This window comes from Phaeobacter porticola (assembly GCF_001888185.1).
In the GTDB taxonomy this organism is placed as follows: Bacteria; Pseudomonadota; Alphaproteobacteria; order Rhodobacterales; family Rhodobacteraceae; genus Phaeobacter; species Phaeobacter porticola.
Map to the genome: position 1 here is coordinate 115,344 of NZ_CP016365.1, position 103,115 is coordinate 218,458.

The 103,115-nt window shown below is 57.3% G+C and carries 86 protein-coding genes and 7 pseudogenes; 43 read left to right on the top strand and 50 right to left on the bottom strand.

Annotation, left to right across the window (positions count from 1 at the left end; translation table 11 throughout):
* Positions 1-95: 95 nt before the first annotated feature.
* Together PhaeoP97_RS18040 and PhaeoP97_RS20930 are read left to right on the top strand one after the other, a co-directional pair.
* Positions 96-566 (top strand): toll/interleukin-1 receptor domain-containing protein, encoded by a 471-nt coding sequence (locus tag PhaeoP97_RS18040; RefSeq protein WP_072506645.1) that lies wholly within the window; start codon positions 96-98, stop codon positions 564-566.
* 211 nt (positions 567-777) lie between these two features.
* Positions 778-963: pseudogene (locus PhaeoP97_RS20930) on the top strand (hypothetical protein); the annotation flags it as partial.
* A gap of 80 nt (positions 964-1,043) precedes the next feature.
* On the opposite strand, the gene PhaeoP97_RS18050 reads toward PhaeoP97_RS20930, so the two are convergent.
* Positions 1,044-3,509 (bottom strand): YbcC family protein, encoded by a 2,466-nt coding sequence (locus PhaeoP97_RS18050; RefSeq protein WP_072506646.1) that lies wholly within the window; start codon positions 3,507-3,509, stop codon positions 1,044-1,046.
* Between the two features lie 18 nt (positions 3,510-3,527).
* On the bottom strand, positions 3,528-5,078 hold the full coding sequence (locus PhaeoP97_RS18055; RefSeq protein WP_072506647.1) for a proton-conducting transporter transmembrane domain-containing protein: 1,551 nt from the start codon (positions 5,076-5,078) through the stop codon (positions 3,528-3,530).
* Positions 5,079-5,196: 118 nt separating this feature from the next.
* Between PhaeoP97_RS18055 and PhaeoP97_RS18060 the strand changes: the two genes are divergently transcribed.
* Complete coding sequence (locus PhaeoP97_RS18060) at positions 5,197-6,126, top strand: LysR family transcriptional regulator (RefSeq protein WP_072506648.1); 930 nt, start codon at positions 5,197-5,199, stop codon at positions 6,124-6,126.
* A 922-nt stretch (positions 6,127-7,048) separates the two neighbouring features.
* Here PhaeoP97_RS18060 and PhaeoP97_RS18070 read toward each other — a convergent pair.
* Complete coding sequence (locus PhaeoP97_RS18070; RefSeq protein WP_072506649.1) at positions 7,049-7,912, bottom strand: mechanosensitive ion channel family protein; 864 nt, start codon at positions 7,910-7,912, stop codon at positions 7,049-7,051.
* Positions 7,913-8,274: 362 nt separating this feature from the next.
* On the opposite strand from PhaeoP97_RS18070, the gene PhaeoP97_RS18075 reads away from it, so the two are divergent.
* The 3 genes and pseudogenes from PhaeoP97_RS18075 to PhaeoP97_RS18085 all read left to right on the top strand — a co-directional run bounded on the left by PhaeoP97_RS18075 (position 8,275) and on the right by PhaeoP97_RS18085 (position 9,982).
* Positions 8,275-8,754, top strand: a complete 480-nt coding sequence (locus tag PhaeoP97_RS18075) for an MgtC/SapB family protein (protein WP_072506727.1) — start codon at positions 8,275-8,277, stop codon at positions 8,752-8,754.
* 302 nt (positions 8,755-9,056) lie between these two features.
* Positions 9,057-9,714, top strand: a pseudogene (locus tag PhaeoP97_RS18080) (DUF998 domain-containing protein).
* 94 nt (positions 9,715-9,808) lie between these two features.
* Positions 9,809-9,982 carry a CsbD family protein gene (locus PhaeoP97_RS18085; protein WP_072506650.1) on the top strand — a complete coding sequence of 58 codons (174 nt, stop codon included), beginning with the start codon at positions 9,809-9,811 and terminating at the stop codon, positions 9,980-9,982.
* A gap of 431 nt (positions 9,983-10,413) precedes the next feature.
* Here PhaeoP97_RS18085 and PhaeoP97_RS18090 read toward each other — a convergent pair whose 3' ends face one another.
* The 14 genes and pseudogenes from PhaeoP97_RS18090 to PhaeoP97_RS18150 form a co-directional block, all read right to left on the bottom strand.
* Positions 10,414-11,742 carry a Y-family DNA polymerase gene (locus PhaeoP97_RS18090; RefSeq protein WP_338048695.1) on the bottom strand — a complete coding sequence of 443 codons (1,329 nt, stop codon included), beginning with the start codon at positions 11,740-11,742 and terminating at the stop codon, positions 10,414-10,416.
* A gap of 187 nt (positions 11,743-11,929) precedes the next feature.
* The gene (locus PhaeoP97_RS18095; RefSeq protein WP_237029048.1) at positions 11,930-13,471 is read right to left on the bottom strand and encodes an IS1634 family transposase; all 1,542 of its coding nucleotides are present in this window, start codon (positions 13,469-13,471) and stop codon (positions 11,930-11,932) included.
* A gap of 473 nt (positions 13,472-13,944) precedes the next feature.
* Complete coding sequence (locus tag PhaeoP97_RS18100) at positions 13,945-14,151, bottom strand: cold-shock protein (protein ID WP_072506652.1); 207 nt, start codon at positions 14,149-14,151, stop codon at positions 13,945-13,947.
* 275 nt (positions 14,152-14,426) lie between these two features.
* Positions 14,427-15,268 (bottom strand): annotated as a pseudogene (locus PhaeoP97_RS20935) (IS30 family transposase); the annotation flags it as partial.
* 194 nt (positions 15,269-15,462) lie between these two features.
* On the bottom strand, positions 15,463-15,735 hold the full coding sequence (locus PhaeoP97_RS18110; RefSeq protein ID WP_072504604.1) for a hypothetical protein: 273 nt from the start codon (positions 15,733-15,735) through the stop codon (positions 15,463-15,465).
* Positions 15,736-15,750: 15 nt separating this feature from the next.
* Positions 15,751-17,068: pseudogene (locus PhaeoP97_RS18115) on the bottom strand (ISNCY family transposase).
* A 178-nt stretch (positions 17,069-17,246) separates the two neighbouring features.
* Positions 17,247-18,740: a MocR-like pyridoxine biosynthesis transcription factor PdxR gene (pdxR, locus tag PhaeoP97_RS18120; RefSeq protein WP_237029031.1), complete on the bottom strand. Its 1,494-nt coding sequence runs from the start codon at positions 18,738-18,740 to the stop codon at positions 17,247-17,249.
* 65 nt (positions 18,741-18,805) lie between these two features.
* Positions 18,806-19,612 carry a methylthioacryloyl-CoA hydratase gene (gene dmdD, locus PhaeoP97_RS18125; protein ID WP_072506654.1) on the bottom strand — a complete coding sequence of 269 codons (807 nt, stop codon included), beginning with the start codon at positions 19,610-19,612 and terminating at the stop codon, positions 18,806-18,808.
* Positions 19,613-19,667: 55 nt separating this feature from the next.
* Entirely contained in the window at positions 19,668-21,440 is a 1,773-nt protein-coding gene (locus PhaeoP97_RS18130) for an acyl-CoA dehydrogenase (protein WP_072506729.1), read from the bottom strand.
* Positions 21,441-22,107: 667 nt separating this feature from the next.
* Positions 22,108-22,640 (bottom strand): annotated as a pseudogene (locus PhaeoP97_RS20940) (aldehyde dehydrogenase family protein).
* Positions 22,637-23,068 carry an aldehyde dehydrogenase family protein gene (locus tag PhaeoP97_RS20700; protein WP_237029033.1) on the bottom strand — a complete coding sequence of 144 codons (432 nt, stop codon included), beginning with the start codon at positions 23,066-23,068 and terminating at the stop codon, positions 22,637-22,639. Before PhaeoP97_RS20700 ends, PhaeoP97_RS20940 begins: the two are co-directional and overlap by 4 nt.
* A 129-nt stretch (positions 23,069-23,197) precedes the next feature.
* Entirely contained in the window at positions 23,198-24,322 is a 1,125-nt protein-coding gene (locus PhaeoP97_RS18140; protein ID WP_072506655.1) for a Gfo/Idh/MocA family protein, read from the bottom strand.
* Positions 24,319-25,374: a sugar phosphate isomerase/epimerase family protein gene (locus tag PhaeoP97_RS18145; RefSeq protein ID WP_072506656.1), complete on the bottom strand. Its 1,056-nt coding sequence runs from the start codon at positions 25,372-25,374 to the stop codon at positions 24,319-24,321. Before PhaeoP97_RS18145 ends, PhaeoP97_RS18140 begins: the two co-directional genes overlap by 4 nt.
* A gap of 23 nt (positions 25,375-25,397) precedes the next feature.
* Entirely contained in the window at positions 25,398-26,438 is a 1,041-nt protein-coding gene (locus PhaeoP97_RS18150; protein ID WP_072506657.1) for a LacI family transcriptional regulator, read from the bottom strand.
* Between the two features lie 171 nt (positions 26,439-26,609).
* Here PhaeoP97_RS18150 and PhaeoP97_RS18155 point away from each other — a divergent pair.
* The 6 genes and pseudogenes from PhaeoP97_RS18155 (at position 26,610) to PhaeoP97_RS18180 (ending at position 34,028) form a co-directional block, all read left to right on the top strand.
* Positions 26,610-27,814, top strand: a pseudogene (locus PhaeoP97_RS18155) (ABC transporter substrate-binding protein).
* Between the two features lie 199 nt (positions 27,815-28,013).
* A pseudogene (locus PhaeoP97_RS18160) lies at positions 28,014-28,354 on the top strand (carbohydrate ABC transporter permease); the annotation flags it as partial.
* Between the two features lie 595 nt (positions 28,355-28,949).
* Positions 28,950-30,200 (top strand): sarcosine oxidase subunit beta family protein, encoded by a 1,251-nt coding sequence (locus PhaeoP97_RS18165; protein WP_072506658.1) that lies wholly within the window; start codon positions 28,950-28,952, stop codon positions 30,198-30,200.
* Between the two features lie 12 nt (positions 30,201-30,212).
* On the top strand, positions 30,213-30,521 hold the full coding sequence (locus PhaeoP97_RS18170; RefSeq protein ID WP_072506659.1) for a sarcosine oxidase subunit delta: 309 nt from the start codon (positions 30,213-30,215) through the stop codon (positions 30,519-30,521).
* Positions 30,518-33,472 carry a sarcosine oxidase subunit alpha family protein gene (locus PhaeoP97_RS18175; RefSeq protein WP_072506660.1) on the top strand — a complete coding sequence of 985 codons (2,955 nt, stop codon included), beginning with the start codon at positions 30,518-30,520 and terminating at the stop codon, positions 33,470-33,472. The genes PhaeoP97_RS18170 and PhaeoP97_RS18175 overlap by 4 nt, the downstream gene beginning before the upstream one ends.
* On the top strand, positions 33,465-34,028 hold the full coding sequence (locus PhaeoP97_RS18180) for a sarcosine oxidase subunit gamma (RefSeq protein WP_072506661.1): 564 nt from the start codon (positions 33,465-33,467) through the stop codon (positions 34,026-34,028). Before PhaeoP97_RS18175 ends, PhaeoP97_RS18180 begins: the two co-directional genes overlap by 8 nt.
* A gap of 33 nt (positions 34,029-34,061) precedes the next feature.
* Here PhaeoP97_RS18180 and PhaeoP97_RS18185 read toward each other — a convergent pair whose 3' ends face one another.
* Complete coding sequence (locus PhaeoP97_RS18185; RefSeq protein WP_072506662.1) at positions 34,062-35,069, bottom strand: GlxA family transcriptional regulator; 1,008 nt, start codon at positions 35,067-35,069, stop codon at positions 34,062-34,064.
* Positions 35,066-35,962 carry a LysR family transcriptional regulator gene (locus tag PhaeoP97_RS18190; RefSeq protein WP_072506663.1) on the bottom strand — a complete coding sequence of 299 codons (897 nt, stop codon included), beginning with the start codon at positions 35,960-35,962 and terminating at the stop codon, positions 35,066-35,068. Before PhaeoP97_RS18190 ends, PhaeoP97_RS18185 begins: the two co-directional genes overlap by 4 nt.
* 110 nt (positions 35,963-36,072) lie before the next feature.
* Between PhaeoP97_RS18190 and PhaeoP97_RS18195 the strand changes: the two genes are divergently transcribed.
* The 6 genes from PhaeoP97_RS18195 to PhaeoP97_RS18220 all read left to right on the top strand — a co-directional run bounded on the left by PhaeoP97_RS18195 (position 36,073) and on the right by PhaeoP97_RS18220 (position 43,636).
* On the top strand, positions 36,073-37,521 hold the full coding sequence (locus tag PhaeoP97_RS18195; RefSeq protein ID WP_072506664.1) for an aldehyde dehydrogenase family protein: 1,449 nt from the start codon (positions 36,073-36,075) through the stop codon (positions 37,519-37,521).
* Positions 37,521-38,513 (top strand): membrane dipeptidase, encoded by a 993-nt coding sequence (locus PhaeoP97_RS18200; RefSeq protein ID WP_072506665.1) that lies wholly within the window; start codon positions 37,521-37,523, stop codon positions 38,511-38,513. Before PhaeoP97_RS18195 ends, PhaeoP97_RS18200 begins: the two co-directional genes overlap by 1 nt.
* A gap of 62 nt (positions 38,514-38,575) precedes the next feature.
* Positions 38,576-40,120: a BCCT family transporter gene (locus PhaeoP97_RS18205; RefSeq protein ID WP_072506666.1), complete on the top strand. Its 1,545-nt coding sequence runs from the start codon at positions 38,576-38,578 to the stop codon at positions 40,118-40,120.
* A gap of 106 nt (positions 40,121-40,226) precedes the next feature.
* Complete coding sequence (locus PhaeoP97_RS18210; RefSeq protein ID WP_072506667.1) at positions 40,227-41,918, top strand: hypothetical protein; 1,692 nt, start codon at positions 40,227-40,229, stop codon at positions 41,916-41,918.
* Positions 41,915-42,565, top strand: coding sequence for a DUF3726 domain-containing protein (locus tag PhaeoP97_RS18215; RefSeq protein ID WP_072506668.1), 651 nt, complete (start codon positions 41,915-41,917; stop codon positions 42,563-42,565). Before PhaeoP97_RS18210 ends, PhaeoP97_RS18215 begins: the two co-directional genes overlap by 4 nt.
* 63 nt (positions 42,566-42,628) lie before the next feature.
* Positions 42,629-43,636: an Ldh family oxidoreductase gene (locus PhaeoP97_RS18220; RefSeq protein WP_072506669.1), complete on the top strand. Its 1,008-nt coding sequence runs from the start codon at positions 42,629-42,631 to the stop codon at positions 43,634-43,636.
* A gap of 88 nt (positions 43,637-43,724) precedes the next feature.
* On the opposite strand, the gene PhaeoP97_RS18225 is transcribed toward PhaeoP97_RS18220, so the two are convergent.
* The 5 genes from PhaeoP97_RS18225 to PhaeoP97_RS18245 all read right to left on the bottom strand — a co-directional run bounded on the left by PhaeoP97_RS18225 (position 43,725) and on the right by PhaeoP97_RS18245 (position 50,121).
* Positions 43,725-46,145 (bottom strand): GcvT family protein, encoded by a 2,421-nt coding sequence (locus PhaeoP97_RS18225; protein WP_072506670.1) that lies wholly within the window; start codon positions 46,143-46,145, stop codon positions 43,725-43,727.
* Positions 46,146-46,278: 133 nt separating this feature from the next.
* On the bottom strand, positions 46,279-46,518 hold the full coding sequence (locus tag PhaeoP97_RS18230) for a hypothetical protein (protein ID WP_072506671.1): 240 nt from the start codon (positions 46,516-46,518) through the stop codon (positions 46,279-46,281).
* Between the two features lie 3 nt (positions 46,519-46,521).
* Positions 46,522-47,973 carry an aldehyde dehydrogenase family protein gene (locus PhaeoP97_RS18235; RefSeq protein ID WP_072506672.1) on the bottom strand — a complete coding sequence of 484 codons (1,452 nt, stop codon included), beginning with the start codon at positions 47,971-47,973 and terminating at the stop codon, positions 46,522-46,524.
* Positions 47,970-49,124, bottom strand: coding sequence for an aromatic ring-hydroxylating oxygenase subunit alpha (locus PhaeoP97_RS18240; RefSeq protein WP_072506673.1), 1,155 nt, complete (start codon positions 49,122-49,124; stop codon positions 47,970-47,972). The genes PhaeoP97_RS18235 and PhaeoP97_RS18240 overlap by 4 nt, the downstream gene beginning before the upstream one ends.
* A gap of 91 nt (positions 49,125-49,215) precedes the next feature.
* Positions 49,216-50,121, bottom strand: a complete 906-nt coding sequence (locus PhaeoP97_RS18245) for a LysR substrate-binding domain-containing protein (protein ID WP_072506730.1) — start codon at positions 50,119-50,121, stop codon at positions 49,216-49,218.
* 151 nt (positions 50,122-50,272) lie between these two features.
* On the opposite strand from PhaeoP97_RS18245, the gene PhaeoP97_RS18250 reads away from it, so the two are divergent.
* Positions 50,273-51,217, top strand: coding sequence for a PDR/VanB family oxidoreductase (locus tag PhaeoP97_RS18250; RefSeq protein WP_072506674.1), 945 nt, complete (start codon positions 50,273-50,275; stop codon positions 51,215-51,217).
* Positions 51,218-51,295: 78 nt separating this feature from the next.
* Here PhaeoP97_RS18250 and PhaeoP97_RS18255 read toward each other — a convergent pair whose 3' ends face one another.
* Positions 51,296-52,045, bottom strand: a complete 750-nt coding sequence (locus PhaeoP97_RS18255) for a hypothetical protein (protein ID WP_072506731.1) — start codon at positions 52,043-52,045, stop codon at positions 51,296-51,298.
* A 39-nt stretch (positions 52,046-52,084) separates the two neighbouring features.
* On the opposite strand from PhaeoP97_RS18255, the gene PhaeoP97_RS18260 reads away from it, so the two are divergent.
* Both PhaeoP97_RS18260 and PhaeoP97_RS18265 read left to right on the top strand, forming a co-directional pair.
* Entirely contained in the window at positions 52,085-52,687 is a 603-nt protein-coding gene (locus PhaeoP97_RS18260; protein ID WP_237029034.1) for a MarR family transcriptional regulator, read from the top strand.
* A complete protein-coding gene (locus PhaeoP97_RS18265; protein ID WP_072506676.1) occupies positions 52,674-53,399 on the top strand; it encodes an MOSC domain-containing protein in 726 nt (241 codons plus the stop codon). The genes PhaeoP97_RS18260 and PhaeoP97_RS18265 overlap by 14 nt, the downstream gene beginning before the upstream one ends.
* A gap of 3 nt (positions 53,400-53,402) precedes the next feature.
* Here PhaeoP97_RS18265 and PhaeoP97_RS18270 read toward each other — a convergent pair whose 3' ends face one another.
* Genes PhaeoP97_RS18270 through PhaeoP97_RS18295 form a run of 6 tightly spaced genes read right to left on the bottom strand, consistent with a single transcriptional unit; the run spans position 53,403 to position 58,278 of the window.
* Positions 53,403-54,245, bottom strand: a complete 843-nt coding sequence (locus tag PhaeoP97_RS18270) for a TonB family protein (RefSeq protein WP_157891272.1) — start codon at positions 54,243-54,245, stop codon at positions 53,403-53,405.
* Complete coding sequence (locus tag PhaeoP97_RS18275) at positions 54,242-54,583, bottom strand: ExbD/TolR family protein (protein ID WP_420849017.1); 342 nt, start codon at positions 54,581-54,583, stop codon at positions 54,242-54,244. The genes PhaeoP97_RS18270 and PhaeoP97_RS18275 overlap by 4 nt, the downstream gene beginning before the upstream one ends.
* 47 nt (positions 54,584-54,630) lie before the next feature.
* On the bottom strand, positions 54,631-55,014 hold the full coding sequence (locus PhaeoP97_RS18280) for an ExbD/TolR family protein (protein ID WP_072506679.1): 384 nt from the start codon (positions 55,012-55,014) through the stop codon (positions 54,631-54,633).
* Positions 55,004-55,702 (bottom strand): MotA/TolQ/ExbB proton channel family protein, encoded by a 699-nt coding sequence (locus tag PhaeoP97_RS18285; RefSeq protein WP_072506680.1) that lies wholly within the window; start codon positions 55,700-55,702, stop codon positions 55,004-55,006. The genes PhaeoP97_RS18280 and PhaeoP97_RS18285 overlap by 11 nt, the downstream gene beginning before the upstream one ends.
* Positions 55,699-56,169, bottom strand: a complete 471-nt coding sequence (locus PhaeoP97_RS18290) for a hypothetical protein (protein ID WP_072506681.1) — start codon at positions 56,167-56,169, stop codon at positions 55,699-55,701. The genes PhaeoP97_RS18285 and PhaeoP97_RS18290 overlap by 4 nt, the downstream gene beginning before the upstream one ends.
* Positions 56,170-56,196: 27 nt before the next feature.
* Positions 56,197-58,278, bottom strand: coding sequence for a TonB-dependent receptor domain-containing protein (locus PhaeoP97_RS18295; RefSeq protein WP_072506682.1), 2,082 nt, complete (start codon positions 58,276-58,278; stop codon positions 56,197-56,199).
* A 232-nt stretch (positions 58,279-58,510) separates the two neighbouring features.
* Between PhaeoP97_RS18295 and PhaeoP97_RS18300 the strand changes: the two genes are divergently transcribed.
* The 4 genes from PhaeoP97_RS18300 to PhaeoP97_RS18315 are packed head-to-tail and all read left to right on the top strand — an operon-like array spanning position 58,511 to position 62,403.
* Positions 58,511-59,569, top strand: a complete 1,059-nt coding sequence (locus PhaeoP97_RS18300) for a hemin-degrading factor (protein ID WP_072506683.1) — start codon at positions 58,511-58,513, stop codon at positions 59,567-59,569.
* Complete coding sequence (locus tag PhaeoP97_RS18305) at positions 59,566-60,441, top strand: heme/hemin ABC transporter substrate-binding protein (RefSeq protein WP_072506684.1); 876 nt, start codon at positions 59,566-59,568, stop codon at positions 60,439-60,441. Before PhaeoP97_RS18300 ends, PhaeoP97_RS18305 begins: the two co-directional genes overlap by 4 nt.
* A 1-nt stretch (position 60,442) precedes the next feature.
* The gene (locus PhaeoP97_RS18310; protein WP_072506685.1) at positions 60,443-61,519 is read left to right on the top strand and encodes a FecCD family ABC transporter permease; all 1,077 of its coding nucleotides are present in this window, start codon (positions 60,443-60,445) and stop codon (positions 61,517-61,519) included.
* 11 nt (positions 61,520-61,530) lie between these two features.
* Positions 61,531-62,403, top strand: coding sequence for a heme ABC transporter ATP-binding protein (locus tag PhaeoP97_RS18315; RefSeq protein ID WP_237029035.1), 873 nt, complete (start codon positions 61,531-61,533; stop codon positions 62,401-62,403).
* A 48-nt stretch (positions 62,404-62,451) separates the two neighbouring features.
* On the opposite strand, the gene PhaeoP97_RS18320 is transcribed toward PhaeoP97_RS18315, so the two are convergent.
* Positions 62,452-63,939, bottom strand: coding sequence for a flavin-containing monooxygenase (locus tag PhaeoP97_RS18320; protein WP_072506686.1), 1,488 nt, complete (start codon positions 63,937-63,939; stop codon positions 62,452-62,454).
* Positions 63,940-64,053: 114 nt separating this feature from the next.
* Positions 64,054-64,494: a cupin domain-containing protein gene (locus PhaeoP97_RS18325; protein WP_072506687.1), complete on the bottom strand. Its 441-nt coding sequence runs from the start codon at positions 64,492-64,494 to the stop codon at positions 64,054-64,056.
* A 156-nt stretch (positions 64,495-64,650) separates the two neighbouring features.
* On the opposite strand from PhaeoP97_RS18325, the gene PhaeoP97_RS18330 reads away from it, so the two are divergent.
* Together PhaeoP97_RS18330 and PhaeoP97_RS18335 are read left to right on the top strand one after the other, a co-directional pair.
* Positions 64,651-65,658 (top strand): AraC family transcriptional regulator, encoded by a 1,008-nt coding sequence (locus PhaeoP97_RS18330; protein ID WP_072506688.1) that lies wholly within the window; start codon positions 64,651-64,653, stop codon positions 65,656-65,658.
* Positions 65,659-65,757: 99 nt separating this feature from the next.
* Positions 65,758-66,363 carry a TetR/AcrR family transcriptional regulator gene (locus tag PhaeoP97_RS18335; protein ID WP_072506689.1) on the top strand — a complete coding sequence of 202 codons (606 nt, stop codon included), beginning with the start codon at positions 65,758-65,760 and terminating at the stop codon, positions 66,361-66,363.
* Between the two features lie 165 nt (positions 66,364-66,528).
* On the opposite strand, the gene PhaeoP97_RS18340 is transcribed toward PhaeoP97_RS18335, so the two are convergent.
* From PhaeoP97_RS18340 to PhaeoP97_RS18380, 9 genes are all read right to left on the bottom strand, one after another.
* On the bottom strand, positions 66,529-67,917 hold the full coding sequence (locus tag PhaeoP97_RS18340) for a PepSY-associated TM helix domain-containing protein (protein WP_072506733.1): 1,389 nt from the start codon (positions 67,915-67,917) through the stop codon (positions 66,529-66,531).
* 57 nt (positions 67,918-67,974) lie between these two features.
* A complete protein-coding gene (locus PhaeoP97_RS20460; protein WP_072506690.1) occupies positions 67,975-68,355 on the bottom strand; it encodes a hypothetical protein in 381 nt (126 codons plus the stop codon).
* A gap of 247 nt (positions 68,356-68,602) precedes the next feature.
* Complete coding sequence (locus tag PhaeoP97_RS18350; RefSeq protein ID WP_420849018.1) at positions 68,603-68,941, bottom strand: hypothetical protein; 339 nt, start codon at positions 68,939-68,941, stop codon at positions 68,603-68,605.
* A 2-nt stretch (positions 68,942-68,943) separates the two neighbouring features.
* Complete coding sequence (locus PhaeoP97_RS18355; RefSeq protein WP_014881835.1) at positions 68,944-69,330, bottom strand: response regulator; 387 nt, start codon at positions 69,328-69,330, stop codon at positions 68,944-68,946.
* A gap of 37 nt (positions 69,331-69,367) precedes the next feature.
* Positions 69,368-70,231 carry a CheR family methyltransferase gene (locus PhaeoP97_RS18360; RefSeq protein WP_072506692.1) on the bottom strand — a complete coding sequence of 288 codons (864 nt, stop codon included), beginning with the start codon at positions 70,229-70,231 and terminating at the stop codon, positions 69,368-69,370.
* Entirely contained in the window at positions 70,228-70,716 is a 489-nt protein-coding gene (locus PhaeoP97_RS18365; protein ID WP_072506693.1) for a chemotaxis protein CheW, read from the bottom strand. The genes PhaeoP97_RS18360 and PhaeoP97_RS18365 overlap by 4 nt, the downstream gene beginning before the upstream one ends.
* Positions 70,700-72,838 carry a chemotaxis protein CheA gene (locus PhaeoP97_RS18370; RefSeq protein WP_072506694.1) on the bottom strand — a complete coding sequence of 713 codons (2,139 nt, stop codon included), beginning with the start codon at positions 72,836-72,838 and terminating at the stop codon, positions 70,700-70,702. The genes PhaeoP97_RS18365 and PhaeoP97_RS18370 overlap by 17 nt, the downstream gene beginning before the upstream one ends.
* Before the next feature lies 1 nt (position 72,839).
* Positions 72,840-73,214: a response regulator gene (locus PhaeoP97_RS18375; RefSeq protein ID WP_014881839.1), complete on the bottom strand. Its 375-nt coding sequence runs from the start codon at positions 73,212-73,214 to the stop codon at positions 72,840-72,842.
* Positions 73,211-73,498, bottom strand: a complete 288-nt coding sequence (locus PhaeoP97_RS18380; protein WP_072506695.1) for an STAS domain-containing protein — start codon at positions 73,496-73,498, stop codon at positions 73,211-73,213. Before PhaeoP97_RS18380 ends, PhaeoP97_RS18375 begins: the two co-directional genes overlap by 4 nt.
* Positions 73,499-73,886: 388 nt before the next feature.
* Between PhaeoP97_RS18380 and PhaeoP97_RS18385 the strand changes: the two genes are divergently transcribed.
* The 7 genes from PhaeoP97_RS18385 (at position 73,887) to PhaeoP97_RS18415 (ending at position 82,293) form a co-directional block, all read left to right on the top strand.
* Positions 73,887-76,307 carry a methyl-accepting chemotaxis protein gene (locus PhaeoP97_RS18385; RefSeq protein ID WP_072506734.1) on the top strand — a complete coding sequence of 807 codons (2,421 nt, stop codon included), beginning with the start codon at positions 73,887-73,889 and terminating at the stop codon, positions 76,305-76,307.
* A 155-nt stretch (positions 76,308-76,462) separates the two neighbouring features.
* Positions 76,463-77,404, top strand: a complete 942-nt coding sequence (locus PhaeoP97_RS18390) for a CheB methylesterase domain-containing protein (RefSeq protein ID WP_072506735.1) — start codon at positions 76,463-76,465, stop codon at positions 77,402-77,404.
* Between the two features lie 24 nt (positions 77,405-77,428).
* On the top strand, positions 77,429-77,983 hold the full coding sequence (locus tag PhaeoP97_RS18395; protein WP_072506696.1) for a chemotaxis protein CheD: 555 nt from the start codon (positions 77,429-77,431) through the stop codon (positions 77,981-77,983).
* A 208-nt stretch (positions 77,984-78,191) separates the two neighbouring features.
* Complete coding sequence (gene modA / locus PhaeoP97_RS18400) at positions 78,192-78,980, top strand: molybdate ABC transporter substrate-binding protein (RefSeq protein ID WP_072506697.1); 789 nt, start codon at positions 78,192-78,194, stop codon at positions 78,978-78,980.
* Positions 78,981-78,988: 8 nt separating this feature from the next.
* Positions 78,989-79,687 carry a molybdate ABC transporter permease subunit gene (modB, locus tag PhaeoP97_RS18405; RefSeq protein WP_072506698.1) on the top strand — a complete coding sequence of 233 codons (699 nt, stop codon included), beginning with the start codon at positions 78,989-78,991 and terminating at the stop codon, positions 79,685-79,687.
* Entirely contained in the window at positions 79,681-80,799 is a 1,119-nt protein-coding gene (modC, locus tag PhaeoP97_RS18410; RefSeq protein ID WP_072506699.1) for a molybdenum ABC transporter ATP-binding protein, read from the top strand. The genes modB and modC overlap by 7 nt, the downstream gene beginning before the upstream one ends.
* A 192-nt stretch (positions 80,800-80,991) precedes the next feature.
* Positions 80,992-82,293: an NAD(P)/FAD-dependent oxidoreductase gene (locus PhaeoP97_RS18415; RefSeq protein ID WP_072506700.1), complete on the top strand. Its 1,302-nt coding sequence runs from the start codon at positions 80,992-80,994 to the stop codon at positions 82,291-82,293.
* Here PhaeoP97_RS18415 and PhaeoP97_RS18420 read toward each other — a convergent pair.
* Positions 82,287-83,306 carry a zinc ABC transporter substrate-binding protein gene (locus PhaeoP97_RS18420; protein WP_072506701.1) on the bottom strand — a complete coding sequence of 340 codons (1,020 nt, stop codon included), beginning with the start codon at positions 83,304-83,306 and terminating at the stop codon, positions 82,287-82,289. The two genes, PhaeoP97_RS18415 and PhaeoP97_RS18420, sit on opposite strands and share 7 nt — an antisense overlap.
* A 94-nt stretch (positions 83,307-83,400) precedes the next feature.
* Here PhaeoP97_RS18420 and PhaeoP97_RS18425 point away from each other — a divergent pair, with 94 nt between their 5' ends.
* The 3 genes from PhaeoP97_RS18425 to PhaeoP97_RS18435 are packed head-to-tail and all read left to right on the top strand — an operon-like array spanning position 83,401 to position 85,453.
* Complete coding sequence (locus PhaeoP97_RS18425) at positions 83,401-83,883, top strand: Fur family transcriptional regulator (RefSeq protein WP_072506702.1); 483 nt, start codon at positions 83,401-83,403, stop codon at positions 83,881-83,883.
* Entirely contained in the window at positions 83,880-84,659 is a 780-nt protein-coding gene (locus PhaeoP97_RS18430) for an ATP-binding cassette domain-containing protein (protein WP_072506703.1), read from the top strand. The genes PhaeoP97_RS18425 and PhaeoP97_RS18430 overlap by 4 nt, the downstream gene beginning before the upstream one ends.
* The gene (locus PhaeoP97_RS18435) at positions 84,656-85,453 is read left to right on the top strand and encodes an iron chelate uptake ABC transporter family permease subunit (RefSeq protein WP_072506704.1); all 798 of its coding nucleotides are present in this window, start codon (positions 84,656-84,658) and stop codon (positions 85,451-85,453) included. The genes PhaeoP97_RS18430 and PhaeoP97_RS18435 overlap by 4 nt, the downstream gene beginning before the upstream one ends.
* Positions 85,454-85,588: 135 nt before the next feature.
* Here PhaeoP97_RS18435 and PhaeoP97_RS18440 read toward each other — a convergent pair whose 3' ends face one another.
* Both PhaeoP97_RS18440 and PhaeoP97_RS18445 read right to left on the bottom strand, forming a co-directional pair.
* Positions 85,589-87,868 (bottom strand): response regulator, encoded by a 2,280-nt coding sequence (locus PhaeoP97_RS18440; RefSeq protein ID WP_072506705.1) that lies wholly within the window; start codon positions 87,866-87,868, stop codon positions 85,589-85,591.
* A 20-nt stretch (positions 87,869-87,888) separates the two neighbouring features.
* Positions 87,889-88,770 (bottom strand): PhnD/SsuA/transferrin family substrate-binding protein, encoded by an 882-nt coding sequence (locus PhaeoP97_RS18445; protein WP_072506706.1) that lies wholly within the window; start codon positions 88,768-88,770, stop codon positions 87,889-87,891.
* Positions 88,771-89,161: 391 nt separating this feature from the next.
* Between PhaeoP97_RS18445 and PhaeoP97_RS18450 the strand changes: the two genes are divergently transcribed.
* Positions 89,162-93,022, top strand: coding sequence for a PEP/pyruvate-binding domain-containing protein (locus PhaeoP97_RS18450; protein WP_237029049.1), 3,861 nt, complete (start codon positions 89,162-89,164; stop codon positions 93,020-93,022).
* A 98-nt stretch (positions 93,023-93,120) separates the two neighbouring features.
* Positions 93,121-94,041 carry a MurR/RpiR family transcriptional regulator gene (locus PhaeoP97_RS18455; RefSeq protein WP_072506707.1) on the top strand — a complete coding sequence of 307 codons (921 nt, stop codon included), beginning with the start codon at positions 93,121-93,123 and terminating at the stop codon, positions 94,039-94,041.
* A gap of 4 nt (positions 94,042-94,045) precedes the next feature.
* On the opposite strand, the gene tviB is transcribed toward PhaeoP97_RS18455, so the two are convergent.
* The 5 genes from tviB to PhaeoP97_RS18480 form a co-directional block, all read right to left on the bottom strand.
* Positions 94,046-95,317 (bottom strand): Vi polysaccharide biosynthesis UDP-N-acetylglucosamine C-6 dehydrogenase TviB, encoded by a 1,272-nt coding sequence (tviB, locus tag PhaeoP97_RS18460; RefSeq protein ID WP_072506737.1) that lies wholly within the window; start codon positions 95,315-95,317, stop codon positions 94,046-94,048.
* 123 nt (positions 95,318-95,440) lie between these two features.
* Positions 95,441-96,223, bottom strand: coding sequence for a dimethylarginine dimethylaminohydrolase family protein (locus tag PhaeoP97_RS18465; RefSeq protein WP_072506708.1), 783 nt, complete (start codon positions 96,221-96,223; stop codon positions 95,441-95,443).
* Between the two features lie 2 nt (positions 96,224-96,225).
* Complete coding sequence (locus tag PhaeoP97_RS18470; RefSeq protein ID WP_072506709.1) at positions 96,226-97,887, bottom strand: 5-guanidino-2-oxopentanoate decarboxylase; 1,662 nt, start codon at positions 97,885-97,887, stop codon at positions 96,226-96,228.
* Complete coding sequence (locus tag PhaeoP97_RS18475; protein ID WP_072506710.1) at positions 97,884-99,071, bottom strand: pyridoxal phosphate-dependent aminotransferase; 1,188 nt, start codon at positions 99,069-99,071, stop codon at positions 97,884-97,886. Before PhaeoP97_RS18475 ends, PhaeoP97_RS18470 begins: the two co-directional genes overlap by 4 nt.
* Positions 99,068-99,715 (bottom strand): TetR/AcrR family transcriptional regulator, encoded by a 648-nt coding sequence (locus PhaeoP97_RS18480; protein WP_072506711.1) that lies wholly within the window; start codon positions 99,713-99,715, stop codon positions 99,068-99,070. The genes PhaeoP97_RS18475 and PhaeoP97_RS18480 overlap by 4 nt, the downstream gene beginning before the upstream one ends.
* A gap of 163 nt (positions 99,716-99,878) precedes the next feature.
* On the opposite strand from PhaeoP97_RS18480, the gene PhaeoP97_RS18485 reads away from it, so the two are divergent.
* The 4 genes from PhaeoP97_RS18485 to PhaeoP97_RS18500 are packed head-to-tail and all read left to right on the top strand — an operon-like array spanning position 99,879 to position 103,028.
* Positions 99,879-100,664 (top strand): ABC transporter ATP-binding protein, encoded by a 786-nt coding sequence (locus tag PhaeoP97_RS18485; RefSeq protein WP_072506738.1) that lies wholly within the window; start codon positions 99,879-99,881, stop codon positions 100,662-100,664.
* Between the two features lie 49 nt (positions 100,665-100,713).
* Positions 100,714-101,493: a transporter substrate-binding domain-containing protein gene (locus PhaeoP97_RS18490; RefSeq protein ID WP_072506712.1), complete on the top strand. Its 780-nt coding sequence runs from the start codon at positions 100,714-100,716 to the stop codon at positions 101,491-101,493.
* A 9-nt stretch (positions 101,494-101,502) separates the two neighbouring features.
* Positions 101,503-102,255, top strand: a complete 753-nt coding sequence (locus PhaeoP97_RS18495; protein ID WP_072506713.1) for an ABC transporter permease — start codon at positions 101,503-101,505, stop codon at positions 102,253-102,255.
* On the top strand, positions 102,252-103,028 hold the full coding sequence (locus PhaeoP97_RS18500; RefSeq protein WP_072506714.1) for an ABC transporter permease: 777 nt from the start codon (positions 102,252-102,254) through the stop codon (positions 103,026-103,028). The genes PhaeoP97_RS18495 and PhaeoP97_RS18500 overlap by 4 nt, the downstream gene beginning before the upstream one ends.
* The last annotated feature ends 87 nt before the right edge of the window (positions 103,029-103,115 follow it).

The window sequence follows — 103,115 nt, forward strand, 5'->3', positions numbered from 1 at the left end:
CGCTATGACGGCTCGAGCAAACACTTGCAGCTGTTGCGGCCTATCAGAGACATGACTGCAATGCGAACAAACAGGCAACATTTCAAGGTGAACTAATGCGGGCATTCATTTCCTATTCCCACCATGACAAAGCCGCGCTTGACCGGCTGCACGTACATCTCAAGAACCTCACAAGGGAGGGACAAATTGAAACGTGGTACGACCGCGACATCTTAGCTGGCAGCGAACTCGACTCCGAGATCGAACGGGAAATGGAAGCAGCCAACCTATTCCTGCTCATGATCAGCCCAGACTTCATCGCGTCTGATTACTGTGTCGAGCGCGAAATGAAACGGGCGCTTGAACGCCATGCAGCCGGGAGTGCCCGCGTCGTGCCCATCATCGTGGAGGAATGCGACTGGAAGGCAATGGGTGAATTGCGCTTGCTCAAGGCGGTGCCCACTGACGGTAAAGCGATCAGCGGATGGGCCAATCCGAATACGGCCTACCTTAATGTGGTGCAGGAATTGTGCCGGATCATCGAAGCGGAAAACGCACCTTCGCCCATAGGTAACGCCTCGCATTAACCAGTGGCCCCGCGAACAGCGACGGCCCGCTATCGTGCGAAACGGGAGTTTGACGAGATCGACCGAGGCGACTTCCGCGATGCTCCGTTCGCCACAATCAAGGATTACTTCCAACACGCGACCGAGGAGATTGACTCAATTGCCGGATTGCGTGGCCGCTATCGCAGATAGAGGAGCGACCTCCTTCAGAGCGACGGTCGTGAACGCCGGGAACCTGTTGCGTGACTGGTGGCGTGAGGCGCGTCCAGAAGGCTGGCTGTTCCCGGGCAGGCCGAGGATCAATCCGATCTCGCATCGGCAATTGAACCGGGCCTTTACCTCGGCCAGTCGCGGCGAAAAGCAGCAAAGTCCGCGACCCGTGTGTTCAGCCCAATACTATGAACGGCGATTTTCATAAACGACTCCCAGGAATAACGCCGCCCTCACATCTACTGGGCAGCGTTGTGTGTCTAGGCGTAGCGGGGCGGTCTGACCTTCTTATTCGGCAGCGATGACCATGGAAGAACCCGCGCCAAGTATTTCGCCCGCGTCAAACCGCGACCAACCCAGATCCCCGTCATAGCGCCAGACCAGATGTCCCTGATCGTCCATCGCAATCAGATGCAGCCAGCCATTGTCGAACAGGGCGCGCACCTGCGGGTGGCGCTCCAGAATCTGGGTCATGGCCTCACGCGGGGCTTCGATCACCACGGTCAGGCGCAGCGGGTCATGTTGCAGTGCTTCGCCATCATGCACCGACTGCCAGGGCAGGCCGGGTTTCAGCGCACCACCATTGCCCTCCAGCACGCCGATACCGCCGACCACATTGTGCAACAGCTTGTTGCCGCCGCCGAACAGGGCCGGGGCCACGCTGGAGCCATAGTATTGCAGGCTGATCCAGCTGGCGACCACCACCGGCGCCGTCATGATCAATTCCAGCATGCCAAACCCCTCATCCGCCCGCCAGTCATAGCTGTGCAGGAAGGACTGCCCGTCCAGCGCAGTGCCTTCGGTCCGGCTGCGTGGCGCGGCAACAAAGGCCCGACACCCCGCCAGCCCCCATTCGGGGCGCAGCTCGGCCCAATCAGACGAGCGGCGCAGAATATCCTTGCCCGATTGCGCCCGCGGCAGCCGTGCCGCCCGTTCACTGCGCGCCAATGCGCCAGCAGCCTTGACCCAGCGGCGGATGCGGGCCAGCTCACGCGTGAGACGCACTGTGGACCCATCGGGCAAATCCTGTTCGAACAGGGTCACCTGATCGGTGGTGGTGTGGTGCAACGCAGGCAGGAATACCGTGTCTGCGGGGATCTTGATTCCCTGATCCGACAAGGCGGCGCGCACAGATGGATCGTTTAACAATCCCGCCAGCAGCCGCGCATTCACATCGCCCGCATAACCTCCGCAAGCGCCACACTGCAGGGCGCTGGCATGGGGATTGTTGGTCACATCCGCGCCGTGACCTGCCAGCAGAACCACAGCGGCAAAGTTGTCGGTCAGCGACATCGCCGACAGGATGGTTTTTGCCATTGCGACGCGGCTGTCCAGATCCACCGATGGGTCCAGTTGCGGCGCCGGATCGGTGGCCGCGCGACCGCTGACACCAAAGGCATCACGCAGCAGCTTGCCCGCATAAACCGGCCCCATCGCCTCAACAAAGGCAAAGGAAGACACCGCCGCCAGCTTGAACCGACCCCAGGCGCGTCTGGCCCGCGCTGCATAGCGCCGCGCCAGATCCAGATTGCCCGCCTCAACCGCCGATGAGGTGACGCCGGGTTTTAACAGGACCGGCCCACGGGCCTCACACACATCGGATCCAGCCGCTGAGTGCGCTGCCGCAAGGCCAAAGAACCCAGCAAACCCGATAGTCTCGACGCCGCTATCCTGCGCCTCCAGCGCGCGGCGGAACACTTCGGACCGCACATCAATGCAAAAGGCCGCTTGCACTACGGGCCGCGCATTTGTGTCGTTGTCCTGCGCGGGATCCTGCGGGCTGGGCCTTGCCAATGTGCTGGCCAATTGCCGCTGCTGTGCCCGGTCGCCAGCCTCTTGCAGGATCGCATCCACCACCTGATCGCGGGTTGGCGTCACCGGGGTTTCATGGCTGGTGATCACCGCGTCCCAACGGGCAGTGATCTGATCGCGGTACTGATGGAACAATGCTTCGTCAAACACCATGCGGATCGCCAACAGCTCAACCGTGGTGGTGTCGCTGCTGCCCTCCAGCTCGGCCTGCCACGACAGGTAGCGGCCAAATTGCGCCCAGCCCTGAAGGGTGATCAGCCAGCGATGAAACGCGGTTTCGGCCGCGTCAAAACTGATACCCAGCGTTTCGGAGGCGCGACCAATCGCGCGCCAATGTGACCGGTTGGTGGCGGCAACAAACCCGCCAAACCCGTGCAGCCCGTGGATTTCCGGCGTCAGATCGCGGCTCGCAAACTGCCGCCACGCGGCATAGGCACCTCCGGTCCGGTCGGGCTGCCACAGTGCCTGCCCCTGATCGAAATGACTGGCGGCAAAGGCGCCGATCCGATCCTCAACAAGGCCGGGCCAGTCTATGCCCGAAACATCTGCAGCCAGTTCCGCCACGGTTGGCACCGCGCTGAGATCTGTAGCGCCCGCATCCGGGGTCTTTGACGTCAGGACGGCGCTCAGATCCCGCAAGGTGACCGCCTCGGCAGGGCCATGTACAGCAGTCGCGAGGGCCGCGCGCAGATCATCGTCGCGCAGTACGCCGCTATGATATTGCGCGGCCCAATGGCTGCGCTGCGGGGTGATGCGCTGGCCCGCCACCCGTGCCAGACGCGCCGAGGCTCTGGCCAGCGGTTCGTCGCCTTGGCCCAGAAAGGGGTTCACGGCGACACTTGCGGTCAACGGAAACAGCGGCGGGATCTGACGACTGGCGGTATTGGCCTTGGTGACCAGTTCCAGCAGGGCGGCGGGATAGGTTTCGTGCTTCATCAACATAAGGTCAGTCTCCCGATTTCAGGCCGTTGTGCGCTTGGACCAGCCATCCAGCAGCCGGTCAAAGATTGCGTTTGCATAAAGCCCGTTGGACAGGTGAACACGCAGCCCCGCAGCAGCCGGGTGCATCGCCCAGAGCGGGAAGGTCGCCTGCGCCACAGCCACCGCGCCAAAGCTGACCAGCGCCAGCACGATCAGCGCCCATTCCAGCGGGCCGGGGGCAGGAGTGGCGGGCAGGGTGCCTGCGGTCAGCTTCAGCGCCGCCAGTTGCAGCAGGAAGTAACTGACCGACGTCGCGCTGGCATAGATCACCGTGCGCCGGGTCAGCGCACCGGGGGCGGCATCGGCCAGACCCTGCGCCAGGATATAGGCCACGCCAAAGATCAGGATCACTCCCAGCGCAATCGCCTGCACCGATTTGCCGTCAAAGCCAAAGACCGCCCCAACCAGTGCATAGATCACGATACCGATGCCAAAGGCCTGCATCACATTGCGTCCACTCGGCACTGCGACGGGACCGGGGCGCCGGATCGCGGCAACATTGGCCACCGCCTCACCCGCGCTGAGAAACGCGTGCGCCTTGTAGAGCGAATGCGCCACGATATGCAGCAGCGCCAGCGGGAAAAGCGCCAGACCGCATTGCATGATCATAAACGCCATCTGCGCGATAGTGGACCAGGCAAGCGAGGTCTTCACGGCCGGCTGCGTCAGCATCACCAGCCCGCCAAACAGCGCAGTGAACCCGCCCAGCATCACCAGCACCGCCATCACCGCAGGCGCGGCCAGCATCACATCGGCAAAGCGGATCAGCAGGAATCCGCCCGCGTTAATCACCCCGGCATGCAGCAATGCGGACACCGGCGTCGGGGCCTCCATCACCTCGGTCAGCCAACCATGGGTCGGAAACTGCGCTGAGGCCAGAACCGCCGCCAGCGCGATCAGCACTGCGGCTGCACCCGTGAGCAGATCCGGCGCGGCGGTGGCCAGAATGGTGGCAATATCGCTGGTACCATAGGCCATGATCAGCAAGAGCGCGGCGACGGCCAGAGACAGCTCGCTGGCCCGCCCCACCAAGGCCTTCTTGCGGGCCGCGCGGCGCGCTGTGGTCCGGTCACGGTAAAACAGCAGCAGCTGATGCAGACACAGGCTGGTGGCAGTCCAGGCCAGCACCAGCTGCACCAGATTACCCGACATCACCAAGAGCAGAACCGCCGCCAAAGTGGTCGCCATCCAGCCGGTAAAGGCGCCCTGCCGCGCCTCGCCATCCATATAAGTGGCGCTGTAACGCAGGACGATCCAGCCAATGAAACTGACCAGACAGAGCATCACGACGCTGACCACATCCAGCCGCACCGACAGGCCAACTCCAAAAAGGCCAAGCAAGGGCGAGCTGCCCGGACCGGTCATCATCAGCAAAACCGCAGACATCACCGAAACAGCAAAAGCGCCAAGCCCTGCATATTCCGCCAGACGTGGCAATGCAGCAGGGCGCCGACCGGGGCTGCGGCGGGCACGGAACGCCACCGCCAGCAGCAGGGCCGGGGCCAGGAGCGGCAGAAACAGATACATCATAAGAGGCTCTCCCAATCACAGTGCAGCAAGCGACGCTGCGTCAGCGAAAGAGGTAACGTCGGGCGAAAATTAATAAAAATTCATTGTTTTGTGATTTTCGTTCTATTAAACCGAACGAATGCCTCTGAACTATCATCACCTGCGCTATTTCTGGGCCGTCGCCCATGACGGCAATCTGACCCGCACCGCCCAGCGGCTGAACCTGTCGCAATCGGCGCTGTCTGTGCAGATCAAGCAGCTGGAAGAACGGCTGGGCCACCCGCTGTTTGACCGGCGCGGGCGGCAATTGCATCTGACCGAAGCCGGACGCATCGCGCTCGATCATGCGGATGCGATCTTTGCCACCGGGCAAGAGCTGATCGCCACGCTTGAGGACACTGGCCGCAGCCGTCAGGCCCTCCGCGTCGGCGCGCTGGCGACGCTGTCGCGGAATTTTCAGATCGGATTTCTACGGCCGATGCTGGCGCGCAGCGATGTCGAGGTGATCCTGCGATCCGGCAACCCGCCTGAACTGCTGGAGGGGCTGGCGACGCTGAACCTTGATCTGGTGCTGATGAACCGTGAACCACCCAATGACAGCCTGACACCTTATGAAACCCATCAAATCGCGGATCAGGCGGTCAGCATTGTTGGCACCCCGGACCGGCTGAACCCGCGCCTGCCCATCCGGGAGCTGTTGACCACCCAGCCTTTTGTGCTGCCGACCACGGACAATACGGTCCGCATTGCCTTTGATGCGATGGCCAGCCGCCTGTCTGTGGTGCCGCAAGTCGCGGCAGAGGTCGATGATATGGCGATGATGCGCCTGCTGGCCCGCGAAGATATCGGCCTGGCGTTGGTGGCCCCAATCGTGGTGCAGGATGAGTTGTCTTCCGGGCGGTTGCTGGAGGCAGAAGATCACCCCCGCATCCGCGAAACCTTCTATGCCATCACCATGCGGCGGCGCTTTCCAAACCCTTTGGTACAAGAGGTGCTGACCGGTAGCGTGTCTGTGCTACATTGCGGATCACGGGGTGCGCGCAATGCCGGATTTGACCCGACGCAGTAGGATTGAGCTTTCGATTACGGCTACGGGAGACAGTTTGGTCAGCCTGCCGACGAGGAACTGCTGAAATTCGGCCATATCGCGGTATCGTGCAGTGTCCGAAGCACGCTTGGGGGCGGGCGGATCGCGTTCACACTGATGCAAGGGCGCCATCGCTGGGCCAAAGCCCAGAACGCACGCGAAGTATCGCTGCATGTCACGTCCGGTGTTGATCTGCCACGGGCGCATAAGCTGGCGGTCAGGTTGGGATATGAATTAACTGGGAGTAATTATACGCATCTTGTATGGATGATCTGTATAACAGAGTATTTAGTTAATAATAATTTTTCGGAATATTTCGCATCAAAACCTAATGATGGAAACGTGAGGGTCGGCTTGTTAGGCGGCTAGTTGGGGGAAAACCCTTAGGCTAATTTGCGGCAACATCTATATTTACAATTAAATCTTTAAAATATTTCAATGGGCGAATCACCCAAAATTTTGTCGCACACGTACGCGATAGCGTTAGCGTTAAATTTCAGCCTCTCACGGATATAGTTGATGGTGCTGGATTAGACATTTTTCAGACACCACCGGCACATTTGTATATGCCGGAAATTTGAATTTTGCAGCACCTACAGCTTTGTCAATTGATTATGCTGGTACTTCGATGAAAGGAAACTAAGGTCAGCAAATTTCATTCATTTTGGTTGTGATGTAAGCCTATTGGTGGTCGGGACTGGCACGGAATTCCACTGCGATGCTAGCCGCGATACCAACGTCTACAAACTTGATGCGGGCGCTATATTATGCCGAGCTGTTGAGGTCTCTAGAACTGGAACCGGAAATACCGGTTTGGATGTCGATGCTAGAGGTTACGCTTCTCTTAAGTGTAGCGCACCTGCAGGTGCACTCGGCGGCGACCCTGGCGGTCAACTGGGTGCCTCTATTGACGCGAACGTGCTAGAGGCAGCGGCTCTTTGAAAGTAAGCGTCCGGTAGGGAAACGGAATTTCGATCCCGGCCTCATCCAAGGCACGTTTGACACGGGCGACAACCTGATCCTTTGAGCGGCGGACTTCGACGGGTTCAGATCCCGCCCACCATGTCACCTCAAAGTTGATCGAAGAGCTCGCGAATTCCTGAGCAAAAATCTGAATCGGGTGCCCGGACTGATCAACCGTGTCGCAATCGGACACCGCCTTGGCAATGACATCCCGTGCGGCATCAACGTCCTCATCATAGGCCACGCCACATATAATCGTGACCCGGCGCAGGTCGCCGTGGGTTCGGATAATAACCGGGTTTTTGAATAGGATTGAGTTTGGCACGATCACCAATTGCCCGTCGGTTTGCAGGATATGGCTCTCCCGAATGGCGATCTGATCGACCTTGCCTTCAATGCCTTCACATTCGATATGGTCGCCGATGCGCATCTCGCGTCGGAACAGAATGATGATCCCAGCGAGAAAATTCTCAAAGACATCTTTGAAGGCAAAACCGATGGCAACCGACCCGATGCCAAGGCCCGCCAAAATACTTGCAGGCGTCAGACCGGGAAAAACGATGACAGCGGCGATCATGATCCCCATCATCCAAACAAAAATCGAGGCAAGCAGGTTGAACAGATCCTTGAGGCTTTGGCGCAGTTTCATACCACGAACGATCCGCCGAACAACAAAATGAACAAGCCTGTTTAAAGCAATGGTCAGTAGAAGAACAATAAACGCGACAGCAAGCTGAGGGAGCAAAGCAATAGACGCCCGCGCGATCTCAGTCAGTTGAGTCAGCAGAATTTGGATGGGTTCCATGGTGAACAGTTCTCTGAAATGGGAAGATCATGTCGAAACGAATTTTACACGCTAGCGGTGCCATCTGCTTCGCACCACATGGGTACAACGGTTTTCAACGCGTTTCGTTCCCAATTTTGCGAGCGGGCCTGTTCACGCTGGAACCAAACCGAGATCTCGGCGATGTTTCTATTGCTGGTTTACACACCAGATTCCAAAAACCACTCTACCGACCGCGGTCTCGAGTGCAATGCCTTTGCCAGCCAACAAACGGTCACAACCCCGCCCAGACAGAGGTCGACAGGCGCCAGGCAGTCAGATGCTGCAAGAGGGCGTGCGGCGTGGTATCAATCTGGAAATGGTAAACTGATATGGAATTGGGCATGCCAGAATGGCTGAGCGGAATAGGTTTTGAATTCGAGCAGGGGGATTGGTTCCTGCGGCTGGTGTTGGCGCTTGCGGCGGGTGCCATACTTGGCATCGACAGAGAAGTTCGCAAACGCCGAATTGGGGTTCGAACATATATGATGGTCTCTCTGGGGTCGGCCATCTTTACAATCCTGTCCGTCGAGATGGCGCAGGATATGACAGATGCGGGGCTATCAGCGGATCCAACACGGGTCATTCAGGGGCTTATCGGTGGGTTGGGCTTTCTGGGGGCCGGGGCTATCATACAGGGCGACAAGCGGGTCGGAGGGATGGCAACCGCTGCGAGCCTATGGCTGTCTGGGGCATTGGGGTTGGCTGCGGGTATGGGCTACGGTGTCTTTGCTATTGTTTGCGCGATCCTTGCAGCCGTTTTACTCGCTGTCAGCCGTATCATGGAACATCGTGGCGCTGACGACAGGCCTGATCTCCGTTGAACCACCCAAGCGATGGCACCGGGTTCCGGCTCAACCTCAATGGAACGATTTTGGCAACCATTCGTTAGGCTAGTGAGCTGTGGCAATCACGGTTTGTCAGCAGAGTACAGAAATCACGGAGATCGACGTGTTTATAGACTTGGTACTCCACGACGGCTTTGGAACACGTTACGGGGCGCACGTCGTCGCGCGCGCCCACAGCGAAATATGCGGAATTTCGCGCCCAAAGTGCAGCATAGATGCCCGGACAAACTGCCGCTGACCAAAATCAAACCTCTAGACGACTCTCCAAGGTGAGCATGATGATCAAAGAGACAGCGCAGCCAAAGCTGGCTGAGGAACCGACGCTTATGATCGCCCTTGGCGTCTATGCCATTCTCGGATGCCTGATCTTCGCAGCCAGTATTCTGATCGCGGATCAGATCGTGCCAGACCATGATTGGATTGCCGACACGATCAGCGATTTAGGGGCGGGCGAGTATGAGTTTATCGTCGACATTGGGATCTACGCGTTTGCGGCCGCCTTGATATCTCTATCGCTGTTGGCAGCGCATGTTCACATGGGTGGCTGGGAATGGAGCCTCGGAACAGTTGGGCTGGCGCTGCTTGGGCTTATTGTGTTCCTCGTGGGTGCACGAGACGAATATGGCGACAGTGATCAGGAAGGCGTGGTTATTCATATCTATCTTGTGTATGCTTTGGGTGCCTTGATCGCGGCCATACCGGTATTGATGGCAAAGGGCGTGCGCAGGGCTGGCAATATACTTGCAACGGCATTGACCTGCATCGCGGGCGTTTGGACCCTGTCAGCACCCGTTTTTTTTCTTTCTGCCAACACATGTCGACGGCGCATATGAACGCTACCTTGGCATGATCGCATTTGCCTTTGTCGGCACATTGGCCGCTTTTTTTATCCGCCGGGGTTTTGCCACTGACGCCGGTGCCAGCCCGTCGCTGTAAAATCGAAGAGGTTCTCGTAGGGCAGGCTCTTCTCGATGGAACAAACCCCATTCCGAACCGTTGGGTTATCATCACACATAAAGGAACCAGCACCATGGCAAATGATGACCAAGCAAAAGGCAAAGCCAAGGATATCGGCGGCAAGATCAAAGAAGAAGTCGGCGATGTAACAGGCAATGATGAGCTGAAGCGTGACGGCCAAACCGATCAGGCGGAAGGCAAGCTGCAGAAAGGCGTCGGTGACGTCAAGGATAAGCTGTCCGATTGATAACAGGTTCCGGCCGCCTGCCCGATCTGCGCGAGATAGGACGCATCGCGTCCATCTCGCGCCGGTCTCCCGCCGCAGCCAGTAATATCGGTGACACGCCCCCGCCGACGGGACGCTCGTCGCCACAACCGAGGACATCACCGTGACCAACGACCCAAATCCCATTCCGCCCGAAGTGCCGGCACCCCGCCCAAAGGAGGCGCCCGCGTCGCCGCCACAAGAGGTCCCAGACACATACCCGGTCGAAAATCCGGTTGATGCGCCGTCACAGAATCCCGACCCCCAGCTGCCGCCTCAGATACCGCGTTGACAGGACCGGCAGGGCACCCATCCGTCGCTTACCAACAAGGCGGCATGGAGAATGAGCAAGGGTAGCGCATTCTCATAGCCAATGCGGATTGTCATGGGCCACGGAATATGGCCGACACACATCACACCGAACAGAAATGCGTGTCTTCGTCCGCAACCTGATTTTTGCCGAAATCGGCATGATCCGGGATGCGCCCAAAAGCGATTTTTGCACCCAGATAGCCGCCGGGCACGTCATCCTGCACGCCCAGCGAAATGGCTTCGGGGCCGTGTTGTTGCCTAAGCTGGTCCATCAAATCACTCACAGCTTCCCAGCGATCAAGATTGGCCTTTTCTGGCGCCGCATCGTTCAGGAACAAATCACCGCTCATATCAGCATCCCGGACCAGCCCGTGTAGCATCACACCAACAGACCGGGGTGCAAAAGTCAGCTCGCTTTTGGCGGTCGCCAACCCGTCGGCAAGTGTGTTCAGAAATGTATGGTCATCGCGGGCGGCCAAAAATTTCCCTTCCCAGTCCCACCGCAAACCCGCCTTTCGCTTGTGGGTACGGCTGCGATAATCGCCCCCCTTGAACCCCAATGTCAGTTTCGTCGCACGAAAATCCGCCCGGCGTAGGCGACGGCCCGCACTCATGGACAATTGGCGCGCGCATATCGCAACCTTGTCAGGGGTGCGCCAATCGCTGGGCAATATGCGGCTATGGCCGAACATGCGTTTCTGGGTTGCAAGACGCTCTGCGTGACGGCCGTGCAGCTCGTTCCAGAATCTCTCGCCCTCGACACTGCGCCAGATTGCGCGTGCCTGTTTCGGCGCAAGCGTCCACAGGCCTGCAAAATCAGTCACGCCCGCCTCTGCCAATCGGGCCTGCATACCCGTGGACACACCGGGTATGTCATTCAGATCCAGTGTCTCCAGACGTGCAGGTAGATCATCAATCGCAATATGTGCGAACCCATCTGGCTTATGCGCCTCCGCCCCGATTTTTGCCAGTAGTTCAGTTGGCGCCATACCAATTGAACAGGTCAAACTCGGGCTGAACGCCGTGGCAAGCGCAGCCTTGATCCTGTCCGCCAGGATGCGACCTTCGCGGGCTTCGCTGGGCAGCAGATGGCAAACCACCTCGTCAATCGACCGCACATGCGCAACCGGCACGACGGTATTGATCACCTCGATAATGCGGTTGTGCAGACGCACATAGACATCATGGCGCGCCACAACAAAAATCATATCGGGTACCCGTTGTCGCGCATCGCGAATTGACGCCATAGATTTCACACCCAGCGCCTTGGCTTCGCGACTGATGGCAATGCACCCGGTGTTCGGCGAATCCAACGGCACAACACCCACAGCCCGCCCCCGCAGCGCCGGGTTAAAGTGCTGCTCCGCTGAGGCAAAGAAACTGTCAAAATCAAGATAGAGGCGCGAAATGGGGCAGGGTGATTGCGTCATGACCATGGAATCGAGAGTGACAAGAGATCAAGAACATAACAGGAACAAGCTTGAAACGCAAAGGATACGTCTCCCTGCCACAACAGGGCCGCACTCATGAATGTAGCCCCCCAACTTCGACAGTTTAACGCGTAAGTGATTGATATTGTTTAGGATGGATACTCATTTTTGCCACAACATGGCGGTGTCAGAAGGGTGTTTTCAGGTCTAAGGCAGTGAAGAGGTCGAGTTGCTCGGGTTGCTTTCGGGTTAATGTTGTTTTGATTGTGGGGCCAATGCGTGCCACATGCTGCTGAATACGTTCGAGAAGATCGAGCGCGGTTCTGGGACTTGCGCTGTGGCCTTTTGCTTTCAGGCGCATGCGCATGACGCGGTAGAGCAGGAGCGCCAAAAAACAGATCAGGGCATGGGCCCGGATACGGTCGGGCAAGCGATGGTGAACCGGCGCGATCTCGATGTCGGATTTTAGCACGCGGAAACCGCGCTCAGTATCTGCGAGACCCTTGTATCGAGCGACAGTTTCGGAAGGCGTGAGGTCTGGGGCGTTAGTGATCAGCGCAAGCTTGCCGTCGAAGAGCTCCGCCTCGGCGATGGCGTCGTCATCGACTGACCAGCTGAAGCGGTCAGCATTGAGATCAGCCTTGAGGAAGCGCGTGAGGTCCGCCTCTGCAACAGCCCGGGTGAAGCGGCTATAAGCGCCGCGGTCGGAGGCGCCGCGGCCCTTGGTGGTTTCGCCTGCGTCCTGAGCATCGAGCTTCCCGACCATCTTTTCGGCCATGGCTTCCAACTCGGCGATGCGCGCTCGACGCCGGTCACCTTGTTCAGCGGCACGCACAGGATCATGGGCGACGATCAGGCGCTGACCTGCAAAGCGATCCTCGGCCAACCCGTCTGTTTCAAACGCCATGTTCCGGAAGGTCTCGACCAGGTCACCGTAGCGGCGTGCGGGGACGGCGAGGATGAACTCCAGAGTACGCCCACCTTGCTCGGCCAGGGAGGTCAGGGCATCAATGTTATCGAGGCTCAAGAGACCACGGTCAGCCACCAGGATCACCCGTTCGATGGGGAAGCGTTGAAGGACAGCAGCCAGCATGGCCTGCAGTGTCTTGGTCTCGGCCACATTGCCCGGATGCACGGTGTGCATGAGCGGTAGTCCCTCAGCGGTCTGTACGACGCCCAGAACGAACTGGCGGGCGATACCACCTGTTTCCTTGTTCATGCCAAAGGCACGCATGTCGTCATCGACCTTTGCCTCACCGTGGATGCGCACCGTGGTCAGGTCGTAGAAGACGACGGTCAGATCGCGATCGACCAAGGGTCTGATCTGTTTGGCCAGTTCGGCCTCCACGTGGTCGACCTTGTCCATGAGCGCGTCCATGGCGCGCAGGAGATGCTGATGGGTGACGGTTTCAGGCATGCCTGACATGGCGACTGTCTCCAGCCAGCGCAGACAGCCAAGCTTGCTTGTGGGGTCGCACAGGCGGTTGAAGACCATGGCGCGAACGAAGCCCAAGTCCTTCCAAAGCTCATGCAGAGCAAAGACGTTCCCATAGGCCTTGGAGCTTTCGATCTCGACGGCAAACGCTGTATTGTCACTTCGTCCAATGGACCGATTTAAGCCGTTGATCAGAGGGTCAAGCTTGGCAGGGCTTAGATCCTCAAGCCGCCCGAGGTTCGCAACGACCCGGTGGCGGACCTTACCCTGCTCATTGCGATAGCCCTCAACCAGTTACAGGTACTGGCGCCCACCGGATCTCGTGATCTTCGTATATATGTCGCAACATTATGCACGATTTGTCGATGTTTCAATCGCTTCATCTGACACGGCGTGCCACAATAAGACTTGCGCCAAAATCTGGCCTTCTACACGCGGACAGCCTTTATTTCATTGACAGTCACACCATGAAATCAGGAGCAAATTCAGGGCGAACTGTCGAAGTTCGGAGGCCTGTGTTAGCGCTTTTTCGTGAGCTTGGGACTATACGAGATCTATTAATCCTATCCACGACCGTCACTGGTCTCGCAAGACAAAAACGTCACCGCAAAGCGCCACAGGAACCTGGCCCGACTGCGCCTGACAACGCGCGATTACGCCATCGTTTCTGTGTGGAGTTCGGTTTCTTATGACCGGAAACACAAAAGGCGCATCGTTTCCGATGCGCCTAAGATTCACTTCAGCATATACCCTTTAAGGGGATAAGCTTAAGCAAGAGCCAAATTGGCTGCGCTTTCACGACCATCGCGGCCGGATTCGATATCGAATGTGACTTTTTGGTTGTCTTCCAGCGAAGTCAGGCCTGCGCGCTCAAGCGCCGAAATATGAACGAACACATCTCTGCTGCCACCCTCGGGGGCAATAAAACCAAAACCTTTAGTAGAGTTGAACCATTTTACGGTGCCATTAGCCATCGTAGTTTTCCTTAAATAATGCTGCCCGCAGAATGCGGCAGCTCGGCCAGTCAGTGCAAGATCGTATCACTGAGCCGTAAGGAGCAGAAAAACCGATAGAGGTAACGTAACACGCTCTCTATAACCGCCTTCCTTTGAGTAGGCAAGCTTTATTCTCCGATCATCGGTAAATAGCGTCCTGTCGCATGTCAGGCCTCGCCAGTTTGCATCGAATAAACGGCTGCGGTGACGGCCAGCCTGATCTAATACAGCCGCCTGCTCCCGGTGACAGCAGCATCTGAGACCACCGTGATATGCAATTTCCTCGGCAACCATCTTCGCCCTCTTCTGTTCGTGTTTTCAACGGTGCGTTTTTGCCAGGGCGAGGACGGATCGAAGAACCAGGTTTGTGTCCCGATCTCCGCTTGCAGATATTGCCAGGTGGGGCAGGTCGCGTACGGCCTTCATGATCTTCCCCATCCCTATTTTGGTGCGTTTGTCGGGGTTCTTCAGCAGAACGGTGAAGCGGCTGACACGCTCGACCAGAGATGTGACATTCGACTGGTCAAGCTTCTGATGAAACAGCATTGACTCAGCCTCCCAGTCTCCGAACTGCGACGGTGCGCCACATCATCAGGGCAGAATATAGTGTTAATATCACGGTCAAATTTGGACGGTAGACGCTTTCTAGTACGACGGGCCGACGGGCTTTGTGGTGTTCTGCTAGGTACTACCAGAGTTCCTGTGTCAGGCCTTCTTTCGAGTAGGTGTAACGGTGATTTTCTCCTGACAGACGCTCAGTTTCGCACCTTCATAGATCATTCGGTTACCGATCTGTTCTGGCGTCCAGCCTTGCTTGATACGCGCGATCACGGTCTTACACAGATCGGGGCCGGATCAGCTGGCGCTGCGAAGTTCGTCGGTGTGCGCTCGCTAATGCGCGGCCATGCCGAAGGACCCTACGTACTTCTTGGGCAAGGCATCGTGGGCCCAGAAATTGCGTTTCGCCTCTCGAAAGATCGTTGATTTTTGTCGGCTAAAAAACAGGCACCATCTCTCGAACAGGCACCTTGGCATGTCACCAATTCTCGATCTTGCGGCGGTCCTGAAGGGAAAGTCGCGTGTAAACCGCGCACATGGCATGACCTCCTAGTAGACACTCATTGTTTTCTAATAACAATCGAAAGCCAAAATAACGCGTACTGTAAACACCATTCAGAAATGTCACTGGTTGCGCAAAGCAGAAGTGTCACCAAATGCGCTGCCGGTAGCAAGGCTTAGCAGCCCGGAGACGTCATATATCGTAGGGTTGATAAGCCTTGCGGTGGTTGGTCATAGACCAAGCTTGCGACGCTCTTTCTTGTTGTAGAAGGCTTTGATACCTTCCTCGCGGACGAGTTCCTCAAAGGCGCGCCAGGCGAGGACGTCGCCGAAAAAGGGTGGATTGTCCGACACGGTCAACGTTCCGAACTGGTTCTCTACGGACAGGATCCAGCCGGGATGGATGCTGGTCTTATATATCTCGACATCGAAATGATGCCCGTCGATGACAACGGATTGCGTGTAATCGGAGAAGATGATCTCTGGGTCGTCGTCAGTATCCATGCCGCAAACCTGGGCCTATTCCGCCGCCTGTACAATCGTCTTTTTGGCACGTGCGCTGGAAGGTCTGCCGGGACGTTTGCCATTTGGCTTATACCCCATCTTCTCAGAATTTGTTCTGACTGGATATTTTGGCGGGGCCTTATCTTGCATGTCTTTGATGTGCTCGAGCACGGCACCCAAGCGCTTGTTGTCGGTGATGGCGGCATGAGTGACCCGTTGGTCCATGTCGAAGATCTTGTAGGGCAGGGATCGGCCTTTTGAGCGCACCTCAAACCGGCCGTCGACAAAGGCGTAGGTGTCTACGTATTTGCCCACAAGGCCGCGCGTCACATCACTTTCTTCCAGCATGATCCGCTTGCGGTCATAAGAAAACGTCAACTGCTTACCGACGTACCTGTTCTCGCGCCAACACAGCACTTCATCCAGCCGGTCCGGCTCGACGTTGAGCGCGCGGTGCAGGTTGTCAGGCTTGGCCGGCGATTTGGCGAACTGGGTGTTGTAACGGCCCTTGAAGCCTTGCAGATAGGCGTTTCCAGCTTCCAAATCCGAAATATCAGCCAGCCGCAGTTCTTTCACGAGCCGATCTTGCAAGGTCCGGTTGGCGCGCTCAACGCGCCCCTTGGCCTGACTTGAATTGGCGCACAAGATCTCGACGTTCAACTGATTCAAAGCACGTCCAAACTGGGTCATACCCGCGCCAGCCTTGGCGTCTTCCTTGGCCACGCGGAACACTGTGTGTTTGTCGCTGTAGAATGCAACGGGGCGTCCGTGTTCGAGCAAATAGCTTTCCAGTGCTTCGAAACCGAAGCTCCATCAAGGTACTGGTGGCATCATCAATGAAGACGAGCAGGGTGCAGGGACCTGCGCGATCTTCAAACCAACGATGGTCTGACCCATCGATCTGGATCAGCTCGCCGAAACATTCTCGGCGTAGACGCGGCTGGTGGAACTGGCGGCGCTGCTTGCGCGAAAGCCAGATGCCATCTTCAACCATCCACTTCCGAAGCGTCTCGCGAGAGACTTTGAAGCCATGATGTTCGGCCAGCATCTCGGCCGCCAGGGTCGGCCCGAAATCCGGATACTGTTCCTTGATCAGGCCCAACGCATAGTCGCGTTTGGCTTTGTGGATCTGATTGTTTGGAATTTTGCCGCGCGATTTGTGCCGGATCGCGGCTGCGCCATCCTGACGGTATCGCTTGAGCAGCCGGAAAACCTGACGACGTGTCAGGTCCAGCATGTTCGCCGCATTGTCGACGCTCAGCCGGCCATCATCGACCTGCGCCAAAACTTCCACGCGGTTCAACTCGCGCTCGCTCATCACCACCCATCCCATGTCCGCTCATCCTCACATCGTTTTACGAGGAGAGTGACACTTCTGCTTTGCTCATGGGTGACATTATCGCTTTGCGCGTACAGCGCTAAATATGATAATGATGATTATGTATAAAATTACGAAACTTCTAAATCGCACAGATTGCCTGAGTGGGACGCACATAAGTTGAGTGCCTTCCTTAGGCCCTCAACACCTTAGCAAGATCCTGCAAAGCAGGCACAAGCTGCTCTTCTGAGAAGCCGGCAAAGCCCAGGACCAACCCTTGCAGAACGGGTTCGCCTGTATAGAACGTCGAAAGCGGCTGTACAGATAGTCCGACATTATTAGCCCTATCAGCCGCTTCGACGTCAGTCATGCGTAACGTCAACGCTGGACGAAGAATTGCGACTAAATGCATGCCTGAGGGCACCGGGTCGACAACCAGAAGATCTTCTGCATGAGTCTGAATTGCCTTCACCAGCGCGGTCTGCCGCTTTGCATAAAGTCGCCTCATGCGACGAATATGCGTGGCGAAATCACCGCTTTGCATAAACCGGGCCAGAACTGGCTGAACCATTATGGAAGCTTGTGCGTCAGTCTGCTGTAACGCTGCCCTAACGTTTGGCAGTAACGACCTTGGAAAGACCGTGAAGCCGAGCCTTAGCGCAGAAAAGACGACTTTGGAAAAGCTGCCGACATAAATTACCCGATCCTGATGGTTGAGGCTCATCATGGCGGGTAGTGGCTGACCCTGATAGCGGTACTCGCTATCAAAGTCGTCTTCGATCACATAGCCATTTCTGGAAACTGCCCATTCGAGTAGCTCTAACCGCCGTGACAAGGGCAAGGTCATCCCCAGTGGATAATGACGCGATGGGGTGACTATCGCGGCCTTAGCTTCTGGTGTGGATTGTATTGCGGTTTTGATATCAAATCCTTGGCGATCTACCGGAGCTGGCACAGCGATCAGCCGGTTTCGGTGAAGCGCTCGGTTCAGGACTGCAAAACCAGGATCCTCGGTTAAGACTTGGTCGCCCTCACGCAAGGCGCTCGCGGCGATCAATCCAATTGCTTCGACGACGCCAGAGGTGATAAATATCTGCTCTGGTGCGCAGATTAGCCCACGCCATTCACGCAGATGATCGGCAATGGCGACCCGCAGCGGATGCCAACCAGCTGGATCGGCACGGGTCAATAGTGCTGATTCCGGGTCGCGCCAGACCTGATCGTGATGGCGGCTCCACTGACGATACGGGAACAACCCTTGCTCTGGCACAGAAACATCGAAGGGGCGCGGGGGCGCAGGTTGATTGGCCGCGACGTCGACAAGGTCGTAGGCAGGAGCATGCGGCGTAGCAGTTAGCTGTTCGGGCAGTTCGGCTTCGACGTAGACCCCGGATCGGGCGCGCCCCTCCAGGTAACCCTCGCTGATCAGCTGATCAATCACAGTAGAGACGGTGACCCGCGATACCGACAGTTCCTCGGCCAATGTGCGGCTTGACGGTAGTTTGGTCCCCGGCGGTATTCCCCGGTTCAGGATCAACCGTCTCAGTTGAGTCAATAACTGTGATTGTAGTGTCTCTTTTGCATTGCGCTCAAGAGATACGGACAACAACGCAGCCCCTGCTCTGGCCTTAGTCATATTCGCATTTTGAGAAATTTGCTCAGTCCAGTCAAGGCGCGGCTTGCCCATAGTTTGAAATCTTAACCGGCCGGATCACCCGCCCAGTTCATTCGAGGAGGGCGGGTTCCTAAAAATTAGTCGTTTGGGCGTACCCGTGCGGCGGTCTTGTTGGCGAATGCCTCTAGTCGCGCGCGCGCCGCTGGCTGGGTATTCACCACACCCGCCACGACTGCCTCGGCATAGGCCGCGTCCATACCAGACATATTGTTCAAATGGCTGATCGCAGAACAGATGGCGTAATTGGTTAACGGCAGGTTCTCAGCCGCGCGATCTGCAAGCTCTAGCGCCTTATCAAAGCTCGCCCCCTCGGTGATGTATTGCGCCAACCCCAAATCGACCGCGTCCTGACCCTGGTAAACACGGCCCATCAGGATCATGTCGATCATTCGGGATTTGCCAATCAGATCAGACACACGAATGGTCGCACCACCACCGGTAAAGATCCCGCGCTGCCCCTCTGGCAGGGCAAAATAGGTTGTTTGGTCCATAACACGGATATGGGCGGCGCTAGCCAATTCCAGCCCCCCGCCAACGACCGCACCCTGCAGAGCCGCAATCACGGGTACTCCACCGTATTCCATCTTGTTGAAAGCTTCATGCCAGCGCAGGCAGACATGCATGAATTCATCAGGGCTGCGGTCTTCTTTCCAATGTTCCACCAAATCGAGGCCGGCACAGAAATGATCCCCCGCGCCGGCCAGAACCACGGCTTTGACCCCATTTCTGTGTGCGCCGCTGAAGAATTGAACCAGTTCCTCGACCGTTGCGGTATCCAGCGCGTTGCGCTTGGACGGGCGATTAAGGGTGACAATGCATACGCCGTTGTCACGCACGTCGATTGCGAGCTTCTCGTATGAGTTAAAGCTGTCTTTTGCCAACATGGCGGGCTCCTTTCGGAATGAGAGAGACGCCTTGCAGCGCAAATTTCAATAGATTTTAGAACAGGCTGGCATCATCAAACAAGCTGGATGAGCCGCCAAGAATACGGGCGCAATCGCTGCCGCATTCGACAAGGATATGCTGAGCGTAGAATTGTGCGGTGGCGATTTTCTGCGACATGAATTCTGGGTCCTGCCCTTTGATCAGTTGTGCTTCTGCTGCCAAAGCTGCCCGTGCCAACTGCCAACCCGCGGCGAGAGTTCCTGTCAAATTTAAGAACGGCACGCTGCCGCCAAACGCTGTTCGAGGGTCCTTTATCGCGGTGTCCAATAACCAGGATAGGCTTGTGTCAAAAGCAGCGCGTGCGTCAGAGAGGCGTTTGGCAATCTCTTGCAATTTTGGGCTGCTGGCCTTTAGCGCGGTCTCAGTCTCGGCAATCATTGATGAGAACTGGCGCGCTGTGTCGCCGCTGTCTCGCATAATTTTGCGGCCGAGCAAATCATTGGCTTGAATGGCGGTTGTACCTTCATAGATCGGCAGAATACGCGCATCACGATAGAACTGTGCCACGCCAGTTTCTTCGATAAAGCCCATACCGCCGTGGATTTGCACGCCCAATGACGTGACCTCCACCGCGCGTTCTGAACAAAAACCCTTGACCAATGGTACCAAAAACTCTGCCATTGGCGTGACCTGTGGAGCGGCATCAACATCCCCGTTCTGCGAAAGATCCAGCCAGCCTGCGGCGGCCATGCAGAGAGAACGCCCACCTTCTACCAGTGCACGCATGCGCAACACCATCCGGCGCACGTCGGGGTGAGCGATGATTGAAGATGTTTCCGGGTTGTTAACGCCGATGGCCCGGCCCTGTATCCGGTCTTTGGCGTAAGCAAGCGCATGTTGGTACGCGCGCTCGGACAGGGCAACGCCTTGCACCCCTACTGCAAACCGCGCCGCGTTCATCATGGTGAACATATATTCAAGGCCACGGTTTTCAACGCCGATCAGATACCCAGTGGCATCCGCATATTCCAGAACCGCTGTCGGGCTGGCGCGGACGCCCAACTTATGCTCGATACTCACACAGTGGACAGTGTTCCGGCCCCCTAGCGTGCCATTGCTTTTTACTAGATACTTTGGAACCAAAAACAAGCTTAGCCCCTTGGACCCCTGTGGCGCATCAGGCGTGCGGGCCAAAACCAGATGGATGATATTTTCTGACAGATCATGCTCACCATAAGTGATAAAGATCTTGGTTCCGCTGATCCCATAGCTGCCATCATCGCGGGGTTCTGCCTTGCAGCGGACCCGGCCCAGATCGCTGCCGGCCTGTGGTTCAGTCAGGTTCATGGTGCCGGTCCATTGACCAGCGACCAACGGGCGCAGGTACCGCTCTTTCTGTTCGTCTGATCCCGATAGTTGCAGGGCGTCAATGGCACCATCCGTCAGCAACGGGCAGAGGCCAAAACTCATATCTGCAGCGTTCAGCACTTCCGTCGCAGCCGCGCCAACCACGCGGGGCAACCCCATGCCGCCATGTTCAATGGGATGCGCTAGGCTTTGCCATCCCATCTCAACGAACTGAGTGTAGGCCTTTTCATAAGCGTCTGGCAGCACAACCTTGGAACCATCAAACTGTGCTCCAGCGGTGTCACCAACGGCAGGCAGCGGCGCAATAAGATCGGTGCAAAACCGGCCAAACTCCTCCAATGCAGCCTGGGCATCGGTCTGATCAACATCTGCATATCGTGCCAACGCAGTGACTTCGGGCCATGACGACAGGTGCTCAATGTTGAACATCATGTCCCGAACCGGTGCTTGATAGGTCATTGGTGCCTCGCTATTTTGTCCCGTCCGTCGAATATCTAGGTCCTGGCCCATTCGGCGACCATACCAGAATTGGACAAAGAGCTTTCCAAAAGTGACAAACAGCCGGACATGCAATTCACAAGATGGCGCAGTGTAGAATGTGCGGCGAAGTTCCTCCAATCTACCAGATGCCTATCTCAGATTTGGATACCACAAGTTCTTCAGATGGTCGCCGGAGCATCTTCGCATTGCACGGCAAACATCACGTAAGTCGATGGACAGCCAATATGGCTCATAACCCCTGATGACAGTTGCTGCGAAAGCAATTCCTAAAAGGAAGACCTTTGGACATCTGTCGTAGCCCCGGCCTCCGAACAGTCAATCGACGTTCGGTAAGCTGCTCGACAGTGCCTGAGCGCTGGATATGGTCAAAGCCCACACCGCGCCCTTTTCATGCCCATGCCGATCATCCACGCGCGCTCTACTATGGGATTTTGGAAAGCAGGATTCCAGGCGCGCCATATGCTCGTCACTAAGCCAGTATTAGTTGCTCATGTCACCAAGCCGCAATCAATGGGCCTTAATCCTAAGCTTTGGATATTGTAACAATCGTAGCCTCATCAATAGAGCAAGCCTATATCCCAATAGTCACGCTGGCTGCGTAACCAATTTGATTTCCAGAAACTCCTCAATCCCATATACTCCTCCCTCCCTCCCGACCGGTGCCCGTTTTCTTATTCCCACCAAAGAGGTTACCGGGGGCGACGTCGGCGCCGTTGACGAAAACCATGCCGTAGTCCAGCCGTCGGATCACTGCGGTCTAAATGGCGGGGTCATTGGAATAGACGTAGCCGGCCAGCCCGAATTCACTGTCATTGGCCACCGCGATGGCGCCACCGTGGTCTTCGAAGGGTTGCAACACGATCACCGGGTCAAAGATATCCTGCCGCACAACCTCGGCTTTGCCGCCACATCCGCCAGGATCGTCGGTTTGACGAAATAGCCGGTATCCATACCGTCGGGGCGCCCCGCGCCACCGCAGAGCACCCTGGCCCCTGCGGCAATCGCCCCATGCAACAGGGTCTGGATGTGGTCGAACTGTCGACCATTGGCCAACGACCCCAGATGATCGCCGGACCTTGCGGGATATCGCAGTGTCCATTCAGAGGCGGCGCGCTGTGCGGCTTCTTTGCCATCGTGATAGGCGCTGGCCTCGATCAATATGCTGGCTGTCGGATCAGGCGATCGCCGCTTGGTAGTGTTTCGGCAAAGGCAAACCAGCGCAGGGCATCAAGAATGGCATCCAGCTGGATCAGGAATGTTTCGGCCTGCGCGTTGCGGGCCAGTTCAATCGGTGCCCCCATTTCCAGCAAGATCGCCTGCGCGAGGTCGTCCCGGCGGGATCTAAAACCGGCTCGAGCCCGTGCCAGCAGCGCGATCCGGTCGGCCTTGCTGCCAAGCGCTCCGGCCAGATGGGCGCGTTTGGCCGCTGCCACCGCGACCTCCACATCGGCAGGGCCAGCGTGATGCAACATGGCGACCGAGGTTTCGGTGGCGGGGTTGATGACAGGGCTGCGCCGGGTGTCGGTTACGGGCGTCCAGCGGCCATCAATGTAACTGTGGGTCAGGTCGCTGGGAGCAGAGTTCATGGAAAAGGCCTCGGGTTGGGTCGAATGAGGTGATGACAGGGCGCCGGGCGCGCGCAGGCGCGGGATCCAAGGAGATGTCCCCCTTGGATGCGGTCTTTCTGGTTGGTCGGATCAGGTGAGCCGTGGGGATTACCGAGGGATCCAGGCCCCCCCTTCGGCAGAGGAGGTCTGCGCGGCAGAGATGAACCACATCCCGTCCAGCCCCGCCTGAAGACCGGGCAGCATCGGATTGTCGGTGCCGGTCTCGATCACTTCGGCGATATCGGTGTAAAGCGTTGCGAACCCCTCCAGATATCCCTCCGGGTGGCCAGGTGGAACGCGGGTCCAGTCCGGGCCGATATTGGCGCCGCCACGAGTCAGGATCTGTTTGGGTTCACCAAAGCGGGTGAAGGTCATCTGATTGGGGTCCTGATGCTCCCACTCCAGACCGCCCTTGTCGCCATAGATGCGCAGGCGCAGGCTGTTTTCGCAGCCGACCGCAATCTGGCTGGCCCAGAGCATCCCGCGCGCGCCCTCGGCATAGCGCAGCAGGATATGGGCGTTGTCATCAACCTGACGTCCGGGCCCGAAACTGTGCAGCTCAGCCGAGAGCGCCTCTGGCGCCAGACCGCTGACAAAACAGGCGATGTTAAAGGCATGGGTGCCGATATCGCCAATCGCCCCGGCGCCGGATTGTGCGGGATCGGTGCGCCAGGCGGCCTGTTTGTGGCCCTCCTGTTCAATCACGTTGGTCAGCCAGTCCTGCGCATATTCCGCCTGCACCAGCCGGATCCGGCCCAGATCGCCGCGCGCAACCATGGCGCGGGCCTGCCGCAGCAGCGGATAACCGGTGTAATTATGGGTCAGAAAGAACCGCGCGCTGCTGCTGCGCGCCGCCTCTTTGATCGCCTCGGCCTCCGCCACGCTGGCGGCAAGGGGCTTGTCGCAGATCACATGGATGCCCGCGTTGAGAAAGGCGATGCTGGGACCTGCGTGCAGATGGTTGGGGGTCACGATGGCCACCGCATCGATGCCATCCTCACGGGCGGCCTCGGCCTCGGCCATCTCCGCAAAACTGGCATAGCTGCGATCCGGGTCAATCCCCAGCTCGGCGGCGCTGGCGGAGGCGCGCGCGGGATCAGAGGACAGCGCCCCGGCAACCAGCTGAAACCGGTCATCCATCCGCGCGGCGATCCGGTGCACCGCTCCGATGAAGGCGCCCTGTCCGCCCCCGACCATGCCCAATTTGAGGCGTGTCTTGTGATCTGTCATCATAGTCCCAGCATCTCCCGGATTGTATCGTTGTCCCGTTCGCCCCCAGCAAAATCGTCAAAGGCCTTGTCGGTGACCTCGATCAGGTGGCGTTTGATGAACGGCGCGCCCTCGGCGGCGCCCTGTGCGGGCGATTTGAGGCAGCATTCCCATTCCAGCACCGCCCAGCTGTCATAGCCATATTGGGTCAGCTTAGAAAAAATCGCTGAAAAATCAACCTGCCCGTCGCCCAGAGACCGGAACCGGCCGGCACGGTTGGTCCAGTTCTGATAGCCTGAGTAGACCCCCTGCCGCCCGTCGGGATTGAACTCCGCGTCCTTCACATGAAAGGCATTGATCCGATCATGGTAGAGGTCGATGAAGGCGAGGTAATCCAGCTGCTGCAGCAGGAAATGGCTGGGATCATAGTTGATCATCGCCGCCGCATGGCCGCCGCAGGCCTCCACAAACATCTCAAACGTCGCCCCGTCAAAGACATCCTCGCCGGGGTGGAGTTCAAATCCGATATCCTGCCCGCAGTCAGCATAATGATTGAGGATCGGCGTCCAGCGCCGGCCCAGCTCGGTGAAGGTTTCCTCAATCAGCCCCTCCGGGCGCTGTGGCCAAGGGTAGAGATAGGGAAAGGCGAGCGAGCCGGTAAAGCTGACCGTATGCGACAGGCCAAGCCTCTGGCTGGCGAGGGCGGCCTTGTGCATCTGATCCACCGCCCAGGCCTGCCGCTTGGCAGGGTTGCCGCGACACTGCTCCGGCGCAAAGGCATCCAGCGCGAGATCATAGGCCGGGTTCACCGCGACCAGCTGCCCCTGAAGATGGGTTGACAGTTCGGTGATCTCAACGCCCGCATCGGTGCAGATGCCCTTTACCTCGTCGCAGTAGGTCTGGCTTTCGGCGGCGCGCTCCAGATCAAAGAGACGGCTGTCGAATGTCGGGATCTGCACCCCCCGATAGCCAAGGCCAGCGGCCCATTTGGTGATCGTCTCCAGTGAGTTGAACGGCGCCTCATCCCCGGCGAATTGCGCCAGGAACAGGGCCGGGCCTTTGATCTGCGTGGTCACGTCTGCTCTCCCTCGGGTCTGGGTTATTCCCAGGTGACAAATTCGGTTGGTACTTCCAAAAACTGCTGTGGTGGCAGCTCCGGCGATTTGATCGCCTGAAGGGCCGCCTTGGCGAGGAAGACGCCGGTGGCTTCGATATCTTCCTGCACGACAATGATTTCGGGGCGCACGAATTTCAGCATATGCAGCCCCTCCTTGGCGACCACGTCGAACTCCTGCCCGACGGTGCAGCCGCAGCTTTCCATGCCGGCAACCACCGACATGGTGGCGTTGGTGGAGGCGCAGAGGAAGCCGTCGATTGTTGGATCTTCGCGGTGTTTCTGCGCCGCCCAGTTGCGCAGATCCTTATAGAGACCGTTGCTCTGGACCTGACGGGCCACGTGCAGCTGGATCCCCAGCGCCTTGGCCGCGTGGCGGGCGCCGTTCACCATATCGTTGGCATAGTTCTGCGCCAGAGGCGGCGCCAGCAGCACGATATTCCTGCGCCCCCGCGCCGCCAGTTCGGCAAGCGACAATTCGGAAAAGGCGAAATTGTCGAAGTCGTAATATGGGTGCTGATCGGCCCATTTGGTGCGCCCATGGGTGGCAAAGGGGAAATTCCGCTCAATCAGATATTCCGCGCGCTTATCCTCTGGTTCGACCTGATTGAAAATCACGCAATCTGCGGTCTGGTTCTCGACGATGTAGCGCACCGCGCGCAGCGGGTCGTCGTCTGGAAACACCGGCGAGACATTGAGGTGATAATGGGTTTCGCGCAGCGCCAGCCCCAGCGAGGTCAGCAACCGCGCCGTCTGGGTCATCATTTCGCGTTCTGCGGACATCACCAGACTGATGACATTGGTGCGCCCGGTGCGCAGCCGCACGCCAGCGCGGTTTGGCACATAGCCGAGCGCATCGGCGATTTCGCGTACCTTCTTCTTGGTCGCCTCGCTGATATCGGGCGCATCGGAAAGCGCCCGCGAGACCGTGGGCACAGCCATGCCGCTGGCCTTGGCGATGGTTTTGAGCGTCGGCTTCTTGCCATCGCGGGGCAGACCGTCACTTGGGGGATTTGATTTGGGCATCGGTGCCTCGCCTTCCTCACATCGGGGTTTGGGACCTCTATCAGATCCACGACCCCACGTCCTGATCTCCGTGTTGCAGAAAACATCTTGCGAGGTCAATCTAAATCGTTATAAGTCGATCTATAACGATTTAGTCAGGGAGGATAAATCGTGAAATTAACATCCATACTGATGACGACAGCACTCAGTGTTAGCGCCACCATTGCCCAGTCTGCCGATCTGGAGGTGACCCATTGGTGGACCTCAGGCGGGGAGGCTGCGGCGGTTACGAAATTTGCCGATGCGGTCAATGATCAGACCGCACATAACTGGGTTGATGGCGCCATCGCCGGATCCGGTACCACTGCGCGTCCGATCATTATCAGCCGTATTCTGGGCGGTGATCCGATGGCGGCAACGCAGCTCACCCATGGTCGTCAGGCCGAGGAGCTGATCGAGGCGGGGCTGATGACCGACCTCACCGAACTGGCGGAAAAGGAAGGCTGGCGCGAGATCGTCAACCCGCCGTCGCTGCTGGACAGCTGCACCTACGAGGGGCGCATCTACTGTGTGCCAGTCAATATCCATTCCACGCAGTGGCTCTGGCTCAGCCATGACGCCTTTGACAAGGCGGGGATGAGCGTGCCGCAGGATTGGTACGAATTTGTCGCCGCCGCACCAAAACTGGCCGAGGCCGGTATCGTGCCCTTGGCCATGGGGCAGCAGGGCTGGCAGCAGCGGATCGCCTTTGGCGCGCTGACTGTCGGGCTGGTCGATCAGGACAGCTGGCGCAAAGTGTCGCTGGAGCGGGATGCCGGGGTTGCCGCCGGGCCGCAATATGCCAAGGTCTTCGACGCGGTGGTCGACGCCCGCGAGCTGGCGCGCAACAGCAATGTGCAGGACTGGAATCTGGCCACCAATATGGTCATCACTGGCAAGGCCGGTGGGCAGATCATGGGCGATTGGGCGCAGGGGGAATTCACCCTCGCTGAACAGGTGGCCGGACAGGATTACACCTGCCTGCCTGGTATGGGGCTGAACCAGATTATCGACACCAGCGGTGATGCCTTCTACTTCCCGGTGATTGATGATGCCGAGGTCAGACAGGCGCAGATGGATATGGCGTCAGTGCTGATCTCCAAGGAGGTTCAGGTCGCTTTCAACCTGACCAAGGGCTCCCTGCCGGTGCGCGGGGATGTCGATCTGTCGGCAGCCAATGACTGCATGAAGAAAGGTCTGGCGATTCTGGCGGATGGCAATGTGCGGCCCAGCGTGGATAAGGCGTTTTTCGCCGACACCCAGTCGCAGATTCAGGATCTGAGCCAGAATTCTGGGCCTCTGACATGGCGGCGGCGGATGCGCAGGCGCATTACGCCGAGATTATCGGCGGACGCTGACTGAGCCGCAGGTCAACCGGGGCGCGCTGTGATCGCGCCCGGTTGGCGTTGCCGTCTGCCCCTGACCGGTACGCTGATCCAGAACGGGACATATCATGACACCAGCCCCCCTTCCGGCTGCTGCGGGCAAAGCACTGTAGCCCGGCCCCGCTCGCCCCGCGCCTTGCGCAATCTCAACGCAAAAATCGCCTCCGTGCCGATGATCCTCACCGCGCTGATGATGTTCATGGGGGCACCGCCTGGACCGTTGCGCATTCCTTCACCAAATCGCGGCTGCTGCCGAAGTGGAAATTCGTCGGCTTTGATCAATATGAGCGGCTCTGGTCCAGCAATCGCTGGCTGATCTCGGTCGAGAACCTGCTGATCTATGGTCTTTGTTCGCTGGTGCTGACCATGGAGACCGGCTTCACGATGGCGGCGCTGCTGGACCGAAAAATCCACTTCGAGGCCGCGTTTCGCACCATCTTTCTCTATCCGTTTGCGCTGTCTTTTGTGGTGACTGGTCTGGCCTGGCAATGGATCCTGAACCCGGATTTCGGCGGCGAAGTAAAGCAATTTGAGAGACAGGCGACCTTAAGCCACCGCCAGCTGGCAACCATCCCTTTGCTGTAATAAACGAAAGCCGCCCAGATGGCCGCGTTCAGGCAAATTTCCGCACGGCGGGGTTGGCCGATATGGTGCAGGCCATCGCCCAGAACCGCCCACACCGCTTCAGTCTTGATCTGGCCGTCTTGATCTGGCCGCGCATACTGTCGATGTGATGTCCGCTATCCTGAAAGCGGGTAAGACCCGCTCCTGAGTCGCGACAACCACAACCTGCGCCCGCCCCGTTGACGGCGGAAAATGCACGTGACCTGGTACCGTAATCGGCACTACCCTAATTTTCACATGGAATAGGCGTCCTCAGATACGCAGCCCGAACTTTTCGCAGGGTCTGGGGGACTCCGCCGCCGAAGCTGACAACAAAATTGGCCTGCTTACACTTCGAAAGAGTGTCTTTGATCAGTATCACTGTCTTCGACTGCGATCTACATGACTTCAAGCTGTCGATTCTGACACGAATATTGTCCGAAAACGCAACAGCAGGTTTCCATGATTTCATAGCAAATGCTCCTTGTAAGGAACAGGAGCCCGCATGCGATATTCTGCGTTAGGACTGATCAAGGAAGCCCTGACCGGGCATAAGGGCTGGCGTCCGCAATGGCGCGATGCGGCACCGCAGGATGCGTATGATTATATCATCATCGGAGGCGGTGGGCATGGGTTGGCGACGGCTTACTACTTGGCCAAGGAATTTGGTGGGGCACGCATTGCGGTGCTCGAAAAAGGCTGGATTGGCGGCGGTAACGTCGGACGAAACACCACAATTATTCGCTCAAATTACCTGTTGGATGGTAACGAGCCCTTCTATGAGTTTTCGCTAAAGCTGTGGGAAAACCTCGAACAGGATCTGAACTATAACGCAATGGTCAGCCAGCGCGGGATCCTAAACCTGATCCATTCCGACGCACAGCGTGACGCGGCGCGTCGGCGCGGCAACGGGATGATCCTCAACGGCTCTGACGCTGAATTGCTGGATACCGATGGCGTGCGTGCGATGTATCCCTTTCTCAACTTCGATGATGCCCGCTTCCCGATCAAAGGGGGGCTCCTACACCGGCGCGGCGGCACCGTCCGGCATGATGCGGTTGCATGGGGCTACGCCCGTGGAGCCGACAGCCGCGGCGTGGACATCATCCAGAACTGCGAAGTCACAGGCCTACGGATCGAGAATGGCCGCATTTTAGGGGTCGAAACTTCGCGAGGCTATATTGGTGCAGGCAAGGTTGGCATATCGGTTGCGGGCAACTCCAGCCGACTGATGGCGCTAGCCGGTATGCGGCTGCCAATCGAAAGCCACGTGCTGCAGGCCTTTGTCTCAGAAGGGCTGAAACCCTTTATCCCCGGGGTGATCACCTATGGTGCCGGCCATTTCTATTGCAGCCAGTCGGACAAAGGCGGTCTCGTCTTTGGTGGCGACATCGACATGTATAACTCCTATGCTCAACGCGGTAATCTGCCTGTGGTCGAGGATGTGATCGAAAGCGGTATGTCGCTGATCCCTGCCCTTGGTCGCGCGCGCCTGCTGCGCAGCTGGGGCGGCATTATGGATATGTCCATGGACGGCTCTCCGTTCATCGACAAGACTCATATCGACGGGCTCTATTTCAACGGCGGCTGGTGCTACGGCGGGTTCAAGGCGACCCCTGCTGCAGGTTATTGCTTCGCGCATCTTCTAAAAACCGATCATCCACATGAGACAGCGACGGCCTATCGCCTAGACCGGTTCATGTCCGGCCACATGATCGACGAAAAGGGCCAGGGCGCCCAACCGAACCTGCATTGAGGGACTGACCAGATGATCATCAACCATCCGCTTTTGGGTCCGCGCGACGCGCAGGAATTCACCTATTTGGGCGATGCGAACCTTATGAACCGCCCTTATTGGCTGTCTGAAAACGCACTGAAACAGTTCCACGATTATCTCTACCTTCGCGAGAACCCGGCAGGTGAACATCGCGAACTGTGGTTCCATGAACAGGGCGACCGCTCGTGGCTAGTGGTCACCCGTAACATCAGCACTCATGAAATCCTGAAGGTGGAACTGGCCCGCGATGTGGCACTCGCAAACAAGGCCGCGAACCATGTGCAGGAGTTGGTGCAATGAGCCAAGCAAACCGACTGTCCGGTGGTCTTATCGATCACGGCCAACCACTGTCCTTCTGCTTTGATGGCAAGACCTATCAGGGCCATCAGGGCGATACGTTAGCCTCGGCACTTCTCGCAAACGGCGTACGTCTCATGGGGCGATCGTTCAAGTATCACCGCCCCAGGGGCGTGTTGAGCGCCGGCAGCGAAGAGCCCAACGCGCTGGTAGAATTGCGTTCTGGCGGCCGACAAGAGCCGAACACCCGTGCCACCGTAGCCGAAATATATCAGGGGTTAGAAGCACAGTCGCAGAACCGCTGGCCATCGCTTGAGCATGATGCGATGGCGATCAATGACCGGTTCTCGAACTTTCTTGCCGCTGGCTTCTATTACAAGACCTTTATGTGGCCCAAGGCGTTTTGGGAAAAACTATACGAACCGATCATCCGCAAGGCCGCCGGGCTTGGCAGCCTGACCGGAGAAGCGGACCCCGATGCCTATGACAAGGGCTATCTGCACTGTGATCTTCTGATCATCGGCGCGGGCCCCGCCGGCCTTGCGGCGGCACTCACTGCTGGACGGGCTGGTGCACAAGTTATTCTGGCCGACGAAGATTTCCGCATGGGCGGTCGCTTGCTAAGCGAGACGCAAGGGCTATCGGGTCAATCGGGCTCCGACTGGGTGACGCAGTCTCTGGCGGAACTGTCCACATTCCCAAATGTACGCATCATGCCGCGTACAACGGTCTTTGGTGCCTATGATCATGGTGTCTACGGCGCGGTTGAGCGCAATGCAGATCACCTGCCCGCCCCAATCACCGGCAAGCCGCGTCAAACACTGTGGCGGATCTATTCTAAACGCGCATTGGTCGCCACCGGCGCGATTGAGCGCCCCATCGCCTTTGAAAACAATGACCGCCCCGGCGTGATGCTCGCGGGTGCAGTGCGGGCCTATGCCAATCGCTGGGCGACAACCCCGGCGCAGTCGGTCGTGGTATTCGCCAATAATGACAATGCGCATCAGACCGCCCGCGACTTGATCGCCAAAGGTGTTCGGGTACCGGCCGTCATCGACACCCGTCCCGATGCTCCCAAACTGGAGGGAACCGAAGTTCTGGCAGGCGCAGAGGTTATCAACACCAAGGGGCGGCTTGGCCTGTCTTCTGTCACTGTGCGATTGGAGAATGGTCAAACCCGCAACATTGAATGCGGTGCCCTGGCGATGTCCGGCGGCTGGAACCCCAATCTGGGCCTTACCTGCCACCAGCGAGGCCGTCCGGTGTGGAACGCAACGATCCACTCCTTTGTCCCGGGTCCTGATTTGCCCGTGGGTCAGTCGATTGCTGGCGCTGCAATGGGCGACATGTCCACCGCAGCAGCTTTGCGTGGTGGCGCTGATCAGGCGGTGGCCGCTCTCGCCGATCTTGGCATCACTGCACACCCGGCCGACCTGCCCCAGGCAGAAGACGCACCGGTCTCTCTCACACCGTTCTGGCACGTTAAGGGCGCAAGACGCGCTTGGCTCGATTTCCAGAACGACGTGACTGTCAAGGATGTCAAACTGGCGCATCAGGAGAACTTTACCTCGGTCGAGCACCTGAAGCGCTACACGACGCTGGGCATGGCAACTGATCAAGGAAAGACCTCAAACATTGGCGCTCTTGCGGTTATGGCAGAGCTGACTGGGAAATCCATCCCTCAGACCGGCACAACCATCTTCCGCCCCCCCTATACGCCCGTTGCGTTGGGGGCGCTGGCTGGACGCGCTGTGGGCAAGGATTTCCACCCCACCCGCCTAACCCCCAGCCATAAATGGGCGGAGGAACAAGGCGCTGTCTTTGTCGAGGTGGGCAACTGGCTGCGCGCACAATGGTTCCCGCGCAAAGGCGAAACACACTGGCGGCAATCGGTGGACCGCGAAGTTTTACAGACCCGTCGCTCTGTCGGAATTTGTGATGTGACGACGCTTGGCAAAATTGATGTGCAGGGTACAGATGCTGCGACGTTTCTAAACATGATCTACGCCAATGGCTTCGCCAAATTAGCGGTGGGCAAGGTCCGATATGGCCTGATGCTGCGCGAGGATGGTGTCGCCTATGACGACGGCACCGCCGCGCGTCTGGCAGAGGACCATTTCGTTGTTACCACCACCACAGCGAACGCCGTTCTTGTCTATCGAAACATGGAATTTGTGCGCCAGTGTCTCTGCCCAGATCTGGACGTTCAGCTGATCTCCACAACGGAAGCCTGGGCGCAGTATGCTGTGGCTGGTCCCAATGCCCGCAAACTGCTGCAAAAGATCGTAGATACTGAATTCGACATTTCGAACGAGGCCTTCCCCTTTATGGGCTGTGGCGAAATCACGGTTTGTGGCGGTTGTCGTGCGCGGCTGTTCCGCATCTCTTTCTCGGGTGAACTGGCCTATGAAATTGCGGTGCCGACCCGTTATGGCGATGCGCTGTTGCGCGAGATGATGGTCGCGGGTGAGGCCTTCGATGTCACCCCCTATGGCACCGAGGCGCTCGGCGTGATGCGGATCGAGAAAGGCCACGCCGCCGGCAATGAGCTGAACGGCACGACATCTGCGCTGAACCTCGGGCTTGGGCGTATGGTGTCGAGCAAAAAGGACTGTATCGGCAATGTGCTCAGCCGTCGCGAGGGGATGAACGCCAAGGATGCATTGAACTTGGTCGGGCTACGGCCCGTGAATGCCAAGGACAGCGTGCCCGCAGGTGGCCACCTTATGGCGGCGAGTGGCCCGGTTGATGCGCCCAATGATCAGGGCTACGTCACTTCGTCCGCCTATTCGCCAATCCTCAAGAGTTCAATTGGTTTGGCCTTTGTCAAAGACGGAAATGATCGGATGGGCGAGCGGCTACGTCTGGTCAACCCACTGGAAAAGCAAGAAGTATTGGTCGAAATCGTCAGCCCTCACTTCGTTGACCCGGAAGGGGAGAAACTCCGTGCATAAACTGAAACCCATCACACCGCTTGGCAGTGACACCCCCCGGGTGGACACGATTGGCAACCTGACCGTATCCGAAGTGACAGACCGGGCGCTTGCCTCAGTGGCGGCTCGCAAAGATCAAGAACCGGCGCTGCGGGAAGCTCTTGCAGAGGCCTATAAGATGGAGCTGCCAGAAGTTGGTGGATCGTCACAGGCTAGTACACTCTCGGCCTTTTGGACTGGACCGGATCAATGGATGGTCTCAGGGCCATATGATCAACACGAGCTGCTGGCCCGTGATTTGAAACAAGTGGCTGTCGCCACAGCATCGGTGGTGGAACAGACGGATGGCTGGTGTCGGTTCGATATTGCGGGCGCTGCCCTGGGTGATCTGTTTGAACGGCTCAGCAACGCGCCGGTCCGCGACATGAAACCCGGATGCGTCATTCGTGGCACCCTGGAGCATCTTGGCGTGTTCCTGTGGCGCCTTGACGAGGATCGCATGGCTGTTCTGGGGCCGCGCTCCTCTGCTGCATCCTTGCATCACGCGCTGATCACTGCCGCCCGCTCCATCGCCTGAGATTGGGATCTGGATGTGCATGCCCTGCCGGGCTTAGCCAGCCGGCAGGGCATCCCCGCTTTTGACGCGCAAGGAGTTCTTGGCGCGTCGGTCATTGATCGGCGTGACGCCAAAACTCTCGCGGTAGATCCGCAGGAATGCGCCGGGGGTGCTGTAGCCCACCATATAGGCAATCTCCGTTACTGACGTGCTGGAATACAGCACCAGCTGCCGCGCCTGGTTCATGCGCATCATCCGATAGTATTTCAACGGGCTCTGGCCTGTGGCCTCCTTGAAGCTGCGTTCCAGCGACCGGGCGGATACCCCAATGGCATCCGCGACGTCACTGATCTGGATCGGATCTTCAATGTGCTCAGCGAAATGCTCGATCGCCTGCGTCACCTTCTTTGGCAGCAAGTCCTTGCTCTTGGCCGTTGAAAATGCGGGCGTTTTCTGAGAGGTCGCTGCGCTGCGCACATAGGGATGCTGAAACCAACAGGCGACCTCGGCCATGATATCCCCGCCAAGATGCTCCTCGATCAGGGTGAGCATGTAGTCAAACACCGCGGTCGCTCCGGAGATTGTCACAAGTGAGCCCTCATCGCAGATCACTGTGCTCTGTCGTTCGATGTCCGGGAACTCCGCCTCAAACGCGGCCTCGTAACACCAGTGAACCGAGAGCGGCTGACCCGCCACCAGACCGGTCCGTGCCAGCGGAAAAACCCCACCGCTGAAGGCGCCGAGCCGGGTCTTGCTCCGGGTGATCCGCTGCAAGGCTGCATTGGCCCGTGCCGGTTGGTCAAACCGCGCATTGGGTCCTGCAGTAAAAAACAGAAAATCATGCTCGGCCAGATCCGCCAGCACGGTATCCGGACCAAAACTGACCCCAGCTGAGGAGGCGACCGGATCTGCGGTTTCAGCAACCACCGTCCAGCGAAAGGCCTCCTTTCCGGCGATTTCATTGGCGGCGCGCAATGGTTCGATACAGGAGGTCAGACAGGCCATTGGGAAACCGGGAAAGATCAGAATGCCCAGTGTGAGCGGCGCGTCGGTTCGGGTCATGACAGGCCTCCTTCGGTGAGTTCTGCAGCACAGGTGAGGATGTGTTTTTCCAGCAATCGCGCGGCTGGCGACAGGGCGGTATCGGTTTTGCGCAGCAGATGGATCTGTCGTGTGGCCCGCGAATCAGCCAGCTGACAGAACACCAGCTCCGGCGCATTTGCAGCCCGTGCGGCCATTTCCGGCAAAATAGTGACACCAATTTCTGCCCGCACCATCGCCATGATGGAGGTCAGGTTCTGTGCTTTCAACAGGGCCTTATCGTGCAATATCCGGGACGGCTCGGCATTGATTCCAGCCGACAAACTGTTGGCGATCAAACGCTCATCCCGCAGCATATCCCAGTCGATTTTTCCTCGTTGCTGTGCCAATGGGTGATTGCGGGTGCAGATCACCCCAAAGGCATCCGAGAGCAGGTGCTGGCTGTGCAGGCCGGAGCTGTTTTGACCCAGTGTGGCAATCCCGATGTCGATGCGCTCACGAGACAATTCATGTAGGACAGATATGGAATCCATATCGCGAAGCTCAATATCGACATGCTCGAAATCACTGATATGTCTTGAAAAAACCAAAGGCATAACGGTGCCTGCAACTGATGGAACGGTGGCAATCCGCACATGCCCGTGTGTCGCCTTGGCATAGCCCTCAATCGCTTTGACCATTGTGTCGTATTGCTGCAACTCGCGCTCGGCCTGCTCCAGCACAAAGGCCCCCAGCGCCGTCAGGCGGTTCTTTCGATCGGTCTCGAACAGCGGTTCGCCTAGATGCGTCTCCAACTGTTTCAGCATCATCGACACCGCAGACGGTGTGCGCCCCAGAATGCCGGCTGCGTCACTTAGGTTTCCGCTTCGGGCAACTGCGGCAAATCCGCGAAGCAACTCAATTTTAAGCGCCATAGCTATAGACTTCAAAGTTTCTGAAATGATGTTCAGTTATTTGAGTTTGATTGAAGTGGTCTCTCATGTCCATACCCATGGAAACTGAATTCTGTGTGAGGCCTCTGACCATGACTGATATCCAAAAGAACCTGATCGCCGGTGAATGGCTTGCTGGTGAGAGCGAAGTTGAAAACCGCAACCCGTCTGATTTGAGTGATCTGGTCGGTGTCTTTGCCCAGGCCAGCGCCGATCAGCTGGAGGCGACACTGGATCAGGCGAAGGTGGCGCAGCGCGAATGGGCTGCCTACGGTCTGGAGCGCAAACAGGCGGTGCTGAATGCCATCGGGAATGAAATGATGGCCCGCGCAGAGGAGCTGGGTACACTTCTCAGCCGTGAAGAAGGCAAGCCGCTGGCCGAAGGTAAAGGCGAAGTCTATCGCGCTGGCCAATTCTTCACCTACTACGCTGCCGAATGCCTGCGCCAGATCGGTGAGAATGCGGATTCTGTGCGCCCCGATATTGAGGTCGACGTCCGCCGCGAAGCTGTCGGAACCGTCGCGATTATCAGCCCCTGGAACTTCCCGACTGCAACCGCCTCCTGGAAAATTGCCCCGGCGCTTTGCTATGGCAATGCCGTGGTCTGGAAACCGGCAAATATCACCCCGGCATCGGCTGTTGCGCTGGCGGAGATCATTGAGCGGCAGGACATTCCCAAAGGTCTGTTCTCTCTGGTGATGGGGTCAGGCCGGTCCATTGGTCAGCGTCTGGTCGAAAGCCCCAAGGTGAACGCGATTTCCTTCACCGGTTCGGTGCCGGTCGGCAAGGGAATCGCGTCTGCCGCCATCCAGAACCTGACCAAGGTACAGATGGAAATGGGATCCAAGAATGCGCTGGCCGTAATGGACGACGCAGATCTGGATCTGGCCGTCACGCTGGCGCTTGGTGGTGCCTTTGGCGGCACCGGACAGAAATGCACGGCCTCCTCGCGACTGGTGGTCCACGCCGGTATTCATGACGCCTTCGTGGAAAAGCTGGTGGCAGGGGCACAGGCCATGAAAGTCGGCCACGCACTGGAAGCAGGCGTGCAGATGGGTCCAGTGGTCAGCGAACAGCAGCTGAACGAAAACCTCGCCTATGTTGATCTGGGCAAAACCGAAGGCGCCGAGTTGGCCTGCGGTGGCCAGCGTCTCGAGATGCCGCATCAGGGGTTCTACATGTCCCCCGGCGTGTTCCTGAACTCAACAAACGACATGCGTATCAACCGCGAAGAAATGTTCGCGCCGCTGACTTCGGTCATTAAGGTTGGCAGCTATGATGAGGCGCTTTCGGTGGTCAATGACACCAACTTTGGCCTGACCTCGGGGATCGTCACCAAATCACTGGCCCGCGCTACCCATTTCCGCCGCAATGCGCGCACCGGTGTTGTGACTGTCAATCTGCCGACCGCTGGCACTGACTACCACGTGCCCTTCGGTGGTCGCGGTGACAGCTCCTATGGTCCGCGCGAACAGGGTAAAGCAGCAGCGGAGTTCTACACCACAGTTAAGACTGCCTATATCAGCGCAGGCCCGGTTTGATGCGTCCGGCGCTCAGGATTGACGGGCTGCAATACGCCAACTGGTCGGAGAAGATCTTTCGCCAGCTGCGGGACGGGGGCGTGGATGCAATCCACGTCACCATCTCCTACCACGAGAACTTTCGCGAAACGGTTCTGAACTTTGAGAAGTGGAATCGTTGGTTTGAGCAGTATTCTGATCTGATCATGAAGGGTCTCTGGGCCTCCGACATCGACAAGGCGCGCGAAACTGGGCGTACGGCGGTGTTTTTCGGTTTCCAGAACCCCTCACCGATTGAAGATGACATCGGCTTGGTCGAAATTGTGCACACTCTGGGCGCGCGGTTCATGCAGCTGACCTATAACAACCAATCGCTACTGGCGACTGGCTGTTATGAGGCGGAGGACACCGGCATCACCCGTATGGGCAAGCAGGTCATCAAGGAGATGAACCGCGTCGGCCTTGTGGTCGATATGAGCCATTCTGCGGACCGTTCAACGATTGAGGCGGCGGATCTGTCGGAACGCCCGATCGCCATCACCCATGCCAATCCGCATGACTGGTCCCCTGCCCTGCGCAACAAGAAAGACGACGTGATCCGCGCAGTGACCTCCAATGGCGGGATGTTCGGCTTCTCCGTCTATCCGCATCACCTGAAAGACAAATCCGCCTGCACGCTGCAGAGCTTCTGCGAGATGATCGCGCGGACCGCGGATCGATACGGGGTGCAACACCTCGGCATTGGAACCGACCTTTGCCAAGATCAGCCCGACAGCATCGTCGAATGGATGCGTGTCGGTCGCTGGACCAAAGAAATCGACTACGGCGAGGGTTCAAAATCCGCGCCAGGATTCCCGCCAATGCCCAGCTGGTTCGAGGACAACCGTGACTTTGGCAATATCGAAGACGGTTTGCGCAGCGTCGGGATGAATGAGGAAGAGGTCGCCGCTGTCATGGGGGGCAACTGGTACCGCTTTTTCGATGAGAATTTCGGTGCGAAGTCAGGGAGCTGACGGACCGGGATACGTTTAACGGCCCAGCATAATGATATCGGGCCGACCAATGGGAGGGACAGATGTCAGAGACATCGATGGAAACAACACCGCAGGAGAGCCGCATTAATAAGCCGCTCTTTCTGCTTTCGGGCGGCTTTATCGCGCTGTTCTGTGTGGCGGCACTGGTCAATCTTGACGGCCTTTCAGCACTGGTCGATTGGGGATTTAACATCGCCGCGACCTATTTCGGACTATATTGGCAGATCCTGCTGCTAGCCACCTTCTTGATTGGGCTGGTCCTATGCATACTGCCGGGTGGCCGCGCCATTATGGGCGGTCTGGCAGCACCTGAGTTCACCACATTCCAGTGGGGATCCATGATCATGTGTACATTGCTTGCGGGGGGTGGCGTATTCTGGGCCGCAGGTGAGCCAATTGCACACTTCCTCTATTCGCCGCCGCTTTATGGCGCCGAGGGTGGCAGCGAAGCCGCTGTGACACCAGCCATCGCACAGAGCTTTATGCACTGGGGGTTCTTGGCTTGGGCGATCCTTGGCTCGCTTTCGACTGTCATGCTGATGCACTACCACTATGAAAAAGGCCTGCCGCTAGCCCCTCGGACGTTGCTCTATCCGGTGTTCGGCGACAAGGCGATCAACGGTCCCATCGGCCTGATTGCTGATGCGTCGTCAATCATTGCTGTGGTCGCGGGTACAGTAGGGCCGATCGGCTTCCTCGGTCTTCAGGTCAGCTATGGATTGTCGGATCTCTTTGGGATCCCTGACGTTTTTGCCACCCAATTCATGGTTATTGCGGCGCTCGTCGCGCTTTATACAATCTCGGCGATGACCGGCCTGTCGCGCGGTATCCAGCTGCTGTCAAAGATCAATGTTATCTTGGCTGCGGTCCTACTGCTATATGTCCTGATCGCAGGCCCGACCGGCTTCATCTTTGGGTCGTTCTTCTCAGGCTTCACGACCTACCTGGGCAACTTCTTCCAGATGGCTCTGTATCGTGGTGATGCGGCCGTCTTTGGCCCGCCCGGTTGGTTGGGTTGGTGGACCGTGTTCTTTTGGGGGTGGTTCATGGGTTATGGTCCGCTGATGGCAATGTTCATCGCGCGGGTATCACGCGGCCGGTCTATCCGCTCGATCATCATTATGCTGTCGATCATTGCACCGATTGTGACCAACTTCTGGTTCACCATCATCGGCGGCACCGGTATATCAATGGAATTGACCGAACCCGGCACCATCTCTGCAGCGTTCGAAGGCTTTAACCTGCCTGCGGCCCTTTTGGCGATCACCAACAATCTTCCCATGGGGTTTGTCGTCTCCATTCTATTCCTGATCCTGACCACGATCTTTGTGGCCACCACCGGGGATTCGATGAGTTATGTGATCTCTGCTACCATGACCAAAGGCGACAGCCCAAGCACAGCGGTGCGGGTTTTCTGGGGTATTGCGATGGGCGTAATGGCAGTCATTTTGATCTCTGTCGGTTCGGGCGGCGTATCAAAACTGCAAAGCTTCATTGTCGTCACCGCCGTACCAGTGTCTCTGATCCTTCTGCCCTCGCTCTGGGATGCTCTGCGCATCACTTTGGCAAAAGGCAAGGAAAGCTGATTGTCTGTCGGGCGTCTAACGGCGCCCGACAGATCCATTCGCATTGCCCGACCTGTTCAGATCATACGGGATATGCCTAACGTACTGACCGCAAAGGCCAACTAGAATGACTGACATTCTCTGCCGCGATCCAAACACTGTTATGCGCCTGGCGCGTCTCGGCTCTATGCATCAATCACGCCTGTCCTTTATGCGCGTTCTTACTCGCCGCATGGCGCGCGACGAATGGCGGTTTGAACAGACCGCCTTTGATATCGACGAGACCGGGCAGGGCCACGCGGTTTACACTGCTCATGGCCCCGAGCGGTCTTACTCGCTGATTGCCTTCGCCCATGACCTGCCAGCCGAAAAACGCTCCGACAGAGTGATCGCCGAAGCTTGGGATGCCACCTTCACCTTGTTTGATGGCGTGCCCGATACCCAAGACATCGAACGTCTGTCGCAGAATATTCCTTTACAGGAGGCCGGGCGCGTCTCGGGCTCAGAATTGTCGGTCTCGCGTGCGAACCGCTCAGTGCGCCTGTGGGAGCATGTCGTCAGCGCATTGGCCGTCGGCCAGCAGCCCTCTGCCGAGCAGATTGACGCCGTGGGCTACCTGATGCGAACAACTGCCGTCTATGGATCAGGCAAGCTGGGGGCAGCAGATCGCGAAATGATCGCTGAACGACCCGAGTTCCGCGCGCCTTTCCAGGTCGAGATGCTGTCTGTCTATCTGACCCGCTGGTTCGTCACCGATTTGGTACAGTATATGGCCAATTGCCGCGCCAAATCCGAGGGCAAGACCGCCGCCAAACTGGCACCGGAACTGGCCCGGTCCATGGGCATCGGCAATTCCACTGGATTGGGAATGGCTCCGTTTTTGCTGAACCATCCGGTGCTGTTCAACAACTGGATTGCCGCGCGTGAAAAGGCAATCCAGGCCGTACGCAATATTGAGCAAGCCCACACAGACGAGATTGCGCTATTCCGAACCCTGATAGACCGTAGCAAGATAACAATTGCGGACTGGCGCTCAGAACATCCCATTCAAATCCAGAAACTCAGCGCCCTGCGGACGGATATCGAAGAAATCACAAGCTATCTCAATGTTCAAACACTGGCCGGGGCCAAGCCCTGGAACGCTCTCTATTGCTGGGCCGAGGAGACACTGTCGCCTGAGGGCCAGGAATGGATCGCCTCGCTGATGTTGGAACCATATGGTGGGATCGTTGACGGTTTTGCCGAGGATATGTCAGCAGACAACACAGCAACATTCCGTATCGCAGGCGCGATGACTATTGGCGACCTGCGCCGGATACTGTGTGACGTCTACACCTGGGCAATCGGCACAAACTGGCAGGCGCCTGAAAACAAAGCGCGGGCATGGTATGTGTCCGAAGAAAAGCTGGAACCGCGCCTTGGCGAGCGGTTCGAAGAGCCGATTGAAGAATACGAACAGCCCCTGGCGCCCGGTCGTGATGCGGCCATGCTGTATCAGGCGTTGGCGCATTGGCCAGATGACGCACAGGTCGCTGATTTCTTACTGCGCCACTCTGAACATCGACATGTCCTGCGTCGGGCACAGATCGTGGGTCGGGCACCCTATGCCGAAATTCGTGACAATACCATCTCGGACCGAGTGTTGCCGATCGACATGCTGCGCTGCAAGTTGGCGTTTTTTGGAGCAACAAAATTTGATCCCAGATCGGACCGCTGGGTCCGGATCTGCATGTACGGCAATGCGCCATTGCCCACCGAGCTGACAGCTGAAAACGCAGAATACTGGGTGTTCCCCGAACTTCAGGAGGTCCCCGCATGAGCCATTCGCTGAACGAAATTGAGGCGATGAGCAAACGCGCCGCACGTGGTGCAGGCTTATCTTGGGGATTGGCCGAAGAGGCTGCCAAAGGCACACGCTGGCTATCTGCCTTTGGTTTTCCGGGGACCGAAATGCTGGCGGAACTTTTGAATATCAATGATCGCATCCCGTCGATTGACGTCTCGCCCGTCTCCTTGCGGGCTGAGGTTTGGCATGCCCCTGCACGCCGGATGAGTCCGCTGATAGCCGGCGCCGCACTAAGCGATTGCGCGGTCCGGCTATTGGAACGCGGCAAGATCACAATGGAGCACGTTAACATTCCGCTGTTGGCTGTGCCTTTCATGGGTGGCGCTGCGCTGAGGCTCGGACGCCCCGTGGCGGCCGAATGGGACGGTGCCCGTCTTGCCACCGACGGTAAACGGCTTTGTGTTCAAGGCTCTATCGAAGCTCTGCGTACGCATAAAGCTGACAGATTGGTGTTTTCGGCCCCTGCCGATATGACCGGCCAGCAGGAACCGGTCATGCGCGCCGATGTGTCAGAGGAAAGCTGGGAACAGCTGGCCAAATTCGCGCATCGCACATTTGCCCCCGCGACCGAAGAAAGCCGTTTGCGCGGCGCCGGCGCGGGTCTCAGCGACAACGACTGACGAAACCTATTGGGGCCCAGGTCCACCCTGCACGCTCCGCATATGCAGAACAGAAAGACCACTATGACCGCAACAGAAACCCTGTCACTAGCCGCAATCGAAGATCTGGCCTTCCGTGCCTTGGTAAAGGCTGGAACCTCCGACGCAAATGCCCGTCCTTTGGCTGTGGCAACCGCCATGACCGAAGCCGATGGCGTCGCCTCGCACGGGTTGGCCTACATCCCGATCTACGCTCAGCACGTACAGTGTGGCAAAGTTGACGGCCAAGCAACACCCGTCGTTGATCAACCCCGCCCCGCTGTTGTTACGGTGGATGCGGCAACCGGTTTTGCGCATAGCGCGATCGATTTGGGTTTTGAGAGACTGATGCCGCTGGCACGCGAAATGGGTGTTGCGGTTCTGGCCATCAACAACTCTTACAATTGCGGTGTTCTGGGTGTTCATACCCAGCGTCTGGCCCAGGCCGGCCTGCTTGGCATCGGCTTTACCAACGCGCCAGCCTCCATCGCACCCTCCGGCGGCGCTAAGCCTGTCGTGGGCACCAATCCGTTCTCGATCTCGGCCCCGGATACAGACGGTAATGCCGCGCTGCTGATTGACCAATCCGCCAGCACAATCGCCAAGAGCGAAGTAATGAAGCATTCTCGCGAAGGCAAACCCGTGCCCGAAGGTTGGGTGCTGGATGGCGACGGCCAGCCAACCACAGATCCTGATGCCGGCCTTCAGGGATCGATGGTACCGTCTGGTGGCTACAAGGGAGTTGGTATCGCCCTGACTGTTGAGCTGATGGCTGCCGCCATGACCGGCGCAACACTTGGCGCCGTCGCAAGCCCGTTCTCTGGCACCGCAGGTGGCCCGCCCAAGACTGGTCAGTTCTTCATCGCAATTGACCCGGCGGCGACTTCAGGCGGCGCGTTTCAGGAAAAACTGACGGACCTCATCGCCTCAATCCGTGATCAAGACGGGGCACGTTTGCCAGGTGATGGCCGCCGCGCCAGCCGCATCCGCGCCGCATCTGACGGTGTCGCTGTAAACGCCGCACTGCTTGAGAAAGTGCGCGCGCTGCTGTGATCCCGAAAGCGCACTGATCATCAGATCATCACGAGATACTGTGATGAGGTGGAGGCCAATACGGCCTCCACTTTTTTGAAAATGAACCTTAACCGCGCAGGATTGTGCCCGCTGGGTCAAATGGCGGATGTTCGAGGATCGCCGCCCGATGTGGTCGACCCAGAACCATGACATCTACCACATCCCCAGGGATCACATCGCGAACAAAGCCAAGCGCCAAAGACATGCCGACGCTATAGCCATAGGCACCAGAGGTCACGCGACCGATCCCTTTACCGTCCTTGAAAATAGGCTCCCCACCTGTCGCGTCCGCACAGGAGGCCTCTGTTTCAGCCTCATTCAGATGCAACAACACCAGTTGTTCGCGCGCGGGGTGTTCCAACACGTTTTTCACTGCGTCTTTATTGAGGAAATCCTTCTGCATATTGCAGAGCCGGTCCAGCCCCACCTCTTGTGGCCAGTATTCCGGGCTGTATTCGCGGCTCCAGGAGCCATAGCCCTTTTCCACCCGCAATGACATCAGCGCACGGCTGCCAACAGGGCCTGCCGCGAACGGTTTGCCTGCCTCCAACAGCGCGGCGTAAAGGCGCGATTGATCTGCGGTCTTGCAGTGCAACTCCCACCCCAGATCACCGGTAAAGGACACCCGCAACGCAAGCACTTCGATCCCAGCTAGGTCGATCATCGCCGAGCGCATAAACGGAAAATCCTCGGTGGCAAGTGACGCGTTGGTCAATCGCTGCAAGATCTCACGCGATTTGGGGCCCGCAACGTTGAAACCACACATGGCCTCGGTCATGGATACAAATGATGTCCCCGTAGGCAGTGCGACCTCTTTGAAAAACCGTTTATGATAGCGCTCCGCCATGCCGGAACCAATAATCCAGAACTCATCTTCAGCAACGCGGGTGACCGTAAAATCCCCGGCAATACCGCCACGCTTGGAGATCAGAGGGGTCAGGCAGGATCGGCCCACAGACTTAGGCATAGTGTTGGCAAAGACAGCGTTCAGCCAATCCTCGGCGCCCGGACCTTTGCAACGATATTTGGCAAAATTGGAGATATCAATGATCCCAGCCCGGTCGCGCAGCATCCGGCATTCCTCACCGACCGGTCCCCACCAGTTTTGCCGGGTAAATCCGTTTGTATCCTTGGCTCCAAGCGCATCTGCAAACCACAACGGATGTTCCCATCCCGCGTTCAGTCCAAAAACCGCGCCCATCTCTGCTTGCATCTCGTAGATAGGCCGGGTACGCGCCGGACGACCTGCGCTGCGTTCTTCATTGGGGAAATGGATCGCAAAGCGATGAGCATACTGATCCTGTACACGCGCCTTTGTGAACTCTTTTGTGGTCCAAGTATCAAACCGCGCCATGTCCCAGGCAAACATGTCGTATTGTGTCTCACCTTCAATGATCCACTGCGCCGCCATCAGGCCCATGCCACCGGATTGTGAGAAGCCAGGAATGATGCCGTTGCAGCAGAAATAGCCGTCCAGCTCTGGCACTGGCCCCATCAGGACGTTCGCATCCGGCGACCAGATCATCGGACCGTTGATGACGCGCTTGATCCCCGCCTCGCCTACTGCGGGCAGACGTTCAATGGCGTTCATCATATTTTCTTCGATCCGTTCCAGATCGTCGGGGAATAGATCATGGGCAAAATCCAGGGGCGTACCTTCTTCGGCCCAGAATTTCATGTCCTTTTCATAGGCCCCAACCAACAACCCCTGCCCTTCCTGCCGTAGGTAATATTCACCATCTCGGTCGCTGACGGATGGCAGACGGGTGCCATGGTCAGCGACGTCTGCCATGGTTTCGGTCACGAAATACTGATGCTCGGTTGGCTGCAAGGGCAGTTCGATACCGGCGAGCGCCGCGACCTCACGCCCCCAGAGGCCAGCAGCATTGATCACCCATTTGGTGCGAATGTGACCTTTGGGAGTTTTGACAACCCAACTGCCGTCGTCCTCTTGCTCAGTTGCCGTGACCGGGGTGAAACGGTGAATCTCGGCGCCGCGCTGACGTGCACCCACGGCATAGGCGTTGGTCACACCCGAAGGATCAACATTGCCGCCATCGGGTTCATACATGACACAGCGGATGCCATCGTAGTTCACAAGCGGGTTCAGTCGCTGGGCTTCCTCAATGCTTATTTCGTAGAAATTCATACCGTAGAGCTTGGCTTTAGCTGCCTGGAGCTTGAGCTGATGTTCACGCTCCTCAGTCTGCGCCAGATACAGCGAGCCGGGCTGAAAAACGCCACAGCTCTGACCGGTTTCCTCTTCCAGTTCCTTATAAAGCGTCATGGTGTAATGCTGGATACGACTGATATTAGTGCTGTCATGCAGGCCATGGATATTGGCCGCCGCATGCCAGGTTGAGCCTGAAGTCAGCTCATCCCGCTCCAACAACACAACGTCTGACCATCCCAATTTGGTCAAATGATAGAGGATCGAACAGCCGATAACGCCCCCACCAATGACAACCGCCTGTGCTTCTGTACGCATCTCTGCCCCCTTCAAGAGCCATCTTTGTGGCAACAGCTGTTGCCGTCACGAGTTGGAACTTTGGTAATATACACGACCTCGACACCCTATCGTGTCAGCCCGTTCTCTTTGAAAAATGCCCGATTGCGACATCTCAGAATGTGAGCCGTGTTGCCCGCCCTCTGTTCGCCAATCGCGCATTCAGTGGCTCCGCTTCGGGTGCACCGCTTTCCAGCGCAAAGACAAAGGCATGGGTCAGATAGAAACAGGCCCTGTCGATATCAGCGACCTCCTCGGCCGCATCGGCAGCATAGGTATAAAGACGCACGAGTTCGGCAAGATCCTCATCACGGTGGGCGATCAACAATGCACGATCCAGATCTTCGCGGTTCATGGCTCAACCTTTCAGAGAAATCGCGATGTTCTTGGTCCGCACGTAGTTGTTCAGTGCTTCCAAGCCCTTTTCGCGACCAAATCCGGACTTACCGACTCCGCCAAAAGGGGTGGAAATCCCGCCCGCGAACCATTCGTTGACGAAGACCTGACCAGCGCGCAGCTGGCGCGCCACACGGTGTGAACGTGCCAAATCACGGGTGAAAATACCTGCAACCAACCCAAACTCCGTTCCATTCGCAATGCTGATTGCTTCACCTTCGGTATCAAAGGGCGTCATGCAGGTCACCGGGCCAAAGATTTCTTCCTGGGCAACGCGGGCAGTGGGATCGACATCAGCGAGGATGGTCGGGGCCATGAAATGACCCGGACGGTTTAGGCGTGTGCCGCCAGCGGCTACGCGGGCGCCTACTTGCCGTGCTGCCAAGGTCAACGCCTCCACCCGGTTCAGCTGTGCGGCGGAAATGACTGGTGTATGATCGGGATTCTGCAACCCGTGGCCGATATGCAGCCCCTCTGCCAGCGCCGCAGCACGTGCAACCACCTCCTCATAGATCGATCTGTGCACCAAAACCCGTGCCATCGCTGAACAGACCTGCCCGGCGTTGTAGAAAACTCCTGATTGCAGACTGGTCATCAATGTGTCGAGATTGGCATCCTCAAACACCACCGCCGCAGATTTTCCACCCAGTTCCATCAGTGAAGGCGTCACAGCATCCGCCGCCGCCCTCAGGATCGCCTGACCGGTCCGAACCGACCCGGTAAAGACGATCTGATCAACATCACCACTGGATACAAGTCGCGCGCCAAGGTCGGAACCGATGCCATTCAGTATCGACACGGCACCCGCAGGCACCTCTGCACGTTCTAGTGCCCGGCCCAACAGCGCCAGAGCAACCGGATCCAGCTCCGGTGATTTGATAATGGTTGCGTTACCTGCCGCCATTGACGGGGCAAGTGAGCGTGCCGCGATAGAGACGGGAAAATTCCAAGGCACAATCTGCGCTGAAACCCCATATGGCTCTAACACTGTATAATCTGCGTAATCCGGTCCCAGCGGGATCGATTTTCCTTCAATCTTGTCAGCAACGCCGCCGTAGTATTCGAAATACTGCGCTGCCTCTTCGAATTCGTCCTGTGCCGCGCTCAGGCTTTTGCCGCTTTCGCGACATAGGATCTCGGCTCCTTCATAGGCGATCGCTCGCATTTCCGCTGCCACCCGTAACAACATCCGCCCTCGTGCAGAGGGCTGCATATCCGCCAGATCGCCTCGCTCCACCGAGGTGCGCGCGGCCTCCAACGCGCGGGCAAGCGTGACCTCTCCTGCTTGGGCGGCATCCGTAAAATGCTCGGCTGTGCCAGGATCTTCGACGGCAATGCACGCGCCTCTATCGCCCTCTGCCCAAGTTCCGGCAAGATAGTTCCGTGCCAGACCGTCGCTCAGGAAACTGCTCATACGTCGCGGCCGTTCTGTACTTGCTTCGCCACCCAATGATGGAAGTTATGGGTCGGCCCATCCATCGCGGGAGAGAAACGTCCGCCATCAAACAATTGCCCGTGGCGACCTTTTTGCATGCCTTCTACCACAAAGATATCCTCTTCGAAGACGGTCTTCCACAGCTGCGCATTAGAGGCCCGCAACCCATCGAGTTCTGGTGTGTCACGCTCGCTTTTTGCGTAATAAAGCTCAATATGTTCAACGGTATGGCCGCAAGTCTGAGGCTCAAGCACGATGGCAAAACTGTGATCGCGCTGTATCCCCAACAGAACATTTGGATAAACTGCGATATATTCGGCCCCCTCGTCCCACTGCTCGCTCAGCCCGTCAAAATCTGGCAGTTTGGAACCATCTTCATCGGTCAGCTGACGGTAGACCAATGTGCCTTGACCAGAATACTGACCACGTTCCTCAATGTTGTAGTGATCTTCAAGCCTGGAGTAGCTGTTCAGGCCGGGATGCACCCACGGCAAGTGATAGCTTTCGCAATAGTTTTCTACCGCGAGCTTCCAATTCGTCGCGACCTCCAGCTTGAAAGAAGATCCTTCGCCGCCATGAAAGATCGGCATCTCAAATTCTTTCCAGCGTTCAAGCAGATCGGCATGAACTTTGGTGAAATCCGGTGCATTACCGTCGATATTTACATAGATAACATCGCGCCAGACATGGGCACGGATGCGGATCAGGCCCAGCTTGTCGATATCCACGTCTTCATGGGTATTCTGCCCCGGCCCGCCAACATGCGGCGTGGTGCGCAACGCACCGTCCAGCCCATAGCACCAGCTGTGATAGGGGCAGCGGATCGCACCGCGAATTTTTTGCGGTTTGTCCACCAGGATCATACCCCGATGACGGCAAGTATTCTGGAACACGCCAATCTCACCCGTGCGGTGGCGCACCAGCAATAAGGGCATGCCAAGAAACTCCACCGGTTTGGCATCGCCCGCGTCGGGGACGTCCTTGCCAAAGCCGATGCCCGACCAATTGGAGAAGAGTACGGATCGCTTTTCCTCATCGAATACGATCGGATCAACATAATGTGCGTTGGGCAACCCATTGGCCGTATTTACCGGGGCCAGCACTGACGATAATTGGCTATGCTTGTTCATCGAACTCTCCATGGCGGCGCGTCTTTGCCCAATTGGAGGGGCCGGCCGGTTCCACTCAATAGGAGAAAACTTCATTCATGGATGAGAACATCTAAACCGAAGATTTCTGCGCCTCCGCCAGAATCCAATGTTTTAACTTTTGCGCATTTGGCGACAACTCTGCCTCTGGCAAGCCAACCAGGTAGAACTGTCGCGGCGCAGGTAAGTTATACGCACCCACAATGGCGAGTTTATTACTATCCAACATTGGCTGGACCAACCGCTTCCATCCGAGCGCAATTCCCGCCCCCTTGCGGGCGATTTGCAAGGCCACCGAATAGCTGGTCACCCGCGTACCGACGGCGATGTCCCCCTTATGCCCCAGCTCGTGGAACCAGTCCGCCCAGGTTGTCCAGCTCGGGCTCGCACTTTGCAAATGGATCAGCCGCTGCTGGGCAAGATCCGGTAGAGAGGACTGGGCCAAATCCTGCGCGATATCCGGGCGGGCCACCGGCACCAAATGGTCACGGTAAATCGCGGTATGGGCAAGCGTCGCATTGGGATCACGCCCATAACGGATAAAAAAATCAAACTCACGCGTGTCCTGAAAAGGGCGATCTTGTGTGATTTGATGGATGTTCAGATCAGGATAGTCCCGCCAAAAGCGGATGATGACCGGTGACAACCACAGCGCGGCAACTGCTGTGGTCGATCCCACGGTAACCGCGTCTTCCTCACCATTTTGGCGTATCTTCTGCAATTGCCGCGAAATCTGCCGGAAGGATGTCGCAAGGATTTCAAACAGGTCCTGGCCCTCGCGGGTCAATTCCACGCCGCGATGCTTGCGCTGGAACAAGGCCACACCCAGCTCACCCTCCAATGCCTTGATCTGATGGCTGACGGCACCCGGCGTGACTGACAATTCCTGTGCTGCGTTCTTGAAACTCAGGTGGCGCGCCGCGGTTTCAAACGCCGATAGCGTGGTCAGAGGTGGCAGATCATAGTGACGTCTGGACATCTTGGCTCCGAAACTGGCGTGGGTTTCAATGAGGTAAGCTGCGCTCATGGATTAAATCAGTTCATCTGAGTATGAGTATTTTTCGAATTGAATGGCAAACCCAAATACGTTCTTGAGGAGCATGATTAAGCGCCCGAAGAAAGGACATAAGATGGAGACCCGGACTGCCCGCCTTCTTCGCAAGACCACCCTTAGCCCTGATACCAGCGATTTTACCTTTGAACTCTGCGAAGGGCGGTTTTCCGGACTGGAGCCTGGCGCGCATATCGACGTCCATCTGCCCCCTGATCTGGTACGGCAGTACTCAATCTGGAGCTGGAGCCAAGATGGCCGCCAGATCAACGTCGCGGTAAAGCACGAAAACAATGGGCGTGGGGGCTCGCATGCGATGCACGCGTTGTCCGAGGGGACAGAGGTCGAAATCGGCGGCCCACGCAACCATTTCAAACTGCAAGCTGACGTTGGCTATGTCACGCTGATTGCAGGTGGTATCGGCGCCACGCCGTTGGTTGCCATGGCCCGTGAACTGCTGAATACGCGGCGCGATTTCCAGGTCTACTACCTCGTCCGCTCTCGCAAGTTTGCAGCGATGGACGCAAAATTTTGCGCATTAGGCCTAGGCGATCGCTACCATCTGCACTGCGACGATAGGGACGGGCAGCTTGATCTGGCCGGGGTTCTCCAATCGATGCCGATGGGCAGCGATGTTTATACTTGTGGCCCGGAGCCAATGCTGAATGCCGTGCTGGAAGCAGGCAGCGCGATGCGCGGAGGGACCATTCACTTTGAACGATTTACCGCGGCATCGGATGGCGACCAAGGCCACAACAGCGCATTTGAGGTTGAGATTTCCTCATCTGGAGCTGTGTTCCACGTTGGTGCCACAGACAGCATTCTAGACGTATTGAAGTCTAATGGCATATCGGTTGATTTCGGATGTTCAGAAGGACTATGCGGATCCTGCATTGTGGATGTGGTAGAGGGCCAAGTCGATCACCGCGACGGCATCCTGACCCCCGAGGAACAGGCAACACACAGCTATCTCTGCACCTGCGTGTCCCGCGCCAAGGGGGACCGCCTAGTATTAAACCTCTAGGCAGCTATCACGGCTTTTGTCGGGTGGATCACTCTCAAAAGTCGGGAATGATGAAAGCACCGCCGCGCCAAATACCAGTTATTCTATCTTTGCCGGAAGGCTTAGATCACCGGAGGCGATATCAAAAACATCCACAACGCAAAGCAGCGGTGCATGGACATTCGCGTTCACACGCAACGCTGATGTAACACCGTCATAGGCCACACCGGCAAGATTAACATCGCTGCGAAAGCCAACCGTCACCGCGATTTCTGGCCCGTCGAACAAAGGCGTAAATCCCGGACTGTCCAGATAGATCGGCAAGCCCGGCCACGTTGCGGGCAATTTTGGTGTCTCGCCTTCGGCGATATCGCGCACGGCAAGCGCGCCCACCCCGCAAGCGTCTGTCGGGGTCAGAACAACCCAGTGGCTGTGCCACAACAGCCCATCATTGCCGGCGTCCCCATCGTTGTTTTCGTCGATCAAAGGCGTGTCGTCGAAATCGGGGTGGCTGGTTGCCGCCAGCGCAAGAATGCCCGCCCCCTCCTCAAAGCCGACTGCCGATGGGTCAAGCGATGTAGGCCAGACATAGGAGAACACATCTGCGCCGGCTACTGCGCCGACACGCTTGGGAACATCCTCCCCCGCACCACCATTGGTGGTCATATGAAAGGTAACTGTGTTGCCTTTGCGATGTGCGTGGGCTGCCAAGATGTCAAACGACGCCACCTTTTCAGATTCGGCATCAGACAGGATGGCTCCCCTCTGATGCAGGGCATGATTGCCATCGGCAGATACTGTGGTGGCGGCACAAAGGCCGATCAATGTGACAGTTAAGAAACGGGTCATATCAGTCTCCATATCCATTTAATAGCGAGTCGCTACAAAATGGATCCTATTGCAAAATTAATATCGAGTCGATATCAATATCTCATGACTTCTGCTGACCGTATCCGCTCTCTCATCAATCGCTTGGCGCGCATCGACGCGGCTGGCGGATGGGTTGATAACTTAAACCCCGCGCAGTCCGCAGCACTTGATTATCTGGCACGCGCCAACCGCTTTTCCCGAGCGCCATCACATGTTGCGGAGTTCCTGGGCACAACACGCGGAACCATGTCTCAAACGCTCAAGGCATTGGCACGAAAAGGATATATCCGCGAAGATCGGCGATCAGGCGATCAGCGAGCGATTTTCTACACTCTGACAGAGACTGGAAAATCAATCACCCAGACCCCGTCAGAAATTGGCACTGTCTTAGCCGCACTGGACCAGAGTCAGGCGTCAACGTTGGAAACCGCGCTGGACGCGACGTTGCGGAAAGCTTTGCATGTACGCGCCGGGCGCGCATTTGGTCAGTGCAAGACCTGCATCTTTCACAGTGCACGTCCGGATCATGGATATTGTGCGCTGCTCGATCTGCCTCTTCAGCCCGGTGACTCTCACCTAATATGTGTGGAACATAAGGCACCTTCAGATGACACTTCCTGATCTTTCGACCCGTATCGACGGGATCTTCCATGGTTCAGTACAGTCCCCATGGCCGGATCAACCCGCCTCAGCCATCCACAAGACGCGTGTCGATGGGATACAGCGCATTGATATCGAGGGCTTCATTGGTGATCTTCAGGCCGATTTAACGGTCCATGGTGGGGTCGATAAAGCGATCCACCATTACGCCAGCGATCACTACGGCCTTTGGCAGCGCGAAGGGGAAATTCCCTCGACAGTCACGCCCGCCGCGTTCGGCGAGAACATCGCTAGCGTTGGCATGACAGAGGACACCCTCTGTATTGGGGACATCCTGCGCTTGGGAACGGCCACCGTTCAGATCAGCCAAGGGCGGCAGCCATGTTGGAAATTAGGCCGCTATTCTGAGAATAAGAAGATGCCTTACCTGTTTCAGAAAACTGGGCGCACTGGGTGGTATTATCGCGTGCTTGAACCAGGCGCGGCCCAAACCCATGACGAGATCCGCCTGATTGAACGGCGCAATCCTGGTTGGTCTGTCCAGCGTGTGACGCAAGCCCGTCTGACGCGCAAAGTCTCAGCCGACGACGCAGGTTTTCTAGCCGAAATGGACGACCTCGCCGCCGGATGGCGCAATGCCTTTGCACGGATGGCGTGCGGCGATACCGACGAAGACACCACCGCCCGCCTGACCGGATCAGCAAGCAGCGCAACTCCGCTTCGGCAGGGTTAGCCGCTACTTTCCCTTGATTTTAACTGTATAACGTGTCCGTGCCCCCGCCGGTGGCGGCGGGAACGGACCTGCGCGGCGAACCTGCGCCAAGGCAATTGCGTCCAGTTTCGCCGAACCGGAGCTTGCAGAAATTGTTACAGAGGCAATGCTGCCGCTTGCTGAAATGGCGAACCGGACAACCGCCGTGCCACGGATGTTCACGCGCTGCCGTTTGGCCCGTTGGATACGGCGCAACACCTGGCCCCGGTAATTGTCAGCAGCGGCATTGCCCTGCTGCTTTGCCTGACCCGTCTGACGCAGGGCCCGACCACCTGCAGGTTCGGCGCGACCCTCCGCCCGCCCCTTCGTGCTCGCCTGATCGCTATTTCCCCGCACCTCCGGTTGGGTCGCCTCCCTTGCAGGCGATTGCTTCTGCTCTGGCGTGGGCTTCAAAGGCCGAGGTCGCGCGGCCTTGGGTCGCGGCGCGGCTTCGACGGTCTGGCTCGGTCTGTTGATTGGCACAACTGCCTTGGCCAGGCGAGGTTCTGCAGGGACAACGGTTGGTGCAGATCGGGCCACCTGCTGCGTCTTTGGTGATGGTTTGACTGGCTGTCTTACCACCGGTTTCGACGGCGCCAGATGGGTTGCATCAACACTACGGATCAGGCTGTCGCTGCTTTTGGCGGGCACCAACCCAACTGCGAGATCCGCGAACGAGGTTCCGGCAGCCGCCATAGCAGTATTGCCACCAATCTGCTGTGCAGGAGCAGGACCGAACAACGCTGCCAGACTACCATGGGCCGTCACCGCAAGGCACAGTGCCGCCAATGCGACGACCGGTGACCTAGGTATACTAGGCCCAGTCACGGCAACGCCCTTTCCGACACCACCATCACCCGCCCTGCCCCTGCGGTGCGTAGTTCATTCGCAATGGACACGAGGCTTCGGGCAGGAAGCTTGCGATCTGGAACGATGCGAACAATGGCGCGCTCTGCCACTGACAACGTCGCCAGATAGTCCGCAGCGTTTGCAACGATCTCACCGCGCAGACGCAATACTCCATCCGCATGGATAACCATAGCATCGGGCGGTTCGCGACCAATGATATCCTCAGCCTCAATCAACTCAACGTCACCATCCAAAGGCAGCGCTAGTGTGCCTGCGATCATGAAAAAGATCAGCATTAGGAAAACGATATTGATCAACGCGATCGTCGGCTCCTTTGAAGGCGGCTTGACCATCACCGTTCGTATCAACTCAACACCATCGCTTGCAGTCCTTCGACGTGACGCAGTGCCGATAACAAATCAATCAGCTGTTGTGACGTGGCCTCAGCCGAGGAACTAACCAACGCCAGATGGCCACGACCATCCTGCGGTTGCAGCGAAATAAGCTCCCCGAGACGGCTTAACTCGACAGGTTGACCGTTCAGGGTGATCTCTTTCGAACTAAGTTGAAGAAAAAGCATTTGGCGGTCATCCCCACCTGCCCCCTCTGCGGCAGACGTCAGCTCTATCTCGCCAAATTTTGAAAAGGTCGATGTCAACATGAAGAACAGCAACAGCAGAAAGATCACATCAATCAACGAAGTCAGCGACAGGCGCTTGCGGGGCGGGCCTTTGACGTTAACCGGCATGGACCGCTCGCACATCTTCCAGTGGATTGGTCTCGGCACGTGTGGGAGCCGATCGATTGTTAGACTGCTGGTCTCCCCGCATCGGGGCAAACACAATCCGCAGCGCTCTGTTGGCAAAGACCCGTTCACGCTGCATACGCGCACTCAGCCAATTCAGAACAAGCGATGTCGGCATTGCTACAGCGAGCCCCGCTGCTGTTGTCAACAAAGCCACCCAGATCCCGCCGGCCAACAGCGACGGGTCTACCGAAGATCCGGCCGCCTGAAGTTGCTGAAACGCCTCGATCATGCCTAACACAGTACCGAACAACCCCAGCAACGGCGCAAGCTGTGCCACCACATCCAAAGTGCCAAGCCCCCGTTCCAGCTTGGAAAACCCCGTCTCGGCCTCGGCATCAGCACGGGCAATTTGCATCGGGTCACCGCCGCCATCCAACGCCTGCCGAAGCACCGGTGCGAGATAAGATTTGCTCTGCGCCAGATGTCTGCGCGCCAAATCAGGCTCGCCCGAGTCAAGTGACCGTAAGGCTGCAGTCAACGCGCGATGTACACCCACGCGTGCCGCCCGATATTGCCAGATCTTGTAGAACACCATCGCCGCCGTCAGAACAGATATCCCCAGCAACAGCAGGACCACCGGTCCACCCAGATCCAATACTCTACGCAGTGTGTCGCCAATCATGCTCATCCTGCTAACTCCATTGCTTTGGTAGTGAGTGTCAGACCACGACTACAAGCACCTTCAGGAAGACCCTCCCCCTGGCAAGTCTCGGCACCATTTATCAGTACCCGGCTAATGTCGGAGCAAGACATCGGAAATTGGAACTGCCGCACGCGCAGGCGCCCGGCAGGAAGATCCTGAAAATCAAGAAGCGTGAGTTGTGACACTTGTCCCGCCGCATCAAACAGAACGGTTTCAAACACTGCTTGGGCCACGTCCATTTGATGCCCGTTCTGGGCAACAAACGACAGCAAGCAGCTATGGCCATCGGCCTGCGCAGCGCTGAGTTCAATTGACAGCGCCGCTGGGGCTGCTGTTGGCACCGTTTCTGCTGCAATGCCTGCTGGCCACAATGAACCCATCAGCGCAAAACCAGCCAGCACAGTTCGAAGAGTAACCCGTGCTTGACGACAGGCGGGTATCGAATTCAACATCTCATACCTCTTGGATAATCTCTACGATCAGAACGTCTTAGCCAGGGTCAGCTTGACACTGCGCCCGGCGGCATCGCGGGAGTAAAGGCTTGGCCGGTAGCTGCGATCAAAGGCATTTTCGATACCGACGCGAATTTCGGTGCCTTCGAAAACACCCTTCTGTGGCCTATAGGTGGCACGCAGATTGTGTACACCGTAGCCCGCCACCGCAGAACCGGATGCATCCAGGCCGGGCTTCGCCGCCGCCAACTCCCAGCTCAGGTCCCAAGTCTGGCCGATACGTTTGCCAAGAGTCAGTCGCAGGTCATCCGCTGGCCGGTTGCGCCAGCGCGCTGTCCGTCCACCTTGATGTTCGGTCCCATCGGCAATATTGGCGTTCAGATCGGCATAATACCCAGCGCCGTGGGAATAGCTTGCCTCAATCTCCACACCCTCGGTTTCGACCTTATCAAGCGGCTCAAACGATCTGCTTGCCGGACTGAAATTCGTGTAGGATGTGATATCCCAAAGTTTGCTATGATAGTAGTTTACCTTTAGCGACAGACTGTCATTATCGCTGAAAACATCAGTGACTGCGTATGAGGCACCGATCTCATAGGTATGGGCTCGCTCGGGCTGGGTCATGTAGGTCGCGTTACCAAGATCATCAATGATCGGCAGGCTCTCGGTGTAGGCAGCACTGCCAAACAAGGCCAGCCCAGAGTCAAATTCGTAACGCAGAGACAGCCCTCCCATGAGGGCAGAGTTGTCAAAGCTGGTTGAGCCGTCATGCGCCTCAATATCCTGTGTTTCATAGCGCAGCGCCGGAGTTACCGTCCAATGACCTCCAATAGAGATCTCATCAACGGCAAAAACCGCAATGCGATCATCCGTGCCACCGGGAGCAGAGGATGCGTCCAACCGGTCCCGGCGGATGATTTCAAGCCCGGCGCGCAGATCATGTGAGGCCACGCCGGTGTTGAAAAACATGGAATTCTTGATCGATAGTTTGGTTGTCTCATAGCGGTGGTCCGCATCTTGGGTCGCACTGCTGAACGGTGACCCAACAGGGCCACTGCGTGCACAATTTGGATCGTTACGCACGACACCACCATCGTCGCAGAATGCACTACCCGAGATATAGCGCTGCTCAATCTCTTGATCCGCATATGTCAGATTCACATCCAGATTGATCAGATCATTGCCAACCGGGGACCATTGATAACGCAGGCCTGCCACCCGATTATCAATACGTCGATCAACCCGGCCAAAGCTTGTGCTGGTGGTTCCAAAAGCATCATAAGGCGCGTCTTTTTCATCCACCTCACTCTGGTTTAGCGAAGCGGTCAGCGCATGTTCCTGCGCATCACCGAAGCTGTATTTCGCTTTCACCAGGAAGGACGGCATGCGCGATTGGGTATTGGTCACTTCATTGCCATGACCATCGTCGTAATTTTCGCTATCGCGTAGAGTATAGTTCAGCAGGAACTCGAAATTATCGGTCGGCTGCCAAGCCAGAATCGTTGACGTGGCAAAACCAGATCCATTGCTAACTGCCTGCAAAGTTTGACGCAGCCTCAGGCCAATTTCGCCATTGGTAAAGTCAGATGCATCCTTTGTCTCTAGCTGTACCACCCCACCGATAATGCCTGATCCGTATTCAAAGCTGCCCACAGTCCCTCGTAAGACTGAAACGCCTCGGTAAAGTTCTGGATCGGTGAACAGCTGTGTGCCAATCCTATACAGCTCTTCTGATCCGGTGCTCGCCCCATCTACAATCACCGCGACCTTCTGATCAGTGCCAAAGCTGCTTGTCGCGCCAAAGCCCCGGATATTGACCCCAGCCCCTTTGGGCGTATTGCCGTTGACCAGCGACACCCCAGGCACGGAATCGATCAATTCTGCGACTGTACCCGCTTGGCGGTCGTCTATTTCTTCCTGATTGATGACGGTAATCGGCGTGGCGATGCCAACCTGCACCTCTCGTTTACCCTGGCCCAGCTCAACAGTGCCCAGAAAATCATCACCCAATTCATCCAATTGCTGCGCCACCGCCGACCCAGTGCTGGCCATCAGGCCAAGCACGGAAACCGTGCCCCAATAACGCCAACCTCGCTGGTGTTGCCCCATTTCACATCCCTTGCATCTGTCATTCGTTCAAACCGGATGCTTGCGTCGGGGCTGGCGCGGTCGGTATTTGTTGCGGTGTAACGGAATTTCAATTTCCGCTTGAGGCTCATAATAAAGCCGACTAAAACAGTCAACATAAATTACCAGGCTGCGAACCGCAGTAGCCAGCCAGCGCATGGACCCCCATCGCAGTGCCAGCCCGTATCACAGATCCCAATCTGAAAGGGCTAACATGACACCTCGGGCATCTATGCTCCCCGCTGAAATCCGCACCGCGCGTGCTGAAATCGCCAGCCTGCGTGACCGCGACTTTGCCGATAAGTTCCAGATTTCCGAAGCGCAACTGGTTGCCGCATATATTGGCGAAGGCGTCACACGGATCACTGCTGCGCCAGACGATCTGATACCGCGTATCTGCGATCTGGGCGAGGTGATGGCGCTGACCCGAAACGCCTCTTGCGTGATTGAAAAAGTCGGCACTTACGAGAATTATCATTCGGGTCAGCATGCCTCAATGGTCCTGACCGAGGCCATCGACCTTCGCCTGTTCCCACGCCATTTCATATCAGCTTTCGCGGTAGTGCGACCTGGCGATAACGGCCTTAAACGTTCGATCCAAATCTTTGATGCCGCAGGCGACGCTGTACATAAGGTGCATCTACGCGACTCCTCTAATGTAGATGCATTTAACAGGCTGGTACGGGATCTTGCGGTCGAGGATCAAAGCCAAGAACACGCAGTTGAAGTCCGCAAACCGACCGAAGCCGCCAAGGCCGATCCTGAAAAGGCAGATCTCTTGCGCGCCGAATGGGCAAAAATGACGGACACGCATCAGTTTATGCGTCTCACCTCCAAACTGAAAATGAACCGCCTCGGCGCCTATCGCATCGCTGGCGAACCGTTCGTCCGCGCGCTTGCGCCCGAAGCCGTAAACACCATGCTACACTCAGTGCGAGATGAGACCGTCGAGGTGATGATCTTTGTCGGCAACATGGGCTGCATTGAGATCCACGGCGGCCCGGTTAAGAACCTGCGTAACATGGGGCCTTGGCAGAATATTCTCGACCCCGGTTTTGATCTGCATCTACGCTTGGACCACATCGCCGAGGTTTGGGCCGTCAACAAGCCCACCCAACGTGGCGACGCGGTGTCTGTAGAAGCTTTCGACGCCGAGGGCGGATTGATCCTGCAGGTGTTTGGTCGCCGAACGGATGCCAAGGATCATCGCCCGGCATGGAATGCCCTTGTTGCAGATCTCGCCTCACTTGCGATCGCGGAACCCGCCGAATGAGCCGTTTTGTAAAATTTGCCACCGCTCTAAATCTAGCCCTGTTGTCAGTCTTTGCCGCAGAGGTTTCACTAGCTGGCGATGAGAAACGCGTTGTCACAGTTGGTGGTTCACTGACCGAAATCGTCTACGCACTTGGTCAAGAAAACCGCTTGATCGCTCGCGACACCACGTCTTCCTTTCCCCCTCAGGTGCTCAACCTGCCAGATATCGGCTACGCCCGCGCGCTGTCGCCCGAAGGGGTGTTATCCGTATCCCCCGATCTGATCATCGCCATCGAAGGCGCAGGCCCGCCCGAGACACTGGATGTTCTCAAGGCCGCCGACGTCACCTATGTCAGCGTGCCAGAAGCCTACACCGCAGAGGGAATCCGCACCAAAATCCTGACTGTGGGCAAAGCCCTAGGCCAAGACACCTCAGCTGCGGTATTGGCCGCCAAAGCCATGGCAGAGTTGAGTGAAGCACGACAGACCGCAGCCCAGGCCGCAATGCAATACAGCAAACCAAAGAAGGTCTTGTTTGTACTCTCCACGGCGGGTGGGCGGATCATGGCCGGAGGTGACAATACCGCTGCCGCAGGCATCATAGCGCTCGCCGGTGGCGTAAATGCGGCCGCCGGGTTTGATGGCTACAAACCCATGACCGACGAGGCAATTGCCGTTGCTGCCCCGGATGTCATCCTGATGATGGAGCGTTCCGGCGATCATGACACCGCCCCACAGGACCTGCTGGCGCTACCTGCTATTGCGCCGACCCCCGCCGCAGAAGCTGGTGCTGTGATCCGTATGGACGGGCTGAAACTGCTCGGTTTTGGTCCACGGACGGCAACGGCAGTCTCTGATTTAGCAACGGCATTATATGGCACAGGGTCGTAACATGACGCTTGCAACAGATGGCATGTTGGCACCCGCGACGGTGCTAGATCGACGGATCAAAGCCCGCCGCCTAACAGGGTTACTGGTCCTAGTGCTGGCAGCCACCGCGCTGATGTCCCTTGGGTGGGGCGCATCCGGCACCTCGCTTTGGGCTGCAATTCACGATCTGATGGCGGGTCGCACGCTCAGCCGTCTGGACCAGATTGTGCTGTTTGACATTCGCCTTCCGCGAATGATCATGGGGGTCCTTGTCGGCAGTGCGCTGGCGATTTCAGGCACTGTCATGCAAGGTCTGTTTCGCAACCCGCTGGCAGATCCGGGCATTGTCGGCGTCAGCGCCGGCGCCGGTCTGGCCGCGATTTCTGCAATTGTCTTGGGCGCGATGCTGCCGCCAGCGATACAACAGGCCACCAGCAGCTATCTTGTTTCGATCTCTGCCTTTATCGGCAGTTGGCTCACTATTCTTCTGCTCTATCGTGTCTCGACACGAAGCGGGCAGACCTCAGTCGCGACAATGTTGCTGGCCGGCATCGCCCTTGGCGCGCTGGCCGGTGCTGCTGCGGGCCTGCTGATCTACATCGCTGATGACAATCAGCTGCGCGATCTCACCTTTTGGGGCATGGGGTCGCTCGCAGGCGCCACTTGGTCCAAGGTTCTGGCCGCGACGCCAGTGATCTGTCTTGGCCTTGTGGTGACCCCATTTCTGGCCCGAGGATTAAACGGATTGGCGCTTGGTGAAGCCGCTGCCGAACATACTGGCATTCCGGTGCAGCGCGTAAAAAACACCGCCATATTTGCTGTCTCGGCAGCCACGGGGGCCGCCGTTGCAGTCTCAGGTGGCATTGGCTTTGTGGGTATTGTGGTACCACATCTCCTGCGCCTCGCCACGGGACCGGATCACCATAGCCTATTGCCAAATTCGGCACTTCTTGGGGCGAGTTTGCTGCTCGCCGCCGACATGATTTCGCGTACCATCATCTCCCCGGCAGAGCTGCCGATCGGCATCGTTACCGCAGTCCTGGGTGCGCCGGTATTTTTGTGGATCCTGTTGCGCCGTTTTGGCGGTAGCACCCTGTGAAGGACACTGCCATGCTCACCATGTTCAGAACGCCCGTCAAACAATCCGACACTGCAAGGCCAATCACCCCTGTAGCGGGGCCTTGGCCAATTTCGACGCTCGCCGCGACCGGTCTAAGGGTCCGACTTGGCCAACGAGACATTCTGCAAGGGGTCGATTTCACCGCTCGCTCGGGTGAGGTCACCGCCATTGCCGGGCCAAACGGGTCGGGCAAGACAACACTACTGCGCGCCATCACTGGAGAGATCCCATTCGAGGGCCATATTTTTCTAAACGGGCACAACACAGCGACGATGAAACCTCAAGAGCTGGCCGCGATCCGCGCAGTTCAGCCACAGTCGGCGACCATCGCCTTTCCGTTTACCGTGCTAGAAATCGTCCGGCTGGGCCTCTCTGCCGGTTTATCGGCAGCACAAACCGAACTGCCGTTGAAGGCGTTGCAGGCCGTAGACCTGGCAAACCATGCCAATCGGTTCTACCAAGATTTATCCGGCGGAGAGCAACAGCGGGTCCAGCTGGCGCGGGTCTTGACGCAAGTCTGGCAGCCAGTGGTCGACGGGCAACCGCGCTGGTTGATCTTGGACGAACCCGTTGCCAGCCTCGATATCGGCCATCAGTTTACCGTCATGGATCTGGTCCGCCGATACGCTGAACAGGGCGGCGGCGTTGTCGCGGTGATGCATGATCTGAACCTGACCGCGATGTTCGCCGACCAAATCACATTGGTTCATCGTGGACGCATCGCCGCCAAAGGGTGTCCGCAGGAGGTGTTGACCGACCAGACATTACGCGATGTCTACGACAGTCCCGTGCCGGTCAATACACTTCCGCCAAACGACCTGCCGTATCTGTTACCACAAGCACGCAGTCAGACAACCCGGTGACCAGATCAACCCGAGGCGACCATAATAGCCGCTTCGGACAGGCCTGTTTCAACTCGCCTGATACTGCGGGGTCGATGCAAGAAACTGTCCATAAGCCGTTGCGTCAGGTGGTGCGAACTGCTCCGTCAAGGGATTTTTGCGTTTTCGGATGCGCGCGCCCATATCCGCCAATAGCTCATCGAAATGCTTGAAATGAAACGGTGCCGAACATAGCCCGCCGTAAACCTGTGCTGCCGGACGCTCGCGCCGACGCCAGTTCAACATCATCTCGATACTGCGTTCCATTTCGGCTCGGTTGGGTTGGTGCGCCAGCTTGCCATCAGCATAACGCACCAGCCAATTGGCGATCATCTCAGCAGACAGAACCGTGCAGAAGCTAGAGTTGAACCCGACAAAACCCATGTCCGGCAGATCCGGGTTTACTGACAGGCGATAGACCCGGTACTGGCCGTCGTCCTCAATCAGTTTGTCGCGGTATTCCTTTGCCAGATAGGGCACACCCAGCTTCCAACCTACCGCCAGAATGGCTACATCGCAGGGCACCACCTCTCCAGTGCTCAGCCTTAACCCCTCCTCCTGGTAGCTTTCAAACGTGCCAATCACCGGTTTGATACTACCATCGTTCAGCCCTTCAAACAGGCCCGGTGTCACAATCGGTACAGAGCATGAGACCTCTTTTTCAATGGGCGTAGAGGGGACCATATTGTGTTTCTTCAGGCCAAGTTGAAGCTTCAGCAACGTCTCCAAGCCGCGAAAGTTAGCCCAAACCAAGGGTTTCAGCGCCGCTGCGATGACCCGCTGCACAGGCGTCTTACCCCATTGATTGAATTGCTGTTCCTGCGCCCGCATGTAGAGCAGTTTCTTAAAATTGATGCCGCCGACAAAATATGGCACCCTCCACACATTCTCGCGGTAGACCAGTCGAACAGACCGAGCGCCGCTCTTGGCGGCATTAACCGCAATATCGGTGGCCGATTTGGAACCGCCAAGCACCACAACATCCTTGCCGGCCATCAGGCTGGGGTCGGTATAGTCCGACGAATGCATTACCTGACCTCCGCGCGCGACAAAGGAATCTTGACCGGGGTGGGTAATGATATTTCGCTCAGAAAACTGGCCGGTACACACAGCAACAAAGTCGAAATTCTCTTCCCATGTACGCCCTGCCGCCGTGATTGTTAGCGTCCATCCGGGTTTACCGTCCTTGCGTCGCTGCATCGCTGTGATGGATGTACCGAGCCGGAACAGCCGCGCCAGACGGTGTTTGTCTGCATAAGAATGCAGATAGGCATGGACCTGTGGCCCTTTGGGCCATTCCGGATACTCCTGTGGCATTGGATGGTCGGTGTAGCAATACAGATCCTTCGGTGATTGCGTCTGCACATCCGGGTATGAGCGCGACAGCTCCCACACTCCACCGAAATCATGACTGCGTTCAAAGCCAATCACCCTGTGACCTCGTTCGTCAAAGGCCTTGGCAGCTGCCAACCCACTAACGCCGCCACCAATGACAGCAACCATTTTGCGTTTCGCCATTTCTGTTCTCCCCTCTTGGCCCATCTCCCCGACAGACCGATCTGTCCCCTTAGTGGCGTGCCATGGGCGGACTCGCTCGCTGGTCTGCGATGCCCATGGCCATGCCTTGCGCGATCAGGTCTCGGCGGGAGGTGGCAGGAAATCCACTTCGTGCAGGGCAGACAGGCGCACCAATTCTGCAGGGTCGGTTACGCCGTCCAGTTCTATGAACAGGTCGAACAGCTTGCGCGCCGGAGCAACGCCAAAAATGCAATGCGCCTCGGCACCAGACCGATTAAAGATGGCATGGGCTTCTCCCTTAGGCATACGCACGGTATCCCCTGGCCCAGCTTGGTGAACATCACCCAGAAACTCTACCTCCAACGCCCCGGATAGAACGCTGATCCACTCATCTTGGGTTGGATGCACATGCGGCGGCACAAACGTGTCGGCCGGCAATATTGCATCCCAAATAAAGGCATCGTTGCTGAGCAGTTTGGGCACGTAAGTTTGCCCGACAACTGTCCACGACATGCCTTGAACGCCATCACTTGCCTTGGTTATTCCTTTTTCCATCACTACTTCCTCCCTGAAACTGATCTGTGGTGCCCAGCCTGCACCGGCACGCCAAAACCGGTTATCCAAAAAACGAACCGTTCTGCCCGAAAAATAGTTGAGGCTTGAAATGCCTATGAGGAGAGCTAAGCTGGAACCGCCTGACTTGGAGGCAAGATGACCATCGCAGACCACGCAAAATCTGCTGAGTATCTGAGCAATCATCCGCTGCTGCGCACCGGGGATCTGGATGAGGCACGCCATAGCGTCGGGAAAAAATTCTGTGATCACCGCCTGGATATCGCACAGCGGCGCCTGAAGTTGGCGGTACGTCACAACCACGTTGCCGGCCGGCACAGTTCGATCAACTATCTGCATTACGGTGCCGAAGTAACCATCGACCCTGGCATGTTAGGCTCGTTCTACCTGTTACAAATCCCGCTTTCGGGTCGCGCCAGCGTGCAGCATCGGGGGGCAGAAATCTTCGCCGACGCGCGGACTGCAACCTTACTGAACCCAGACCGAGAAACCACAATGCGGTGGAGTGGTGAGTGTCGCAAGCTGTTGTTGCAACTCGACCGCAGCTATCTGGAAGCCGTCGCTCAGCAGCTAATCGGAGCAGAACTGCCGGGACCGATTAGATTTGCCAGCAATGTCGATCTTGTTTCCGAAGGCGGGCGGCGCGTTCGTCAGATGGTCTGTGCCTGCGTGCAGGCGGCTGAGGCTGGCGAACTGTTTCAGGGCAATATCAGCGGCTCGGACATTCGGGTTGAACAAGATCTGGCCTTGGAGCTGTTGACCAGACTGCCGAGCAACATCTCACATATCATCGAGCGAGCCGATCATGGCAGTTTGCCCCGCGGCATTCGTGCGGCAATCGACTATATCCATGCCCATCTCAGAGATTCGGTGCAATTGAGCGACATAGCAGCCCACGCGGACATGAACATTCGCACTCTGCAGAAAGGGTTTCAACGCAGTTGCGGTCAGAGCCCAATGCAGGTTTTACGGAACGCGCGATTGGATGCTGCGCATTACCAACTGATGGCCCAACAAGATAAATCCGACGTGACCACCGCCGCTTTTTCCAACGGCTTTTCGCACCTTGGCCGCTTTGCCCGCGACTACAAGATTCGATTTGGCCATTCTCCCAGCCAGACCGCTCAAGGCAAAATCGGCAAATAGACCCGTCTTGTCAGTCGCAGGAACGGTGGCTAAACCTCGCTCAGATTGTCACCAGATTAACACGTCGCCCAAAATACACCAGCTTGCCCAAGGATCCAGATGTCAACCGGTCAGCCCAAACCAACAAGGTTAGAGACCACTGCAAAACGGCGTCAACAGATCCTTGAAGCCGCCGTTATGTGTTTTCTTGAAAATGGATATCATCAGACCGGCGTGCGCGATATCGCGACCCGCGCAGGGGTAAGCCTGGGCAATCTCTACAATCATTTTCCCGGAAAACATGATGTTCTGGTTGAGATCGCGGCCCTCGAGGAGCGAGAGCTTGAGCCCTTTGTCACCGCGCTGTCGCAACCGCGTGCCCCGCTGATACTGCTCGATACATTTGTGAAAACTTACGCCAGATACCTCGCCGTTCCTGAAAATGTCATCCTGGGGCTGGAAATCACCGGCGAAGCCATTCGCAAGCCTGACATTGCCGAGTTGTTCCTGACCAATCGCAACCTCTTGGTTGCAGCACTCGCCAAGGTTCTAGAACGCGGCGTGCACGCAGGTGACATGCGTGATGATCTGGTGCCCCAGGACACAGGCCAGATGATTTTAGAGGTCATCGAAGCCAGCGCCTATCGCAGCGTTCTGGAAAATGTGCCTCTGCGCCGGGTCCGTGGGAGCTTGCGAGACTTCATTGCCGCTGCAGTACGGGCCTGATCCAATCCAGATACGCCACACCATTCATGTGACGTAGATCGGTTGGTAACGGACAGTGACCCCTGATATTACGGTCTCCATTCCCGTTGAAGGCCAGCTGCGACCACGGCCAAAGTGGGCCAAGATGCGCATCACACGTAGTGGCGCGCATCTCTTGCCAATTCGTCAGGTCAACCTTTGGCGCAGTTGAGGCACCCGCGATAGGATGAGCAAATCCAATAGTAGCACAGTCAGTAGTGCCAGCCCGGCCATCGGAAATGCCATGGATACGGCGAGCCCGACAAACACTGCCCCCCGCCAAAGCGGAAGCTCCTTGGGCATCGGCGGCGCAGACAGTCGGCGTGCTTTGACCGGACGACGCTTCCACCAAAGCACCACAGCACTCACACAAAGGAACAGCACGGAAACACAGACAAGCGTGTTTGCCAGAACGCTCCAAAGGCCCAGCGTTCCCATATGCAAAGCAATCCCAACAGCCATGGCTTTGCCCGCCCAAGAATAGTCGGCAAACTGCACATCTGCGAGGATCTTACCGGTATGGCGGTCGATGTGGACAGTGCGGTCAGAGGTTGGATTGTTGCTGTCCGTGCTCATGGAATCCCGACTGAGGGTCCAAACTCCGCTGTCGTTGCGTGGGACACTTAGTTGATATCGCCCAGCAAAACCGATCTGACGCGCCAACGCATCTACACTGTCGAGATCGACGGGCATATCTGCAATTCCGATCACCCCAGCGTCGCTGCCCGAGGCAGGCATCGGGGTTTGCTCCAGCGCCCACGGCACCTCGCGACGCGCATGATCCATACTGGCGTGGGTGTCATCGGAAAGCGGTACGTTATCCCATTTTTCTGCGGGGAACTGGCTCCAGGCCTGCACCATCTTGCCGCCCCAGATACCAGCCCAAGCAAGGCCGGAGACGAGAAACAAGACAAGGAACAAAGAAACCCAGATGCCCGTTACACCATGCAGGGATTTCCACAGGCTGCGCCCGTGGCCTGGGCTTGGCAACAAGGCCCGACGCCATCCAATCGTGCGCGGCCACCACATGTATAGACCCGTCGCAATCAGCACGAGACTAAGAGACGCAGCCGTTTCCAACAGTCGGTCTCCGGTAACACCAAGCATCAGATCGCTGTGCAACCCGTCAGCAAAATCATACCACCCACTGCGGCGTGGGAATGTTTCAACAACCTTCGCTGTGTAGGGATCAACCGCAACCATGATCGCATCACCATTGTGATCTACACGAAACAATGCTGCCAGATCTGCCTCTCGCGGGGCCACATATTGTCTCAGTACTCCATCAGGGACGGTCGTCAGTGCGGCATCGGCTTGCACCGAAAGCGGTACCGCCTGCGCTTGCTGGACCACGGCGGTCAGTTCGCCGTCGCGCCCGTCAATCCAGGCGATCCACAGCATGGCAAGACCAGTCAAAGCCAAAGCTGTAAGAAACGGGATGACAAACAGACCAGTGTAGAAATGCCACCTCCAGGCAGCGAAATACAGTTTTTGCGCGCGGCCTTCCGGCTGCGCGAGGGATTGAGACAGATTCATAAATTGGCTCCAGGCCGTTAGCTCTGGCATTTTGACAGAGCGGACATTTCATTGACGTCAGTAATAAGAAGCCAAAGTTGCCGGAGGTGCGCGGGTCGGATGAGAAGGATCAAGCCACCGAGCCTGCCGCAAAGGTTCCGCTAAGCGGGCCCGGGCCGCAGGGCGACGGGCCGATATCAGGCCGAGACCCGTCGGGTGACTTGGGATCACCGCCGCAGCGACCAGTCGGCAAGCCTCGCATTTGGCAGGTGTCGCGTGGTTCGGATCAATGCTGCCACCGCAGAGATCACTGAGCGAGCCGCCAGCCGCGACGAAGTCCGCATAGTCCGCAGAGGCTTCGGCGCGATTGAAACTATGCGCAAAACCTGAACTGGCCATTGCCAGCATCAGAGCAAAGACCATCGCAAGCCGAGGAAGGGTATGAGGCGCGAATCGCATAGGTATTGTGGTAATTCGGCTGCGCGAGGATTGCGAGGGTTTGTGTCGGCTAGTCACCCACATAGACCCATCCTCGGCTAAGAATAGAATAGCAGGAGACCTACCGATATCAGCCAAGGACCCATGTCAGGAAACAAAACTGAAATCCAACTTGATACTTGCGCTGAAGGACTGTCGAAAACCGGCATTAGGTCATTGCCTGTAGTCCGAACGCAAATGCGCCGCCCAGAGGACAGCGCATTTGGTATTAGTCTTGATTGACGTTGGCAGGGTTTCGCAATCGATCTCGCAGGTTGTGAAGTGTTACGACGGCACTGCTGTCTGCCAGGTTGATCCCACCAGTATCCACCGCAAGCTTACGCAGTTCCTCGTAGAATTTTACCATTGCCGCCAGCGTTTGTACAACAAGATCAAAATCCTGAAGCGATTGCCGCTCTTCGCGAGTCGGCGGGGTACCACGTTCAAAGATCGTCAGCACTGTATCTTCAAGCGCCTGCACCTGTTGTTGCAGACGCAGCATTTCCGCGCGCGACACATCGCAAAGATCACTGATCGTATGACCCTTCGGCGGTGGTGTCGATTGCATGTTCATAGGCGCCCGACCACTTGTTCAATTGCCTGCTTCATCGTCGCAACGGTAAATGGCTTACGAATGATATTGTTCATCGCAAGGCGGCGACCGACTTCAACGATTTCTGGCGTAGGTTTGCCCGTCACCAGAATAAAACCCACACGCTGTGTCACGCGATGCTCGCGCAGCGCTTTCAGCAGTCCAAGCCCATCCATACCCGGCATGTTGTAATCGGACAGCACCAGGTGAACTGGGTTCGCAACGAGCTTTTGAAATGCCGATTGCCCATTATTTTCAACCATGTAGTTGCTGACGCCCAGCTCATCCAGACACTGGGTTAGGATGCCCCGGCTGGTGGACATATCGTCAACAACCATTACGCGCAGAGAGTCTTTCAAGCTCATTTTTAGTTCCTCATTTTCTCTTTTTGTGCCGGACTGCTCAAGTGTTCCCACCGGCAGGAGAGTTTAAGTAAGTAGTGATTCCAACAGTTTGTAGCGCCGATGCCGCCGGACCGGACATCCGTTCAGAGTGACCGATGAACAGATATCCCCCTGGATTGAGACTTCGCTGAAACGCATGCCAGACCTTTTGCTGGGTCGGTGTATCGAAGTAGATCGCAACGTTTCGACAGAAAATAGCATCGAACTTGCCCTTAAACGGAAAGGGCTCGATCAGGTTCAAAACCCCAAACGTCAGTAGCGCACGCAGGTCATCGCGGATTGCACCGTCCTGGCCTTGGATATTGTAGTAACCACTGTATTCCTTTGGGATCTGCGACAATTCATCCGCGGAGTATCGCGCCGCCGATGCCTTTCGGACCACCACCGGATCGATATCCGTCCCAAGGATTTTGACATCCAGCTTTTCGATATCGGGGCACAGGGATTTCAGCACCATGGCAATGGTGTAGGGTTCCTGCCCGTTCGAACAGCCCGCCGACCAGATCCGTACCCGGTCCCCGCGCCTCGCCTTTTCTAGAAGCGGCGGCAGCGTATCGTTGCGCAACGTCTCAAAGTGATGCGGCTCGCGAAAAAACTGCGTCACGTTTGTCGTTAATAGAGACAGCAGCTCACTGCGCTCGGCATCCGCGTTCGGGCCATTCAATTCCTTAAGGTAGGATTTGAAATCGCTATAGTTCAGTTTGCGCAACCGCCGCGCCAAGCGCGAAGAAACCAGCGGTTTCTTACTGCTCGACATAGCCAGCCCAAAGTGCTTGTGCGCAAATTCGGCGATAGATTCAAAGTCCTGATCTGACAGGGTAAATCCATCCGCACGAGAATCAATGGGGTTCGCTATGGTCACGAGATCACCTGTTCCGGTACAGTAATGACGGCATCCAGATTGATGATCCGCACCATGGTATCATCATGAGAAATGATGCCTTGGATGTAATCCATAGTGTTGCGACTATCGACCGGCGGGGTGTCCTGAATGTCATCCGGGTTGATCGAGATTATCTCTGATACGGATTCAGCCAACAAACCAACAGGTTTGCCATGAACAGAGACAACGATAACAACGTTGCGCTCGCTGGCTTCGGTTTGTTGCAACCCAAATCGTGCCGAGAGGTCGTAGATAGGGATCACCGCGCCACGCAGATTCATAACCCCCAATACGTCCGCTGGAGCATGGGGTAGAATTGTAACCGGAGACCAACGCCGAATTTCCCGGATCTGGGTGATTTTCAAGCAGAACGCCTGGCCAGCAACGGTGAAACTGACAAATTCGCTGTGCTCGGCGTGTTTGATTTCCGAATCGTCATATTTGGCTTCAGCTTGCGATTGCATTGCTAATTCTCCGCTCTGTGTCGAACGCGGCTGCAGAAGGTGAAGCCGCAAGAATACTTTCGGGATCTAGGATCATGGCGATCTTGCCGTCGCCAAGGATGGTTGCAGCCGCGACGCCCGGAATATTCCCACAAACGCCATCCAGGCTCTTGATGACCACCTGGCGCTGATCGTGGATGTCATCCACCGCCAATGCGCTGCGTTGACCTGTTTCCGTTTCCACCAGTAGATAAACACCAGGTGGCTGATCATGATCGCCTTTGCACAGACCCAATGCGCTGCCGACATCGCAGACGGGAACAAAGTTTCCCCTGATCGACAGCAGCGTTCCGTCTGCGCCAAGATTGTTGACCATGTCGTCACTACCGCGCATTGTTTCAACAATTGATGTGATCGGAACCACCATGGTTTGATCGGCCACGGATACGACCATGCCATCCATGACGGCTAGCGTCAGCGGAAGGATAATGGTGAACACGGATCCTTTACCAGGTGTGGAGGAAATGTTGATCCTCCCCCCCAGCGCCGTGACCGCGTTCTTCACAACGTCCATGCCGACCCCGCGACCTGAGAGATTTGAAATCTCTTTCGCAGTGGAAAACCCGGGCAAGAACAGCAAGTTGTCGATCTCACCATCTGTCAGCTCGGCATTTTCTGGGATCAGACCCTTGTCGATAGCGATCTGTTTGACCCGTGGGCGATTCACCCCAGCGCCATCATCCTTGATTTCGATGCAAACGCTGCCGGATCGATGAGATGCTGACAACCGGATTTCACCGCTGCGGTTTTTGCCGACGGCTTCGCGATCCTCGGGTTTTTCAACACCATGGTCCACAGCGTTGCGCAAGATATGCGTCAACGGATCTGACAGTCGCTCGATGACCGTCTTGTCGACCTCGGTATTCTCGCCCTCGGTAATCAGCTTGGCCGTTTTGCCAGTTGCGGCAGAGGCTTCGCGGACAATCCGCGCCATCCGCTGGAATAGCGGCTTGACCGGCTGTGCGCGAATGGACATGACGCCTTCCTGGATGTCACGGGCCAGATTCTTAAAGCCTTCCAGCTCGGTTTCAACATCCCTCAGATCTGCCACATCCAAATTGGCAATCTGTTGGGCAAGCATCGAATGGTTGATGATCAGCTCACCAACGGCGTTGATCAGACGGTCAACCCGTTCAAGGTCAACCCTCAGCGTCGGATTGGGTCCACCACGCTGCTCTGATTTCGCGGCCTCAGCTTTTGGTGCCGCGGCTTTGGCGGCTACCGGGGCCGCATCGGCCTCCGGTTCAGGGGCTGAGACCGGCGGTTCAAAAGGGACAGTCACCTGATCACCACCTTCCTCCGGAGCGGTACCGAATGCCGCCTCCAGCGCAGCTAGGGCGTTGGCCTCGTCTTCGTCGTCCATATCGGATTCAATAGACAGCTCGCAAAGCCCCTCAACGAACTCAAAGACCGACTCAATCGCCGACTTAGACTCGGCCGTGGTCAACGTCAGACTCCAGATGAGGTAGCTCTCATCAGTGTCCAGCGCATCAAAGCCAGGCAGTTCACTTTCATCAAGTGTGACCTCAAGCGTGCCGAGGTCTGCTAGCGTTTGAAACAAGAAGTACGGTTCATTTCCGGTCCCATACATATCTTTCAGTGGATGAAAGCGGATCGAGTAAACCCGTTCTTGTTCGACCTCGATCGGCGCCATTTCAAAGGCGCCGCCCAATCCCATGGGCTGAAAGACTACCTCTTCTTCTTCCTCATCGATGTACTCTTCGAGCGCAGACACGAGCACATCATTATGTGCCTCATCAACGCTGCCGCCATCACGAGAAGTCGAAACAAGATCAGCAAGGTGATCGCTACAGCGCAGCAGCAGCTGGATCAGCTTGGTATCAAGACCCAGCCGATTGGCACGCACCTCGTCAAACACTGTTTCGAACTTGTGGGCAAAGGCGACCAGGTCATCCAGACCAAACGCACCAGCGCCCCCTTTGATCGAATGGACCGCTCGAAAGACGGCATTCACCACCTCAGAGTCATGATCGCCACCTTCGATGGCGGTCAAACCCTCATCCATTGCTTCGAGGAGTTCTTCGCACTCCTCAAAGAATGTGTCCTGTATCGACCCCGCCATCTTAGGCCGCCGCCCCGGTCACACGCTTCAGCGCGAAGATAAGAGACGCGTCATCAAATGGCTTGGTGATCCAACCGGTTGCTCCGGCACCGCGGGCACGAGCTTTTAGCTCGGGCGCGCTTTCTGTGGTCAACACCAGGATCGGAACCTTGGAATTGATCCCATCACCGCGCAGCTCTTCAATGACTCCAAAGCCATCGAGGTTGGGCATGTTGATGTCGGTGATCACCACATCCGGCGCCACATCGGCATACATGTCTACACCTTCGCGGCCATCTACGGCGCAGTGATATTCAAAGCCGGCCTCTTCGAGAGCGGCGGCCAGGAGATTCCGGATGGTGCGGGAATCGTCGATTGCCAGAACTTTGGTCTTCATGCTGTTTCCTCATCTTCAAATCGGGTGGGCTCGAGCCCCAGAAGAGTGAGCGATTTCCGGCACCCCTCGGTTATCCTGGCGACTGAAAAGCCCAGCCCCTCTGACCGCCATTGTTGTTCTGCACTCAGTAGAAGTTGCAGGCAGCGTGACGGCATGACCGCCACATTGCTGCAATCAATCTCCACTGCCTGAGTGTGCGCCCCGCGCAAGAATGCGATCAGCGGCTCGAGGTCCGAGAAGGCATTGGGCAGGTCCAAGATATGTTTTTGCGTTTCCGTCGTCATGGTCAGCGATTCGCACCCCCGTGTTCGGCGACAGGTTTCAAGTCGATGAGCTAGGAGTAGACTGCGGGCCTTAACATTTGATTGCCGTGCCCCCCTGTCCAGCGCCAGAATGGACGTGGATTTAGCTGCAAAAACCAACTTGAATTTCGGCAAATTTTAGCGATCCGCTGCTGCGGCAGATTTTAGCGCAAGCTGACACCAGAAACACTGAGCCCCACCAGAGCGTGGTATATTAATACGGTGTAGATCTGCAAAATTGCTACTGATTTAGCCGTGAAACTACTGTGAAAAACCAATCGCGCGTAAGGTCGAAATTAACTCCTAGCAGGCATCAAGGGACAAAGGAGAGGTCACCATTCTCTCTTTGTGCCTGTGAATGGAGTATCCGATGAAAATTATTCCCACCCTACGTCTGGCGTATAAACTGCCCCTCTTTATTGTGGGGTTTGGCATGCTTGTGACAGCGATTCTTGTCACAATCAGTTCGCTTACATTTCAACGCGCAGCCATCAGTCATGCCGAACAGCAATTCAACGCAATGACAGAAGACCGCCGCGTAGCCTTGCGTGCGTTGTTGGACGGGATTCAATCGGACGCAGCGACCTTGGCAACTATTCCTTCGACGGCGACAGCCCTAGAATGGTTCACTATGACATGGGACGGTATCGAAGGTGATCCACAGGAGACCCTTCGCAAGGCCTATATCGACGCAAATCCAAATGCAGCGGGCGAAAAACACCTTCTCAATCGGGGAATCGGTGATTCGCCCTATCACATGCACCATGCCCGGTTTCATCCGTCCCTGACGGCGGTTTTGCAGAACAAAGGCTATTATGACGTTTTTCTGATCAACCCGGCTGGTGACATCGTCTACTCTGTTACCAAAGAGCCGGACTATGCCACGAATCTCGTCAACGGTGCCTATGCCGATTCAGGTCTGGCCAAAGCTTTCAGAGCCGCGATTGAGATGCCGACAGGCGAGGTGTTTTTCGCCGATATGGAAGGTTATGCCCCCAGCAATGGTGATCCTGCCGCATTTGTAGCGACCCCAGTTGTTGATGCAGCTGGCGCGCTTCAGGGTGTCTTGGCTTTGCAAGTCCCTGTCGAAATGCTGACCAATATCGTGAACCCCGTCAACGACATGACTGAAACACTCAACGTGTTCATCGTGGGCCAGGATATGAAAGTCCGCACCAAGTCACTTCATGACGACCACCATCAAGTTCTTGATGAATTGGATGCGACCGGGCATTTGACTGAAGCCCTTGGGGGCAATGCCGGGTTCTACGCCGACACTATTGGTGTGAACGGCCACCCTGTTGTCGCTTATTCTGAACCTGTGAACTTACCACAAGCGAACTGGGCGATCGTAGCAGAACAGGACCAAGCGGAGATATTTGCACCGGTCGCACGTGATCGCAATCGTTTGCTGCTCGTCTCTCTCGTGTGTGCAGCAGGCATGTCGATTTTGGGCTGGCTATTCGCACGCTCAATCACAAAACCTATCAACCGTATTTGTACCCGCATCGAAGAGGTTGCCTCTGGAAATCTCGAAGCAGAGATAGCTGAGGCAGGTCGGCAAGATGAAATCGGGAATATCGGCAAGCAGTTGATTAGCCTCCAGGACGATCTAAAACACGCAAGATCCGCTGAACTTGAACGTGCAGAGCTGCAGCAACAGCAAGAGGTTGTCGTCGATCAGTTGAGCACTGGGTTGGTTCGACTGGCAGATGGAGATTTCTCTCAGGCAATTACGACGCCATTCCCGTCGCATCACGAAAAACTGCGGGAGAACTTCAACCGGACGGCAGAAACGCTGAGTGCAACGGTGACACAGGTTGTGGATACGGCCGAGAGCATCCGCAATGGCGCAGGTGAGATCAGCCAGGCTTCTGATGACCTCTCCAACCGGACCGAGAGCCAGGCCGCCACGCTGGAGGAAACCGCCGCGGCACTGGATGAGATGACCGCCAGCGTGAAATCTGCCGCCGAAGGCGCGCGCAGCGTCGAAACCATCATGCAGGAGGCCAAGCAAGAGGCCGAAACCAGCGGCACCGTGGTCCAAAGTGCCGTGTCCGCAATGACCGAGATCGAACAATCCTCGACCCATATTTCGCAGATCATCAGCGTCATCGATGACATCGCCTTCCAGACCAATTTGCTGGCGCTGAACGCCGGGGTTGAAGCCGCGCGCGCTGGTGAGGCGGGCAAAGGCTTTGCCGTGGTCGCCAGCGAGGTGCGCGCGCTGGCGCAACGCTCCTCGGATGCCGCGATGGAAATCAAGACCCTGATCGGCGACAGCACCAAACAGGTGGAGCGCGGCGTGGACCTGGTTGGCAAAACCGGCGAGGCGCTTCAGGGGATCGTCGAACGGGTCAGCCATATCTCGCAACTGGTGTCCGGCATCGCAACCGGGGCGAGCGAGCAATCCACCGGTTTGCATGAGATCAACACCGGGGTGACCCAGCTGGATCAGGTGACCCAGCAGAACGCCGCGATGGTCGAAGAGGCCACCGCTGCGGGGCACATGCTGAACGCCGACGCCAGCAAACTGGCTGAACTGGTGGCTCATTTCAAGGTCGCGGTCGGCGCGGCACCGGCGCGCAGCGCATCCGCCTCTCCGGCTCCGGCACCGCAGGCGATGAACACCGCGGCACGGGCGAACGAGACCCCCAGCGCCCCCAGCGCCCATGGCGATGATTGGGACATCGAAGCGATGACACCGCAGCCCGCCAAAGCCCCGGAAAAAGCTATGGCCAGCGCAGCCACAAGCGGCAACGCCGCCAAAGACATCTGGCAGGACTTCTGATCCCGCCAATGGCACCCGCCCCCACTGCGGGTCGGGTGCCGCTTATTTGAAACACTTCGGCCCTTGTCCGAACGCAACAAGCGGAATGAGCATTGTCACAGAGCCTATTGATCATCACGACGGACCGGCGTTTTGCGCAAAATCTACAACAACATATGGAGGCCACCTATCCTGGCCTTCAGGTGCTTTTGGCCAACAATCTAATGATGGCCTACAATCAAGCAGAAGCCGGTCAGCCGAAATTTGCTTTTGTCGAGGATGGCTTTACCAAGCTGCCCGAATTTGAAATGATGCTGGCCCTGTTCTCTGCCCTTGATATCCGTTGGGTGTCGGTCATGGATAGTCAGGGAGCGACACCAGCACGGCGCTCCTCTCCGCTATTGGATATTGGCGCAGGGATTTTCGAGCTGAGCAAATCGGACAATCCACGCGATTTTTCCCAATATTTTGACATGATGGTCAAAGCCCCGCGCCGCAATCAACCGTCGCCACTCGACAAAAACGGCACTGGTGCCGCTGCGGGTCCCGGCAGCGATAAGATCATCCTGATCGGATCCTCCACCGGTGGCGTCGAAGCCTTGCGCAGCGTGTTGGTCGGGTTTCCACTGAATTGTCCGCCAACCCTGATCGTTCAGCACACAGGCAAGAATTTTGGCCGCGGCCTTGTTTCCCTGTTGGACCGGATCTGCCCTGCTAAAGTGGTCACCGCTGACGACAGTATGACGCTGGCACCCGGTCATGTTTATGTCGCAGCCGGCCAACCCCGGCACATGGGGCTCACCGCGCGCAAACCCTATCGCACCCGCTTCAAAGAAGGGCCTCCGATCTCTGGCCATATGCCATCGGTTGATGCGCTTTTTATGTCAGCAGTACCGATCGCAAAGAATGTTGTTGCCACTATATTAACGGGTATGGGCCAAGATGGGGCACAAGGGCTGCTCGAACTGCGGAAAGCCGGGGCAATAACTTTTGCGCAGGACGAAAAAAGCAGTGTCGTCTACGGGATGCCACGAGTCGCCTGGGAAATGGGCGCCGCGCAGCAACAGGTCTCGCTTGCGCGAATGGCCGGAACATTGATTCAGGCTAGCAAGACCTGACTGACAACTGGGAAGGAATCCACCTTGAGCGTTTTTGCTAACTCCACCACGGTGACAGTTCTACAAGGCGAGTATCGCGTTTCTACGTCCCCCACAGTGGTGTTCTCCACTGTCCTCGGGTCGTGTATCGCCGCTTGTATCTACGATGAAAAAGTCGGCGTCGGCGGCATGAACCATTTCTTGCTGGCGTCCTCGACAGCCAGCGATAGCGTGAACGCACGTTACGGAATCCACGCAATGGAACTTCTGATCAACGGCATCATGAAAAAAGGCGCGCGCCGCGAGAACCTTAAGGCGAAGGTTTTCGGTGGCGCCAAAATGTCCGCTAACCTGTCAGACATCGGCGCATCAAACGCCGATTTCGTACAGCGTTTTCTCAAAGATGAGGGCATTGCAGTCGTGTCATCCAGTGTCGGTGGAACATCGGCACGGCGGGTCCGCTTTCACGCCGTATCCGGCGCCGCCCAGCAAACACAGGTTAAGGATGACCGGCGTCTGGGCGAACAGGAACGTGTGGCTGCGCTGCCAACTCCCGCCGCCAAACCTGCCGCCGGCGTGGGTGCGGTTACTCTCTTCTAAGGCAAACACCGAACCGTTTTCCAAGAGGATCGGCAAACAATTGATCTTGTAAAGGGTCCGACAGATGTCGGGCCCTTCGCTGCGTCCGAGACCTGTCACAAAGCCCAATCAATGCCGCTTGCTGTACCCTCTTATTGGCCGGTATCCTCTTGGCGTGGATAGAATGAGGATACCACGCGTGCGCCAGCCATCCAGAACACACAGACAGATGTCTTACGAATCGCTGCGCCGTGCTTGGCATGTTGCGCTTCTTATCGTCACCCTATCCTTCTCGCTGCCATGCTCTGCTCCGGCGGAGCAACTTACCGTGTTTGCCGCGGCCAGTCTCAAAACCGCGCTAGAGCAGATCACAGATGTATATGAAACGAACAGCGGCAACGACGTTGTACTCTCCTTGGCGGGTTCATCGCTCTTGGCGCGTCAACTTCAACATGGCGCCCCAGCAGATGTATTCATTTCTGCGAACACCGCCTGGATGGATTGGGCCCAAGATCAGAACCTGATCAACTCAGAAACGCGCACTGATCTTTTAGGCAATACGCTTGTCCTGATCGGGCCACCCACCATGCCTCTGCCAGCGGCAGCGCTAACTCTGCATGACGGCGCCGGGCTATTGGACCTGGTTCAGGACCGCCCACTTGCCATGGCGCTCGTCGACGCAGTACCCGCGGGCATCTACGGCAAGGCTGCATTGCAGAAACTGGGGCTTTGGGACAGGTTGGAATCACATGTTGCCCAGACGGACAATGTACGGACCGCGCTGGTGCTGGTCACCCAAGGCGCCGCTGGATTGGGCGTAGTTTATGGCTCTGACGTCACAGGTGGCCCAAATGTCACCCAGTTAGCCGAGTTCCCATCAGACAGCTATCCCCCCATCATCTATCCCGCCGCCGCGACCAATAGCCGGCCAGAGGCCACGGCATTCCTAGCCTTCCTGCGCAGCCCGATTGCGAAAGAGATTTTTGTCAGGCAAGGTTTTGTTGTATTAGCGGAGTAACCCTCAAAATGCAGTGGCTGGGTCCAGAGGAATGGCAGGCGGTGACCTTGTCGTTAAAGGTATCGTTCTGGGCAACGCTGCTGTCACTGCCGTTTGGGTTGCTGGTAGCCGTTGTCCTGGCACGATGGAATTTTCGTGGTAAGGCGCTGTTAAACGGGCTGGTTCATCTGCCACTTATCCTGCCACCTGTGGTCACAGGGTACATCTTGCTGATCGTGTTCAGCGGCCCAAGTCCAGTTGGAACAGCGTTGAAATCTATTGGTATTGTCTTTGCCTTCCGCTGGACCGGGGCGGCTCTGGCGGCAGCAATCATGGGATTTCCATTGATGGTGCGCGCGATGCGCTTGTCACTTGAAGCCGTCGACCCAAAGTTGGAACAGGCCGCCGCAACACTTGGTGCTTCGCGTGTCTGGGTCTTTGTTACGATAACGCTACCACTGATCTTACCCGGAATACTGGCCGGCGCGATACTTGGCTTTGCCAAGGCGATGGGAGAATTCGGAGCAACGATCACGTTTGTTTCCAACATTCCGGGCCAGACACGCACATTGCCAACAGCGATCTATACCTTCCTACAGGTCCCCGGTGGCGAAAGTGCGGCACTGCGGCTGGTGGTCATTTCCATAGCAATCGCAATGATGGCACTATTGGTTTCAGAATGGCTCGCTCGTAGGCTGGCAGACCGGGTGCGGGGCACAACATGCTAGAGGTCGCGCTTACACATCAGCTTGGAAAATTCGCGCTCGATCTCAGCTTTTCGGCCCCAGAGGGAGTGACCGTTCTGTTTGGCCGTTCCGGCGCTGGAAAGACAGCCGTCACCAATGCTGTGGCCGGATTGCTACGCCCACAGACAGGCAAAATTCAGCTTGGAACGCGGTCACTGCTAGACACAAAAAACGGGATCAATGTGCCCTCACACCGCCGTCGCATAGGATATATATTTCAAGATGCACGGCTCTTCCCACATATGAATGTTCGGAAGAATATAATTTACGGTCAACGCTTTGCAAGAAAATCTCAATCGGGCGCATCTCTTGAATTGGTGATCGATATGCTTGGGCTTGCCTCGCTATTGGATCGCCATCCTGCGCATCTGTCTGGTGGAGAAAAACAGCGCGTCGCTATTGGACGCGCGCTGTTGAGCGCCCCGGATATGATCCTGGCGGATGAACCGCTGGCGTCTTTGGATGACGCACGAAAGGCAGAGATCCTCCCCTATCTCGAGCAGCTACGCGATGAGATCTCGATCCCTATTCTCTATGTCACACATTCCGTGGCAGAGGTTGCACGCCTGGCCACCACCGTAGTGGTTCTGCAAGACGGTCGCTGCGTGCGTAGCGGACCCGCCGATACGATACTGGCGGATCCCGCCATCATGCCAATCGGCGTACGCGCGGCTGGCGCCATATTGCACGCCCGCGTCAGACGGCATCACCGCGACGGTCTAAGCGAATTGGACGCCGGTGGAATTCCGCTGTTCCTGCCACAAGTTGCACATAGACCGGGGCAGAAGGTGCGCGTGCGCATCGCGGCACATGACATAATAATGTCACGCCAACGACCCATGGGTCTGTCTGCGCTGAACATCATACCCGGTAAAATCACCGCGCTGCGCAGTGGCGACGGACCCGGGATGATGGTCTCGATGCAGACACCCGCTGGTGTCCTATTGGCCCGGGTCACGAGACGATCCGCCGCTGCGCTTGACCTCACTGTCGGCGCAGAGTGTCATGCCATTATCAAATCCGTTTCAGTCGCGCCTGAGGACGTGGGCGGTACCCGCACATATGAACCGGATGTACTTCCTGCGCCGTCATAAATGCTGCGTCAGCCCGCGATTTTTCTCGGCAGCGGCAGACCACTACGGTATGCGGATAGAACAAACGGTCATCACAAGGCTTAACACCCATCGCTAACACGATGATGACGCGACACAGCGGAGAGAGGCCGATGCGACGGCAACAGATATTCGGCAGCACCAGCCATCCAGTTCCGCTGGAGCATGCACATTATGACCAGTGATTTACACCACAGCCTGTGGCACCAAACCTGCCGCGAAGATTTCGCGCCCCAGGCGCTCATCGGTGCTGAAACCGCGGATCTGGTGATCATTGGTGGTGGCTATACGGGCTGTTCTGCAGCACTACGCGCATCAGAGTTAGGCGCCGATGTATGCCTGCTGGAGGCTAACCAATTTGGCGCGGGCGGGTCAGGCCGCAACGTCGGACTGGTCAACGCCGGCCTTTGGCTCCCTCCCGAAGAAATCAACGCCAAGCTTGGAAACGCCGATGGCACACGGCTTTCCAAACTGCTCGCGTCGGCCCCAGGCGTCGTTTTTGATCTGATAAAACTGCATCAGATCGACTGTGAACCGACCCATAATGGCACATTGCACTGTGCCCATGCCCCATCAGGTCTTCAGGATCTGCGCAATCGGCACCGACAGCTGGCAGCTATCGGCGCGCCGGTGAAACTCCTGTCGCGGGACGAAGCCATTGCACGAGTCGGCAGCAACGCGGTGTATGGTGCACTGTTCGATCCCCGCGCAGGCACGATCCAACCGCTGGCTTATGCCGTTGGTCTTGCCCGTGCTGCACACGCCCAAGGCGCGCGACTACATGCAAATTCTCCGGCGACAGCTGTGTCACGCACCGCTGATGGCTGGACGGTTACCACGCCGCAGGGAGCCGTCCATGCCCGCCACTTGATCATCGCGACAAACGCCTATCCGCTGCCAATCGCAGGCTACCAAGCACCGCGGACCATTCCCGTATGCTACTTCCAAGCAGCAACGCCCCCCCTACCCGATGATCTGGCCGCCAGCATACTGCCGCAGGCAGAGGGCTGCTGGGACACAGCACTGATCATGTCATCTTGGCGCCGCGACCGCACCGGGCGGTTGGTGATAGGCGGGATGGGCGCATTGTCCCATCCTGCAAGTGCCGTACATACCAACTGGTTGCGGCGCAAACTAGCAGGCATGTTTCCGGCACTCGCCAATCACCCGTTTCAAACAGAGTGGGTCGGCAAGATCGCCATGACGACCGAACATGTTCCAAAAATTATTGATCTTGGTCAGGGGTTTGCCTGTTTTGGATATTCTGGACGCGGCATTGGCCCCGGCACTATCTTTGGCCAACGCATGGCCGAAGCGCTGATTGGCGGAGATAGATCCGTACTGCCAGTCGCAGTCACCGCACAACACGATCTGCCCTTGGCCAGATTGCGTGGTGCCTATTACGAAACAGGCGCCACATTGGTACATTTTCTGGCCGATCGGTCCCGTCGCAAACAGACGACCCCTGATCAGTAGCATCCTGCAATGGCGTCCCCGACGGACAGCAACAGTTGCGGATAAAACTCTGGTCCGGGTTCCAAAGCGATTCCAAGAGGATCAACCACAGCGGTCCGGGCCATTGTACCCTCCAGAACAGTAGCCACCAGCCCTGGGCTGAACTGCGGTTCTGACAGGACACATTCAACGTTCATATCTGCAACCGTTGCGCGGATCTCGGCGATCCGTGCGGGGCTTGGGTCGGACGCATCGCTGAACGAAATCGCACCGGCGGCCTGGATACCGAACCCAGTCTCAAAGTACTGATAAGCATCGTGAAAAACCACAAATGGTTTGCCTGAAACCGGGGCCAACTTAGCCGATATCTCAGCGGCGACAGCGGCAATCTCTGCTTGGCCGTCGAGCGCATTGCGCTGATACCGCTCAGCATTTTCCGGGTCTGCCTGCGCGAGCGCCTCGGCGATGACCTGCAACCAGGCGCTTCCGTTCTCGGCCATCAGCCAAGCATGCGAGTCGAGGCTGCCAGGCTCATGGTGATGACCGTGATCGTCATCATGCTCATCCCCGTGTTCCTTTGCATGATCGGTTCCATGATCAGCGTCGTGATGCTCATCATGCTCGTGGTGCTGATCGTCGGCATGCTCTGCTTCATGGTCATCGCCATGACCGAACTGAACGGTATCGCGCATACTCAGCTGCCGTGTAGCATCGGCCTCAAGCAACGATATCACCCGCGCATCAGATGCCAGCGTCGCAATTGGACCTTCAAGCCAAGGCGTCAAGGATGATCCGACCCAGAACACCAGTTCCGCCTGGTCCAGCGCCCGTGCCTCTGACGGACGCATGGCATAGCTGTGAGGTGATGCGCCCGGCGGCACCACCAATTCAGGCGAACCGACACCTTGCATCACACGGGCCACCAATCCATGAACCGGCGTAATATCTGCTGCGACCGTGGGCGCCTCTGCCAAAGCGGTGGTGCCAAATGCGCAGACCGTAACAGCAGCTGCTAGAAAACGAGATTGTCCCATGATGATCCCATGTAATTGTATAACATTACGCCGCTTGATAGAGGTCATAACATAACATATCAAGCCCCAAAGAATTACCCAACGGAGCCCCCATATGGACCCCATCGGATTTCAGGCACATGACCACAGTCACTGCATCAGCGACGGCATCGCCGTCGCGGACGCACATTGCCGCAAGCATGGATTGCAGTTCACGCCAGTGCGCCGCCGTGTTCTTGAAATTCTCTTGCAGGCTCACCGCGCCATGGGCGCCTATGATCTCTTGGACATCCTACGGACCGAAGGTTTGGGATCGCAGCCTCCGGTTGCCTATAGAGCCTTGGATTTTTTGGTAAAGAATGGCTTTGCCCATAAAATTGAACGGCTCAATGCCTTTGTCGCCTGTAGCCACTCCGGTGATGATCACACGCCGATTTTCATGATCTGCCGCAGTTGCAATATGGTCGCCGAAGCCCCGTCGCAGACCACCAAAGGCCGGTTGGGCGTCGCCGCACGCGAAACCGGATTTCTGATCGAGCGCACCGTCATGGAAGCAGAAGGGCTTTGCCCCAAATGCCAGAAGTCGGAGGCCGTATGAGTCTCGTCACACTTGACAATGTCACGGTCCGTCACAATGCCAACCCTGTACTGCACAACGTAAATTTCTCAATTCAACCCGGTGAGATTGTCACAATTGTCGGTCCCAACGGGTCTGGAAAATCAACGTTTCTGCGTACGATCATTGGTGCCTTACGTCCCAATCACGGGACTGTCTCTCAGGCACCCGGACTGCGGATCGGATATGTTCCGCAAAAACTGCACATTGATCCCACGTTGCCGCTTACGGTTCGGCGTTTTCTAAGCCTGCCGTCCCCGGTAAACGGCGCCGCCGCAGGGCGCGCGCTAGAGCAAGCAGGTGCAGGCCAGTTGATGAAACGGCAAATGACAGGCCTCTCAGGTGGTCAATTTCAACGGGTCCTTCTGGCCCGTGCGCTGCTTTGCGATCCCCAGCTGTTGATCCTGGACGAGGCAACACAAGGCCTGGATCAACCCGGGTCAGCGGCATTCTATCAGCAGATTGAGCAATTGCGCGGCAGCCTTGGTTGCGCCATCCTGATGGTAAGCCACGAGTTACATGTTGTTATGGCTGCTTCAGACCGGGTGATTTGCCTCAATGGACATATCTGCTGTGAAGGCGCTCCGGAACACGTGGCATCCGCACCGGAATACCGCGCCTTGTTTGGAAGCGGCACTCAAGGTGCACTGGCCTTGTATCGCCACGAACACAATCACTCCCATGATCACAGCTGTGGTCATGACCACGCCCATGACGCCCAACCGGCCAGCCCCGATTTGAACGGAACACGCACATGATGATCTTGGACAGCTTCCTGATCCGCGCCGCGCTTGCGGGTGTCGGTGTTGCCCTCGCTGCGGCACCCTTGGGCTGTTTTGTTGTCTGGCGGCGGATGGCCTATTTTGGAGATGCGACGGCACATGCCTCAATCCTGGGTATTGCCCTCGCCCTGAGCTTTGATACGTCGGTGTTTGTCGGCGTGCTTGCGATGGCGCTGATCATGGCAACCGTGGTATCCACCCTCAGCGGCCGTGGTTATGCCGTCGACACGTTGCTGGGCGTACTTGCGCATTCATCGCTGGCATTCGGTCTCGTGGCGGTCTCTTTCCTGCATGGGGTGCGACTAGACCTGATGGCCTATCTCTTTGGCGATATCCTCGCGGTTGGTGTCTCTGATTTGCTGGTTATCTGGGGTGGCGCGATTTTGGTCGTGGCGCTCTTGTGGTGGAGATGGTCCGCATTGTTGACTGCAACCCTGAACCCGGACCTCGCCTATGCCGCCGGGATTGATCCCAAGCGTGAGCAGCTGGTTCTGACCCTAGCGCTTTCAGTCGTTGTGGCGGTCGCCATCAAGGTTGTCGGTGTTTTGTTGATTGCTGCCATGCTGATCATCCCCGCAGCCACTGCACGACCGTTTGCTGGAACACCGGAACGCATGACAGTCATCGCAGCGATCACCGGCGGTGCATCTGCTCTAGGTGGACTACAGTTGGCCTTCATGTTTGACACGCCCACCGGTCCAACAATCGTATGTCTCGCAGCATGCCTATTCGCGCTATCAAGCCTCAAGCAGCTCTTTTACCGGGCCTGATGCCTGTCACGTAGGACAACCAGCACGCACCAACACAACGAAAAGGTTGGTCCTTCTAACTTTAGAAAAGACGCCATAGGCCTATTCGACACCGCATGACCATGGCCCCACTGTCAGCCCGCCGTGCTGTTCAGTTCAGGTCCCGGTTTTTAACAACGGGCCACAATCCACCCATTTGCTGACCGCGTCGAGCAATGCTCTCTTGTTGATCGGTTTGCTTAAGAAGTCATCCATACCAGCAGCCAAGCATTCTTCCCGGTGGGACTGCAAGGCGTTGGCCGTTAGGGCAACGATCGGACACCGCACGCGCCCCATATCCTGCTCAAGCTGGCGAATCTCAACCGTGGCATCAATACCATCTTTGACCGGCATCATCATATCCATCAGCACGATGTCAGGATGGTGTTCCTGAAAAAGAGATACTGCTTCCTCACCATTGGCCGCAATCAAGACCTCAATTGGGGCAGCCTTCAGCATACGCGTGACCACCAGCTGATTGGTACGGTTATCCTCTGCGAGCAACAGTTTCACCCGCGGAATATTGTCGGCGTGACTGACCACCACCTCAACCGTCTGGTGAGCTTCATCAGGCAGTCGCTCTAGCACGCGGCCTATGACCGACCGGAGCTGCGCCGCGCGTAGCGGCTTCAACGCGACCTCACACTGGCCCAGATGCTCGCGCGTTTCACGGTCAATGGTGTTTTCAACAGACGACAGAATCACGATAGGTAAGCTGTGGTATTCTGGGATCTCGCGAATCTTCTGGGCCAGTTCTTTCCCGTCCATACCCGGCATCTGAAAGTCCTGGAGAACAACGTCGAAACATATGTCATCGTGGCGCGCATCCAGCAGGATTTCCAACGCTTGATGTGCGGATCCAGCCGCAATGCTCTGCACACCCCAGGTTGCCAACCGCTCCGTCAGGATGACTCGATTCAGCTCCAGATCGTCAACAACCAGCGCACGCAATCCGTTGAAATCGCGTTCATCATAGGATCTCTTCGGCTGACATGGGCGGTTCTTCAGGGGTAAATCAATAGAAAAGACCGACCCCTTGCCCAGTTCCGATTGCACCGAGATCCGACCACCCATCAACGCCAGCAACCGCGTTGATATTGCAAGGCCAAGCCCGGTGCCCTCGAAATTACGGGTGGCAGCACCATCAGCCTGTTCAAAAGCATTAAAGATACGATCAAGGCGATCGTCCGGAATCCCAGCTCCGGTATCGGTCACTGAGATTCGCAGATCTGTCTGCCCGTCGCGCGATTGACCAGACACCTCAATATAAACATAGCCTTTGGCCGTGAACTTGACTGCATTACCGGCAACATTCGTCAGAATTTGGCGAATGCGCCCAACATCACCATCGTAGCTCTCCGGCAGATTGGGGTCGTAGCGTAGCGTGACTTCGACATTCTTTTCCGCAGCTTTTGGTGATAGCAGGGTCACCACATCTTCAATAGCTGTCTGCAGATTAAAGGGCTCGCGCTCCAGCTCTACCTTGCCGGCTTCGATCTTGGAAAAGTTTAAGATGTCATTGATGATTGTTAGCAGCGCTGATCCGGACTTTGAAATCGTCTCCGCATACATCGTCTGATCTTCGTCAAGATCCGTTTCTAGAATCAGTTCTGCCATGCCAATGACACCATTCATCGGCGTGCGGATTTCGTGAGACATATTCGCGAGAAATTCTGACTTGGCACGATTGGCGATATCGGCTGATTTCCTCGCCTGTTCCAGCGCGTATTCACGCTCGTCCCGTTCATCAAACGTATCCTCAAGCACGCCAACCGAAAAATTCAGTGCCCGAAACTCACGTGAGGCGAACCAAGGCAGAGGCACCCGACGGTGCGACAGTCCGGCAATTGCATCGGACATGCGCTGATGGATCAATTGTAGCGGCCGCAGTGCGAGAACAGTCACCAGAATCAAAACCAAGAGAGACAGCAACGACACCGCGACCACTGTCCACATGATAGTCTGGCTGACCTTGTCCTGAACCATGGCCTGACCCTCACGGGTGGACCAATGCACAATCATGTGGCCAAAATCGAACCCATCCAGCGTGATGGGCCGATCGTACATCACAAAGTCATCCGGCCCGATCTGATCAGTCCCGCCTGCTTCGGCAATTGGGGTGCCTTCGCTGCTTTGTATCTGGATCTTCAGCAGTTTTGGATTGCGGGCAATCGCTTCGATCAGCCCAGTTTCCAGCACTGGCACATCCTCGACAATGATCGATTCCAGCATGAGCCCACTTAGCAGCGAAATTGTCAGCTCAGCCTGTTCTTTCAACTGAGCTTGCAAATTACGGGTCTCATAGCGTCGTGCAACATCGCCTATCGCCGCCGCCACCAGCAAAGCTGCCAGCGACAATGACAATACGATCTGAAAGAGTATGCCCGTACGTTTCATAAATGCCCTCGGAGACGACGCTAAAATGCCTGGCTTTGTTCCATTGCATCGCGGATCAGGTCGTAGTCGGAATCGGCACCCTGAAGAAAGCCGTTTTTGGATACCCGACGCACGATTTCTTCGTTGTCAGAGGACAGCATGATCTGGCGCATGGCCAATAGCACGTCCTCCGGCAAGTTGGAGGATGCAAGCCAGGGTTTTGTAACATTGTCGAAACTCGCTAATACGCGAATCGGTACACCTTTGGCGATGAGCTTCTTGTAAGTGCTTTCTTTCAACGCCCCTGCGGTGAATTTCCCGGCACCTACAGCCTCACCCACAAGATCATGACGACCGAGGTACTCGTAAGTATGTAGATCCTTGCTATCGATTCCTGCCTCTAGCAGGTGGCTTTGGGCGAGATAGCGCCCAATCGTCGACAGTTCGTCGCCAAAGGCGAAACTGAGACCCGCGAGATCGGACAATTTAGTGATCGTACTATCGCGATGTACTACGATCACGCCTTGAAACCGCTTGCTCCCCTTCTTTGACTCCATCGCAACAATCTGGACCTGCGGGTTCTGTTTCATCACGTGGATATATGACGCCGGACCAAACCGGGCGAAATCAACCTCACCATTGGCAAGTTGGTCGATACCCTCTTGATATTCCTTGGCAACTGTCATGCGAATAACAACTTTTTCATCCAGTACTTCGCCCAAACGATTGGATAGGAACGTCAGAAAAGGTCGGTATTTCTTGACCGTGACAGTGGGCTTATCCGCCGCATAGGTTCCGAAGGTCAGAGTAATATCAGCGCGCGCTTCTAGCGGTGTCAGCAGCATCAGCAAGCACAGAGAAAGAACGGACCACAGGCGAAGAACACCCAGGGTTCCAATGGGATATCTCGCGCCGTTGAGCATCGTCGTCTCCTGTCTGAACCCGGTTGATGCCGAGTCAATGAATGCGTGCATCTGTTTACCCTGAATAGTGAGAAAATTTGGTTAAGTGGTACTGAATATTATAAATAATTTTATGACTCACCCTAAAGCATGACAGCAATATTAACCTTTCAGTAACGATTTCAGCGCTCTTTTATAAAATTCATCGAAAATTTGAAGATCGGGCACCGCCCCGACAGGACCTCTCGTGATAGCAAACCGCACTCGTTCCCGCTCACCCCTCTCCCGCCTTCTGTTCGCGGTCATATTGACGTCAGGGGGTGTCCCCGCCACGGCCTGGGCGATCCCATCGCCAGAACTGGTGATTGGGTCGGTCTCGTCCCTGTCGCAGGTGCTTGCCGTTGGAATCGCCATGGTCTCGGGCCTTGGCGCCGTTGTGGCAGCCAAACTGGGTTTTCAGCCGAAAAAAGGCGCACAGACGAAACGCTATCCCGTGCGGTTAATCGCCGGACTTGTTTTAGTGGCATCAATGCTCGCCCTGTCGAACTACTGGCAATACAGCAGCCAGCAAGCTGCTGAACAATCCCGTCTGCAAGCCACATTGGTTCGCCCCGCGCAGTTTGCCGGCACCAAGATCAAAGATGCAACACTGAAAGAGACCAGCTTCACACGCCAGTCGGACCACCCGCTTGCGATGTCGACTGTTGACGCAGCTGCTGCGCTAGAAGATGGCGAAACACTGTTCTACGATATCCGTGAGACCGGAGAAAACGCTATGGGGTCCCTGCCCGGTTCGACCCACATCCGCTTTCCCGACTTTCTTCAAAGCCGTCCAGTACAGCCGGGACAGAAAGTTGTTCTCTTCTGTCATAACGGCAACCGGAGTTCTGAAACCTGCGCCAAACTGGCAGCAATGGGTATCGACTGCAGCTTTATCGCAGGCGGTATCGAAAAATGGATCGTCGAGGGGCGTGATTTTTCAGACAAAGACGTCAAGACGCTCTCGGACCTGCGGGCCATCCCTGACTATCCAGGCCGGGATGTGTTGCTCAGTACTGCTGACTTTACTGAGCTGACAAATTCTGAAGATCTGCAAATCGTGGACACACGGTATCCTGGTGACTTTGACGCCGGCCATCTGCCCGATGCGGTCAATATTCCGATCCGCAAGATGACCACCGCAGATTTGATGCAGCGCATCAGTGAACTGGACCCGACCAAACCAACGATCGCGGCCTGCTATGACCGTCGCAGCTGCTTCATGAGCCAGGTACTGGGGCTGGAATTGGCACAAAAGGGCTTTGATTTCCGGGGACGTTATACGCTGCCTTGGGAGTATTTTATCGCCCCCAAACCCAAACCACATGTTCAGGCCTGGCTGGCAGATCAACAAAGTGGTCTTTGGGACAAAGCGATCACCGCATTGGCAGCTGCGCTGCTTTGGGTGCACGCACACAGCCATATCCTGCTGGGCCTTTTTGTGCTGTCTCTGGTCACCAGAATTCTGATCCTGCCAGTTGCACTGAAATCTGAACGGGATCAGATCACCACCAATAACACCGCCGACGAGATGAAAGCCCTGAAAGACAGGCTTGCTGATGATCCGGTGCGCAAGGCGCGCGCGGTGCAGGCCTTTTATGCCGACAAGGGGTTAACGCCCATGAAGAACCTCACCGCGCTATTGTTCCTGCCGGTGATGATGCTGGGGGTTTCTGCCGCACAGGAGGCCAGCACCAGCCTGCAAACGCCGTTCTTGTGGATGACAGATCTTGGCCTGCCAGATCCGCTGTTCATCATGCCCATGGTGTTCACTGCGCTGGCAGCTATCTACTTGCTCTGGGCGGTGGCCAAGACGCGCCGACAAGCACTGTTGTGGATGTTGCTTGGTGTGCCTGCACTCTTTGCAATGGTCTTTGGCCTCTCCGGAGCCGCAAATGCCTATCTTTGCTTCAGCCTGTCGCTATTGCTGGTTCAGCGCGCCTATGTCACTGGGATGCATAGCAAACTGGCAGAAAGCCTATCGTTACGGGTGCACAAACGCGCGCTGGCCAAGCTGCCACACGGCGTGATCCCGATGGGCTATACCGAGGAGCTCTCGGATGCCGGCAACAAAGCGCTGCGCCTATCGATCTTGAAAAACGCAGGCCTGCCAGTGCCAGGTGGCGTCATCGTGCGCTCTGACGCCATTCAGGACTATCGCGCCATGTCCGACGGGCAAAAGGACACTTTTGCGGCGCGTGTCTTCAAACTGGCCGGTGGCAAACCCGTCGCTGTGCGCTCCTCTGCGAGCAATGAGGACGGCGCAGATCAGAGCTTTGCCGGAGTATTTGAATCCGTTCTGGACGTCACTGCCGACACCATGCGCGCGGCGCTGGACGAGGTGGTGACCAGTTTCTCTTCTGAGCGTGCCGCAAGCTATTCTGATGCGGGCGACAGCCGCGATCAGGGTAATATCGTGGTGCAGGAAATGGTGCAGGCCGACTACGCAGGCGTTCTGTTTACCCAGGATCCCATGGCACCTGGTATGGTGATGGTCGAATGGGTCGAAGGCTGTGGCGACGACCTCGTTTCAGGCCGGGTCACCCCGACGTCTCTGCGCTTTGGCCGCTATTCCGGCCTCCCTGGAGAGGAAGATCAGGACGACACGCTGGATCTTGCGCCCCTCCTCACGCTTGGCAAACAGATTGAGGAGACTTTTGGGTGCCCGCAGGATGTTGAATGGGCCTATGCCGACGGCCAATTCCAGATCGTTCAGAGTCGCGACATCACGACGCTGGCGCTCGGGTCCGAGATTGAGCGTGCGCGGCTGGCGGAATGGCGTGGTGTCCTGGACCACTACAAAGACGCGGATCCCGACCAACCCCTATTGGAACAGGACGAGATGTCCGAAGTGCTACCGCGCCCCACACCGATATCGTTCTCTCTGATGGGCAGCCTTTGGGCGCCCGGCGGCAGCGTCGATTTGGCCTGCCGTGCGCTCGCCGTGCCGTACAACCTGCCTGAAGGTCGTGCAGGTCACCTGGTGAATCTTTTTGGTAAAACTTATGTTGATGTTGGCCTCAAAGATCAGATGACGCTGAAGCTGACAACATCCAAGGCGAAACAGCTGCGCAAGCAGGCGCGGCCGATGATCACCCAATTCCGCGAGGAGGTTCTGGCGGCTCTCACTGATCAGCTCGCCTTCTGGCAGGCCGTTGACTATGCGGCCCTGCCCCGCGCCAAACAGTTGGAGGCGATCACAACCCTGCGTGATCTCTTTGTCACCGACATCTATGTTGAGGCTGAGAAGGTGAATATCATCGCAGGCTTCACAATGGGCGAAGCGAGCGCCGCTGCCGCTGGCGATCCAACCCTGCGTGCACATTTGATGCACGCCGAATTGCCTCATGCGCCTTGTAGCCTGCTGTCCGCCTGCACTGGTCCCGCAGCGGATGCACAGGCGCAAGCCATGATGGGTCATCGCTCCATCTTCGACTATGAGCTCTCGACCCCCCGTTATTCAGAGGCCCCAAGCCTGTTGTCTTCTCTGCTCCACAGCTCGGTCGCGCCAATCACCGGCAGCGCGGCTACCCCTGCGAACCTACCGGATGACCTGCGCGAAACTCTTGATCTGGCAATCGCTTATCAGGACCTAAAGGAACAGGCCAAGCACGAGGCCCTACGGGTTCTGGCCGAACTGCGCCGTGCGCTTCTGGCGCTGGCGGCGCAGACCGGGCTGGACGACCTGGTATTCTACCTCACTATGGACGATGTCCTGTTGGGCAATTGGGAGCAACCTGCCCTGATGAAGATCAAGGCTGAGACCAACAAAGCGCATGAAGATCTGCGCAAGGCGTCTGCCCCGACCAATGTCACTCTGACCTTGCGTGATTGCGAATTGCTGTCGCTGGGGGCTCAGGCTGGGTCTGGAGGTGGCAGTCTTGGCGGCACCTGTGTCGCGGGCAGCGGTACTGTCACTGCACGGATTTTCTGGGTCGAGGATGAAACCGCCATCGGGCCGGAGGTCTTTGACGGGTTTCAAGACGGCGACATCCTGGCCTGCCGCATGATCAACCCCGCATGGCTGCCCTATGTGCAGCGCTCTGGTGCCGTCCTGAGCGAGGTTGGTGGCTGGCTCAGCCATATGGCCATTGTTGCCCGCGAAAAGGACATCCTGATGCTGGTCGCATGCAAGGGTCTGGATCAACTGGCCCGTGGAGAACAGATTACCGTCGGGGACGACGGCTCCATCACCACGGCAGAAGCACCGGGTCTCAGAGTGGTCTCCGCCTAAGGCATAAGGGTGCCCTGTCTCTGCCGGATCACCGGCGGGGGCAGGGAAACAAATGTTCTGTCTTGCATTTTTTCGTACATGTGGTCTGAACTCAGCCGATGGACCCGCATCTTGACCCCAAACAGACCCATCACCTGCTCAACCGCTTAAAAGAGCAGATCGACGCGCTGCCCCCTGCCCTCTCAGGGGCAGCCAAATATGTCATCGACAACCCCGGCGACTTTGGGCTGGACCCGATCCGTGTTTCTGCCACCAAGGCCGGGGTCAGTGCGAACACTCTCGTGCGGCTGGCCATTCATTTGGGATTTGACGGGTTCGAAACCCTGCGCGCGCCCTTTCGCGCCGCGCTGACCACCAGTCGCGAAGGTGGGCTAGGCCTTGATTGGCTGGACCGACTGGACGCAAAAGAAGACACAGCCCGGCACGGCAGAATTGCCCGAAACGAAGTCAATATCGTGGCCCGCTCCCTGCGGTTGATGACCCCAGCCCGCACCGCCGAGATTGTCGGCACACTCACCTCTGCAAGGCGCTGCTATGTGACGGCGACCCGCGCCAGCTATGCGCTTGCATATTACTTTCACTATGTGGGGCGCATGGCCCTGCCCAGCTTGGATCTGGTCCCTCGCCACATGGGCACCGCCGTCGACGAGCTGATGGAAATCACCCCAGATGATTGCCTAATCGCCATGACATTTGCCCCCTATTCTTCAGAAACGCTGCAGGCGCTGCGGCTGGCGCGTAGCAAGGGGGCCAAACTGGTGCTGATTTCGGACAGCGAGGTGATTGCACCGGGTTTGCAACCCGACCACCTGCTTCAGGTGGCCGACAATGCGCTACATCCCTTTGGCGGTTACGGCGGCGCGATGGTGGTGCTTGATTGCCTGCTGACACATCTGGTTGATGCAGGCGGCAGCAAAGCACAAGATCGCATCCGCAGCTACGAATTCCTGCGCGAGGATACCGGCGCCTATTGGCGTGGCGGTAAGTTGCCAAAACTACCGAAATCTGAGCGTAGCTAGATGATCAAAGCCGCAGATCGGACTGCGCCGGCGTCAACACGTACTTCAAATCATATAGCAACGCACCGGGGCACCCCAACGCACGGATCTGATCCGCCCCCATATCACGAAATTCCTGATGGGCGACGGCCAACAATACGCCGTCATACGCACCGGTAACGGGATCCGCGACCAGATCAACACCATATTCCTGCTGTGCCTCTTCCGGATCGGCGTGGGGATCATGCACATCCACCGCCAGGCCAAATTCCTCTAGGCAACGCACCACATCAATGACCCGCGTATTGCGTAGATCGGGGCAGTTTTCCTTGAACGTCAGCCCCATCACCAGGACACGCGCATCCGCCATGTTCATTTTACGTGCCAGCATCGCTTTAACCATTTGGCTGGCGACATAGGCCCCCATCCCGTCGTTCAACCGCCGCCCCGCCAGCAGGATCTCCGGGTGATAGCCCAGCTGTTCGGCTTTATGTGTCAGATAGTAGGGATCAACGCCAATACAGTGCCCGCCAACCAGACCGGGGCGAAAGTTGAGGAAATTCCACTTTGTCCCTGCCGCCCGCAACACCGACTCGGTATCAATATCCATGCGGTTGAAGATTTTCGCCAGCTCATTGATCAGCGCGATGTTGATATCGCGCTGGCTGTTCTCAATCACTTTGGCTGCTTCGGCCACGCGAATGCTCTCAGCCTTGTGCGTGCCCGCCGCCACTATCTCACGGTAAAGCGCGTCGACCCGCTCCGCTGTCTCCGGCGTAGACCCGGAGGTCACCTTGACGATATCCGGCAGGCGGCGCGTCTTATCGCCGGGGTTGATCCGCTCAGGGCTATAGCCGGCATAGAAATCACGGTTGAAGGTCAGACCGGACAACCGTTCCAATACAGGCACGCAATCTTCTTCGGTGGCGCCGGGATAGACCGTCGATTCATAGATCACCAGATCGCCGGGCTTCAGAACTCGTCCAACCGTTTCGGAGGCGCGCAGCAGAGGCGTCAGATCCGGTCGGCGGCTGTCGTCGATCGGGGTTGGCACCGTGACGATAAAGATTGTGCTATCGGCGATATCCGCCGGGTCAGTGGTCAGCGTCAATTGCGACGCGGACGCCAACGCATCGGCACTGATCTCGCGGGTGTTATCCTGACCAGCGGCAAGCGCCGCAATCCGTTCGTTGCTGATGTCAAATCCCACCACCGGACGGGATTTGCCGAACTCAACGGCCAGCGGCAACCCAACATAGCCAAGCCCGATCACGCAAATCTGTTCTGTCCTGCTCATACCGCTGCCCCAATGATCCCTGACTGCCCGATTGTCTTTCATAAGGGGCGCAGGAACCAAGTTTCAACCATGCGCGGGTCGATCCCCCCGGAAACCCGGAAAGATCATCTTCTTAGAGCGACCTCAGAACCGCAGAGACAGGCAGGACATGCCGCCATCCAGCTTGGCGCATTCTGTATTGCTGATCTGAACCACTTCAAATCCTTCGCGGTCCAGCAAATCAGCGGTGCGTGGGAAATCTGCGGCCATCAGCACAAGATTGTTGTAGCGAATAGCGTTGGCTGCGGCCTCTTCGCCCTCGGCGACATGCAAGACCCGGTAGCCTTCGAAACAGCCTGACGCATCCAGTCGTTTGGTCGCCAGAATGGTCTCGCCATCCATCAACGAACAGTCTGTTTTGAAATGCAAAACCCCTTCGGGTGTGAAGACCTCGCGCAGGCTGTGGCCCCAGTCAGACACAATCTCGGCCAGTTCAGCAACACCCGCCGCATCGGTTCGGGCCGAACGCCCCACCAAGATTTCGCGATCGGTCACCAGAATATCGCCCCCTTCGATAAAGCCGGGGCCGGTGATCTCGCGCACATCGTCGTAGCACTGGCGTAGGATTGGCGCCATTTCTGCCACCTCACCCAGACGCGACGGCGCGCCGGGACGCATTAGCACCGCACCCTTAGGCAGGCACAGCGCCGTATCTTCAACAAAGACCGCATCGGGAAACGCTTCTAGCGATGGCAGTTCAATCACCTCGGCGCCAGTGCTTTTCAACGCGGCGACATAATCCGCATGAGCGGCCAGCATCTTGTCCAGATCGGGGGTGCCGATGTCCTCGGCGCGCAGCCCATTCGTGATACTGGATGCCGGGCGGCGGGTGATGGCGCGGGTGAATTCATAGGTGGGGTTGGTCATGGTCAATCCTTTGTCGCCGATGTTGGCACGAATTTCGGAGTGGTGATTTCAATCATGCTCGGCCCCGCGAATTTAAGGGCGTCCGTCATCGCAACTGCGGCCTCTTGCGGATCGGCAGTTATAGCCCGGTGCGAGATCCCAAAGGACAGCGCCGTGGCCGCAAAATTCGGTGGCGTCGGGTCACAACCGACCACCGGCACGCCAACATCCTGCATCGAACGGGCAATTTCCTGATAGCCGTGGTTGTTCCAAACCACAAAAGTAATCGGCAAAGCCTCATCCACGGCGGTCATGATTTCTGGCAGAGAAAACTGCGCGCCTCCGTCACCAACGATGCAAATGACCCGCGCATTCGGTACCGCAACCGCAGCCCCAATGGCGGCAGGAATACCATAGCCAAGCGCGCCATAGCCTGTAGCGGCGTTAAACCAGCCACCGGGCCGGTCGTGATCGTAATAGAGATTGCCTGCATAAATCGGCTGAGCGGAATCGCCCACGATGACCGCATCAGGTGCCGCATCGCGCAGGGCATTCAGCACCGTCACTTGCGCGCGGTAGTCCGGGCCAATTTCAGCCCAAGCGTCCGCACGCGCCGTCGCAGCACGATCCGCCCCCCACCCCGGCATGACGGCGCTGACAGTGGTCAGATCCGCAAGCAGGCCCGCCAGCAGATCGGCAACATCCGCATGGATCGCCAGTTCTGCTCGGTGCCGCCCCAGCTGCGTCGCGCAAAGGTCAACACGGATCAAACCCGGCATCTGCATCATCTCTGCGGTAGCATACATATCATAATCTGTCGGCCCAAGCTCTGTGCCAAGGGCCAGCACCAGGTCCGCCTCCTGCACCAGCTCTCTAACTGCGGCCAGGCTAGGGCTCGCAGGCACCGACAATGGATGATCAAACAGCACACCACGGGCATTTACGGTCTGCACAACCGGGGCGCCCAGCTGTTCGGCCAATTGCCGCAGACCCGCAGCGCTATGCCTGCATCCACCACCGGCCAGGATCACGGGTCGCTTCGCTTCGCGCAGGCGGCGTTTGACCTCCGTTAGATCTGCTGGGGTAACGCTGTCTCTGAGCAATTGGGACGGGACCTGTGCCAACGGCACCGTATCCGCCACGGTCTGCCCCGCAATATCAAGCGGAATCTGCACATGGGTCGGGCCGGGGCGCGCGATGGTGCTGCCATCTATCGGCGCAAAGGCCCGGTCCAGCGCCGCGTCCAATTCCTCAGGTACTGCCACATGTTCCGACACCAACGCCACCTGCTGCATTAGCGCGTGTTGATCGGGCAACTCGTGCAGATGGCCAAGCCCACGCCCCAACGAGCCGCTGCTATTCACACCGGAAATAACCAACACGGGGACCGAATCCGCACGCGCCTGTGCCATTGGCGTCAGCGTGTTTGTCACCCCTGGCCCGGTGATCACAAACGCCACTCCCGGCCGACCGGATACCCGAGCATAGCCATCCGCCATGAACCCAGCCCCCTGTTCGTGACGCGGGGTAATATGACGTAGCTCTGATTGTGCCAAGCCGCGATAGAGCTCGACCGTATGTACACCCGGAATGCCAAAGACATGGCGCACGCCCCGCGCAGCCAGCGCTTTGACCAGTGCCTCGCCGACAGTTTGCGGGACTGGGTTGCGACCATCCGCGCTCATGCGACCTCCGCCGATCTGCGATTGGCATGATCAGCAATGCGTGTCAGCGCACAATCAAAGCCATCATCGTCGATGGTTAGCGCCACCCGGACCCAATTGCGCAGACTCTCGCCAAAAGATGACCCCGGCATCACCGCAACACCCGCGCCATGCAATAGGTCCTGCGCATAAGCGTCGCCATCCATCCCGGTGGCCGAGACGTCAATCATCGCAAACATCCCTGCTTCAGGGCTATGAACCCGCAGTCCGGTGTCATGGTGCAACCGTGCCACCAGTTTGGCGGCCCGTGCGGCAAAACGCCCGCGCATGCCTGCCGCAACCGATGACCCCTCACGCACCGCCTGTTCCGTCATATCCGCAATGAACGGCTGGTTACCAAACAGCATGGTTTCAGACAACGGCAACAGCCCCTCACAAAACGCAGCACTGGCAATGCACCAGCCGCTGCGGAACCCCGGCGCCGCGTGCGATTTGGAAATTGAAGAAACCACAATCACCCGCTCGGCAAAGGCAGCGCGCGCCAGTGGCGACACAAATTCCGCCGCATCAAACACCAGCTGCTCATAGACCTCATCCGAGATGATCCACAGGTCGTGAACCTCCGCCAGCCGGCCGATGGCGTCGAGATCCTCCACTGTCAGGATTGACCCGGTGGGGTTATGCGGCGTGGTCAGCAGGATCGCGCGACTGCGGGGCGTGATTTTCTCTGCGATATCATCTGCCTGCATCCGAAACCCATGCTCGGGCCGCAGCGGCACCGGCACCATGTCGGCGCCACTTGCCCGGATCACGCCTTCATAGGTGGCGTACATCGGATCGCCCACCAACACCTCGTCCCCGTGCTCGGCGACCCCCAACAGCACCGCATACAGCGCAGTCTGTGTGCCCGGAAAGCACAGCACGTTTTCCGGCCCGATGGGGCGTCCGGTGCTCACACTGTAACGCGCCGCAAGCGTCTTGCGTAGGTTCGCTTCGCCGCGCCCGTCGGAATACCCGGTACGCCCGGACAGCATAGCTGTGGTTGCGGTTTGCATCAGCTCGGCGGGCGGCGGCACATCGGGTTCGCCAATCGTCATCTCGATGATATCAGCCCCCGCTGCGATCATGTCGCGTGCCGCCAAATGAACCTCCCACTTGGCACCGCCAAGCCCCGCCAGCCGCTTGGTTACATCGGTCATTCTCATGGCTGTTCCGCCTTTTGCTGCAAGTTCATTCCCAGAATTGCACCCACGGATTCCAATCCAATGGCAGGCAATTCGCCCTCTTCAAATGCCTCTGGCAAAGCGCCGCCCTCCATCCAGAGACCGTCAATCACCGCGTTACAAGCCACCGCCAAATGATGCAGCCGCGCCGGATCAACAGGGCGGCCAACCTCCGCCAGAGCCGCTGCGATCAACTCGGCCAGCTTGTCACGGAAATAGTCATAAGTGCGTTGGTGGATCTGCCGCATCTGCGGGTCCTGCTGCACCTTGTTCAAAAACCCAGCCCATAGCGCCACCGCCGTTGGCTCCACGACCGGCGGGCTCAGCGAAGCCTCAACAAACCCAGCCAAACGGCGATGCGCATCACCCTCCATGCCTGCCACGGGGGCAAAGGTCAGGTCACTGATGAACACCATGTGGTGCTCATACGCGGCGGTCATCAGCTCTTCCTTAGAGGAGAAATAGTGCCGGATCAGCCCTTGGGTCACATCAGCGCGGTCGGCAATGTCACGCACAGTGGCACCGCGTACGCCTTTTTCGGCCACGAGCGCCAGCGTTGCAGTGATCAACGCCTCTCTGCGCTCCTCTGCCGTTGCGCGCTTAAATTTTCTGCGTTCACCTGACACGGGGTCTCCAATGGGCTGGGCAGTTACGGAGTTAGTAATTATACACTTGCATAATTACTCCAAGTCAGCCTTACTACAAGCCGAAATATGAGGACAACAGAAAATGCCCGATCCGGCTGCCGCAGACCCTGCCCTGCATCAGACAGGCCCCGCGCCCGTGCATATGGCACCCGATGCCGCCAACCGACATGTCACCCACGAAGAGGCGATCCGCGTAACTGATCTGCACAAATCCTTTGGCCCTCTTGAGGTGCTGAAGGGTGTATCCCTCACCGCGAAACAGGGCGATGTGGTGGCCATCATTGGCGGCAGCGGCTCCGGCAAATCCACCATGCTGCGCTGCATCAACTTCCTGGAGACACCCAACTCAGGCGAAATCGTCATCGCAGGTGAACCCGTGGCGATGCGCCCGGATGGCAGTCCCGCCGACCGTCGCCAGATCGAACGCATCCGCACCCGTCTCGCGATGGTGTTTCAACAGTTCAACCTCTGGACCCACCGCACCTTGTTAGAAAATGTCATCGAGGTGCCGGTTCATGTGCTGAAGGTGCCCCGTTCCGAAGCGATCCACCGTGCGCATGAGCTGCTGGCCCGCGTGGGCCTCGGCGACAAGGCCGATGCCTTTCCGGCCTTCCTCTCCGGCGGTCAGCAACAGAGGGCTGCAATTGCTCGGGCGCTGGCCGTGGATCCCAGTGTGATGCTGTTTGATGAACCAACCTCAGCGCTTGATCCCGAATTGGTGGGGGAGGTCCTAACCGTTATCCGTGATCTTGCGGCCGAGGGGCGCACTATGTTGCTGGTCACCCATGAGATGAAGTTTGCCCGCGAGGTCGCCAACCATGTTGTCTATCTTTTTGAGGGACGGATCGAAGAACAAGGTCCGCCGTCTGAGGTCTTTGGCAGTCCAAAATCAGAGCGTCTGAAACAATTCCTCAGCTCGGTCGCGTGACCTACAGAACGACAATCAAAAAATACTAAAGCATAATAGGGAGACATCTATGACTATGAAATCAAATCTGAAAAAAGCGTTTCTGGCGTCGGCTGTTCTTGCAGCTACCGGTGCAATTGCCCAAGCAGAGCCGGTCAAGATCGGTGTGGCCGCAGAACCCTACCCGCCCTTCGCCTCGCTGGATTCCTCCGGTCAGTGGGTTGGCTGGGAGATCGACGTGATCAATGCCGTCTGCGCCGCGGCTGAGTTGGATTGCGTTGTCACACCTGTGGCTTGGGACGGCATTATCCCCTCGTTGACCGGCCAGCAGATCGACGCCATCATGGCCTCCATGTCGATCACCGAAGAACGGTTGAAAACCATTGATTTCTCGGATCCCTACTACAACACCCCGGCGGTGATTGTGGCAGATAAGTCGATGAACATTGAACCGACACCGGAGTCTCTTGCAGGCAAAGTTGTCGGCATTCAGGCCTCCACCATCCACCAAGCCTATGCGCAGGAACACTTCAAAGATTCCGAGCTTCGCGTCTATCAGACTCAGGATGAGGCCAATCAGGATCTCTTTGCTGGTCGCATCGACGCCACCCAGGCCGACAGCATCGCCATGGCTGACTTTGTCGGCTCCGATGCGGGCGGTTGCTGCGAGATCAAAGGGGCTGTCGCCAATGACGAGGCGATCCTCGGCAAAGGTGTCGGCGCTGGTGTGCGCAAGGGCGACAGCGATGTTCTGGCAGCGCTCAACAAGGGGATCGCGGCAATCCTGGCCGACGGCACCCATGCCGAGATCACCTCGAAGTATTTCACGACCAGCATCTACTCCGAGTAAGGACATATCGTGACCGGACTCCTCGACCTGTTTGGTCTGGCCGAGAGCGCGCAGCTGTTGTCGCTCTCGCCGCCGGGATGGGGGGGCAACCTGTTGCGGGGCCTCGCCAATTCGCTCCAGATTGCCCTTGGGGCCTTTGGCATGGGGCTGATCATCGGGCTTTTCGGGGCCTACGGAAAACTCTATGGCGGGCCGATTCTTCGCGATCTGCTCGCCATTTACACGACTGTGATACGCGCCGTTCCCGAACTGGTGCTGATCCTGATCCTCTATTATGTCGGCACCGATCTCATCAACAAGGTTTCCGCCAGCCTTGGGTATGGCCGGGTTGAAATCAGCGGCGTGGTCGCGGGCATCTGGGTTTTGGGCATCGTTCAGGGCGCCTATGCCACCGAAGTGCTGCGCGGTGCCATCAAGGCGGTGCCCCCCGGTCAAATTGAGGCGGCGCGCTCATACGGGATGCCGCCGTTCATGACCATGCGCCGGGTGACCATCCCCGCAATGATGAGTTTTGCGACGCCGGGTCTGGCCAATCTGTGGCTGATCGCCACCAAGGACACGGCGCTGTTGGCCATTGTCGGCTTTGCTGAGCTGACATTGGAAACCCGGCAGGCCGCGAGCAGTACGCGCGCCTATTTCACGTTCTTCCTCGCCGCCGGAGCGCTCTATCTGATCGTGACCCTGTTTTCCGGCGTAATCTTTGGTTGGGTCGAACGTTGGGCACGTCGCGGCCAGCCCTCACTGCGGGAGGGAAGACAATGAACCTTCTGAAACCTCTCATGCAGCCGCATCGCATAGTATTGCTGGCGCTGTTCTTGGGCCTGATTGCCTGGTGTGCGCTCACGATGCGCTGGGATTGGATACCAACCTATGCACCCCTCGCGCTCGAGGGGTTATGGACAACCATTTGGATCCTTATCGTTACAACCATCCTCGGGTTCGCCTTGGCGGTACCTCTGGGCCTCGCTCAGGCTGTCGGCCCTTGGTATCTCTCTGTGCCCGCACGGGTGTTCTGTACGGTCATCCGCGGCACACCGTTGTTGTTACAGATCTGGCTGCTTTACTACGGGCTAGGCTCGCTGTTTCCACAGTTCCCCTGGATCCGCTCTAGCGAGCTATGGCCCTATTTGCGCCAGGCCTGGCCTTACGCGGTGCTGGCGCTCACACTCTCCTACGCAGGCTATGAGGGCGAAGTAATGCGTGGAGCTTTCTCAGGTGTGGCCAAGGGTCAGCTGGAGGCTGCAAAAGCTTACGGGATGCCCCGGGCCACAATGTTCCGCCGTATCTGGCTGCCACAGGCCGTGCGCAACGTGCTGCCGACACTTGGCGGCGAAACCATCCTACAGCTGAAGGCAACACCACTTGTTGCTACGATTACGGTATTGGACATCTATGCGGTCTCTTCGCGGGTGCGTTCTGATACTTTCATCGTCTATGAACCGCTTCTGCTGCTCGCGCTCGTTTACATGGTGATTGCTGGTTTGATCACGCTGGCCTTTCGCAGGTTTGAAAATCAGGTTCCCAACCGCCGCTAAGCGTGGTGCACACCTCGGGTCCGACCATAGCCCCCAAGCATTGCTCTGGGGGCTTCTTCATGCGCGCAGTCCCGTCAAGCTATCGCA

What these genes read in the sequence shown, in the direction of transcription:
- PhaeoP97_RS18040 (WP_072506645.1), top strand. Translation starts at nt 96, where the DNA reads ATGCGGGCATTCATTTCCTATTCCCACCATGACAAAGCCGCGCTTGAC.
- PhaeoP97_RS18050 (WP_072506646.1), bottom strand. Translation starts at nt 3,509, where the DNA reads ATGTTGATGAAGCACGAAACCTATCCCGCCGCCCTGCTGGAACTGGTC.
- PhaeoP97_RS18055 (WP_072506647.1), bottom strand. Translation starts at nt 5,078, where the DNA reads ATGATGTATCTGTTTCTGCCGCTCCTGGCCCCGGCCCTGCTGCTGGCG.
- PhaeoP97_RS18060 (WP_072506648.1), top strand. Translation starts at nt 5,197, where the DNA reads ATGCCTCTGAACTATCATCACCTGCGCTATTTCTGGGCCGTCGCCCAT.
- PhaeoP97_RS18070 (WP_072506649.1), bottom strand. Translation starts at nt 7,912, where the DNA reads ATGGAACCCATCCAAATTCTGCTGACTCAACTGACTGAGATCGCGCGG.
- PhaeoP97_RS18075 (WP_072506727.1), top strand. Translation starts at nt 8,275, where the DNA reads ATGCCAGAATGGCTGAGCGGAATAGGTTTTGAATTCGAGCAGGGGGAT.
- PhaeoP97_RS18085 (WP_072506650.1), top strand. Translation starts at nt 9,809, where the DNA reads ATGGCAAATGATGACCAAGCAAAAGGCAAAGCCAAGGATATCGGCGGC.
- PhaeoP97_RS18090 (WP_338048695.1), bottom strand. Translation starts at nt 11,742, where the DNA reads ATGACGCAATCACCCTGCCCCATTTCGCGCCTCTATCTTGATTTTGAC.
- PhaeoP97_RS18100 (WP_072506652.1), bottom strand. Translation starts at nt 14,151, where the DNA reads ATGGCTAATGGCACCGTAAAATGGTTCAACTCTACTAAAGGTTTTGGT.
- PhaeoP97_RS18110 (WP_072504604.1), bottom strand. Translation starts at nt 15,735, where the DNA reads ATGGATACTGACGACGACCCAGAGATCATCTTCTCCGATTACACGCAA.
- pdxR (WP_237029031.1), bottom strand. Translation starts at nt 18,740, where the DNA reads ATGGGCAAGCCGCGCCTTGACTGGACTGAGCAAATTTCTCAAAATGCG.
- dmdD (WP_072506654.1), bottom strand. Translation starts at nt 19,612, where the DNA reads ATGTTGGCAAAAGACAGCTTTAACTCATACGAGAAGCTCGCAATCGAC.
- PhaeoP97_RS18130 (WP_072506729.1), bottom strand. Translation starts at nt 21,440, where the DNA reads ATGACCTATCAAGCACCGGTTCGGGACATGATGTTCAACATTGAGCAC.
- PhaeoP97_RS20700 (WP_237029033.1), bottom strand. Translation starts at nt 23,068, where the DNA reads ATGAACTCTGCTCCCAGCGACCTGACCCACAGTTACATTGATGGCCGC.
- PhaeoP97_RS18140 (WP_072506655.1), bottom strand. Translation starts at nt 24,322, where the DNA reads ATGATGACAGATCACAAGACACGCCTCAAATTGGGCATGGTCGGGGGC.
- PhaeoP97_RS18150 (WP_072506657.1), bottom strand. Translation starts at nt 26,438, where the DNA reads ATGCCCAAATCAAATCCCCCAAGTGACGGTCTGCCCCGCGATGGCAAG.
- PhaeoP97_RS18165 (WP_072506658.1), top strand. Translation starts at nt 28,950, where the DNA reads ATGCGATATTCTGCGTTAGGACTGATCAAGGAAGCCCTGACCGGGCAT.
- PhaeoP97_RS18170 (WP_072506659.1), top strand. Translation starts at nt 30,213, where the DNA reads ATGATCATCAACCATCCGCTTTTGGGTCCGCGCGACGCGCAGGAATTC.
- PhaeoP97_RS18175 (WP_072506660.1), top strand. Translation starts at nt 30,518, where the DNA reads ATGAGCCAAGCAAACCGACTGTCCGGTGGTCTTATCGATCACGGCCAA.
- PhaeoP97_RS18185 (WP_072506662.1), bottom strand. Translation starts at nt 35,069, where the DNA reads ATGACCCGAACCGACGCGCCGCTCACACTGGGCATTCTGATCTTTCCC.
- PhaeoP97_RS18190 (WP_072506663.1), bottom strand. Translation starts at nt 35,962, where the DNA reads ATGGCGCTTAAAATTGAGTTGCTTCGCGGATTTGCCGCAGTTGCCCGA.
- PhaeoP97_RS18195 (WP_072506664.1), top strand. Translation starts at nt 36,073, where the DNA reads ATGACTGATATCCAAAAGAACCTGATCGCCGGTGAATGGCTTGCTGGT.
- PhaeoP97_RS18200 (WP_072506665.1), top strand. Translation starts at nt 37,521, where the DNA reads ATGCGTCCGGCGCTCAGGATTGACGGGCTGCAATACGCCAACTGGTCG.
- PhaeoP97_RS18205 (WP_072506666.1), top strand. Translation starts at nt 38,576, where the DNA reads ATGTCAGAGACATCGATGGAAACAACACCGCAGGAGAGCCGCATTAAT.
- PhaeoP97_RS18210 (WP_072506667.1), top strand. Translation starts at nt 40,227, where the DNA reads ATGACTGACATTCTCTGCCGCGATCCAAACACTGTTATGCGCCTGGCG.
- PhaeoP97_RS18215 (WP_072506668.1), top strand. Translation starts at nt 41,915, where the DNA reads ATGAGCCATTCGCTGAACGAAATTGAGGCGATGAGCAAACGCGCCGCA.
- PhaeoP97_RS18220 (WP_072506669.1), top strand. Translation starts at nt 42,629, where the DNA reads ATGACCGCAACAGAAACCCTGTCACTAGCCGCAATCGAAGATCTGGCC.
- PhaeoP97_RS18225 (WP_072506670.1), bottom strand. Translation starts at nt 46,145, where the DNA reads ATGCGTACAGAAGCACAGGCGGTTGTCATTGGTGGGGGCGTTATCGGC.
- PhaeoP97_RS18230 (WP_072506671.1), bottom strand. Translation starts at nt 46,518, where the DNA reads ATGAACCGCGAAGATCTGGATCGTGCATTGTTGATCGCCCACCGTGAT.
- PhaeoP97_RS18235 (WP_072506672.1), bottom strand. Translation starts at nt 47,973, where the DNA reads ATGAGCAGTTTCCTGAGCGACGGTCTGGCACGGAACTATCTTGCCGGA.
- PhaeoP97_RS18240 (WP_072506673.1), bottom strand. Translation starts at nt 49,124, where the DNA reads ATGAACAAGCATAGCCAATTATCGTCAGTGCTGGCCCCGGTAAATACG.
- PhaeoP97_RS18245 (WP_072506730.1), bottom strand. Translation starts at nt 50,121, where the DNA reads ATGTCCAGACGTCACTATGATCTGCCACCTCTGACCACGCTATCGGCG.
- PhaeoP97_RS18250 (WP_072506674.1), top strand. Translation starts at nt 50,273, where the DNA reads ATGGAGACCCGGACTGCCCGCCTTCTTCGCAAGACCACCCTTAGCCCT.
- PhaeoP97_RS18255 (WP_072506731.1), bottom strand. Translation starts at nt 52,045, where the DNA reads ATGACCCGTTTCTTAACTGTCACATTGATCGGCCTTTGTGCCGCCACC.
- PhaeoP97_RS18260 (WP_237029034.1), top strand. Translation starts at nt 52,085, where the DNA reads ATGGATCCTATTGCAAAATTAATATCGAGTCGATATCAATATCTCATG.
- PhaeoP97_RS18265 (WP_072506676.1), top strand. Translation starts at nt 52,674, where the DNA reads ATGACACTTCCTGATCTTTCGACCCGTATCGACGGGATCTTCCATGGT.
- PhaeoP97_RS18280 (WP_072506679.1), bottom strand. Translation starts at nt 55,014, where the DNA reads ATGCCGGTTAACGTCAAAGGCCCGCCCCGCAAGCGCCTGTCGCTGACT.
- PhaeoP97_RS18285 (WP_072506680.1), bottom strand. Translation starts at nt 55,702, where the DNA reads ATGAGCATGATTGGCGACACACTGCGTAGAGTATTGGATCTGGGTGGA.
- PhaeoP97_RS18290 (WP_072506681.1), bottom strand. Translation starts at nt 56,169, where the DNA reads ATGTTGAATTCGATACCCGCCTGTCGTCAAGCACGGGTTACTCTTCGA.
- PhaeoP97_RS18295 (WP_072506682.1), bottom strand. Translation starts at nt 58,278, where the DNA reads ATGGGGCAACACCAGCGAGGTTGGCGTTATTGGGGCACGGTTTCCGTG.
- PhaeoP97_RS18300 (WP_072506683.1), top strand. Translation starts at nt 58,511, where the DNA reads ATGACACCTCGGGCATCTATGCTCCCCGCTGAAATCCGCACCGCGCGT.
- PhaeoP97_RS18305 (WP_072506684.1), top strand. Translation starts at nt 59,566, where the DNA reads ATGAGCCGTTTTGTAAAATTTGCCACCGCTCTAAATCTAGCCCTGTTG.
- PhaeoP97_RS18310 (WP_072506685.1), top strand. Translation starts at nt 60,443, where the DNA reads ATGACGCTTGCAACAGATGGCATGTTGGCACCCGCGACGGTGCTAGAT.
- PhaeoP97_RS18315 (WP_237029035.1), top strand. Translation starts at nt 61,531, where the DNA reads ATGCTCACCATGTTCAGAACGCCCGTCAAACAATCCGACACTGCAAGG.
- PhaeoP97_RS18320 (WP_072506686.1), bottom strand. Translation starts at nt 63,939, where the DNA reads ATGGCGAAACGCAAAATGGTTGCTGTCATTGGTGGCGGCGTTAGTGGG.
- PhaeoP97_RS18325 (WP_072506687.1), bottom strand. Translation starts at nt 64,494, where the DNA reads ATGGAAAAAGGAATAACCAAGGCAAGTGATGGCGTTCAAGGCATGTCG.
- PhaeoP97_RS18330 (WP_072506688.1), top strand. Translation starts at nt 64,651, where the DNA reads ATGACCATCGCAGACCACGCAAAATCTGCTGAGTATCTGAGCAATCAT.
- PhaeoP97_RS18335 (WP_072506689.1), top strand. Translation starts at nt 65,758, where the DNA reads ATGTCAACCGGTCAGCCCAAACCAACAAGGTTAGAGACCACTGCAAAA.
- PhaeoP97_RS18340 (WP_072506733.1), bottom strand. Translation starts at nt 67,917, where the DNA reads ATGAATCTGTCTCAATCCCTCGCGCAGCCGGAAGGCCGCGCGCAAAAA.
- PhaeoP97_RS20460 (WP_072506690.1), bottom strand. Translation starts at nt 68,355, where the DNA reads ATGCGATTCGCGCCTCATACCCTTCCTCGGCTTGCGATGGTCTTTGCT.
- PhaeoP97_RS18350 (WP_420849018.1), bottom strand. Translation starts at nt 68,941, where the DNA reads ATGCAATCGACACCACCGCCGAAGGGTCATACGATCAGTGATCTTTGC.
- PhaeoP97_RS18355 (WP_014881835.1), bottom strand. Translation starts at nt 69,330, where the DNA reads ATGAGCTTGAAAGACTCTCTGCGCGTAATGGTTGTTGACGATATGTCC.
- PhaeoP97_RS18365 (WP_072506693.1), bottom strand. Translation starts at nt 70,716, where the DNA reads ATGCAATCGCAAGCTGAAGCCAAATATGACGATTCGGAAATCAAACAC.
- PhaeoP97_RS18370 (WP_072506694.1), bottom strand. Translation starts at nt 72,838, where the DNA reads ATGGCGGGGTCGATACAGGACACATTCTTTGAGGAGTGCGAAGAACTC.
- PhaeoP97_RS18375 (WP_014881839.1), bottom strand. Translation starts at nt 73,214, where the DNA reads ATGAAGACCAAAGTTCTGGCAATCGACGATTCCCGCACCATCCGGAAT.
- PhaeoP97_RS18380 (WP_072506695.1), bottom strand. Translation starts at nt 73,498, where the DNA reads ATGACGACGGAAACGCAAAAACATATCTTGGACCTGCCCAATGCCTTC.
- PhaeoP97_RS18385 (WP_072506734.1), top strand. Translation starts at nt 73,887, where the DNA reads ATGAAAATTATTCCCACCCTACGTCTGGCGTATAAACTGCCCCTCTTT.
- PhaeoP97_RS18390 (WP_072506735.1), top strand. Translation starts at nt 76,463, where the DNA reads ATGGAGGCCACCTATCCTGGCCTTCAGGTGCTTTTGGCCAACAATCTA.
- modA (WP_072506697.1), top strand. Translation starts at nt 78,192, where the DNA reads ATGTCTTACGAATCGCTGCGCCGTGCTTGGCATGTTGCGCTTCTTATC.
- modB (WP_072506698.1), top strand. Translation starts at nt 78,989, where the DNA reads ATGCAGTGGCTGGGTCCAGAGGAATGGCAGGCGGTGACCTTGTCGTTA.
- modC (WP_072506699.1), top strand. Translation starts at nt 79,681, where the DNA reads ATGCTAGAGGTCGCGCTTACACATCAGCTTGGAAAATTCGCGCTCGAT.
- PhaeoP97_RS18415 (WP_072506700.1), top strand. Translation starts at nt 80,992, where the DNA reads ATGACCAGTGATTTACACCACAGCCTGTGGCACCAAACCTGCCGCGAA.
- PhaeoP97_RS18420 (WP_072506701.1), bottom strand. Translation starts at nt 83,306, where the DNA reads ATGGGACAATCTCGTTTTCTAGCAGCTGCTGTTACGGTCTGCGCATTT.
- PhaeoP97_RS18425 (WP_072506702.1), top strand. Translation starts at nt 83,401, where the DNA reads ATGGACCCCATCGGATTTCAGGCACATGACCACAGTCACTGCATCAGC.
- PhaeoP97_RS18430 (WP_072506703.1), top strand. Translation starts at nt 83,880, where the DNA reads ATGAGTCTCGTCACACTTGACAATGTCACGGTCCGTCACAATGCCAAC.
- PhaeoP97_RS18435 (WP_072506704.1), top strand. Translation starts at nt 84,656, where the DNA reads ATGATGATCTTGGACAGCTTCCTGATCCGCGCCGCGCTTGCGGGTGTC.
- PhaeoP97_RS18440 (WP_072506705.1), bottom strand. Translation starts at nt 87,868, where the DNA reads ATGAAACGTACGGGCATACTCTTTCAGATCGTATTGTCATTGTCGCTG.
- PhaeoP97_RS18445 (WP_072506706.1), bottom strand. Translation starts at nt 88,770, where the DNA reads ATGCTCAACGGCGCGAGATATCCCATTGGAACCCTGGGTGTTCTTCGC.
- PhaeoP97_RS18450 (WP_237029049.1), top strand. Translation starts at nt 89,162, where the DNA reads ATGGTCTCGGGCCTTGGCGCCGTTGTGGCAGCCAAACTGGGTTTTCAG.
- PhaeoP97_RS18455 (WP_072506707.1), top strand. Translation starts at nt 93,121, where the DNA reads ATGGACCCGCATCTTGACCCCAAACAGACCCATCACCTGCTCAACCGC.
- tviB (WP_072506737.1), bottom strand. Translation starts at nt 95,317, where the DNA reads ATGAGCAGGACAGAACAGATTTGCGTGATCGGGCTTGGCTATGTTGGG.
- PhaeoP97_RS18465 (WP_072506708.1), bottom strand. Translation starts at nt 96,223, where the DNA reads ATGACCAACCCCACCTATGAATTCACCCGCGCCATCACCCGCCGCCCG.
- PhaeoP97_RS18470 (WP_072506709.1), bottom strand. Translation starts at nt 97,887, where the DNA reads ATGAGCGCGGATGGTCGCAACCCAGTCCCGCAAACTGTCGGCGAGGCA.
- PhaeoP97_RS18475 (WP_072506710.1), bottom strand. Translation starts at nt 99,071, where the DNA reads ATGAGAATGACCGATGTAACCAAGCGGCTGGCGGGGCTTGGCGGTGCC.
- PhaeoP97_RS18485 (WP_072506738.1), top strand. Translation starts at nt 99,879, where the DNA reads ATGGCACCCGATGCCGCCAACCGACATGTCACCCACGAAGAGGCGATC.
- PhaeoP97_RS18490 (WP_072506712.1), top strand. Translation starts at nt 100,714, where the DNA reads ATGACTATGAAATCAAATCTGAAAAAAGCGTTTCTGGCGTCGGCTGTT.
- PhaeoP97_RS18500 (WP_072506714.1), top strand. Translation starts at nt 102,252, where the DNA reads ATGAACCTTCTGAAACCTCTCATGCAGCCGCATCGCATAGTATTGCTG.